This is a genomic window from Sphingobacterium olei (assembly GCF_005048855.1).
Classification (GTDB): domain Bacteria; phylum Bacteroidota; class Bacteroidia; order Sphingobacteriales; family Sphingobacteriaceae; genus Sphingobacterium; species Sphingobacterium olei.
Genome location: NZ_SUME01000001.1, coordinates 287090 through 402432, shown reverse-complemented (window position 1 = coordinate 402432; position 115343 = coordinate 287090). Strand labels below are relative to the sequence as shown.

Sequence of the window (115343 nt, the reverse complement as noted above, 5' to 3'; positions counted from 1 at the left end):
GAATGCGACCTGTGGTGTTACCGCAAGCGATGCAGCCCATAGCCCGTCCGCATTTTTTACCATGGGCAGGAGATCACGCTTCCATTGAAAGTTTTCGTATACATACAGCGCTGCCTTTACTTCATCGCTGAATTCCAAATCCTTGTTGCGCGCATCGTACAGGATCTGAAGGGCATCTGCACCTTTTGGCTGTCTCGGCTTAAAAACACTACCGTCGAACCGGGGCTGCGCATACAATGCAACCTGTACAGCCAACAGTAGTATGATAATCATCTGCTTTTTCATTACCTCTATATTTATTTTTAATGTGCTAAACGTGCATGTACAGCTGTCTTTATCCGTGTGCGGCATACACATGCAAGTTCATATTTTATCATTTATCTCGGACTTTGCCCGATTTCGGGATTAAGGTTTAAGATTTCCTGATTAACAGGAAATACAAAACGCGGGCTCCCGGCCTCCAATGTATATTTTTGACCATCATATTCCCTCGTCACGGTTTTAAAATATTTTCCATCCAATGTGAGACGTCGCATGTCGTACCAGCGCATTTCTGTACATACAAACTCTCTTCTACGTTCATTGATAACAGCCTGCAATAAATCGTTCTGCACGTCGGCAACGCTCAACGGTATATAATCCGTTTCTTTGAAACGTTTCTCCCGCAGTATATTTAACAATTCCACTACTTTTAACGCGTTATTATCACGCGCATAAACCTCTGCCCTATTGAGATATATTTCCGGTGTAGATAGACCTACTACCGTGAAAAAAGAACCCGATTTGGTAGGTTTCATGTACTTAAATCCACCTAAAGAAGCGTCTTCTTCCATAAAGTAAGTTAAGCGTAGATCAGTATCATTATATAGCGACAGCACCTCGGAATTGACCGGGCCAACAATACTTCCTGCGCTCATTTTTGATAAAACTAGTTCTGGATCTTCCAACGGTTGTGGGTACGTTTCGGCAAGAAATTCCTCAACGTTTAACAACTGCGGATCTAACGCCAACGCCATGTCGGCGTACTTTCCAGCTTCTTCAAAATTTCGCATCACCAGATGAACGCGCGATAACAGAATGTAAACGGCTAGTTTAGATGGGTGATTGTTAAATCGGGGTTTATTAGGCAAAGCATCCACTGCAGTAACCAAGTCGTCCAAAATCTGGGCATATACAACCTGGAGCGGTACCCTCGTCAGGTTTTGGAAAAGACTCGGAGTTAGTAAAAGAGGTAATCCAGCCTGTGTAGCAGCGAGGCTTGGATCATATATAGGGGCATATTGGTTCGCCAGGCAAAAATAGGCGAAAGCGCGATGAACTTTTGCTTCGGAAGCGATTACCTGCTTCTGGTTTATTGTACCGTTCTCGCTATCCATGACACCAGCCAGTACTTCGTTTGCGATATAAACGTGTTTATACAAATTATTCCACCCTGCATCCTGTTGGTTGTCTCCCAAAAATGTTTCACTCCACAAATATGCGTTGAGATTTTGCGCCCCCAATCGGTTCGCAGCAGCAGCAGACAATACATTAGTTAGATCATCACTAGAGGCAATAGGGAAAATACTGGTATTTTCGAAGTTTGCTTTGTTATTAACGATATACTGATAATCGTTTGTACTTTTCAGCGTTCTCGTTCCATATTCCTCTATCTCCACATAGTTCCGACAACTTAAAGCGGACATCAAAATAACCGTTAGAGCGCTATATATTTTTATTCTTTTGTTATTCATCTTTTATATTCTTAAGGATTAAAACGAAGCGTTTACACTAAAAAAGAAAGCGGTAGCTGGAGGTAAACTCGAATAACTATCTGTTACCCGGTAATTTGGATCTACACCATCTTTATTCATTCTCCAAATAATGCCAAGATTTCGTACAGCAGCGGTTAGTCCGACGCTCTTGAATGGCGTCCGTGATAACATACTTTGAGGGATATGATATCCAAAATCGATCTGTTGTAAGCGAACATGACTTCCGCTTATTACCAGCTTATCTGCACTGGAATAGCGTGACACGCTGTTAAACTGCCATCCATCATTCACTATTGCTGGGATATCGGTTATTAATTCATCCCCCGCATTCCGCCAACGGCTAGCTAAGTCAGACTGCAATCCAATTGCACCGGAATAAAAATTCCATTGTGGGTAGTTTTGAACAGAGAGCCTGCGTAATACGTGTCCGATCTCGTAGTTTATGCGAATGCCCAACGAGAAATCCTTATAGCTGAACGTATTGAAAAGTCCGCCCACGTAAGGTGGCGTTGTGCGGCCCATTTCACGCAGATCTTCGGCAGACAGCTGATTAATGCCTTGATCTACTTTCACAATGGAGCCATCAGCTTTATATATCTGTGATCTTCCGTCGGTATCTAAGCCAGCCCAATTGTACGCGTACATATAGTCGGTGGAGTGTCCTTCGATAGGTATAGATCCAGCGATCAATTGTGGGACACTTGTAGATTTCTCGAACCGTGAATCGGTTACTTCATTCGTATTATAGCCGAAATTAAACATGGTGTTCCACTTCAGCGGCGTCGCTCGCAACCAATTAGCACGCAGCCCTAAGTCTATACCGTGCGCTTTCATACTCGCACTATTGAAGCGCACGCGTGTCCAGCCGTAGGTCGGGTTGAACGGAAGCTCATATAAAATATCCGATGACCTCTTCGTATAATAATCCACATTAACTTGCAATCGGTTATCCCAAATTCCATAGTCTAACCCAATATTGAAGGTTTTTACCTTTTCCCAGCTTATCTGATTGTTTGCAGGGTAGCTAATTGCTGCCGTCCCTTCGCCCGTCTGGTTATCCTGGCTCGTTGTGATGACCACAACGCTTCCGATCCCTAGGGGCAACGTACCGTTTACCCCGTAGGTCACGCGCAGACCCAGTGCATCTGCCCAAGCAGCATCCTTTAAAAAGGCTTCTTGTTTTGCATCCCACTTTCCGCCAACCGACCAGAGCGGTTTAGCTCGTTGTTCACGGGAAGCCCCAACGACTGTAAAATCGTCAAACCGTACGCTCCCAGAAATAACATATTTACTTCTAAACGCGGAGAATGATGCGTTGGAATAATAGGATAGCGCCCTTGTTTTATTTTTTGCAACCACCCCGTTTGCTGGAAACGTTGCTCCCCACCCGTCTACTGTATCATATCTGCCACTGGGCGTGTAAACAGAATTGACGTAAGTTAACGGGTCGAATCCTATAAAGTTACCTCCCGACGAACGGTAGTCATTCTGTTTGATCTCTGCGCCGCCAATAAATGCTAGGGCATATTGATCTTGCAAACCGAAGGTCTCATCTATATTCAATTGTGTACGCACCATATATTGGGAACCGTTGTAATTCCGGGTTCTTAAATTTCCACCCATCGGATAATTGTAAACCAAATTACCTGCGCTGTTTACTGTAGTTCCATAGTTAATGTTGTTGCGCATCGTGTAACTGTCGACGTAGTCTATACTCTCTGCGTTTTCCAATACACGTTGCAACTGCCCCATTACCGATAAGTTGGCCCAACTCGTCAATTTCGTATTAAGATTCAGGTGCATACGAAGACGGTGCGATTGGTCATTATAATTTGATGTTTCTAGCTCATCCAAGGGACTATATGCCCAATCAAGATAGCCTTGGCGTTCAAATTCTTGCATGACCTCAGGACGATAGCGCAGATATTTTTTAATATTTTCTCCCGACTCATTCTTCAATAAATCATAGGGCAGAAGACCTCCCATTTGCGGATTTGATGACAAAGCATTAATCGCAGCCGTATTGGTCAATGATGTGCCGTAGTTATAATTAATGCCCGTTTCGACCTTCACTCGATCATTGAATAATGAATTCGTCAAATTCGAAGTTAACGTCATCGTTTCACCCTTATTGGCACGAAATACAGGAACATCCTTGCTGTAATTTCCAGACAAAAAATAGTTCGTCTTGTTAGAACCTCCCGAAAAAGACATACTATATTGCTGTGAGGTAGCATTTTGCAAAAGATAGTCACGAATTTGGCTTCTGTTGTCTACAGCAGCTAATTTGTCAAGTGCTGCGTCCCGTTCTATCTCCGTTGCACTGCCCCTGTTCACCCTAAACAACCATTCTAAGGACTCTGTAAGCGGTGCATTTGTATTAAAAGGCCCCCAGAAGTCTACATTGTCGTTTATCATGTTTTTGTTAAACAGCTCTCTTTCTAAATCAATATATTGTGACGTGGACATCCTATCCAACCTATTCAGATTAGCAGGCGAAGACACACTCAATGTGGACGAGAAGTTTACTACCGTTGGCGCATTTCTACCTTTCTTTGTTTCAATAACAATCACACCATTGGCTGCTTTTGCGCCCCAAATCGAAGCCGCCGCGGCATCTTTCAACACTGTAATACTTTCGATATCATTTGGATTAAGCTGAGGTAACACAGCACCGCCGCCCCCTTGTAAATTATTTTTCTCGGCAAGACGAAATCTATTGTCTTCTACTTCTGCCATCGGAAAACCATCTATTACGATAAGCGGATCTTTAGTTGATCCCAGGCCAAAACTATTGATGCCCCGTATTTGAATCGTATTATTCTTAGGATCAACATACATGCCCGGTACTAGCCCTTGAATACGCTCCATTATATTGATGGCGGGAGTTTCTTTAATTTGTTCGGAAGAGATTGACCCGAACGAACCCGTCGCGCGATCTTTGGGCAACTTCGTATATCCCATAGACAGCACTGCGACCTCCTCTAATTCGTTTATCACCTGCCCCATGGATACATCGATCTGCGTATTATTACCAATAACGTGTCGTTGGGGTTGCATACCAACCGAGGAAAACGTAAGCGCCTCTGCCGGTTGGGTTAAGCGCAGCGTATACCGGCCGTCGCTACTTGTGGATACCCCACTGCGAACACCGACCCCATCCGGGAGAACCGTTACCCCTACCAGCGGTTTTCCGTTACTATCTTTTACAAGGCCGGTAATAACTTTCCAATACCGATTATCCTCACCGTCTATTTTCGCGCGGCTATCGCGGATAATCGTATAATAGTTTTTCTGCACATATAAGAATAAAAAGCCACTGGGGTATAAAAGTTCCTTCAATACCGATTCCACGGGAATATTTTTATTTTTCGGGAGTAGGTCGGCATTTACTTGCACATCACGCAATAAACCTTCCTCATACGAAAACTTCGTTCCATAGATTCGGGTTACGTCGTTTAACGCTTGTCCAAGGCTCACCTTCCTTTGGGCATATCCGCCGCTGTAGGCCAGCAGGAAGATAAAAAGCATCAGTAATTTTGATTTCATAAATGTTAATTAATTGTACTTGTTATTTTGAATTGATGGTTATTTCCTTGTCGTTAACCTGGATATTGACGTCCATCGTGTGCTTCAGCACGAAAAGAATATCTTTCACATTGGTCATCGGAATCGTACCCGTGAGCCTTTTTTCCAATAGGCCTGAATCCGTTAACACGACCTTATACCCGTAGTTATCTTCGAGCACTTCCACAATATTGGATAAGTTGGCGTGTTCGATATCCAACTCTCCCCGAGTCCAAGACGACACTTTCGCCATATCCTTGTTAAGCAAGGTTTCCGTTTTAACCGATGTATCGTAGACAAATGTCTCGCCGGGCCGCAACATTTTTTCGATGCCATTTCCTCCCGTAATCTGCAAACTTCCTTCGAAGAGTGTTACTTCCACGCGACCACGACGTTCTTTGACATTAAATTTCGTACCCAGAACAGTAAGGGCCAGATCGGCCACACGCACCACGAATCGATCGTTTTCCCGTAGACGATTGCGCACGGCAGTATGCTTCACTTCGAACATGGCTTCACCGGTGAGCCATACCTCCCTCGGTTTATCCGATTTCCAATCCCGCACATACGATAAGGTCGAATTGCTATTCAAATCGATCAAGGATTCGTCTGGCAAAATCACCTCCCGACGTTGTCCGAAAGTGGTTTTTGTGCTTTTTGTACCGAACTGATTTACTTCGTAAAACAGCGCAACCGCAAGAAACAGTGCAGCTATGGATGCAGACCAACGGATTACGGCCTGCATTCGCCGTACCCTCGCCTGTCGACGTCCGTAATCCTGCAGCTGATTTTGGATGCCCTGCCAACGCATCTGCATACTACCCGTTTGACGCTTTATGGGTTGTTGCTTTATCAGCAATATCCAACTTCGCGCCGTGTCCATTTCGGGATGAAGCTCCGGATAAGCAGCACCCAGCTCCTGCCAAAATTCTTGATCCGCTTCGAGCGATGATCCTGCGCTTGCGGAAAAATACTCATCTTGAAAAAAGTCTATCGCCTTAAAATTTTGATATGTCGAAAACGTCGCTTTCATGTGCTGCTTTATTATAGTATACCTGAATGATGAAAATTACCCCAATGAATTTCAATTATTTTTATTTTTTTTCTACGAACGGTAAAAAAATCTCAACGTATCTGACAGAAGATTGTCAAACAGCTAAATCGTAGCATTAAAAGAAGCAATTGGGAAATTAAGATTTTAAGATGTTCGTCGCCTTCAGATGTCCGATAATTGCAAGAAGAGCGAGTAAATTAATCTTACCGATATATTTGCGTAGGCTGTCCATCGCGCGGTAAAAAAGCTTGTAGGTGTCTTTAACAGAAAGCCCCATTACGTCGGCTATTTCTTCATATGTCATTTCCTCAAAATACCGGAGGTGGATTATTTCCCGTTGCCTCGGAGACATTTTATCCAACGCCAGGGCAAGTTGCTGCCGTATTTCGGCGATCCGCTCCTTCCGCATCAAATCTACATCGACGGGCAGTTCGATGTCAAACGGCAGCTTTTCAGATGTTAGCGCGTTTATGCTGAAGAAACGGTTAGCCCGTTCCAGTTTACGGGATAGCATCCGACGAAAAGATTTAAACAGATAGTTTTTGACCGAGGCCGTGTCGCCTAGGTTCTCGCGGTTGTACCATAGCTTTACAAAAAGCTCTTGCACGCAATCATCTATTAGGTTTTCATCCTGCGTAAACTTATAGCCGTAGTTAAACAATAGCGATTGATACCGTTCAAAAATACGTTTGAACGATGTTTCATCGCCCATGCGAAACATTTCCCACCACTGTGATTCATCTTCCATTTCGAAAGTCTAGGACACCCCAATAATTTGTTATGATCAGATACTGATCCATCAAGCCAGCATCTTTTCCTTGTATACGGTTGTTCAAACATATAAAAAATGCTTTGTATTTACGAATCCTGTCTCAGAAAAAACAGTAGTTGGGTTACACCTTACCGTGCAACGATCCGTCTAGCACCATCGGTGCAAGTGCCGTTACCACCACAAAAATGTCGTTATCACTTTCGCGACACCAGCATTCTAGCGTGTGGTTAGCTTCCCCATGCAGTAACCACCAGCTGCCGGGCACCTCCATGATCCCGGTGTTCGCACAGGTAGATGCCTTGCCAGGTGCCCAGGTTCAACCGGCCATTGCTGATGGGTATGGTTAATGAGCAACCCAATAGCGCGCTTTTCAGATGGGCTGGCATATCGTCCGACCCTTCGTAATCGTGCAGATAATCGGGATCGTTTTCGCTAACGGTCTTGTTAAAAAAAGTTTCGAAGTCGAGTCGTACGGTAGGGTCTGCATTTTCATTAATCGTAAGCGATGCCGAGGTATGCTGTATAAACACCTGGCAGATGCCTACATCGATGGAAGCAATTTCAGGAAGAGCCTCCACTACGTTTTTAGTAATCAGGTGAAATCCCCTGGGCTTAGCTGCGACCCGCAGTGTATGTTGGTATATCTTCATATCGAGTTCTCTGTTTACTTATCTAAGATCGACATAAATTTAAAGCCCTCCAAAGCAACAATGACAAAAGACATTTAAAAAAATATCTCGTATATTTACTATTACGAATCAAATAACAGTAAACATAAATTACTATGTCGTTTCAAGCTTATATTGACAACATTCAAAAAAAGACAGGTAAATCTCCGGAAGACTTCAAAAAACTGGCTGAGGAAAAAGGATTTCTGGAAAATGGTGATCTGACGGTAAAAGCAACGGAGATCACCAATTGGCTAAAAGAAGAATTTGAGTTAGGGCACGGGCATGCCATGGCGATCTACGCTTCGCTCAAAGGCAAGACCGAGTAGCGCGAATACGCTGGTCGCCAAACGGATATGGGGTTTTCAAGGGGTAGATTTAGTTTTGCATTACGTTAGTATGTTTTATGATAGCAATGGCTTCCATCTTCAAAAAAAATAATACACATAAGATCATGTGTCTCTCTGTGGCGCTGATCGTGTCTTCGTTGTACGCTACTGCCCAGATGATGGATTCAGAGAAGACGCATTTCGTCGATACGGCTGCATTTCGCGGCCCGTTTCACGTTAACTTTCTGAATACCAACGTCGCCGAATATATTGAAAAACTAAAGAAAACCGATTCAGAGACCAATACTGTTGCCATCAACCTATTGTCGTTAGTTAACCAGGCTCCCAGCACGTGGATCCAGAGAAAGGAGCTGGCGTACTTGATGAAACTTATCGATAGTAAAGAACCGGCCAAATGCGCCGTCAGCGTACTTGCATCAACACTGCCCCTCAAAGATTCAGCAACAATCGGTGGTCATGCCATGGATTTGATCGATGCTTACCGGCTAGGAAAAGAATATCCCTCTTTCCTGACCAGCTGTCCTAAAACAGACCCTGTGCGAAAAGCCGAAATAAAAACCTGGTGGGAAGCAAAATTTAGTAACCAAAAACCAATCACGATGAACACAGCCGAAATGATAAAACTCGTCGAGACCAATGATCTAGCTGCCGTTGAGCAAGCCTTAGAAAGTGGTGCCAGTGTCAACATAACGGACGATAATCAACGTTCACTCTTACTGATCGCCACCAATAACCGACTTGTCGATATGGCTGAGCTATTGGTCGCACATGGCGCCGATGTCAATCAGCAGGCAGACAATAAGGACAGTCCATTTCTATATGCGGGCGCCAGCGGGCAGACCGAATTGGTGCAGCTGTATCTAGACAACGGAGCAAACTTTGAAATATTCAATCGCTACCATGGCTCGGCACTGATTCCCGCCTGTGAGCGCGGCCATGTAGAGACCGTTCGGTTGCTTGCCAACACCAAAAATTACCCGATCGATCATATTAACCGGTTAGGCTGGACGGCATTACTGGAGACGGTGATCTTGGGAGATGGCAGTGCCCCTTACCAAGAGATCGTACAGATCCTTAAAGATGCAGGCGCTAAGCTGGATATGCCGGATCACGACGGCGTCACTGCGCTCCAACACGCGCAGCGTAAAGGTTTTACAGCGATTGCGCGTATGCTTCAATAGTACACCGCGCAGGATAGCTTACTTCCGTCTGCCCCAAGCTACGAATGCCAGCACCTTTTCGCTTACGGTCGAGTATTCCATCACACCACACGGCTTATCGTTGGAGAAGTTATTGGAAAATAAAGCTTGTAAGATTGCCACTTCGCTGCGCTCATCGCGATGACGACGATGTTACTATCGCCAGTGTGACAACTCCTACAGCTAACGCCAGAAAGAAGATTATGTCGCGCCATTCTTCTCGTCTAAATAAATGCTTATTTCCGATAGTGTATATTCGGATCGGCACCAGACGAGATCAGGAAAGTAGAGACCTACTCCGTAGAACCTATGTTTATTTCTTTACATTAACACCCTTTACTTGCAGATTTTCTATCGTAGTGAGATCATCTACGCGGAAATTCATTTTGGAGAAAGCATCCTTCGCAAAAAACAACGCGCTCATGTTGATTTTCCCCTGATCGGCAAATATTTCAATTGAATTTCGATCTATAAGAAAACGAAATGCAAGCGGAGCTGGCGACCCGATTCGCGCAGCCACTGCCCGCTTCGGGAATGTTTCATTGAAGGAGGCATCGCCGGCTTTTGATCGATCGATGTAATACTCGTTCTTTGATTGGTCATAGCCAAATGACAGTTGCTCTCCACTTTCATTTGCCAACTGAATCTCGAATCCGGTCGTTTTTTGCATAACGAAAGAACCCTCGAATGTATTGTTGAGTGGCATCACCTCTGTGCTCAGATCCAATTCTTTTTCCACATCAATACGTTCTATCACATCGCTATCTTCCAGTACCCTATCCAGTTCTTTAACTGGGACAGCGGTCAGCAGCCACTGTCCGTCGTGTTCTTCAAGTCCCAATTCCCGGGCTATTGTCATTCCGCTACGCCAGGTAGAGGCAGGCACTACATTGGCGTATTCCCAGTTGCTCATCCACCCGATCAGAATCTTTCGATTTGCCGTATTCGAGAAGGTTACACCCGCATAATTATCCGGCCCGTAATCCATCCATTTAATGTCCTGCTGCGTTGTTGTAAACGTTTTCCCATCAAAATCTCCGACGAAATATTGCGTCGCGGAGCCCGCATTCGGCCCTCCGGGATTGATGCTCACCAATAACACCCATTTATCCCCTTCTGGCGTAGCGAATTGAAGTAAATCCGGGCATTCCCATACGCCACCATGTGCCCCTATATTTTCGCCAAACTCACTCAGCCGTGTCCATTCTTTCAAGTTTTTCGAGCCATAGAATGTAATAGTCTGTTTGGTCGCTAAGGTCATAATCCATTGTTGACCCTCTTCGTGCCACATGACCTTTGGATCGCGGAAATCCCATATCCCGGGATTCGGTAGCACAGGATTACCGCTATATTTTGTCCAGGTAATGCCTTTGTCAAGGCTATATGCAATACTTTGATATTGGTGAAGGCCCGTTTGCTGTTTTTCGATATCGTGGTTGTGGTGTGTAAAAATGGCCACCAGCGCATCCTTGCCAAATCCAGCGGTATTATCCCTGTCGATCACAGCACTACCCGAAAAGATGGTACCCAGACTATCGGGAAATAAGGCAATAGGCTGTTCCTCCCAATGTATCAAATCAGTACTTGTAGCGTGCCCCCAATGCATAGGCCCCCAAACGGTGCTGTCGGGGTTATGTTGAAAAAAAAGATGATACACGCCATCAATGAAAACCAGTCCGTTCGGATCATTCATCCAGCCTTTCTTTGGCGTAAAATGGTAGGCCGGACGATAGTCTTCCAGCTGCGCTTCTTCATTTGAAGGCCCATTGCAGGCATTCAAAACCATTAAGATTACGATTGTACTAATATATCTTATCATTACCATATACTTTTTAGTTCGTGAAATTCAAACGTTTCCATCGTAGCAGATCCGCCATGAACGCGAATCCCATACGATCTGTTGGCCGGCTCCAGATTATAATTAACCGGCATAAATACTTCACCATTAGCAGCAAATACCTCAACACCGGTACGATCTACAAAGATGGTAAATTCCTGTTTACCATCTTTCGAAGGTACATACGCGCGAACGTTGTCAATTTCCAGTTCCTGTTTGCCGACATGGTAGTTGATCTGCAGTCCGCGTACATTGATCTGAATAGAATCCGCCTGTTGAGGTTTGATCAGCAGCTTAATTTCGGCCGTTTCCGCGCGCAACGCGGCCAACGGATTGTCCGTTTCCGGAGCGAGCACGCTTGTTGGTAACTTCGTGGATTTCGTTCTCAGTGCCTTTAGTTCTTCAACAGGCGTACGCACTATTCGAATTCCATGGTCCGTCTGCCTCAACTTAAGTTCCATCGGAATGCTCATGGATTGATTAAAAGCCGCGCCATGTTGGTTGGTATGTGTACGCCACCAGCCAATTTCTATACGCCGCCCCTTGGGTTCATTGCTAAACGTCTGTGGTGCGTAGTAATCTCTGCCAAACTGGCTAAACAACCGTTCTTCCACCGGCACAAAGGTTTTCCCATCAAACGTACCAACAGCGTATTGACTATTTGCCCCTGTTAAAACCCACTTCTTGTTAGTGGGGTCACCATCCACCGCTAATTCGAAAAACTCAGGACATTCGTGCATGTATCGGTCATTTCCCTTTCCACCAATAATCTTACTCACAAATGTCCACGATTTCATATCCGGAGACGTAAAGAAGTGCATGGTATGCAGCTCATCCGGTTCCGTTACGTAAAGCACCATTACCCAACGCTGGGTAGGTTCGTGCCATATCACTTTGGGGTCCCGGTTTCCATCCGTAATTTTATCCACTATCGTATGTGGCAATTTTTCAAATTTTCTGCCATCTACACTATAGGCCAGGCCCTGCTCCCAAGTCTTTTCCGCAGCTGTATAAAATAGCACCAAGGGTTTATTCGCCCCATTCGCGAGGCCACTCGTGTTGTTGGAATCCACGACCCCACCACCGCTGAACATGGTACCAAAACTATCCGGATACAACGCTACATCCAATTCTTTCCAATGTACTAGATCTTTTGACACGGCATGCCCCCAATGCATATTTCCCCAGTTCGTGCCGTATGGATTATGCTGAAAAAAGAGGTGATACTCGCCTTTGTAATAAGCCAGACCATTCGGATCATTAATCCATCCACGTCGCGGAGAGAAGTGGAACTGCGCACGACGAACTTCTCGATAATCCGATTTATTGCTGTTCGTTTCAGTTTGCATAACCGGGGCAAACACCTTGCTTTGCGCACGCAACGAGTCTACCTTAATGGCTAAGGTAGCACCTTTCCAGTCGCCCACATACAGGTAGGCAAACCAGTCTGGCTCATCCTCGGCGAGCTCGACATTAAAACCCCTTATTTTTTCATTATTTAAGAAGATATCCACATTGCGTTTGGGCGCACCGTTTTTTATCGGAATTTTCAGATATTGTTTTGCTACATCAAATGTAGTGGTAAAAGGCTGTTGGGCTTTCGCCATCCATGCGATTCCTCCACATATCAATACAAGTAAAATCAGTTTCTTTATCATGTTCTTATACTTAAATTAGTCCGTCCATCCATAATTCTGTTGGTATAACTTCTTGCTAAAGTTAATCTGTGCTAACGGAATCGGGAAATATTCATCCCTATTCTTTTTAAATACCGAAGCAGACAGGTAATTTCTTTTGGTTTTTTCCTTTTGCAAGTATTCGTTTACATACGTATCCGCAACTCCCCACCTTACCAGGTCAAAGAAACGAAATCCTTCCATCGCCAGTTCCAGGCGGCGTTCCCATCGTAGCGCGCGGCGTGCAAAAGATTGATTCCAATTACAATTCACACCATCTTTATATTCATCAACCTTAAATCTGCCCGTTGGCTGCCCTCCGCTATCCACCAATCTTGACACACTTTGCGCAGCCCGATTCCTGATCTCGTTGATAATAGGAAGCGCCAGCAACGGCCTATCCAATTCTATCAAGGCCTCAGCCTTCCACAATAAGGCATCATCAAAGCGAATGATATCTCTATTTTTACTACTGCTCATAAAGGGATTTACCTTCCTAAAGCAGGGATTATCATAAAGTACCACTTCCTTTAGCGACATGTAATTGCCGTACGTTTCGATTTGACGTACCCAGCTGTTTTGAAAGATAAAATCACTTTTATATTTGTAGGGAAGCCCCACAACGGCGACGGTATGTAAGAGCCGGGGATCTATGTTCTGCGACTTGACCTGTGCAGATGTCGCTAAATCTTCGTTGTTATATGTATCAAAAAGCGGAAGACCATCGGCATTTGTTTTGAATGCGTTGACCAGATTTTGGCTGGGCTGGTGAAAGCCACAACAGCCGTACTCGGGATTCATCGGATGATTTAGCATCGCGCTCCAATCCAGACGGCCAAATTCGGTTCCATCATTCAATGAATTCTGAACAGCGAATACAGATTCAGGTCCATTTTCATATTCACACAGGAAGTTAAAAGCAAAATCTTGGGAAAGATCATATCTCGCCCCCAATTCATCCACTAAGGTAACCACCTCTTCCAGTTTCTCCGTATTGATGTTGATCACTTCGTGTTGCTCATTTTGTTCGTAAGCCGCATACAGCAATGCTTTGGCCAGATACGCTTTAGCCATGTATTTATTTGCTCTACCCAGTTGATCGTCATTTGTTTCAGGCAGTACATCAGCAGCAAACCTAAACTCCTCAATAATTTTAGACCAGAGATCGGCATTCGTTAAATCCCGGTTCGAAACCGTGATGTACTCTTCCGGCGCCAAAGTTTCATCAACATACGGCACATGTTTAAACAGAATTTTCAGTTCAAACATATAATGCGCGCGCAGAAAGCGCATTTCGGCCATGCGGATATCCCTTTGGGGATACTCTTCCGGGCTCAACCCGTTGATAACACGTAATGCATTATTGGCTCTGGAAATAGCTACGTATTGCCTATACCATTTCTGATCCAGTCCCGAAACATCTACACGCATAGAAACAAATGTTTCGTACAGGTTCCATTCGCCCATATCACCTGTTCCGGCGCCCCCTTTATAAGCATCTCCACTTCGTAAGTCACCGTAGGGCCATAAGCTATTCGTTTTATTATTGTAGTTTTCGTTACCGAGCGAAGAGTAAGCTGCGATAACCAGGTTTTCGGCACCCTCCACGGAGTTCAACTGGTTTTCACTCAGTTGGCCTTTTGGATTTATATCCAGATAATCGTTGCAACTGCTCAATCCAAGTACGGATAGCGCAACAAAAATTACGTTGATCAATTTTTTCATGGCAATGTTGAATTAAAATGAAACATTTATACCCGCAGTCAGCGAGAATGGTATCGGATATCCCGAATTCGGTGTTTCCGGATCTACGCCCGTATACCTATTATTTCCCCAGCTCTTTTTAAACGCAAGGAGATTCTCTCCCAACACATATACTCTTACACCTTGGCTGTTGATGCGTTTAAGCGTATTGGAGGACAGCGAGTAACCGATTTCAATTGTTCTTAGTTTAAAATAAGAAGCACTTTCTACGAAATAACTTGAAAATCTCTTTTCATTATTGAGGTCATTAAAAGAAAGTGCCGGAATATCAGAATCCGGATTTTCAGGAGACCATGCATCCAACACCCGCGTACCGTAATTTTCACCACCAAAAAAGCTGATAAAATCCGTATATCCTTTCGCCGAATTGTTTACCAACCCTCCATAAAGGCCGTTCCAGAACATTCCGAAATCCCATTGTTTAAATCCCACGGATAAATTAATCCCATAAACAAAATCGGGATCTGCTACACCAAGCCACGTCCGGTCCTGATCCCCTATTCGACCATCATTATTAACATCTACATATCGAATTCTGCCTTCAGCCTTTCCGATCTGTTCCGCATGCGCATCCACTTCCGCAGCATTTCTAAACAAACCATCAGCCACGTGACCAAACATGGAGTTCAGCGGTCTCCCCAAAATTGTCTGGTCCACGCCATTCCCTGGGTAGGAGTTAATCACATCCTCAGGCAGTTTGACAATTTCATTGCGGTAGCCTCCCATATTCCCTGTAATCGCATAGCGCCAGTCGTTGTGCGACGACGCGTACGAAAGCAATAGTTCATAGCCTTTATTAGACATGCTTGCACCATTTACCCATCTGTTTCCTCCTTCTCCTAACGTTGCAATAAAAGGAGGCGAGATCAAGATATCCTCCGTACTTTTGCGGAAATAGTCGAAAGAGCCCGTCAACTTCTGGTTGAAGAAGCCGAAGTCTAGCCCGATGTTATGCTGCGAAGCAGACTCCCACCGTAAGTTGGGATTCGGTTGTTGAATTCTTCTATAGCCAGAGGGCAATACGCCGGTTCCAGCACCGTTGATGTCGTATGCCGTACCGTTGTCCGGATCCCAGGTTGGATTGGTTGCATAGCTCGCCTGGTACATGCCAAAAGAAGCAAAATTGCCAATTTCCTGATTCCCTACCTTACCCCATCCGTAGCGTACCTTTAAATCAGAAAGCACATCTATACCGTTCAAAAACTCCTCCTGGCTTATACGCCATCCGGCCGAAAAGGCTGGAAACCAACCAAATTGATTGTTTACACCAAAGCGTGATGAGCCGTCGTAACGAGCGGTGACCGAAGCCAGGTATTTGTCGTTATAATTGTAATTCACCTTGCCAAAGTACGACAACAACCGATAGGCTGTACCCGAGCCACTGTTGGTTTGGATGCCTTCACCCGCATCCAGGTACATGTAATCCGGATCTTCCGACGCAAACGTACGGCGGCCTGCCTGCAAATTTTCCGCATAATAATCGATCAATTCCTGACCGACCAAGAAATCAAAATGGTGTTTATCCTGTAGATCCAATGTATAGGTCAATGTATTATTCCATACATAGTTGCCCCACCTGTTGTTGTAGTTATTTACTGTAGCCGTATTTTCCGACATGAACCCTGAGGTGTAGGTCTTAAGCATATTACGCTCCCATAAAAATGAGTAATCCATACCCAACATGGTCCTGAATTTCAGATTCTCCAGCAGTTTCACTTCCATAAACATATCACCGAATAGCCTGAGCATATTCCGGTTATTCTGCGTATTATCGGCAATGAGCCGGGCAGGGTTCTGCCTGTCGCTCATGCCCGACACGGGCCCTCCCCATCCGATTCCATCTACCGTACGGACAGGCACTATAGGTTGGATATTACGCGTTCCTTCAAGCACATTGCCCTGTACATCCTGCTTTATCTTGGTCATGGAAAGATTCTCACCGATTGTGATCCGGCCATTCATCAACGTAAAATCCGTATTGAGCCGCCCAGCGAGGCGTTCAAAATATGTTCCTCTTACGGTTCCCTGATTATCAAAATAATCAATTGCAAATAGCGCCTTACTCGTTTCGTTGCCCGTCATCAAGCTTACATTGTAATTTTGTACGACGGCGTTTCGCCCCACCTCCTCAACCCAGTCGGTATTTGCGGCACGCATGGTTTTGGCCTCATCTATAAATTCAGGGATAACAACTTCGTTCAATACCCAGTTACCATTAGCATCCTGCTCATCCTTGAAACTATAGACCCCAAAGTTCGGATTCGTTCCGTCGTTTAGCGCTGCCCTCCATTGTACAAAACCCCGTTGCTCTGTATCCAGCCAGTTTAGCGATTTAGCGTAATTTTTGATTGCGGTGGATGCTCGCGCATCGACACGGGTCCCATTCCGCCCGCCCTTTTTTGTGGTGATGATGATTACCCCATTTGCAGCCCGGGAACCATAAATACTTGAGGAGGACGCATCTTTTAAGATCTGAATAGATTCAATATCAAGGCCTGCAATTTCGTTCATGGATTTGGTACTTGGCATACCGTCGATAACGTACAACGGATTGTTATTGCCTAAGGTTCCAATCCCCCTGATCAGGACATTTGCCGATCCGTCTGGAGATCCACTTGTCGAAATAAATACACCGGGTACCCTTCCTTGAAGACTTTTCATGACATTTCCGGTCAGCGGGGTACTTATTTCATCCATTTTCACCACCGAGACGGCTCCCGTCAGATCGGCCTTCCGTTGCGTCTGGTATCCGGTCACGATGACCTCTTCCAATGCTTCCCCTTCCGCTAAGACAACGTGTAGGAATGCGTCATTCTGAACGGTCAGCCGCTCGGCGTTCATACCAATGCGTGTAAAATTAAGCTCAGCCCCTTTAGTGGCACTAATGCTAAAATTTCCATTGTCATCGCTAATGGTTGCGTTTTGCGTACCCGCTACAGTGATCGTTACAGCCGATAAGGGTAGTCCGTTTACGTCTGTAATTTTTCCAGACAACGGCATTTCTTGCGCATACACGACAGAAAGCGTGCATGCCAAGAACAATAGTTTTAAGACTATTCTTCTCATGGTTTAATAAATTTTGTTAGTATTAGTTTATAATTGAAATTGATTATGGTCCGGCTCTTTCCCTACCAGACACGATTTAGATTTAACGCAAATTGACCTCCCCTCTATTCAAAAAATGCTTCCATTGCAACCTGTGTATGCTATTGGCATCGTAGTCGGGACAAGCCCCCGTGCTTTCCGTAACAAACGCGCTCAACGTTGCTGCAAACTCCAGCATCTCTTCCGTGCTTGCCGAGGGATCTTGCCGACAGCGTTGCGAAAGAAAGGCCGCCAAGAACGAATCGCCGCTACCGACCGTATCCTTCACATCGACTTTAAAAGCCGGAAAACGGTAACTGAATTTTCCGCTATGCGAATGAAAGGTAGCTCCGGCAGCACCATAGGTTACAATCAGCTCTTCTATACGAAAGCCCTCCATGAGCTGTTCCGTTTTCTGCAGATCGCTTTGGTTAGCCGGTAATCCCATCCAGGAAGCGATATAAGCGAGCTCTTCCTCATTCATTTTCACGAGATCTGCATACCCCAGCAATTCGAAAATACGTTCCTTGCTGTAAAACGGGGCGCGTAGATTGACGTCTAACACCCGGTAGGTCGCTTCTTTCAGGAGCGATTGGAGCGTATTATAGCTTTCATCGTTTCGTGTAGAGAGGCTTCCAAACACAAAAAAATCAGCATTCCGGACAGCCTCCCGTTCTTTTTCGCCCAGGGCGATATAATCCCATGCCACGGGAAATACAATATCATAGCTAACTTCCCCTTTTTCATTGAAATGTACCTCCACCGTCGAGGTTGGAAACTGTTGGTCACGCTGAAATAGCCTTACCGGAACCGCCAGTTCCCTACACAACGCCACAAGATCATCGCCATCCTGATCCTCGCCTATCCGTGTCAACATGTCGGTATATATTCCCAGTTTATTCAGGTGATAGGCGACATTGAGCGGTGCGCCTCCCAGCTTTCTTCCCGTTGGGAGATTATCCCACAGAATCTCACCAAAACAAACCCCCTTTAACGTCAACTTCTCGTTATTCATAAGCCTTTATATTATACTGTATTCCAACTTGTTTCATCATGTTAATTCAATTCCCTAATGAAGATTGATGGTTTGCTCCATATCTTCCAACGATTTCCCTTTGGTTTCCGGCATCATTTTCAATACATAGATTAACTGCAACACCATGAAGCCCGCAAATATTAAAAAGGTGTACCCACCACCTAGCAGCTCCGTTAGCGCCGGAAAACAAAAAGTGATGATCGCCGCCATTACCCAATGGGTCAGACTGCCCAAGGTCTGTCCTTTCGCCCGCACATCGTTCGGAAATATTTCCGATATGAAAACCCAGATTACCGCACCCTGTGAAAAAGCGAAAAACGCAATATAACACATCAGGTAACCTGTGATGGTCAGGCCCTCCGTGTGTCCGGAGAAAAAGGCATAAGAAACCAACGATAGCGATGCGATAAGTCCCAAGGATCCGATCAACATCAGCTTGCGCCGGCCCACTTTATCAATAAAGTTTATCGCGATTAAGGTAAACACAAAATTCACCAAACCAATTCCAACCGTAGAGAGCAACGAACTCTGTTCTCCCAATCCGGCCATTTCGAATACACGTGGTGCATAATAAATAATGGCGTTAATTCCAGACACCTGATTGAATACCGCAAAGAGCACAGCCAACACCACGGGTGTACGATTTGCTTTGGAAAAAAGGCGTGCTTCGTTGACTATTTTAGCCTGGCTGCCCACGATATGCTTAATATCCTCTTCATAACTTTCGCTATTGATCTTCCGCATAATCACTTTGGCCCGCTCCACGTTACCCTTTTGAAGTAATAGCCAACGTGGACTTTCGGGTACAAGAAAAATAAGAACAAAAAATAAAAGAGCCGGAAACGCCTGTACACCTAACATCCAGCGCCAGGATTCCTCTCCCGTCTGTCCAATAAAATAATTGGATAGGTAGGCAATCAGAATACCCAGAACCACGTTAAATTGAAACAAACCCACCAGCTTACCCCGCGAGCCTGCAGGCGAAATCTCTGAAATGTAGATGGGTGCCGTTACCGACGATACACCAACGCCGATACCACCGAGAAAACGAAAAAGAATAAAGATGCTCCAGTCCTGTGCCAACGCCGTACCAATGGCCGAAAAGAAATACAGTGCGGCGACAAAAAATAAGGTGGTTTTGCGTCCCAGGCGATCCGAGGGATATGCACCTAAAGCCGCCCCGACAACGGTTCCTATTAAGGCGATGGCCATGGTTAAACCATGCTGAAATTCGCTGAGGCTCCAAAAAATCTGCACCGCTTTTTCCGCTCCCGAAATAACAGCTGTGTCAAAACCGAATAAAAAACCTCCTAAGGCCACCACGAATGACCATGCTAAAACCGTGTTGTTGTTCATGTTACTTACAATTGATTAATCCAAATGTAGGCTGAACATGGCGCCTAGTAAAAATAGTCTACAACTAAATTGATTAATTTTGTAACATCTTAAAAAAATTACTAAAACAACTCACAATCAGCTTTTTATAAAAATTCAACATTCACCAAAAATCCTATAAATGAACAATTTCCATAGCTTATGTTACCTACACATGCGTAGAACAAACTGTGTACTTTACACACTAAGAAAACACACATGATGCAAAAAAAATCAAAATAACGTATCTTGCCTTATCAAATCTGGAGCGAAATGTTCAAATTTCATGTTATTTTAAACCTAATTGTATTTTTATTTATAGCTTCCTGCTCCCCTCGACAGGAAAAAACGAAGTTTGTCATTGCATTTTCACAATGCGTAGGCGACGATGCCTGGCGCAAGACGATGCTGGATGAGATGAAAAGAGAACTATCTTTTTATCCGGACATCGCATTTATTTACCGCGATGCTGAAGGCGACAATGAACTACAGAAAAGGCAGATCCGGGAACTTTTGAATGAAGATATCGACTTACTGATTGTCTCGCCAAATGAGGCAGAGCCGCTTACCCCTATTGTAGACTCGGTATTCCAAAAGAACATTCCGGTTGTTGTTACCGATCGAAAAACATCATCGGGGCTGTACAACGCCTACGTAGGAGCCGATAATATAGCCATCGGACGTCTGGCAGGGCAGTACATTGCGCAAGAGACCCAGAACCGGGGCCGTATTGGCATCATGACAGGGTTAAAGGGCTCTTCTGCTTCCATGGAGCGCGAGAAAGGATTGCGCGATTTTTTGACACAGGTTCCACTTCTCAATATATCCGCACGGTTACAGGGAGATTGGGAAAAGCAAACCGCCTATCTGCAGGCAAAACAGCATATTGACGCTTTACGCGATAATGACATCATCTTGGCTTTCAACGACCAGATGGCCTTGGGTGTCCGCCAGGCACTCGACGAATCGGGGCCACACGACATCAAAATCATCGGCGTAGATGCATTACCGGGGCCAGACAACGGATTGGAAGAAATTACCAAAGGCACACTTTTTGCCTCCATGCTCTACCCTACAGGTGGAACAGAAGCCATTCGCACGGCCATCGCCATTTTGGAGAAAAAGCCCTATAAAAGAGAAAATATTCTGGGTACACTTGTCATCAATAAAGAAAATGCGGGACTGATGGCACTGCAATCCAACAAAATACAGGAGCAGCAAGAAGATATAGACAAGCGGCAGCAATTGATTATTGAACAGAACGAAATATACCAGAGCCAAAAAACAACCTTAAATATCGTCGTAGCAAGTTTGGTCTTAGCTGTCGTATTCGGCGGAATTTCCATTGTGGTCATAAAGAGCAATTGGGAAAAGAACAAACATCTGGAAGCCCAGAACAAAGAGATTTTATCCCAGCAGCAGCGGATCGTGGAAATGAACCAACGGATCCAGGAGGCATCCGAAGCAAAAAGCAGCTTTTTCACCAATGTATCGCACGAATTCAAAACACCACTCACCCTGATACTGGCTCCCATGGAAGAATTGGAACAAGAAAAAAGCCTATCACCGGAAGCTAAAGAACAGTTAACACGCATTAAGCGAAATGCAAAAAAACTTCAGCATCTGGTTACCGATCTTATCGACATACACCGTATCGATAAAGCCTCTATCAAACTTCAGGCCTCTCCTGTGCAGATTGACCACTTTATCCAACAGGTACTCGCGAATTTCAAACCCTTGTCCCAACAGAAACGGATATCGCTAAGCTATAGCAGTAAAACCCCCATCAAGGAAATCTGGGTAGATGAATACCTCATGGAACAGGTACTCTCCAATCTATTGTCCAATGCGTTCAAATTCACGGCTACAGGCGGTAAGATTTCGATCCTTGTCGAAGAAAACACCTTTGGCGACCACCTTTATATCCGTGTCGTAGACAACGGTGTCGGCATTCCGTCTTCCGCGGTGGATCATGTTTTCGATGCCTTCTATCAGGGAGCGGCCAGCCCACAAGGCTCGGGAATAGGCCTCGCCTATGTCAAGGAAATTGTAAGCCTGCACCACGGGCAGGTAACCGTCAGCAGCAAACAAGACGTGGGTTCTTCTTTCACACTACGGTTGCCTACAGGTCGCCTGCATCTGAGCGATGCCGAAATAAAACACCAGCAACAACCCGCAGCGACATTTTATCCCGACCTGGAGAATGTATGGAATGCCACGGAAGATCTGGCGGATGAAGCAGCTTCTTTCCATTCCAGTAAATCTGCGAACATATTGGTTATAGACGATCATGCTGATATCCGTCATTTCCTTAAAGCCGTCCTTGAAAAAGAATATAACGTCATCTTTGCGAAAAACTACAGCGATGCGCACACTACGATCGAAAAAAGCTACCCCGACCTCATTATCAGCGATATTATGCTTCCCGATGGTAGCGGACTTGAACTCCTGAAGTACGTAAAAAACAACCCTAACACGGCACAGGTACCGGTACTGCTTCTCAGCGCATTGGATACGGACGAGGCTAAGGTAGAAGGTATGCGCCTTATGGCCGATGCCTACCTTACAAAACCGTTTAGCGTTGCCCATTTAAAAGCTGTAATTACTAATCTTATTCTTTCCCGTAAGCAACTTAAAGAGCGCTATACCAGTATCATAAAACCTCTTGATACCATTGAAGAAACGGGATATACCGAACAAGATAAGCGTTTTCTCCATCACCTGGCCATGATTGTCGAATCACGTCTTGGCGATCAGCGTTTAAATGTGGAAGAAATTGCCAGTGAGCTCCATATTTCGCGGGTGCAACTTTACCGTAAAACGAAAAGTCTGCTAAACTGTAGCGTGAACGATTACCTTTTACAACGCCGGCTAAAAAAATCAAAACACCTTATCCTAGAAGGATTAACTATTAATGAGATAGCGGAAAAAATAGGCTTTTCTTCTCCCACTTATTTCGCTGCTGCATTTAAAAAGCAATTTGGCATCACACCTACGGCGTTTAAAAAAGACGTTCTAAAACGATAAATTTCATGCGTTTTCTTGCGTATTTAACTTTTTATTACGTACCTTACAGCAGGTTTTGAGCACATCCTTACCCCGTCTGCCCTATCCAGCTGACCAAAGCCGGATATGAAAGCAGTTGTAGAATGGTGTTTAAATCGCATAAGCCGTACATTCAATACATTAATTATGATGAAAACCCCCTTTCCGTTTCTATTTTGCGCGATTGTGCTGATCGCGACTTCCGCTGTTGGTCAAATACGTACAGGAGCTGAGCAAACCTCCGCATACGTTGGCTATCTTAAAGACAAGCGGGTCGGCATGGTCGTCAACCCCACTTCACGGATAGGCAATAAATCTATCGTGGATAGTCTTCTGGGGCTCGGTGTCAACATTGTAAAAGTATTCGGGCCCGAGCACGGCTTTCGGGGCGATGTGGGCGCAGGGGTAAAAGTAAGTGATGCCGTTGATCCGTTGACCGGGATCCCAGTCGTTTCGCTATACGGCAAGACCAATAAGCCGACGAAGGACATGTTGGCCGATGTAGACATTATGGTCTTTGATATCCAAGACATCGGCGTGCGTTATTTCACTTATATCGCTACGATGCACCGGGTTATGGAAGCCTGCGCTGAGCACGGCAAAGAACTATTGATACTGGATCGGCCTAATCCCAACGGTTACTTTGTAGACGGAAATATACTCGATATGGCTTTTAAATCCGACATCGGTATGCATCCGGTCCCGATCGTTCACGGCATGACGGTTGGCGAGTACGCCCAGATGATCAATGGAGAAGGTTGGCTGGCGAACGGCATCAAATGTAAGATCAAGGTGATCCCAATGGCGAATTACAGCCACGATATGGAGTACCTGCCACCGGTAAATATGTCGCCCAATATCAATACCTATCAGGCGATATTGCTTTATCCATCCACCTGCCTTTTTGAAGGTACCATACTCAGTGAAGGACGTGGCACCCAATTTCCCTTTACCGTTACCGGGAGTCCCGCATTAAAAGGGATCTATTCCTTTTCGTTTACGCCCGTGGCGATCAAAGGCATGAGCGCGACACCGATCTATATGGGCGAAGAATGTTACGGCTTAGATCTGCGAAACGTTGATCTAAAAAAGTTAAGACAGTCCAAGCGCATAAACCTCTCCTGGCTAATCGAACTATATCAAAAATATCCCGATCAGAAGATCTTTTTTGACAAGAAGCAAAGTAAGGAAATCGTTCCCTTCGAAAAACTGGCGGGCGGTAATACACTAAAGGAACAGATTGAGGCCGGCCTTACGGAAGATCAGATCCGCAAGAGCTGGGAACCCGGTTTACGCCAATACAAGGAAATGCGAAAGAAGTACCTGATTTATCGCTAACGTGATCGGGAGGATTTTATTAACACCTTGCGTGTTGTATTTTTTATTAATTTGTTTACTAACTGTTCTGGCACCGAGTGCTTACGCACAACATACCGAACACGTTGTTTCTGGAACCGTAGCCGATGAAAGCAGACTTCCCCTATCTTCCGTCACGGTGGCTTTACAGAATGTAGACCAACAGACGGTGTTCCGCACCGCCACGGATAGCGTGGGCCAGTTTAGCCTTCGGTACGGAATACCCGGTCGATACAGACTCATTGTCAACTACATCGGATACCGGGATTATCAATCTCCGCCATTTGAATTAGCTCGGATCCACCTGGACACGATCCGCCTTTCCACGGTCGAAAATCGGCTGGAAGCCGTAGAAGTTAAGGGTAAGGCTAAAGTATTGGAGATCAATGGCGGGACGATTAGCTATAACGTCGAAAATACGATCGGTGGGCAGGATGTATCCGCGTTGGAGGCGCTAAAACGTGCACCCGGTGTACATGTCGAAAATGAAAGCCGCATTACATTGAATGGCAAAAGCGGCGTACAGATCTTGCTGGATGGGCGGCAGACCTTTCTCTCCGGAACAGAACTTACCGATCTCTTAAAATCCCTATCGTCCAACAATATCAAATCGATCGACATCATCAATAGCCCCAGCGCGAAGTACGATGCGACCGGATCTGCCGGCATCATCAACATCCGAACCAAGAAAAACCAGGTAGTAGGCACCAACGGAACAGTAACCACTGCCGTAGCCTATGGGGTTAGTCCGAAGCAGATCCAAAATATCATCCTGAATCACCGGGTAAACAACATCAATGTATATGGCAGCTATAGCCATACCTTGGGTAACTATAATTACCTATACGGAACCAACCGCACACAAAATGGCAAATCGTACGATAGCCATACCGATGATGTCGACAAGCGCCAAAAAATGTCGACCCAGGTCGGTGTGGATTATTTTCTGAATGCTAAAAACACCATTGGCTTTCTGGCAAATGGCAACTTTATTTTTGGAGGAGGAATTACCGATACACGCACGGCCATCAGAACGCTGCCTTCCAATGCGATAGAAGAATCACTTGACGCGATCAATGACTATTATGGACAGCGCACCGGCCGTTATAACTTCAATGTCAATTACAAGTTTGAAGACACATTGGGGCATGTCTTGAATATCGATGCCGACTACGGTATTTTCGACAAGTGGAATAAAAACTTACAGTCGAACACCTACCGTGATAACCAGGACGTACTTACCAGCCAAAACCTGTACCGTACGCTAAACGGCATAGCGATCAGCTTAAAGGGGATTAAGCTCGATTATTCCATGAACCTGTGGAAGGGAAAATTCGAATCGGGTTTAAAGTACTCGCAGGTAGGCTCCGTCAACGATTCCCGGTTTTACCATGTAGAGCAAGCACAAGATAGCCTTGACAACCGCCGCTCAAATGACTTTCAATTCGACGAAAGCATCTCCAGTGCCTACGTGGACTATAAGCAACAAATAGATAAATTTTCGTTCAATGCGGGCCTTCGGATGGAAATTTCCGATTCAAAAGGCAGGCTCACTTATCAGGAAAGCAGTTCGGCGGTAGACGACGACATCAACCGAAATTACACCAACCTGTTTCCATTTTTCTCCATTACGCTACAGCCCACGGAGCACCAGAACCTGTCGCTATCCTATGGGAAACGCATTGAAAGACCCGCCTATCAGGACTTGAACCCGTTTATCTATATGCTTGATGAGCTGTCCTTCTGGCAAGGAAATCCGTTCTTAAACCCCGAGTTGACGCATCGCTTAACCCTGTTGTATTCCCTAAAGAGTTCTACGGTTGTTTCCTTCAATTTCGCCTACACGGATCAATTTAATGCGCGCGTAACCGATACGCTGGAGCGCGATAAAATTGTTATGATCAGCCGGAATGTGGGTACACAGAAGCACTCCTCTTTGGCACTTACACAGCATGTTACGCCAACCCCTTGGTGGGATGTGACGTTTAATGGCCTGTTGTACTACATTCAGAACAGCGTTTCGCTCGACCAGTATCGAAATTTCGATCTGCAACAGCTCGCGGGGCGTGCCAGCGTACTGCAAAGCTTTCGCCTGCCCTTAAAGATAAAGGCCGAAGTATTTGCCAGCTACAATTCAAACCGGCTGAGTGGGGCGAATACATTTAGCAGAGCCGTCAGTCAGGTAGACCTTGCCCTGCAAAAAACGCTGTTAAAAGATAAGGCCACGCTGCGATTTGCGGTGACCGATATCTACAAAGGGAATCAAAGCAGAAGTACCCAAAGCTTTCCGGGTTTTGAATCCTCCAGTTACGGATATTATGAATCGCGGCAGGTCAGGCTTAGCTTCAGCTATAAATTTAACCGGGGAGCATCAAAAGCGCAGCGCACCCGCAACTCGGCGTTGGAAAGCGAAAGCGGACGGATCAAGTAAGCATTCCCTTCCGCCCGAAAGCTATCGTTATTTTAACCCCGCTCCCAGCCGCTTAGCTTTATCCAGCAGCTTTTGTCTACTCTTCTCGTCCGAGTTCCTAATCACGCTTAAGTACGTAATGCCTACCGGTGTGACACCGCAGAACTGCAATACAGCCCGTTTTAGCTGATTGACACTCGGACGACCAAACAGCAACCTGTAGGCCCATCCCGGCTGATCTAAGGTGGTTATGATGCGTGCAGACTTTCCCTTGAGCAGTTTGTCCCACCATACAGAATTATCGCGGTACCGGAAGGCCATACCCGGTAGGAATAGCCGATCAATAAATCCTTTCGTTATTGCCGGTAGGCCGCCCCACCACACCGGATGGATCCAGACCAAGTGCTCGGCCCAACAAATCGTTTCCCAGGCGTTGAGCAGATCAGGCTCCAGCTCCATCCTTTTCCGATAACCGTATTGCAGGTTGGGGTTAAAATCCAAGTCCGCTACCGTGATTACCCGCACCTCCGCACCAGAAGCTCTTGCTGCCTCTATATAGGACTGCGCGATAGCTACGTTGAATGCCTCACTATTTGGATGGCCATTTATGACCGCTATTTTCTTTGTCATGCTGTATCTGTTTTTAATACAACAAAATTAGCGGGGCAATGTGTCCAAACACAGGACAAATGTCTAAAATGAAATTTCTTTTCGGATTCGGCTCAGATGCCGTTGCGTAACACCGAGATAAGAGGCCAGATATTGCAGTGGGATCTGCTGGATATATTCGGGCTGGTTTTCCAGTAGCGACAGGTAACGCTGCTTTGCACTATCCCTTTGGAGCTGAAAAAACCGTTTCTCCAATTCAAGGTATTCGTGTTCTGCATTTAGTTTTAGAAATTTCGTCCAGTTGCTATTATCCGTTACCAACCCTTCCAACTGCTTTTTGTGGATCACCAAGAGCTCCGCGTCGGTAATGGCCTGCACAGTTTCGACACTCGGTTGTCCGGTCAGAAAGGCCGAATATGGCGCCATCAGGCTATTCGGGAAGCGAAAACAGAAGGTATGATCGACCCCTGTCTCAGATAAGTAAAACGATCGGAATACCCCCGAACAGATGAAGGCGATCAGTTTGCAGGGTTCGCCCTCTACGACTAAGCAGTCGTTTTTATTCAGCTTTCGGTATTCAAAAAGTTGGGCAGCTGCTTCAATCTCTTCTTCACTAAATAAGTTAAAACTGTTTAAATACGTTCTTATCATAAGATCCCGATCAAGAAAAACCAAAGCTAAAAATAAGAAACGATTTCTTGGTCTTTTGTTGTTCCATTGTTGTGCATAGACAGGGTAGTGACTTTGCAGAGACAGGCTTGCGCTTGGGTCAGGCTAGGCTTATCCTTGGATTCTCGTACTGTTTATTCGGGTCGTTTACGGTTGTCATACAGATACTGATACAAATGGTGCAGATAGTTTAATGGGTCGACGAGCATTTTCTTAATGGCGTCTGCACGATTATCGCCATAGTTTTTTAGAGAGCCTTCGAACCGTCCAAATGAGACCCGTATACCCAGCACCGTATGCCACCATCGCCATACCTTTTTACGGCATGCTTTGCGCCAGTACTCCGCCATTTCCTCAGGGGTATATGGGTTTTCAGCTAATCGCTTTAAGAACTCCATAGGCAATTTGAATTGTCCTGTTGTATGGAATGCCCGGCAACGTCTACAGTAGTAGACGCGGCGTTCATGCCGAGCCGGATCGTCTTTAAAAATATGGTTGGTTGCCACGATCATCTTGGCTTTGCCTAAGCTTAGCGGCCGTTTCCCACATGGCAAGGCATCGCGTTCCTCTTTTGTCAGCTCCACCTTCTTGATGACACGTCGTGATACCGTTTCCCGGTAGGGGGAAAACCTATTGGTGCCTTTATTCAGTACTTGCACCAGCACGCTATGTTCCCTTACGACAACAACCATGGCCAGATATCCTTTCTTGGTCAGCCCCACCCATACCCAGTCATTCTTCCAAAGTTCCATCACCTATTCCTTTAAATTATCTAATAGCGATACCGATCCATTCCAACCATTTTTTTACCTGATCCGCACTTTCACGGCTTACCAAGATTTCCTCACCCGGCGCTACACCCTCTTTCAGTATGATTCTCATTTTACGGTTTGGCAGCATCTCGGCTCCGTCGACCACACTACGGTGTAGGATATAAGACCTGCTCACTTTGCAGAATTCTTCGTCGTCTAGAAATCTAATCAGTTCATCCAGCGTCGGCATAAACTTAAACTGATTGGAAGTACTTAGCTGTACGCAGTACCGCGCATTCTTATCGCTTCTAAAAAAGGCTATATCATTAACAGCTAATGGAATTGCCTTATAACCATCCATGACCTTGAGCGAAAGTAGAAACGGGCTGTCGTTAGATAGCATCTTCATTTGATCCGATAACTGTTCTAATAATGAGTCTATTTCCCGACTTACATCTACTACCTGTTTACTTGCGAAAAAAGCAAAGCTCCACATGTACCAACTGAGGTAAATCAAGTTCATGATGATCACAAAAATAGTTACGGGGATTAGATAGGCCTTCATATAGTTCCACATCCAAGACCATCCTTGGCTCAAGCCCACCCCAAATATCAGGTACATCAGTATGAGTTCACAGATCATTATCCCGACGACACCGTACCATACCTGAAGACTCATGCGCTTGCAAAAATGCGGAAGCCATGGCGTGCCCTTGTCCAGACGCTTATTCATCCACTGGGCAAGCGTAAAAATGAACATGGCGATCAGAAAACTAAATCCAAATACAATCCAGTAGGTTTTGTTGTCCCATTTTCCCTCCATAGAAAAAAACGAATTGGGTCCGCACAAATAGTGGCTTACCAAAATACTGAGTATCACTTGCGCGTAGACCGGGAAATAGCGTAGCTTATGTTGTTGTTGAAATAGAAGCGTTAATTTTTCGTAATGTTTAATCATAGTTATATGTGCTGATTTAGTTAATCGTTATTTACACAGGAATAATGGTATGCACAAAATACAAAAATAATAGTACTAAAAAACACCCGAATAGTAGGTTTGAAAATGAACCGACAGTCATCATTCATTATTTTAACCATACGCACTATATGATCAGGCTTCCACTGCACCACTGCATATCAAAACAGCAGCCTACCCTAAATAACAAGATATAAACATGTTACGACGCCTAAAAACTTGCATCTCAACGCTAGGGAAACCTTCCATAGCTCCGTGCTATCAGCAATAATCTACAACATGGTAGTACGAAAAAAAAAATACATGAACCGTAGTCTGTTTTTTCGTACCAAGCTATAGATAATCGATGTACAAATTTTGTACATAGCAGAAAAAACATGGAAATTGCGCATCGCTAATGTACACTTTGGTGTACATGGGGAGAAAAAGATGGAAATCATGCATCGCTAATGTACACTTCGGTGTACATGGGGAGAAAAACAAAATAAACCGTTACCAAAGACGTTACACTTCATTTTACCACATACCTTGGGCGGTTGCTAAATCACTCTTTTTTAATTAAATTATAATATATCGGCATGCAGGGGCTTTCTAGCAGCATCCAGACCAATAGTATGAAGAGACCATAACCAATGCGCCGGTACTATTAAGCAGTTGAACAAACGGTTGGCAAATTCTTTTTGTAGGATTATCGTGATGATTTTCATACCTCAAAGCGCAATGAACCGTCAGTAATTCTATGGTGTATATAGGGTTTATATTACAGGTATGTCCGTCGCATTCCACGGATCAGCCTTCTGCCGAAGTAACATTCGGCACGAAGCAACTCCCCTTTGCCCAATCTCACCGGTATACCATCGATGGCGCCTTGATACATCGAAGCCGTTATAATCGCTATAGCCTTGTCATGGATCATTATGAAATCCAGCACGCAAATGGACTCACGTTTGACATCCCCATAAACCGTCCGATCTACACCCTAATCGCACAGCACACCGGTGAAATGACTATCAGTTCTATACCCGGAAACAGCAGTCTCCGGTTCCAACCAGGCTACTGCGGTATGGTGTTCTGTGCGCCCGGAACCTACACCATTACATTAGATTCAGCACATCAACATATTGACTTATTAGGAATTGACTATTCTATTATAGAAATTCTATACGAAGAGTTTGAATTGCTCCAGGCGTTTGTTGAGCAGGATAAAAGCTCGGGGATCCATAGCATGCCGCTAATGCAGGTGGACAAGGTATTCATCAGAAAGCTCGCGCATCTACTCTACCCTAAAGTGCCACGCGCCAAAGATTACAATAGCCATCTGCTCCAATATCTGCCTGGTATTGTATCGGCATACAAAGGATTGGTGCATGGCAAAGATCAGCGAAGCTACGACGCGCAGAAACTGGAAGAGATCTGCCAGTACATCAGGCACGAGCTAAACGAACACTATACCACTCCCCCCGTCGAACACATTGCCCACCATGCGTTCATCAGCCACGATAAGTTGGGAAAGCTATTCGAACGATTACATATGACACCTAAACAATATATCCAACAGGAGAAAATGAAATTGATTGCCGCCTACCTGCTCGACAGTGACAAGTCCATTTCAGCCTTGGCCGATCAATTTGGCTTTAGCGACAATAATGCCCTCATTAAAAGCTTTAAATCCGTACACGGCATCTCGCCCGGCGCGTATCGCACACAAAATCGCTTATAGATACAGTAGTTAAAATTCCGCTTACACAAAAAAACGATTGCGGAATTCGAACTAACACTAGCGTATCTTTCCGCTCTACCTTTGATTTATCAAATACAATAAAAGGCAAATCTGCGAATTAACAAATTCGCGCATAAGCAACAAAGCATATGAGAACACGACAATACATATTACAAGCAATAACCGTAGCCTTACTCCTACTTTGGATCCCGGTATCTATCGATAAAATAATTAATTTTCAACAGTTTAAATACGGAATCCTTCAGCAACCATTTAGCTATGCCGTGGCTTGGATAGTTATCTACACCTTGCCTGTTTTAGAAGTTGCGATAGTCATATTGCTGGTGATACAAAATCTCCGTCATTCAGCGGAACGAAGTGACGTGGGAATCTGGAGATTTCATTTAACAAACCCCTTCCTCCTATCATCCCTGTTGATGGCAGCCTTTACCGGTTACGTTGGGCTAGCCCTTTTGGGCGCGTGGGGCAAGGTACCCTGTGCATGCGGATCAGTGATCAGCGGGATGACCTGGATGCAGCACTTTTGGTTCAACTTACTTTTCCTGATCATCAGTATAGGAGGCGCTGTACTACACAAGAGACTGACAGCTTCTTCATCGTTTTTGCGAGAAGTAAATTCGAACAGAGGTGAGAACACAAACATAAAGCCCCATGGGCTTCAAAGAGAATAGCACAACAACTTACAACGGAACTTGGATTCTAGGTTAGTCCGGGCAAAGGGTTTGTCGCCAAAAGACATTTCAGACTATCCAATGCGTTTGCCCCGGCACCGTACAGAAAATGGGCAAGCTCAGGATAACAGTACTTTCTTTTCCGTCGGGACACCGGATGTGTTCTTCCCGATGGAAAAAGAAAGAAAACAGTAACAACAAACTAAAACACAAGCAAAATGCTTAAAACACTCAAAAAAAATGCAATGGCCTTGGCAGCCTTGGCGATTGCAGTAAGTGCGTCGGCTTATAACGTAGCTGACAAATTCACAACAGCACAAAGTGGCTGGTACACGGTAACGCCCGATCCGGACGACCATGACAACCAAAATTCACAGATAATTGGTTCCTTTGTTAGTGAAACTCCTCCAGTAGGAAACTGTTCCCCGGAAGTTCTGCCAGCAGAGAAACCATGTCAAATATTGCTGGACCTTTCTCTCTTTTCACAAACCACTCCTACGGGAATGAATGTTGCTGAAGCAGTAAACACATATGATGCTATCATAGATGAAGCAAATAGTGGTGGAAATGAGGATGGCTATGCGAGAACGGAACCGGAATAAACTAAAGTTACACAATTAAGAAAACAGGAGCACGGGTGCTCCTGTTTTCATTTTTACCGCTCATTTGGCACAATTTTACTTATCTCCAGCACCTTATCAGGTATCTGCCAGACATACTTTTTATCGTTTGGAAGCAACGTATAGACTCGCCCGTTCAATGTTCTAACAATTGACTTAGCGTATAAGGGGTCTTTGTTAAGCCGTCTTAAATCACTCCATCTCAATCCCCTAAAAGCCAATTCCCTTCTTCTTTCATCGAGTATATATTTCAGTAGTTCATCTTTAGCTAAACCTACCAACGGAATGTATTCGCTAGTTGGAAATCGCAATATCCCCAACTCGTTCATAATCTTGGTTGCTCTTTCGATTTCATTGTTTCGAGCAAACACCTCTGCCTGTATTAATTTAATTTCTGAGGTAGAAATTCCTGAAAAAATAGATAAACCACCTGTCAATGATCCTCTAAAAATAATGTTATTAATGCTCCCAATGCTGTAATATACTTTTAGTCTTAGATCATCTTCATGATATAAATCCAGCAATTCCGGATCTAAATACATTCTTGTCCTCGACAACACACCCAATGCAGGCACATAGCAATGAAATATAATCTCCGGGTTGCCAACTCCATAATCATTTTTAAAAGGGTAGGTAACATTTGTCTGAAGCGTATTAAAATCCAATAGGTCTTCTTGTATACTCAATGTCCGTTCAGCATATTCACCTGATAACCGATAATCCCCCATGACAAGATATACCTTGGCCAGTAAACCAAAAACGGCTTGCTTGGAAGGATTGATCCGCACCCTGTTATCCGTTGTCAACCGTTCTTCAGCAATTCGTAAATCATCGATAATCTGCTTATAGGTACTTTCCAGTGTAGACCGCTTAACAGGCTCTGTAATGTCACTGCTTAAACGAAGTGGTATTCCAAGATCGTGTTTAGCGGAGGCTTCATCGTAAGGCTTACAAAATAACTGTGCCAGTTGAAAAAAATTGAATGCCCTGAAAAATAGCGCTGAGCCACTTGCGTTATTCCAATTTTCGAGCTCCTCTGAACTGGGTTTCAGTCTATCCAACCCATCCAAAACCATATTTGCAACCTGAATTTTATTGTATGCATTGTTCCAGTCACCTACTTCCTTATTTTCATACACGTCATCAGCCCAAAAATATGCATTTCGCTCAATCACACTCCCTATAGGAAGACTCTGCCATGTCGCATCTTCTAAATAGTATTCATCCGCTCCGGCAATAGCAAGGGTCCCTGTACTATTCGCAATTAGCGAAGTGGCTTGCATCATTGCAAGGTAATCACTCACTTTGTTGGGGGATCCTATACTGAGATCTGACTTAATCTCTAGGAATTCTTTTCCACACGAAGTAAAGAATACCGATAATATGATATATTTAATTATGTTTGTTTTCATCACTTTTTCTTTATTTAGATTATAACAAAACCTTGATCCCAAGATTGAACTGTCTAACGGGCACAAAAATGGAATTCCTAAAATCCGGGTCGATTGGGTATTTGGTACTTTTCCAAAGGAGACCTAGATTCGTTGCAAACCCGCTGATTGTGACCCCCTTGATTGGCGTACCCCGGATAAAGGATTTATCTATTTGATAATTCAAACCTATATCCTGCAACCGTATCAGATCTGCTTTCGTAATCAGTTGCTGTGATACCCGATAATATGTAGCTGCTGCTGAGATATCGGCAGCTGTCATTTCATTAGCGTTGATCCTTCTTGGAACTTGTGTGATAAGCTCGTCCCCTTCCTGTCGCCACCGGTCGAAATAATCCATATGATAAGCTGCTCTATTTTCGCCATCTGGTTCCATAGAAGATCTCCGGAAAACATTACCGCCCTTCCATGTCACCAGAAAAGAAAGCTGAAAATTTTTCCAACCGAGTGTGTTCCGAACAGAACCATAGAATGTGGGTACGGTCACGCCCGCATCGATCAACATCTCTTTCTTGAGATGTACATTGGAGAACTCGCTATAGTTCTTTGATAATTCATCATCAATATAGATTATTGGTAGTCCCTCGTTTGAAAGCCCATGCCAAGGTAAACTGTAGATCACATCTTTAGATCTACCGATCTCGGGCGGTACGGAGGGGTTATAATAGTTACTTACCCTTGTAGCTTCATTTGTCGCATAGTTCTTTATCTTATTCTTCACCCAGCTGGACAATACATCCACCTTCCAGTTTATATTGTGCCAAGCATGTTGGGTACTCACCTGAATATCCCAGCCTTTGCTTTGGATATCAGCGTAGTTAATCTTATAGGCCTCATCCACGCCCGTTGTCGGATCCATAAACTGATCGCCGATTAAATCATTACCATCCTTAATATAATACTCGATCGATCCAGATAACTTAGCACCGAACATTTTCCAATCGAGGCCAGAATTCCATGTATAGACTTTTTCCCAGCGTAAAGACGGATTCCCCACAGACAACACGGTAGCTGCGGGTTGTCCAAGAGCAGAGGTAGTGAATCTTACCGTAGGATAGTGTGTCACCGATTTATTTACGTTACCCGATCGTCCATATGTAGTACGTAAACGCAGGTAAGGTAAAATATGTTCTAAATCAAAAAAATCTTCATTACTTATGTTCCAACTACCTCCTATAGACCATAAAGGAACCCCTTTATCGTTCGTTTTTACGCCAAATAAATTACTAGCATCCCACCTTATACTACCACTAACAATATATCTGGAGTTGTAATCATAGCTCATATTACCATAGTAAGAAAGATCTCTGTTTGTTAATTTTTTTCTAATAGCAGAAGCCCCTGGAATGAACCGCGACGGCGCGCCTGTGGGGCGTGTTGGGTAACTCTGATTAAAATTGTACTGATTGCTGCCTGTCAGGTAATCATCATGATAATTGTATAACACCATGCCCGGAAAAATTTCAGCTTGGCTATGTCGTATTTCCATACCTGCTAACGTATTCAATTTATGCCTTTCATCATATGTACCCGCATAGTTAACCTGTAATCTACCGAAATGAGAAAAGCGGTCTTCCGGATTCCCCTCCCTATATATTCCATTATTGGGAATTATAAAGCTCCCATTGGCTTGCGTATAGCTATTGACAAGATTTCGCACATAGTAACTATCTTTTAAATAATGCGTATTAGATTTGCTATTTCCTTGTACCAGTTGATAGTTGGCCCTGATTTCCAGCCCGGTCAACGGTTTGACGCCCACATCTGCGTTTATCCTATATTCGCGTCCATAACTCGTGTTATTCACTAATGACCGCTCTTCCAGCGGTCGGTAGAGCCAGTCCAGCAAACCCTCGTTCTCAGCAACCCGGGCATAGCTATATTTAACATCCTTAACTATTGATTGGGCGATACCATCATCAGACAATTGGATATAAGGCGAAATAGACGGATAACCCGCATAATTACCTGTGAGATCATTATACGAAACTCCATTAGATATATTTCCATTATGCACATATGTAAATCCTAGACCTAAATCTATCGCCCTGGTCGGTGCAAACCGGTTTACTATCGAGAAATTAACCCGCTTGCTATCGTTTCCGATCACCTCACTTTTATTGTCCCATAGACCGAATGAAAGTTTATAATTGTGCATTCCCGCTCCGCCGCTTACGTTTAGACCATATTGACCATTAAAACCACTTCTATACAGATGCTTCATGGCCTGCAATCTCGTGTCTGTATTTCGTAACCTTTCCTCTCCCATCCTCAATTCTTCTAAAGAAATCCTTCCGTTCTTCTGCTCATCCAGTAAATCCACGTAATAAGGAACAGTAACATGATCAGCGATATTGTAAAGCGCTTCCTCATACCTTTGTTTTTCTATATCCATCACTATATCGCTAGGCAACCATGCCATAGAATAAGTGAGATCTGGTCTTTCACTAAACCCTGTATTGGCATTCAGATTTATATTTACCCTACCATTCAGCTTGGCTTGCTTACTATTTATCACGATAACACCATTTCCAGCCATTGCTCCCCAGATACTTGCAGCCGCTGCATCTTTCAATATGGTGATATCTTCGATGTCATTCGGGTCGATATTATTCAGATCACCTTCATAAGGAAAATTATCTAAAATAATCAATGGCTGTGCGTTGGATTCTATTGTGCTTAATCCCCTTACCCTAATATCATTCGACGAATTTCCACCAGCATTGACAAACTGTACTCCTGACGCAACACCTTCCAGTCGTTGGAGAATATTTGGACTGGGGTTACGATCAAGCAACGTATTGTCTATATGCACAAAAGATCCAGTGGCCCTTTCTTTTGGGAGTCGATAATATCCAGTACTTATCTCAACTACTTCAATAGCCTTTTCATCTGCAACCAACGTTATCTTCAGGTCGCTTTGAGCACGGGCAACGTATATCGTCTTAGTCAAATATCCAATAGCCGATATGATCAATGAATCGGCATTGAAAAACGGAACCTGAAAATCGCCGTCAGCATCACTTGAGGATTCTGTGCCAGACGCCTGCCATCTTAAAGAAGCATATTCAATGGGAAGATCCGTTTTATCTGAGATTACCGTACCACTTATGGACTGGCCGCTTGCATAGGAAAGCGACAAACAACCTCCAAATAAAATAGCTAAAAGCCTTATCATAATTTACCTCCTTCTCGGCTATGCACTATCGACTCCCATCCATTTTTCAATGGGAGCGATGTGTTTGTACCTTGAACAATATCCTTCAGGCGGTCTACAGATAGATTTTTTGTTTCTGGTATAGCAATTAATTTATTATCCTTAATCAATACTACGCCTCCGTATTGTTCCTTTTTGAAGAAATAGGCATTTAATATATTCGTACTTTCTCCAATTATTGCCGGCAGATCCCATTCACGACTTTCTATAAAATCTGAAATGCCATCTGGGTTGCCAACATATACAGTAAGCACTTCAATCTGATTGTTAAAGACTTTCTTGTACATGTTCCACTGTTCTACAGATTTAATGCAGGGTGCACAGAATTTTGACCAAAAGTCAAGTACTAATAATGGACTTTCTTGGTATTCGTATAGGGTCAATTTACTTCTTTCTTTTGAATGATTTACAACATCATAGGCAAGGTCCCAAAAGGAATCCGGTAGGGTATCGCCAACAATAATCTGAGGAATCTGTTCAATTTCCCTGAACAACCAGACGGTCTGTTTACCCTTCTGGAGGCTTGAATTTTGGTATTCTGTGGTAAGCGGTTGGTATCCTTGACGGTTAATTTCAATTTGACCATCTGTCCTTACGACGGATAATATAAATTTTCCAAATTTATCGGTAAAAGCATAATTACCTGTTTCGCGATCTTTAACTTTTACTGCTTCAATAGGCTGATGGGTGGTGTGGCTTTTTACCCAACCTGTGATTTCATTCTGCCCATTCACAGTCCGTGTTTCCACGGACTGTGCCTGAGCATCACTAAACAACACACATGTATAAACTATCGTTACGAAGCAGATTGCCCATGGTTGGCAAAACAGCGTCCTACTTCTATTATATCTTGATGTAATTAGGATGGCCCCTAATTGGTTATCACACCATAAAGCTACACAATATTTACTAAAACCATGTAAATTATTCTTAAATTTTGCATAGAATGCCTGCCACTTGTTACCAACTTCACCGTATGCGGTTGGTAGCTTTTTAGTAAGTCTTTGGTAAGTCTTTAGTAAGTCTAGGGTATACTTTTGGTAAGTAACCCGTATACTAACCGTAGCTTTTTGGTATAGCGACCGTAGGTTAATGGCATTTTTTTCGCTCGCTGTTCTAACTGTATTCTGCTTTTGTTCTACCTTTCTTCTACCTTTGTTCTGCTTTTCCGGCTTGGCGCTCTGATCATTGTCTGATCGCGCTCCGATCGCCATCGGAGCACGAAGCCGGCGCGAAGCCGTACTGAAGCCGTGGCGATCGGAGGCAGGGCGAACTTGGTAGGTACCTGGTAGGGTGTTGTCCCGATCTGTTGTATTCGCATAGTACAGGTTTTGTATCGTTGAAGTACTGTTTTTATGTGCTATTGCTTTGAAAATGCCGGCTATTTTGTACAATATTGCCATAGCATGAGGCCATCTCACTGCCGAAATAAGGGCTTTTGTACTATGTTCGTTTAGTACTATATCAGTACTTAGCATGTACTTAACACATACTTGGCGAGTAGGGAGCACATGCTTAGGACAAGAATGTACAACTTTGTTGGACAAGAGGAGCGATGTTCGAGGAAATCTCGGAGTTTCGGATTTCCGTTGTTGTTCGAGACTTGTTCGACACTCCTTCGGGTGTTGTTCGAGAGTTCTTCGAGACCGCTTCGACTCTTCTTCGAGAGTTGTTCGACTGGTCTTCGACTGCTGTTCGACTGCGCTTCGACTGTTCTTCGGCAACGAGTCGAAGCCGACCCGAAGCGCAGTCGAAGGATTGCCGAAGAAAGGGTTAACCTGTCCCGAAGCTGATACGGCTGTGGTACGGAACAATAGCGTAAACGCGCAGAACAATGGCCGAATAAAAGCGAATGGTTTTGGCCAAGCTTTATGCACTTTGATTTCTTGTTGGGCAAAGTTTAAGGGTATTTCACCTTCTAATGGGTTGTCTTTTGTCTTTGGGAAAAGGACATACCTCTCCCATTTGCGTAATTTTCGCATTCTTTTAGTGGTTAGTGTAAAAGATTAGGCCGAGTGGAATTAGATCAAATCTATAGCTCCTAGCGGGTTCTCTTACAGTTTTAAAAAATTGTTACTGAGAGAAATCGGAATGCGGATATATACTGTTCATAATCAAGGTTTTCATACTTCATTTTCAACGCATCCTTGGGGAAGACCAATAAAACGGTCGGAAGCGGCCGAGCTACTCTGGCGGGCATTTAATAAGGGTAAAAGCATCATCCAGAAATGGACGATGCGGTATATACACAGTACAGAAAAGGCACCTCCCTTGCTCAGTGGTTGAGCGTGAGAAACAACGCGACCATAACCCTAAAAAAATAAGGGAGGTCCTTTCTGAATATGTGATGTACTTTTCTAAGTCTATAAATTTCATCCACGTCGGTTTTAGGTTTCTCACGCCGTTACCAATGAATGATAATTCAAAGATAGAAAGTATTACTTATTATTCCAAATTTGGTATAGTATATTTTACTTTTAAAATGTCTCTTTGTTTATGGCTGAACAGTATATAGACAAAGAATCGTTACAATTCGTAAGAGAAAATCTTTGGTCGATATCTAAAGCAAAGGGCATTACTCTTGAAGATATTCAAGATAGAACGGGATTCAGCTATAGTCAAGTCTACCGTATCATACGAGGTAGCAATAATATTTCCGTAAGCGGCTTAATCGCTGTCTGTAAAGCTTTAGAAATTCAGCCTTCTGAAGTATTCACTTTTGCGTTAGAAATACCAAAACACCTGCCGTTACGTAGGGATCGAAAATAAGTTACACTCAATTTAGAAAAGTTAAATCAAGCTTTCTATTTTCTCTTTACAAATCCTTACCACAAGATGCTCAAGCTGTTCAGTTTTGGCTAAAAGGTTCTCCAAGTCTACCCTATCAACCTGATAATCATCTTTATATCTCGCATCAATATAACTTTTTTGAAGAATATTAAATAATCGATTTTGTTCATTATCTCCGGGAGGAAAACAAAACAACCTGTCGATTTCTTTAGAGATATTCTTTACGTGATTTCTATACTCTTTTATACTATGGGTTTTGGGTTTATATCCAGTAAACACTAAACCAAACCCTGCATATAGTTTCTCCGCAGTTTGATGAACAAGAAACATGACCTCATTCAGTTTGTATCCCTTTTCTAAAGAATTTCGGAAAACAAGCATTGTATGATCAAGCATTCTAGAACCGCTTTCAACCCATTTTTCGTAATAATATTCAGCCTCTTCACGTTGTTCCGCAACGGACAATGGTCTAGCATCGGAGAAGTGAAAGTTATCAGTATCATACAAAACGATTCCTTCCTCAATGATATCCTTAAAAAAATATTGCCCTCTTTCTAAGCCATAATTGATATGGTCTAACTCATGAACACTTGGGTTCACAGGGTGATCGAACTTCGCCGTACGATTACTTATTCGACTTCTCACCTCATATTCTTCAAGCCGTAAACCGTTGGTAACAACTAGAAAATCAAAATCGCTTTTGTATGTGTAAGTAACTCCATTTTCCACATATATATCATCAACCCAGTCTCCACGCGCAAAACTGCCGAAAAGAATAACCTTTTCAGGCTTAGCTACGTCCTTGATCACCTCAAGAATTTCTGCGATATCCTTCTGCTTGTCCTCTGGTAAATGGGATAATTGATTCATATTGTAAATATATGGAATAAAGGAGTTGAAAATAAATGAGACCGGAATATTATTCTTAACAAAGCGACATTACTTACCTAAAGCCTCAATCTAGAGACCTTTTCAATATAATTGCCACAAAATCGGGAAAAACATCAAAAAGTTCAAAAAATAAGTCCTTTTAGAGAAATTGTAGAAATCGGTACCTAAGCCGTCTTAAACCTACAAATCATCGACCCCTTCTATCTTAACATGTGATACATCGGGTGGTTACAGACTTTTTCCAGAAAAATATCGCTGCGATGTAAATTAAAAAACGCCAAGCTCTTAGCCTGGCGTCTTACTTTTTATTGGAATTTACAGGTTAAAACCTTTCCGTTACCAACATAAGCCGTCATTTGTTCATCCTTATAAAAGGATATAGGCTTTAAGTATAAAGCTTCATCAAGTCGATGATTATCCCAAGTTAAACCATTGTCTTTTGATACAAACATCAAAGGCTTAGTGCCTCCAAATCCCCCAAGCATATTTTTATCTATTTGAGAAGCTATAACAACTATCAGTTCGTTGTATTTATAGAGCTGTTTAGGGATAACATCTGCATCATCTGAAAAAGCATGAACACCGGTTGTTCTTTCTTTCTCATAACGTTGTAAAACAGTCCTGTCTTCTTCTTTTCCTAATAACCAATAATCCCCATTTTCTTCTACTGAAAAATCAGTAATGTTTAAATTAAACTGTATGGAATCTAAGTTGTCATTATTCTTATTTATTGAATAAATCCAATCACTTCTCAAGTTATTTTTATAAGAAAGAAAGTATAGCCTTTCATCTTTCCTGTGAACTACATTTACAGGTCGATTCAATTCTACTGCATTCCATTCTTTCCCTCCGTTATTAGTTTTCAAAAACTGATAATCTAAAGGGTTTCCCGAAGGTCTAAAGAATACGTACCCAATTTCATCAGAATCAAAATAAACATCTCTTATAAAAGAATTCCCCTGATTCCATTCATATAATTCTTCTATTTGACTGCTTTCTTTAGAAATCCTGTATAATTTATGTTTACTAAATTCAGGATTCCCGTCCTTCAGTTCGTGTTGCTCACTGATCAAAAAAATATTTTGTATAGTTTGACAAACAGCCCAGCATTTACCAGGAATCTTTTCACTAAAAGAGTTCCAGATTTTTTCATCTCCTACAGTCGACCGTTCAATTGTAATTTCACTTATACGATAATCTAGTTGATTTCCCTCTACTACTCCAAATAAGTAATGATAATTCTCATCACTTAATAGATGTGTAAACAATTCGTGGCTAATATCTATATTAGACCGATGAATACTGCATTGTGACGAATTTCTTTTACTAATACAACCCATTCCAATGATTAAAATTGAAACGGCAATTATTACTTTTGTTTTCATATTCAATTACCATTTAGATTCCCAAGGTTTTAAAATCCCAGGATTTTTTTGAGGATCCCAAAGATTCGGGTTTCTTGGAGATTTTAAGATATGTGGAAACATCCCCTTAATTTGTTTAAGCCCATCTTTAGACAAAAATGAATCTTTAATATCAGGAGTCCACATTATATGCCATAGATCGTTACCTTTTAACAATCCAATCTTACCACTACCAGAATAAGCTGGAACGTGAGTACCATAAGCAAATCCCTGGAAAGCATCATTGCTCCCTTGTATAGATGGATTAGCACTAATACCTTGATTCATCATTTTTTGTAATGAAACCGCTGTTTCATCCAACCATTCTTTCCCTAAAGCAGCTAGTTTATCTCTTGTTTCGTTCTTAAAGGCATTAATATACTTATGTCCGTACCCTAGGTAATAATCAGGTGGCCGAGTATTATACTTTTCTATATGATTTTTATACCGATCAACATAATAGCTTGCATCACCTGTCGCTTCGATATCATCATACTGATAGTTTACAGTACTTGGATCAGCTCCATTAGTCAATTGCCATCCATCTTTTTTCGTCATTGTCCAGTTGTATCCAAACGCGTCATTTGTAGTCGAACCTGCTTTTGCCTTATCACACGGAACATATGTGTCTCCTACTTTTTGCCAACATCTTCCATCTGGATCTATATATGTTGTAGGATTATTTATGGCGTAAGCATAAGGAGATACTTGAATATTTTTATCAGCATCTGCCAGCGGATCCGGCACATTCCACCGCCCTATCTCTGCGTCGTAGAACCTCGCGCCGTAATCATACTGCCCACCTATCTCATTCTGCAATTCCTTGCCGTTATAAAGATAGGTATTATTCCCTGCCGCTACAACACGCCGCTTGCCGAACGGATAGTAGTCATCTTTCTGCAGGACCTCTACCGCATTATTGTTCGCCGCGTTACGGTACACCGTTGACCTGACATTGCCCAAGTGGTCCGTCAGGTTGTAACGGTAAGTATAGGTTCCGTTACTGTTCCGGTAAGCCACCCCCTCACCCATATGGATCAGCTCGATGTTGTTCCCATTATACTCTATACCGCCGACGTAATCACGGTTCCCGCCCTGGTTGGAATACTTTTTCAACTTGGTACCCATGGCATCGTAAAGGTAACCCACCCGCACCGAAGCGTTGTACACCGAATCTGGCAGGCTCAGGTAGTTGTAACGGATTGTCATACCCGTACGGTCCCTGGTCGCATTGCCGTTGGCATCATACAGATAGCTGTTCGTATTGCCCGAAAGGTTCGCCAGCTTGTTGCTCTTGTTATTATTGTTGTACGTATAGGTCGTGGAAGTAGTGGCTGTCGTATTGCCGGTATTGCGGGCAAGGGTTTTGATATTGCCCATACCATCATAGGTCAGTGCTTCGATCATGACCGTCGTACCCGTACTCGTGCCATTGGTAAGCCGGTTGAGCCTGTCGTAGCTGTAACTGAACGTGCTGTTCGTTGAAGCACCATGGCCCCAGAGCTGCTGTGCTATATTGCCGTTGTACTGGGTATTGGCCAGTGTATTACCGGCGCCGTCCACGTTATAGTTCAGCCGGTAGGTAAAGTGTGGGGATGATGCGCCCCGGATCCAGCCCCGCTCATTGTAGTTATAATCAACTAACGTGTGGTAGTTGCTGCCGTTTTTGTCGCCACCGATCGATTTCCTCTTCAGCTGGCCAATCTCGTTGTATTCGTTCTTTGACAGCGTCACTTCTTTCAATGGGTCATTGACGTAATGCTTGGTCGCTAGCAGCCTGCCCACATGATCGTATCCATTTTTGGTAAATACCGTTGTCACCGCTCCCGAAGCTGAGGCCTTATGCTCCCGCTTGCTGGTCAGCAGTTCGCCGGGAAAATTGTAGGTGTTCGTTACATAGTCGGTACCGCCCAGATGGTTCTGGGCTCCCGTCTGGATAACCCTTGCCTTGTCGTCATAATAACTGACCGTTAGCAAAGGCAGGGTACCATCATCCCTGTAAACTTTTGTACCGGTATGCAGTCCTTTGGTCCTACTGCTCCTGACAACCGATTTTTCGGGCAGCAGGTAGCTACCGGCGAACAGATAGTTATCGTAGTAGTTCACCACCAGGGGCTGTACATTTATATTCGGAAATGTAAAATTGCTGTACACGCTGTCCGTGCGCTGCTCCCACATGATGGGATTTGCCTCGACAGCGGTAACGGCCAGATGTCGGGTATTAAGAAGTATGTCGGTATGGATGCCCCTTATTACTTCCCGGCCCAGCACATCGTACTTGATATAGTTCCACTTGCCCGAGATCCGCTGGACGGCATCCTGCGACATGACCAACCGGTCGCCCCCGTTATATACGTACCATTCCCAGCCTTTGCCCGGAACCTTCTTCTCCGCCAGACGGCCCCTGCCATCGTACCGGTAGGCGTAGATATATTCGTTGAACATCACATCCCCGTCAACAAACATGTCCGTGGGATATCCCGGGGGGACAACATAACGGAGGTCGCCAAGATCGTCGTATACATAATAGGTGTCAAGTACTTCGGATGGACTCCTGGCAATGCGCTTCAGCACGGTACGGCCAAGGTCGTCCCGGATCTCGGTAACGGTGCCCGCCGTGCTGTCTGCCGGCACGTTCTCGTCCTGCACCGATTCCCGGTAATAGTGACCGTTCGAACTGGACAGGCCCGCCCCACTGGGGGTAACCTTCCAGATCATCCCGGAATAAATACCATAACCTTTCTTTACGGTATGCCCCGAACCTGGAATATCCGCACGTGCTGGCTGCCACGCCGCTCCCGGTGCTCCCTGCTGCTCCAGCCTTCCCAGTGGACTGCGCTCGAGCACTGCCTCTGAATAGGGATGGGCCGTACGGACTATATCTGCAACAGGGGACTCTGTGTAAAAATCGACCACGGCCGAAGCTCCTCCTGTCCTGTAGGAGCCGTTGCCGGTAACCCCGGATGTATAGGGAAGGTATTTACGTACCTCGCGGCCGACAGCATCGTATTCGACATGCTGCACCACATCGGCCAGGTCCGGACTGCCACGCCACGCCACCGTCTGGATCGGGCGGCCAAGGCCGTCGAAGTACCGTACCACACGGTTGGCCCCGGATACCGGCAGGGTATCCAGCTGGGCCAGGTTATACATTCCGCTGTCGCGAACGGTCGTCTCTACGATATAGTTGCGGTCGCTGGGCAGAAATGCCGGGGGAACAGCAGCTACTATCGATAGCGTAAACGAAGCTGTTGAACTGCCCGTACTGTTCCGTGCGGTTACGGTATAGGTCTGGGGAGCTGTGACAACAGGGATACTGCCCAGGATCCTCCCTGTGGAATGATCAAATATAAGACCGTTGGGCAATGCCGGACTGATACTATAGGCGGGCTGTATATTAACTCTCTTTATCCGGTTTGAAGTATTCTCCGCGATATAGAACTTACCGGCCGCGTCCTCCGATATGCTGAACGGATTGGTAAACTGGCCACTGGTGGATATCGTCAGAACATTGCCTGACGGCGAGATATAGCGGACTGCATTGTTGAGCATATCCACAGAATATATATTCCCCCGCCTAATGACAACATCGCTGAAACCGTTGAAACGGGCTGTTCCGCCCTGACCATCGACAAAGCCTGCCGTGCCATTGCCCGCCACGGTGGTTACGGTACCCCCACTGACCTTTCTCAGGACATTATTGAGCCGGTCGGCTACATAGAGATCCCCATTGCCATCGAAGGACAACGACTTGGGCTGATAAAAGCGGGCAGTATTTACGGGCCCGTCCTGCAGGCCCTGGACCCCGCTTCCCGCATAATCACTAACAACTCCCGAAGGTGTGATCTTTCGTATCTTGTTGTTGTAGGCATCCGCAACATATAGATTCCCCGAACCGTCAAATGCCAGGCCCATAGGGTAATGGAACGAGGCCGCCGTACCCGTACCGTTCGCTGAGCCGATAGTACCGCTCCCTGCGAAGACCGTTACCACGCCTGACGCGGTGATCTTGCGGATACGGTGGTTCTGCTGGTCGGCAACAAAGATATTGCCCGAGGCATCGATGGCAAGGAAGCTCGGATGGCGGAAACGCGCAGCCGTGCCCGTACCGTTCACATAGCCATAGGACGTGCTGTTGCCACCGGCAAATACGGTCTGTACACCGGCGGCGGTCCGCTTCATGATCGAATGGTAGCCCGTATTGGCAATATACAGTGACCCATCAGCTCCAACGGCCGTATTCAGCGGATTATAGTATCCGGTCAGCGTCTGTTCTACCGTGACACCGAAAGCGGCAGCCCCGCCGCTATTGACGGGGGTCCAGTCTACCGCCTGGCCGGCCTGAAATATGCCGGTCCCTCCATAACTGACCGAAGGAAGGGTTCCTGCCGACGACATCGGCTGCACATTATCCGGTGTGGACAGAACGGCACCGACGGCCGTAGCTTGCTGCAGAAGATGGATATCCGCCGTGTCGACCTGACCGTAGCCTGCAAGGCAACAGCTGAGATTGATAAAGATGAACCGGATATAGCTGTATATATTCTTTTTCATAATGTCAAGTACCGGTAAGGCATCTGGTTTGTCTCAATCAAACCAGATGCCGTAAAAAAAAACTGTGCCCTATATTCCATACCGTCAAAAATTGGTTACCCAGATCTCGTAACTGCTCCCCATAACAAATGTATGACTGCTGCCCTGCTGGATCATCGACGAGGTACCGGCAGTTGTATTATTTACATAAAAATTTGTAAAAAAGCCGTCCTCATGCCGCGCCGAGGGGTCCACACGGAAGCTCACCGTATAGCTGCCTCCGGGAACGTACATCGATATATGGCTCTTCTGTGCCGCCATCATCTCATTGAAAGGCAGTCTCGAACTGCTCGCAACGACGTGGCCATCCTTAAGGATATCCACGTAGGCATACCTGGGATAGTCATAGGCCGTCATATATGCACTGTACAGCTTCAGCTCCACAAACTGCTGTCCGGCAGGTGCGGAAAGAGCCTGGGTCGTATCGGAAAAATCTACGTAGTAATAGGAGACAGGAATCTCTCCCTCCGCCTGCAGCGTCGCCAGATCGATGTCTGCCCCAAGCTTGTCGCCTCCATACTTTACATAATTATAGAGCATCGTATTCCAGCTGATCGTCGCCATAGCGGGCCGGCTGAACGATATCGTGGAAAGTACCCACGGCTGCCATTCGTAAAGGTTGTAGTCTATCTTTCTGGTCACCCTGCCCCCGTGGTCATGCACCGAGGCCAGACGGTTGTTGCCGTCATAGGTATAACGCGTCGGAAGCAGTCTCCCGTCGAACTCGCTCATGATATTCCCGGTCCTGTCATACGTGAAATACCGTATATCCGAGGTTGCGGGCCCCAGACCGGGGTGTTCTGACATCAGATTGGATTCCAGGGATGGGGCACTTGCCGGATTTCGCACCCAGTTCTCTTCACGGAATGTGATGCCCGAGTAGGAAAGGTTCCTGCCCACCAGGACCGGCCGGCTTGAGCTGTACCCCCAGAGGATACTGTTGGGAACACCGTCCCGCTCACTGTACTGAAGGACGTTGCCGTAAACATCATGGAGACCGTAGTTCAGCACATCATACAGCGTTCCCCCGCTACGGGCCTCCCGTACCCGGGAGGGTACATAGAACGCGCCTTCCCCGATGGCCCTGTATTCGGTGAGCTGCCGGTAGGTTTCTGATCCGTTTACCTTCTCGATCCGCTCTACGGGTACAGAGACCATGTTCTTTGCTGTCATGGACTGAAAGACACTATTGGATGGATAGTTGTTGGGATACCTGTAGACCGTCTCCCTGGCCGTGCCGTCACCTCCCGTTTCACTAACGGATGAGGGCTGTAGGTAGGGAAGACTCGCATAGCTGTAGTCCCGGACCGTGACAACCGAATCTCCTGTGGGGGTATAGCTGGTCTCCCGCTCCTGCTCGACCAGCATCCTGCCGCAGGAGATCGTATATTCATAAAACCGGTAACCGTCAGCTCCTGCCGATATCCCGCCCGAACTCCCGGAGTAAAATCCGGGCACATAGATCTGGTGGTCCGTATAGGGATTATTGCTGTTCAGGGCATAAAAATTGGTACGTCTGCGCGCATGTAATACCCGGATGACACCGCTCTGGAGGTACCGTGTATAGCTGTACTGCTGCCTGTGTACCTTCTCAAACCTCGGTAACGGGCGGTTGCTCCGCTTATATAAAGTCTTTGACTTCAGATGCCCAAGCTCATAGAACGACTTGATCGGCGCACTCTCAAAATAGGGAACATGGAACATCTCGAACAGATAACGTGTATAGACGCTCATAAAAGCTTCCGGACCGTAATACTCGTAAACCGTCTTGCCGCTCTGCTGCCCGTAATCCACATCGTATCTGGTAACATGCGTATAATACACGGGGGAACCGTTGGGCATCGAATAGTTGAAATGCTCTCCCGGATAATAGGTGTACACCGTATCCTTGGTCAGATAATATGACGTATTGGAAGGTACCGATATCCCATTGATCACAGTTGTATAGCTGTTCCTGGTGTAAAATACATTGTAGATGGGTTCGGCCTCAACACCCACAAAATTGTAATAGCGTGCCTCCTTTGACCGGGGCGGACGGATAAAACACTCTCCGGTACCTTCTTCGTTGCGCCCATACCGGTAGCTCTCCTGTTTCAGCAGTTTCTGGCCGTCCCTGAAATCGATATGGCTGACCGTCCGTATCCGCAGACCGCCGGCCTCTACGGGGACCGACTGGGCATAGCTGCCGTTGTCCATCTGCTGCCGGTACCGGTGCGGCTCATAGTCAAACTCTACAGCCCCGCCCCCTGGACGGACTATACGTTTTAACATGCCCTGCAGCATACCGGACCGGCTCGGATGGTACCGGTGCCGCCGCACCTCCGGGGAGAAACTGTTGCCCGTCGTAAAGTACGTATTCACGAACGTCGCGTACGTGTTGCCCGGAACCCAGTACCAATCTACCGGATGGGTCTGGTAGGGCATCGTGGAGGTGCTGCTGTTGAAACTGTATGAATTGAACGTAAAGTCGTTCACATAGCCCCACATATCACCGCCCTTGAGCTGGTGGCCGAAATTGAACTTACTGTAATAGGAGAATCCATAACGGTCCGGTGTGCCGGTAGCTGAACTGTAAATATGGAGTGAGTCCAGGTATCTGGTTTCCATCAGATCGCCATTGTAATTCAGAGCGGACACGGATATAAAAAAATCGACCTTCTTCAACAGGTCGTTTCCTGAGGTCCTGTGCTCGATCTGGCCCAGCTTGTACGCACCCGTAAATTCAACCGTCTCCAGTCTCGTACTTATCCTCCTGAGGGCAAGGGGCCATATCTGGGCACTCCGGAAATTGTTCAGCGAACCCGAGGTGAGATCCTGGAAACCGAACTGTCCCGTTGAGTTTATATAGTAGGGTACGCGGTACCTGTTCCGTTCATTGAGGCCTCCGTAATGCTCCTCGATCAGCGGACGGGACAGGTAGGTGATCTTATGGGGGCCCTGTGTCGGAAAAAAACTTTCCCAGGAACCATAGAAAGGCTCCGGACTCCCCTGTCGGACCTCCCCAAGGGAAGATCTGTTCGAGATATTCTTGTGCACCACAACCTTGTCCTCGGTGGTATTGGCGTATTCAGGGTTCTTCATGTCGTACTCGAACACCATTTCGTTGCCCCCACGGGCCGAGCGTATCACATGGCACTTCCAGGCCGTAACCTTGAAGTCCGTCATTTCCAACAGGTGCTCCGCAGCGCTCTGCTGCACCGAGGCCAGCTCTCCGGCCTCGGCAGTCGTCTTGCCGAACTTGTACTCCGTGCCGTCGGTGTCCGTAATATAAAAAGCTCCGTCATTGTATGTGATCTTGATGTTCTCGTAAGGGATCGTAACAAAACTGTAGCCGTTCCCATTGGTATTTTTCTTTACATAGAACGTCCCGGATTTGCCCAGAAGCTGGAAACTGAACTTATCAGGCGTACCGTCTCCATTGAGCTCCAGATAAAAGATGTTGTTGTTCATGAAACTCCCATTGGGATCGAAATCGTACTGCGATCCACTGCCCCCCTTGATCTGCGTGTTGTTTGCATAACCCGTGCTGCCGACCAGGTCATCCTTCCCGTTTACCACACGGGCGACCTGAAGATCCGTGGTCAGGCTCCATCCAAGTCCTGAACGTGTCGACTGCTCGTTGCGGCGAAAACCGCCTGAGTGGTAGCTCAGACCGACCGGAAGGCTCAGGTCGCCCACATCCAGCGAGAACAGCGGAACGGATATATCGACCACGCCACGGTTCAGGTCCACCGGATAGTCCACCTTCTTCATCAGTGCCGCGGCCTCCGGGCTTACCGGAACGGGCGGACGGTCCTGGCCCATCGCACAGGCCATTAAAAACAACTGTAAACAGAATATGTGAAATCTCATCTTATTTGGCTTTTCATGGAAACGTTCAAAAAAATAAGCAGCCAGTGGACATCCGGTAGACAGAAAACGGGAACAGGAGTCTCATCTCCCTGGCGTGTTAATAATTTTTATATCACGACAAGATAGCCATAAGCACAGGTAGGAAACGACCGTATTTTAACAAAAACAGACCATATTTTAACAAAAAAATATCCGAAAGAGTCCGGGGATAGTAGGTCTTGGGATTGGTAACCGCCTGCAGTATTGCTATCGCCCCTTATGGCGGCAGAGATGGTGGTATTATGAATTCCTAGCGCTCTGGAGGCACTCTTGATACTCGGATATCTGGCAGTTCCACCTACTTTTGATTCAAATAATACGACATAACAACTTTTAAAACATTTATTGGATTACAAAAAATCTACTTTTATTAGTTAAGCTTGTAAGCTACCTTCATCTGCTTTACTTTTTGTAGAATTTCTTCTACAGGCACTTTTAGTTCCTCCCCCATCTTTATGATCTCATTCGGCATCTCATCTTTTAACAATGTCATTAACGCATAATATGTAGGCTTAAATAATTCTTTTAATGTCGGGTACTTTTCAAAATTATTATACAATAGATGATATTGATGTCTTGATAAAAGAAGTATAAGAACATCATTAAATACATCATAGTGGTCTTTATCAACATCATTGAAAAGCTGTTCTATATATTCGCTGTAATAACCCCCTTCCCATATCAAAATAAAGGCTTTAATTAATTTCAATGGCTTTGACGAGGTGATTATATCGTAACTTTCAATCTCCATCAAGAGCTCTTTAGAAGCAGAAAGGTCTTTTACTTCTTCTATAAGTCCGATTAATAAAAAACTATACGCGATTTCCCTAAGAACATTATTTGGGTCATGCTTTGCATACAGGTCAACAGCTTTTCTGAAGTACGATGAAGTAATATTAATATTTAAATCACCTTTTCGATCCTGCTTTTCTAAAGCAGAAAAACCTTTGAAGAAGTAATAATCTCCATCTTTCGGTGCGTTACTCAACCACTCCGCTAAAGACGTAAAATCTTCTTTTGTAAAAGCCAAAAATGTATATAATTCGCCCCTAGAAATTACGCCTTTTTCAACCCCATGTATGAGCACTTCCTCTGTTTTTTTCCAATCACCTTTCAGTTCGTATATAAATTTGATTTTCTTTAACACCTGATCCATCCCCAGATCTAACGCTTTGTAGTAATGTTCCAAAGCTAAATCCCAAACTTGCTGATTCAAATAGGCATCGCCCAACACTTGTTCTTTATGTTCTGGTTTTAAATCTGTACTAACCTCAACTATCCTAAATAATGCATCATAGTAATTTAAGCTATTACATAAAAGAAATAGCAAATTCAACCATTCATTGGAAATTTGATCTATCTTATCCAACACTGCCTTGGCTTCCTCTATCTGTTGCAGATCGGTAAAAATTTTAGATAATAATAGGTAAGCTTCTGTCTTTCTTACATTAGACAGAAGATTTATAGCCCTTTCTAGATTTTCCTCTTTATAAGATCTAAGAGCAAGAGAAATTTTACGATTCTCGAGATTCGGTAAATATTTACGTTCTTCTTCTCTAAGAACATTTGATGTTTCTTCAATAAGATCATCCAATTTATTCGGATCAAACTTATCCGAGTTAACCAATGCATCCACTAGTAATAAAGCCGAAGCCGGAGCGTACTTTCCTGACCGCAATGAACTAATGTGGCTTTTTACAAAAGCATCAAAGCTATCCTCATCATCATACCACATTTCTAAGAATTTGGTTAACCTCGCCACGCGCTTGCGATCTCGACGATCACCATTGCGCATTAGATACCAAATATTAAAAAATCTCTCTTTGAGTTGGTATAAATGATTCTTAGTCGTCGTTGCTTTCTTCTCAACTACATTATTCTTCTCCAATTGTGCCAACTGCGCTGAAATCAACTTGGTCTGCGCTTTTTTTCCATCCTCACGGATTTCGGCTGCAATCTCCTTGGCACTTACTGCATCCCATTTCTTAGCGATTACATCGACAATGCGTCTCTGCTGCGTAGGCAAATCTTCAATACGATGTTTATACAGTGGCGTAGCTTTATCCAATACTTTCTCCAAATCTTCCAACGCCTTACCGTTAGGATCGTCTAATAGCACCTGATACAGCATCATAATTGTACGAATAACTCCGCCTGTTAAGACAGCTAAAGTATCAATTTTAGCTTTATGCCTTTTTATATCTATACGTCTGGCTTGAGGACAATCCTCTTGAAGCTTTGATATCAGCTCGTAGGTCTCTTCCTTTGTCAGTCCATCGAGATAGATAATATGAAAAAACTCAAAAAACGGTTGGCTGTAATCGTGTAGATCATTGATGACCACCGCTGATGCCCCTATAATACGGATGTCATTGCATTCTATCAAAATTTCTCTCAATCTACGTTTCTCCTTTTCACGTAGATTGTCCAAGAAAAGTTCCCCAAAGTTATCGAAGAAAATAATCAGCTTTTTTTCACGCTCGTGTAGTTTTTCAATCAAGAATTTAAAGCAAAGTCGCTCATAATCCTCCTTGTCTACAAATTGCTCTGTGTAATCATAATATTCGCCATTGGTATCAAAATATTCGTCAAGATATCTTAATATTCTTTCCCAGAGACTGGACAAACTAGTAACATCATAAGTCTCCTCGTTAAAAAACACCGGCACTAACCAGTCTTTAAGCTCTTCAGTACGTGCTACTTCATACTTCAACCGCAGCAATAATGTGGTCTTACCCATACCCCGCTGGCCCTGTATCAAGTAATGCTTTTCCGGATAACGCATAACACTAGTACGAATGTCCTTGAATATCTTTTCAAAGGTTTTGGTGCGCACGACAAAATTGGCGATCAGATCGTCCTCTCGCAGATTTGCCGGATTATATAACGTTGGTTCTCCCATTTTTTATTTAATTAAATTATCTACACATATGTCGCCTGCACCATAGCTGTAAGATAGGGGACGTATAACGATATACCCTATCTTCTTGGCTGTAGTAGAGGTAACCATCTCCTTCTACTATATTCTTTATGCGTTGCATATCTTCTACGGCATGCTTTACACCGAGATCTACCATTACATCTTCATCGATCTGATCGTACAACGCCACATACTTAAGCACATCAAGAACAAATGCATGCTCCGGTCCTTTAAACACACTGTTCAATCGAGCAAAATATGGCTCGAACTGAGCTCGATTTCGTACATGAACTACTTGCTCAAAAGCCTTGTCTACAGTTATTACATCGATCTCTTTTTCTTCAACCTCATATACTTCAATCAATTCTTGGGCTATCAATTGTAGATGAAAGGGTATGTACCACTTCATTTTATCTAACACGTATTGCAGTAAATCCATCTTAATAGTTAAACTCTCCTCTCCCAACAACCGTTGCAAAAAATCATTCGCTTCATCTACAGAAAGAGCTTGCAATTCGACAGCACGTAAATCATTAACTGCAGTTAACTGTGTTACCTGCTCGACCATAGGATACAGGGATAGCGAGCCTGTATAGATAAACTGTATTTTGCCAGCTACCTCAGGATGATGCCGAAGAGCTCTATTCTTTTGAATAAAACGTTCAGCGGCACCACGACCTTCTGTATTTAAAATATTCTGTATGGTTTGTGGAAACTCATCAATCTGTACTACTAGCTGTCCGAGTTCTCGCTTTACATTTGAAAATAGCTCTACCAATATATCGTAATAATCGGTTTCATCACGCTCTCGCAATTCTACGTTATAGATTTTTTTAACACGATCCATAATGCTAAGAACAAAATCTCGGAAGTTAGCAGATGCTTTAGACAGCGCATTAATGGCATCACTATTCAACAAGGCTTCGAAAATTATTTTGAAAAATTCATTTCCTGAATCAACAGATTCGGTAATAATATACACAAAGTAGTATCCGTCCTGGGGATTTTCCTCCATATATTTAAGTATAGACGTCTTTCCTACCCTTCTCGGCGCGGAAAGATATATACTCGCTCCTGATTTGAGTGCCCTGTATAATTTATTGATTTCTTTATCTCTGGGATAAAAAGCATCTCCTCTTGCTGGATTTCCTAAACTATTCCTCATGTTAACAAAATTTCCATTGCTAAATATAATGACAATATTTTTGTTGTCAAAATGTTTAACAAAATTTCTATTGCCATATTTACACTACGCGCAATACCTATAGGTAACTTACCTAAATTGTAATAATTGGTCTTGCAAACCAAAAGATGAATTGTTTTGAATATGGATAGTCGGCATGTTTTTGTTCGGTATCCTCGAGCCGTTTCCCTGTATCACAGACCTGTGTCCTTTCCTAAAATCATAACTATTGATCCTAAAAAGATCTTGCAGGTAGTTATCCGTAGTTTAACTAACATCTGGAACAACAGCTTATCTCCAGAAGAACCCCCGTACTAAAAAGGCTTTCGCAAAATAAAAGCCCCGGATATCTCCGAGGCTTCCTTGTATTCTTAACCCAATCTTAAAGCTTCGACAAAAACCTAAAGCTATAAAGCCAGAGAGCTACTGATCCTATTACGAAGAGAAGCGTGAATAAGGCGTATTTCCACTTCTCTTTTCTTGATCGCTTATCCAGCTTCTTGAAATACTTGACATACTTATCTCCCTTAAAAACAGTGCAGTAGCAAAGAATAAAAGAAAAAATGGCGTAAGCAAAAACATAAATTGGTTTAACCAGAAAATAAACATTCAAATAACCAAAAAAAGTACTTGTAAAACCCCACAACAAAAAAGTTACAATACCAGCTAATGTCCCGCCAGATGCCATAATTCCAAAACCGAACCTTTTATCTGTCCAAACTTTATTTGCAACATCAAGATGGGTTGTGCCTTGTTCTTCAAACTTTCTTTTCACTGCTGGGATTTTCCCTATTAATATAAAAGGGTTTATTTTATTGGACAGCATATGGAGTTTATAATCTGCCTTGTATATACAGTAATGGAAAATATTCAACCATATTTCTATCTTTTCAATCATATCCTTCACTACTTTAACGACCATGTATATTGATACGCCTTCGCCAGAACTCCCTTTAGCGTCGTGATCGGTGTCGAAAACCCTTCCTCTCCAGATTCGAGACGTTCCATCAGACCCACTAGATCCTGCTCGCCCTGTCCAATCGCGCTTCGCCAGCTCATGTATTCCTGATAACAATAACCACTGCTGACCCCATCAATCTTCCGACAGTCTGGATCCAAATAATTTATAGGATCGTTGCCCACAAAACCATAGGGCGTCATCCCCACGTAAGCATCTGCCAATGGGTCATTTATCACCATCCTCATCTAATTTCAAGGTCAACTCTTCCGGAACGCCCAACTCCTTCCGCTTTTTTAGGTAATCTTCCCTTGAATACGGACCATATACTTTCGACATAGGGACGTAATCATTTTCATTTTGTTCCTTATGCGAGATGATCCAATAATTGACCGGACGGGAAAATAGGTCCACATAATAGGGATCATACTGAAACAGGCTGTCTATAACGCTCTGCATAAGGTTAAAATCCGCTGTGCTACGCGCCGTGGATATACCCTTGGATTTCATATTTCGATATAAAATACTATCGGGAAACAGATATCTTTGTAAAAAATCAACATCTATTTTCAAGGTATTTTCATCTTCATAATCGATAAAGACTCCATATTCCATTGAGAGTTTACCATATAAAAATGCCTTATGATGTCTTAAAGATGGTTTTTGTACCACAATGATAAAGGTCGAATCAAAATCATAGTCGATAACTTTTGGATAAATCTGCTTCCCCCAACTAGGTCCTTCTAAACTAGCACCAGATCCTTCATATAAATATTCATAACCTCCACTGAGGTCCCTTGAAACATCCCCAAATCCTGGCCCGCAGGATACAGCTGACAAAGCTGTAATAATTGTTAAAATAAAGCTCTTAATTACCATCATACTGACTTTATTTTTCACTAAGATTCAGAAGCTAGCTTGTATTGTTCCCATTTCTCCCTCAATTGTCTCTCTAATGTATCCACGTAAGTATTTAAGGCTATCATTGGAATCACGATTGGGGAGCCTAATTTTTTATTCTGACGTCTTAAAAGCAGCCTCTTTATAAAATTTTTCTCCCTATCAATGATAAGCTCAGAATGAGTTATATCTATCTTTACCATAGCTACTGAACCCTCATGAATCTGACAAATATCTACAACACTACTCCACGGTATAAAACCGACACTTAGTGAATTAGAGCTATCTATAAGTCCTTTCTTATTAACAATCAATGCTACCTTTCTGAAATAAATCTTAATTGAAAGCAAGAAAATAAAGCTAAAATATATTAGTGAGATAGCGCCAATTGTTTGAATAATTGTTTCATTACGAACTAAAACAGAGCTCAATAATTCTGGATAAAAAAATAGATAACCCCCAAGAGCGATAAAAATCAATTGACCTATTGCTAAAATCCATTTACGCTTTGTGTTAAAAAAAACTGTAATATCCATATTAGTATTCATATATAGTTTCAGCAATAGCACTACCTCCCCAACCACCGACAACCGCTCCTAATATTCCTCCAATCAAAGCAGCTGGAGCAGCACCAATTCCCATCGCAGGAGCTCCAATAATTCCTCCAGCGGTAGCTCCAATCTTTGCTCCAGCCCAAGCCCCCGCCCAACCGGTTAATGCCTTTGCCGTAGCTACTTTTGTTTGTTGGCCAAAGTGCCCTTCTTCTGCCCATGCCGTTCCAACTGTTGCTAAATTTGCGGCATGACCTAGATAACCTGCCTTTTTAACAAATGGCGAAGCTTGAGATGTTTTCAATATGGGTTTCATATAAACTTTAAAACCATATGCCGGACTAGGTTGTATCGTACCAAGATAATGTCTGTACTGAGCTCCTTCTAAAGTCCCTGATATCGCGTTACCGATATCGCTAACTATATTATAACCGTATTTTGCGGTTTGCATTTCACCATTTTGCTGCCCATATCCTCCTTCTCCATTATTGAGGATAACTATTGGAAGCGGTGTTCTTGGATATACCGTAACCGTCAAAATTTCATAGCCTTCATCTGTATTCTTTACCTGGGCCGTATCCAGCCCCAAAGGGTCTATATATCGAAGCGGATTGTTCAGTACGTAGTGATAGCCGGTTACTCCATAATGTTTTTCCGCAAGTGGATCTATCACATTCCACCGTCCGATCTCTGCATCGTAAAACCTGGCTCCGTAATCGGATTGCCCTTCCAATGTATACAAGCTTCCCATTGAATGCGTGCCTCCCCCAAGCTCTTCCTGCATCTCCTTACCGTTGTAAAGGTACTTATTTATCCCACCACTCAAAAGCCCCTTACGCTTTCCAAATGCGTAATAGTCCTGTTGCTGTACGAGGTCGACTGAAGTTGGTGTGCTTCCTCGCTTGATCACTGAACGTACATTGCCCAAATGGTCAACAAGATTGTAGTGGTATACATATGTTCCCCCGTTATTTTGCAGGTAACCGTCTTCGGTCGTAATACGTTCAATGTACCGTGCTGCAGTTCCCACCTTGTTGTATTCTATATCGGAAACGTAGTCACGTTGTACCGGCGTCCCACCGGCCATAGCTGCCTTGCTCAGCTTGGTACCCAATGCATTATATAGATAATATACGCTTAGACTTCCTGGCCGCACCGCAGTTATCGGTAGATTCAGATAATTGTAGGTGAACGTCGTAGCTGTTCGATCGGAAAGAGCATTGCCATTGGCGTCGTAGGAAAATGTTCCCGTAATACCGCCACTCAGCGACGTTAGTTGATGCCCAGTATATGAATAGGCCACCGGTATACCATTATCCCTAGTCAATGACGTGATATTGCCAGCCAGGTCATATTCTATAGACTCACTCATAACTGCCCCTGTACTGGTTGCATAGACGAGCTGATTGAGATCGTCATAGCCATATCTGAAACGGTTAGGTGTACCGGTAACATTATGGCCCCAATGCTGTTCCGAAATATTTCCGTTGTATTGACCCACGCCCCCTGCATCTGGATCCTGATACCGCAATTCCTCGCTAAACTGAGGGGATGCTATACTTTTCAACCATCCCCGTTCATTGTATGCATAATCTATGCCAGTCAAAAATGTAACTCCATCATTTTCACTGTGGATTTGCTTTTGCTTGATCTGCCCGATCTCATTATAATTTATTTGGGTCTGGAGAATTTCCGGCTGTGTGTTTACTTTCTTTCTAACAGTTTTCACACGACCGGTATGGTCATAAGTTTTTGTAGTCAGAATAGTTGTGGCAGGCCCGGCAACAGAAAGTCTATGTACATGTTGACTGGTAAGCACCTCGCCACCGAAAGAAAATGTACTGGTATAATGATCCGTTCCTCCTAAGTGATTTTGAGAAGCCTTTTGTACCATCCTTCCAAAATCATCATAATTGTAGAGCTCTACCAACGGCTGTCCGCCGGTATCCCTATATACAGTCCTCCCGGTCAGAACCCCCTTGGTTTTGATGCTTCTTGTAACTCCCTGTGGTTGTAAAGCTAATATTTCAGCTTCACTAAAAGTATAATCGTCATAATAATTAACTACTCGAGGGGATTTATTTGTTCGCGGAAAACTGACATTACCATACGACGAGTACCCTGCAGGTCGGCTTTCCCAAAGCGAAGTCGAAACCTCATTATTTAATGTAGTCTGTAGTGCCGTTCGTGATGATGTAGATAAATAGACGCCGACCTCCACTACTCTTCCTGCAGCATCATTTTTGTTATAAATCCATTCTCCGGCAATTTTCCTGTTGCCGTCTCTGTATAAGATAGGCTGGTCTAGTTTATTATACACAAATTCCTCCCAATCCTTTCCAGGACTCTTCCGCTCTATGAGACGCCCCCTGCTGTCATATTTATATGAATAGATAAAGCTCAAGAAAACGGCAGAGTTCTCTATGAATGTGGTAGAAGTAACTGTGGGAGGTAATACGTAGCGAAGATCACCATAAATATCATAAACATAATATGTGTTAAGAATGCTTGTGTTTTCCCTGCGTCGCTGCAACACCAGTCTGTTTTCCCCATCATAATATTCTTCGATAGTTCCAGAACTCTGTCCATCTGGAATATTTTCGTCCCGTTTAACAATCTTGCTAAGCGTACCGGCGGGATAATGTGCATTTGCATTCGCTCCATTTGAATTTACCCCCCACATCAAAACGCTATTTGCTATATTACCACCGTATTCAAGACGAATTGTATGTGCATCGCCGTTAGTAGCTGTAAGTTGCCACGTCGATCCTGGTGCCCCTTGTTCGATTAACCGTGTATCTTCGCTAACTTCAAAGCTAGTCTCGGCATATGGATGTGTGGTTCGAACAATATCTGTTATCGTTGGTGCATTGTAGAAATTAAAGGTGCTGAGCTGTCCATTAGTTTTGTATGAACCGTCTTGAGAATTATCGGCATATGGAAGATACTTTTTACTTTCCCTTCCCATCCCGTCATATTCTATATGGCTCACCAGATCCTTTTGCGATGCGCTTGCCATCCAATTTACTGTTTGCTGCGGCCGTCCCCATCCATCAAGATACATAATGGTTTTTGTAGCCTGACTATTGGAAAGTGTGATAAGCTGAGAATCTGCTGTCATACCTGGCACTTTAACTCTGACACCCATTACAAAATTTCGGTTTATACTCGGCGTCTGGGCCGATCCGGCAATTGTCAGAAAAAAACTAAACAGTAATAATAATATCTTTTTCATAATTTTCATTCATGGAGATTAGCCTTAATTACAGTGGCGGTAAACACGAGCCTGTTGCTTGCTGTACACCGTTCACAATGTATTTGTACGTTGTCGAAGATACACCCCTGTAATATCCTGTTGCAGGAATTAAAGTGTAGGTACAATTGCTGTAATACTTACTATCTGCAGGATTGAAGTATAGCGCCCGTACTTGTAGGGAAGATGACTGCGAACATACGGCTGCAGAGGATGTTGCATAATAAAATGTCTCATAAACAGATGGAGGAGGACATGGAGGCTGTGGATATGGCTCTTCATCTTCTTCCACCTGTTCGTCAATCCCAGGAGCTGTTCCGTTTTCTTGTCCACAATCAATCATTTGTCCGGCTGCATTGTAGCATATGCTCGTTGTAATGTGACCGTTCTGATCCAATATAAGTCGCATCCGTCCTTTCCAATCAAATTTGTAGTAAGTAATACGTTCAGCTGGATCTGTCATACTACTTATATTGCCTTGCTTATCGTATGTGTAGGTCGTAAAAAATGAGCCCTCGGGATAAAGCCTAAGATCATCCAAGAACACATCGGATAAAGAACTATTTAACTCTATTTGACTTACTCCACTTATCGTTCTCCGATAGAACTGCCAGCCATTTCTGCTCTGTAAGAGTAGTGCGGCTCCTCCACTTACCGTCGCTGCCGAAGTTCCTTTTGCCCAGTACGATAATATGTAAGTTTTTGAGGGCGTCAAACCCGCTTTTATTATCTTATTATTAGCCGCACTCAACACTTTACTTCCAGTTGGTGCAAAAAAATCGTCCACTATAGATGGGGTAATATGCATCGACCAATTACCGTGGTTCGCCGTCTCGAAGCTCGTAAAAGCGATATCGTTGTAAGTAGCATTTTGCGCTACAGCTAGTTGGTGGTCTCCCAGAGTATCGACTATAAAAGATGTCGGTAATGACGCTCGGCTTTTTGACTCCAAAACATTTCCTACCTCGTCATATTTAAGAAAAATAAATTCGTTCTCCCACGCTCCAGTGCGCTTTACCTCTGCGATCCTTTGGGGCATTACAAGGCCACCACCCCAGTTTTTATATAAAGTACGCCTCATCGACATTCTTGTTCCGTTTCTCAATATAGTTTCCTGGATGGGGATCCACCTTTCACCTCTGTTTTTCATAGAAAGATATGCCGCTAGTTCATCGTTACTCAATACAGTACCTCCTAAAGAATTAGCGTTGACTACATCAGCTATATAATCGATCCACTTTTCTACTGAATAGCCATTAACATTAGTTTCTATAATCTTTTTTACGTAGAGGGGATGCAAATTTCCATACTCAAAATTTCTGACTTTAACGACGCTGTCCAAATTTGATGTACCGTAGGTAATTTCGGTTTCCGAAATTGCGCGGGAAATCTGTCCCATATAGCGGTAACCATATATTCCGAACTGTTGCATATGTGAAGAGCCTATTGTATATCCGGAACAGAAGGATGGAGGAGGCTCAACAAAACGTTTTAACTCGTATATAAAAGAAAGCGTATCAATCTGATTAAAAAACTTCTCTCTATTGAATAGGGTCTTCCGGATAGGCTTATAAGTGGTGGGCCCGTCCATGCCATATATAATTTCCTGCAGTTTGTTGATATTTGTTAGTACTGGATTAAAAATCCCGTAATTGGTGTTATTCATGATCGCAGTATTTACATTGTTGAGCGTGGAATCTTTATCATAAATAGTAGCTGTTTTCGCCAACGTATTGTTTAATCCTGTATAACGGGTAACGTGACCATAAAATATTGACATGCCCTGCAGATACGCGGCCTGAAAGTTTCCAATACCAAAAAACTTGGCCTGCCAGCTATCTAAATTACCACTACAACTGGCTCCTGCGGAATTTTGGTAGGTGTACAAAGATTGCGCAGCATAGTCCTTTAATGACAAACTTTCATCTTGAAGGAATGTCCCCAGACCATCTTCATTTTTACCATATTTATAAAGCGTTTCATTGAGTAAGGTACTGTCCCGGTCGTACTTTTTGATAAGTTTTATACGGAGGCCAGCTCCATGCTTGACTATGTTTGTACCCTGTTCTTCCCATTTATTCTGTTCATAATCGAATATCTCAAATCCGCCGTAGGGAGAGGTAATACTCGTGAGAATGCCTGCTTGCATATCCTCCGCCGAAGAGGCCCTATCTGCATTTCCAATGGTGTGAACAGTTGCTAGGTCCGAAGCAGTCATACCTGTCAAAGATAACGCGGATCCATTGATGGTACGGCTGGTGATCAACCCCGTGTTGGATTTGTTATTGAAATATCCCCATACGTCTTGTGCATGCCTGCCATTTCCCGTTGATAAATCGGGAAGTAACCTGCTCGAATACTGAAAACTATACCTTTCAGTTAACTCGAGTGCGGTGGGCGACATAAATTCCAACGCCAGTAACTTGGTTCTGTCTCGATCTGGGTCATTGTCGTTGTAATAGAAATTTATGAGCTTGACCTGTTCATTGGTGAATGGATTCCGAATTATTATATGAACTAAAAGTCCAGATTCAGCGGCATAGACAAAATTTGCCGTATAATCATTGGTAGTGATTTTTTTGACACGTTGCTCGAGGTGCGTTATTGTGTCGGTGAACGTTTTAACTGAAGAGCTGAGTGCTTGTGTTCCCACCGTGGGTGTTCCAAATAAAAAATCTTTCCCTATGCACTGTTCTTGATAGTACACCAGTTCTTGGATTTCCCGGGGTTCATATTCTATGTGCACTTGCCTAATATCGTCTGCTGTTCTAATGCTGGTAAGATGCCAAGCTTCGATGGGATCTTCTCCGTAAACATTTTCAATATAGGTGGAGGAGATTGTTGAATATGAAGTAAAAGCATAGCTAAGCTTATCTCCTGATATATTAAAATTGAATTTTCCGTTGAGATCGGGAATTGTATTGTTTATAATCATCTCTCGAAAAGGCATTTGAAAAAAAGGCACTCCATTTCTGTAAAAAGCACCACTTTCACGTCCGGTGCTGTAAAAGAAAAGATCTGCATTCATATCTTTACCTGTCCTGTTTATTATGTCTCGCAATTCGTGAAAATTCTGCGTCCTTGCATTTGCGTCAGTTTCATTCCTCTTGGAAAGTAACTGTTCAAAAGTATACGAGGGAGAAGCAAAATTCCCGTTTGCAGCGGATTCATCCAACACGGATCCGAAACACCTCGCAATAGTACCGATTCCTCTGATGCTCCATCCTAAACCAACTTCCGTCTCTTTTTCTGCAACTTTTATACCGCTTGCATGGTATGAAAGTGTAATAGGAATAACCTTGTCCCTAATCTTGATTTCAAAAAGAGGTATATCAATAGCAGGCACGCCCGAAGCCTCACCGGTTGGGTAATTGATATATTTCGATAATGCAGAAATTCTCGGAGATTGAGGGATAGGTCGAAAAATCCTAACCTTATCAGCATCCTGCGAGAAACATGTTTTTCTGAGAAGAAGTGTGCTCATCAGAATAACTAGTACATAAAAGGTCTTATTCATAATCAAGATTCGGTTAATTAGACAGTGACATGCGGTAAACAGAAAACGGGAACAGCAGTCTCATCTCTCTGGCATGTAATTTCTATATGAGGACAAGGTAGCCATAAACACAGCCAAGAAATAGCCGTATTTTATCAAAAATAAACCGTATTTTATCAAAAAAATATTTTACCAGATATTACTACGCTCAGCTGAAGGCTCTAAGGACTATAAAGCGTAATCATACGACAACTATTCCGCTGGGTGATGCTCTCATACCTTATTGTGGTCACTTTATAATTTTCCAGGAAGATATGAATGAAGTGATTATTCAAAATTGCCCAAATGGCTTTAAATGGAAAGTAATACATCAGCAGAATAAAGTTTTTCTGCGCATTAGAAAAAACCTCGTAAAAATTGATTTCGAAGTATATAAGCGAACTATATTACAATTTGTCGATCAGGTCGAATTCTTTTTTCAATCCAGTGCACCTAAGATACTGCCGGATGACGAATATGAAGTTACGGCCAATCAAAAATTCTGGGAAGAATGGCACAGAATATGAAACGAATGGAGATAGTTGTAGCGCCTAGTATAACATTTGGTGTACTTTCTGTCGGAATGGCAGTTGACCGATATGAGCAGATAAAAACTATTGCGGTTCGGGACCGACCAGAAACTAAAAGAACTCATTGTGTTTTTAAGAAAGATTTAGTATTTTTAAGAAGGTTCTTTACACTTTTTGAGATCAAGATGAATCAATGGTAACTAAGCTGGTAATACTGACAATTATTTGGTTAATCTATATCATTTCAGATTATTACCTTCTGCCATATTTTTTCCAACCAATTGTCTGGCTTGTAGTCTGCCTAATGTTATTTTCACTTTCCATCCGCCAAATAATTAAAATTGTAAAGGAGAGAAAAAAATTAAATCAAAATAGAATAGTAAGTCTTTCGATCACCTTGATCCTATTACTATTGACATTCTATAATTTCAACAAGTTTCCGAGTGCAGTTATGGAAAAGATAGATTGGGCTATATCATACGACAAACGAAAGCAAATTGTCAACGAGGTTCAAGAAGGAAAGCTTACACCAAATACAGAAATGAAAAACGGTATATGCGAACTACCTTTTAAGTTTCCTCTTGTCTCTAACGGAGGAAATGATATTTGGATTACTACGAATAAAAATAACGGTACAAGAACCATAAAGTTTTGGATCTCACGCGGTTTTTTCGAATCACCGCAAACCTATTTTATCTATACCGATGCCCTGGAATCACAGCAATATTATCAAGACTTGATCAAAAATTATCCCGAACATAATTGGAAGTTAGAAGAAAATTGGTTCCGGATCACGGAAAGACTATAATCCATAATCCCACAGTACAATGAAATATATCGCAATTATATTACCCCTATTTCTAATTGTATCCTGTAAGGAACGGACGAGAGATTTTGGCGGAGTATTTTCACTAAAAATCCCCTCGTCATGGCAATATATCCCACATAAAGGGATAGATTCTTATGTAGGATTAATTGCTATAGATTCGACAGACACTTTGTTTTTCGATTATGGTGCCTATTCAAACAATTTAATCCATACCCAGCTAAATGAAATCATAGAAAGAGATTCTATAATTAGAATCGAAGATTTTGACTCTTTATTAAATAAAAACTTCTCCTTTACCGAAGGAAATCTAAAGGATTCTATTTATCTAAAATCTTTTCTGACTGAATACTATCGTGACACGGTCGTGCAATTTTTTCCGGGTCATATTGTAACTCCAAGAAATATGAGCAAAGGCCGTACGGGCATATTTGTAGACAGCATATGGCATAAAGAACCTCATGGTGGGATTCACTACCTTACACAAAGATTTTGTCTAGTAGGCCACAACTTGAGCGAAAAAAAACATAAGGCGGTACTGAAAGCAATAAAAACCCTTGAGTTTAGAGAACCAAAATCTCGATAAATAATTTGCTTTCATTATTCATTAGCGCTAATTTTAATGGAATGAATGAGCTCCCTTCGGCCGGTTCTTTGATTTACTGATATTACACACAGAATACGGATCTGCATTACTTCAATCTCTACAGTTGTGATTTGCTTTCATTCTTTGATTTACCGATATTACACACAGCATCCGATGCCGGCAATTTCTTGTCCGTTTTGTTGTGATTTGCTTTCATTCTTTGATTTACCGATATTACACACAGCTCGCATATAAGAAAGTATCCGCATTGTAAAGTTGTGATTTGCTTTCATTCTTTGATTTACCGATATTACACACAGCACGAAACATGGAATATATCACCTGCAGGAAGTTGTGATTTGCTTTCATTCTTTGATTTACCGATATTACACACAGCGATAACCGACGGTTATCATCGACTTACTGGGTTGTGATTTGCTTTCATTCTTTGATTTACCGATATTACACACAGCATACATTTTAACTATGTGTTATCATGTATGGTTGTGATTTGCTTTCATTCTTTGATTTACCGATATTACACACAGCCTTTCTGTAAGAATCTGTATGTATACGCTGTTGTGATTTGCTTTCATTCTTTGATTTACCGATATTACACACAGCTGTTTTTCACAACAGTCAAGCCCGTAGATAGTTGTGATTTGCTTTCATTCTTTGATTTACCGATATTACACACAGCAACACGATTAGAAGTTCCGACAATACTCGCGTTGTGATTTGCTTTCATTCTTTGATTTACCGATATTACACACAGCTCCTGAAGCACAATACGAGCGACGCGCACCGTTGTGATTTGCTTTCATTCTTTGATTTACCGATATTACACACAGCTCTTTGTTATGTAATCAATGGGGATTACATGTTGTGATTTGCTTTCATTCTTTGATTTACCGATATTACACACAGCCGTCGTCAATGTAGGTGAACGTTTTACATGGTTGTGATTTGCTTTCATTCTTTGATTTACCGATATTACACACAGCTGCCTATTGATCTACCTTTTGCAAATACGTGTTGTGATTTGCTTTCATTCTTTGATTTACCGATATTACACACAGCCAGGGACTAGAAGACGTACAACAAGAGGTAGTTGTGATTTGCTTTCATTCTTTGATTTACCGATATTACACACAGCCTACTAAAATGCAAGATGTCGGTCTACTTGGTTGTGATTTGCTTTCATTCTTTGATTTACCGATATTACACACAGCAATAAAATGAGGTTAACAATAATACCAACAGTTGTGATTTGCTTTCATTCTTTGATTTACCGATATTACACACAGCGCGATGGTAGGTTTTCCGAAGTCGACCGAAGTTGTGATTTGCTTTCATTCTTTGATTTACCGATATTACACACAGCTCCTTCTTCAACTACCTCAACATCGTCAGCGTTGTGATTTGCTTTCATTCTTTGATTTACCGATATTACACACAGCTCTTTCCCTTGCCAGAAGCAGACGCAGACAGTTGTGATTTGCTTTCATTCTTTGATTTACCGATATTACACACAGCCTTAAATGACGAGGCTTATACGGTTAAAGGGTTGTGATTTGCTTTCATTCTTTGATTTACCGATATTACACACAGCTCAATTCACCTCACCCCCTACCACAGGGATGTTGTGATTTGCTTTCATTCTTTGATTTACCGATATTACACACAGCCAAAAGAGTATTCCCCGCTCACCAAATCAAGTTGTGATTTGCTTTCATTCTTTGATTTACCGATATTACACACAGCATCGAGATTTGTTGCCGGTTTCTACCAAGGGTTGTGATTTGCTTTCATTCTTTGATTTACCGATATTACACACAGCAAAACGGATACATAACAATCATCTAATACAGTTGTGATTTGCTTTCATTCTTTGATTTACCGATATTACACACAGCGTTGCGGCACAGCTGCAAGCCGCCATTGCGGTTGTGATTTGCTTTCATTCTTTGATTTACCGATATTACACACAGCTCATCTGACTAAAATGATCGTTGATCAGCAGTTGTGATTTGCTTTCATTCTTTGATTTACCGATATTACACACAGCGCCGACGTACTCCGCAATTTCCCTAGATGGGTTGTGATTTGCTTTCATTCTTTGATTTACCGATATTACACACAGCGAAATGAGAGAGGACATACTAAGCGCAGTGTTGTGATTTGCTTTCATTCTTTGATTTACCGATATTACACACAGCTTAAAAACATATCAAAAGAATGCTGATATGGTTGTGATTTGCTTTCATTCTTTGATTTACCGATATTACACACAGCCCGAATACCAACAAGAAAAGTATTTGGACGGTTGTGATTTGCTTTCATTCTTTGATTTACCGATATTACACACAGCATACCGTAGCTTAATCAAATGTAAATCAGTAAATTAATTGGAAAATTAGAAATAAAAAATCCAGTCTGAAACAGGCTGGATTTTTTATTAATTGCGTAGTTTTCTATATCCTATTCTAAACGACGATATTATTTTGAGCTACAAAACACCGTGTGTGGAAAACTTTTTTTCTTTTTGCATTATCTGCTCAGATATGCAATTACTTCTTAGAAAAGCTCGAGTTGCTGTGGCGTATCTGGTCGCTTGCCTATCTCTTGTCCAATAAACAATTCAATATCGCCAAATTGTTTGTCAGTAATAGTCAGTATACCTATATGCCCTCTCTCTGGAAGTCGGCGCTTTACCCTTTTTATATGCACATCTGCATTTTCCCGGCTATTGCAATGACGCAGATAAATGGAAAATTGAAACATGGTAAACCCGTCCTGCATAATCTCCTTACGAAACTTTGCATGCGCCCGTCTATCTTTTTTAGTTTCAGTGGGCAAATCAAAAAGCACTAAAATCCACAATATGCGATATTGATTTAAACGGTTCACATCTAAATAGTAGGATAATTAATTTTTCGAGATGTTCCTTCAAAACATCTTGCCAATGACGCTGTTGTTCGAGATACCCCTATTAATAGCGGACTCGTCATGTCATCAAAAACTACGTTAACTTGAGGCAACAGTAATAAACGGGTCTTTATCTCAGTATTAAGTTCTTCCAAATATGTACCTTCTGCTACTAATTTATAAACGATTCGATCTACAAATGGTCGATATGGCTCCATAATATCATCTGCTAAGCAATACGCATTGTATTTGTTGCGATGAAAAATACCCAGAGTTGGCAGTAATCCAGATGAAACTAAGCTTCTGGCAACTATGGCACGAAGTATTGCATAGCCATAATTCAAAAAACTATTAGGTGGTACTCCTGCTCGATGCCTATTAAATTGCAAATGCTCACTAAAGATATTTTGCCAATAGTAAGCCGCGGCCCTCCCCTCGTAATTATCGGGATCTCCAGATTTAACAGATTTTGACCAGCGAAACATATTGTCTGCATGTATACCTAGTTCGTTGAGCACACTCGCCTGGTTATAGATCTTTTGTTGTATGGTCTGTTGCCAGAGTTGCTTTTTCAGCGGCAATGATGCTTCAATTTGATAACGAAACCGTTCGGCTTGTGTATGGCCTCCGTCCAAAGGTAACAGCAACCCCGTAGGCATATGGCTTGAATCGCATGAAATTAATGCTACGTTATTTTCTACAAGTGCTGCAATACAACCGTGCGAAATTGTAATTTGTTGGCTTTCCAACACCAATACACCAATATCTTCTATTGGTACTGTGCGATCATCTTTTTCCTTTTCCGGAAATGAAATAACCAGTTGGCTATTTCTGTGACTCAAATACGTTGGGTTGGAAAATACGAGGGTACGTTTGATCATGTTATCGGCTGTTTATAAGCTGTGTAATCAATTTGACCATCAATTCCTTTTCTCGTGGATCACTCTGGGCTATTAATAATGCCAGTGTCACGAGAGCATTGTCATTGATTTTTATTTCACCATCCTTTTTAAAGCGGTGGCTATTCTTCTCTAAAAACCATACGAACATAAATGCACCAATGCGTTTATTACCGTCGGTAAAAGGATGATTTTTGATAATAAAATAGAGTAAATGAGCAGCTTGTTCTTCGATACTTCCATATAAATATTGACCGTCAAAAGTTTGTATTACACTTTGTAACGTCCCTTCGAAGCTATTATCTTTTTCATTTCCAAACAATTCTGTAGCCTCTTTTTGATCAATCAGCTGCTTTTTGAGTTCAATAACAGCAATTTTTGCTTCCTCGTAGCTTATCTCATAAGTAATATTTTCATTAAGTTTTTGGGATTCAATAGAATTACTATCGAATTGATTCAACAACACAAAACTTTGGGTATACTGTGAAATGATATTCATAATACCCTTCGCCTCGTCTACATTTGCAACATCCTTTGCCTTTTCGGTAATAAATTTCACAGTTTGCTGTAGTTCATCAAGACGTTTTTGATTGATGGTGTAGCCTTGGATAAGGTGTTCTTTAAGACGTTGGGTGGCCCATTTTCTGAATGCTGTACCTTGCTTAGATTTTACACGGTAGCCCACAGAAATAATTACGTCAAGATTGTAGTACTTCACACTTCTTTCTTGTGCTTTGCCTTTTATGGCACCGTGTTGAGTGGTGTGTAAGAAATCCTTACATACCACATTTTCTTCTAATTCTCCTTCTTTAAAAATATTTTGAATATGTTGAGTAACCGCAACCCTATTTCTGCCAAATAACTCTGCCATCTGCTTTTGAGTAAGCCATACAGTATCTTGTTCAAACTGAACCTCAATTTGAACATTGTTATCATCCTTTTGATATATTACAATCTCGTTCATATCCTCTTATTTTTTTAAGTTAGTTCCATTTTGAAATTAACCAACTTCAACTTCTTCAACAGTTCATTTTTTGCAACAGTTCAGAAAAACCGAAAATTTCCCTTTTGGAAACAGTTATCGTAAAATATCCGATAATGTTTTTGAGATGTTCCCCAATCTATCTATTTTAAGTTTGATGCAAACAGATTTTATCTGAATGCCATCAAGAGAGTTTTGACTTTTATTGTTTGATCCCATTTCATTTGCTCTAATTGGTGATGCGTAATGAACAGGCACACATTCCAATTTGTCCTGTGTAGTACTTACCATTTTATAAATCTGTTTCACTTGTTCTTTCGTCAAATTTCTGAAATCAATTGTTTCTGAATCTTCTTGCTCTTCTACAGTTGGTACGTATACCAAGTCATTAGGGGAAAGATAAAATAATAAATTATCTTCTTTTTCATTTCTATCGGGTACAGAACTTAACCATTGCTTTTGTCGTTCAATCACGATATTTAAAGGAATAGTTCTATAACTTCTATTGGCATTTTTATTTTGATATATTGCCAAAAACAAGTTTGTTCCTTTATCAGCTTCAACCCATTTATGCCTTGTTCCAATTTTATTTCCAACAGCAAAACGTCCGCTTCCACTTTCGGCAATAGGCAATTTATATATAGGTATCTTTCTTTTTGCATTGAAACGCTCTAATCCTTCTGCACTAAACGATTTCTCTAAGTCATTGTCATTTTCCTTTAAGTGATTAAGTAAATCCTGTCGGATTTTGAAATCGGCAACTTTATCTATAAACTTAATTGCCTCTTCAACCGTTTTTATTCCACCCTGACCTCGGTTTGACAATTCAGATATAGGCTGTCTTTTTCTGAATTTTTCTATCTTGACCTTAAATGCAGTTACTATAATTTCATTTCCATGATTATCTCTAAGAGGGTTTTTCTTTAAATACTTTTGAGTATCTGTCACCTTGCATTTATAATTTTGATATACTTCCTCTACTTTTATTTTGATTTCCTCATCAATAATCAATTCTCTCTTACCAACATTATCAGCTATTTTCAATGTATCAAATTCAAAGACTTTTTTTCCGTATGGCATCGGAGTATGCAACGATTTTCGTATTGCCCAACTATCACCCTTAGTTTGTGAAACTAACTCTTTGACCAATTTGCCATTCTTTTCCACATACTTCTCATACCTATTCGTGGTTTTATTAATCACCCGAAGATTCTGCTTGAAGCTAACCACAATCTGTTCCAAAGTATTTTTAACATCCAACGTAAAATTATCCCAGGGCTTTTTAAAATCGGTAAATTTGTCTCTCTCCTTTCCTTGATTATCTTGCCATTTTTCCTTGTTGCGTAACTTATTTTGTAAATCAAATCTTGAAGTTTCCGATTTAGCGGATTGATTGTTCAATAAATTGATGTGGTCTCCTGTCGCACACGCGATCACCAAAGCATCCAATGCATGATGACGGTGGTCAATACGCTTTTTGGAAAAACCTTTTGAATATTCCAACGGAACAATAGGTATAAATTTTTGATGATTTTCGTTCCATGCCGTAAAAGCCGTACTATTCGTCAGCAGATTCATTCGCTCAAAACGAGGTAATATCAAATCATTCCAGACATCATTCAACCCCCAATCCTGTTTTAATTTGGTTGTGATTTTTCCATTTCCCGGCAAGACGTTTTTTGAATTCACTCCATCATCATTATTATCTGCTCGAACAATATTTGATAACACGTTAGAAATAAACTTACTGATATAACGAGTATCGTTCATTTGCCGTTCAATCATTTTATCCGGAATCTCATCCAATAATAACTTATTTCGTTTTGAACGGTTCTTAGCATACCGTTCTTTGATAAATTCCTGATAACCCTGTTCCTCAAAGACCCGTACACTCCTTCCAAATCCTGTTTCGACAATAGTCCCATGAAACTTTTTGATGAACTCCAAACCGAGATTCTTGTCTTTTAATTTGTTGATTGCCGATTCACAAATCACCTTATTACTAAAACTATCGTCGAAATAACGGGATTGAGGGATAATATGCTCAATTTCATATTCCGACGTGAACAGTTTGTTCAAAGGAATCATCTGTCCCGTATAAGGCGAACGGTAACGCTGCTCTAACCACAGTTTATAACGCTGCAACTCCGATTTTGTCGGTTGAGGGGTCTTGCTGATTTTTAATATTTCATCGCTTATCGGGTCATGTTCAAAATTTCCTGTATGTACGTTATATCTTTCTTCACTACCCAAAGCATATTCTTCGTAAACTTTCAACGTTTCTTGTTGCATGGGTGAAAATGGACGGACATTCTCCACACGACCATCATTTAACAATTCAGCTAACAGTGCCTTGATACGCAGGTTGGTATTTTCGTTTTCTGTAACTTGATTGGTGATTTTCTTACGATCTTCTGCTGTATTTTTCATTTCACGGCCCAATTCAATGTGTATTTCATTGAAGAAATCCTTAATCCCACTACCGTACTTTGCCCAAATATCTCTTACCACTCGAAGTGTCTCGGTAACGACCTGTTCTACGATCGGATTGCGAAGAGAGTGTTGTTTAAACTCTTCCAAATATTTCTCCAAATCCGCTACTGAGTTCCATTTTCCAGCATTATTAGCTTCTGAATGTCTGTCGTAAACCACATATTGCGCCAACCACAATTGAACACCTTGAAAATTCTCTTCCGTTGTTAAATGAATTGCTTTCTCGCGAACACGGTTTTTAATTTCTTCGTCTACTTCTCCTGTGATGATTTTCCAAATTCGATTTTTCGTATCGCCATCAATTTTGTCCCAATCCCAATATTTTCCTAACCGCATTAGCGGTAACAACTTCTTAATCGCTTTTTCGGAAAACGAACCATATTCGCCTTTAAATGGAGGAAACTTCCTAAAGCCTTCTACAAATGAAACTTCATCCAGACCATGTTTATTGGCAAAGGATTTTAGAGCTTTCTCAAATTCAATTTTATCAGTGACCGAGTAGATAAGGTGCCAAAGCTTATACTCGAGTTCAGGTGTCAGAAAACCATCAGGTACATAGTCTAATTTGGACAAGCGTGTTCTGATTTGTGTACCTGTTTCATTGCACGGATAGACTTTGTCCTCTACATAATTCCAACGATAATTCGTAATCTCACTTGTCAAAGCCCTGCCCTTAAATCCAATCTTCTCGAGCAAATGCTTTACAAGAATATCTTGCTTGATTTCTTTTCTTTCATTCAGAAAATCAAATAACTGTTCATAATCTTCGACAGATTGAATAAATTGACCTGTTATATCCTTATCATCCGCCTTCTGGTAGATTTTTAGATTATAAAGCCATTGCCATAGCCGAAACTCTTGATAAAGCGGATGTGATTTTGGAATCGCTTTCAGATACTCAATTTTTTCAATCTCATTACCTTCCTTGTTTTCTACTTTAAAAACTCTATATTCTAATGAGCAATTGCCAATATTAGATTTTTGGCTACGTAATGGACGCTGATAAAAAATAATATCTTCTACGAAAAGATGAACAAAATCCCTTTTGTTCAACGCGGTCTGATGAGCCTCATTTTTCCTGTACAATTCCCGTACACAATCGCTATACAGATCGTCGGTAAAAAGCTCGGGCTGAAGTTCTATCTGCTTCTTCAGAATTGCTTTCAGTTCCTCTTTATAGAATTTACGTTCGACCGTGCGAACCAATTTTCCCCTGATTTTTTGCGTAGGCTTTTGTACTAACGTATCGTAAATGTAGGTTCCAACTGTTTTGTCACATTGAGCAATTTCCTGTTCAGTTTTCTTTTTGATCAAAGTCCAATCGTCCTCACTTGGAGCCCTAAAACTACGCTTTTCGGCTCCTTCTTTATCTGTTTTTACGGAACCATCATCATTTAGATCTGTAGTTACAATAAAGTCTCTTACTTTGTCTTTCCAATCTAACAATGGCGTTTTACTGGAGCGCCTATATACCCAGCCATTCTCCAAATGTAATGAATACCATGTTTCTCCTTTGTTGTTAGGTTTTTCGTCCGCAATAACTTCGACAATTTTCAATGAATGAAATTCCACTAGTTTGTTGGGATTTTCTTCCTCTTCTTCACCTCGTAATTGGTAATAACCTCGCTTTTGGTTGAAATTAAGGATAATCCAGGCTAATTCTTCTTTTTCTATTTTTGCAGATAGTGCTTTTTTGCGTAAATAATAGATTGTCCAATCGTAAGGAATTCTTGCATCCTGACCATTTGCGCTAAAGTCCGCTACCATTTCTTGAAAAGAGCCCTGAAAAAGAAATTCAAACTTTTCCTCATCGTTTTTCTTCCAAGCTATTTTAGGTTCCGTTTCTTCCAAAAATTGTCCCAACCGGTTAACAAAGTCGATCTCCGTGTTGTAATGTGTAGGAAGAAAACCTAAAACATTTAGTACTCTATGAAGTCTTTCTCTTCTCAAGAGATGCCGTTCGCGCAACCTACGAACACCTCTAAATTTCGTTCTATCTGCAGTTTGCGAAATAGAATTTCCTTTTCCAAATTCGTCTTTTACATCCTGAGTCATCGGAATAATTCGGCTTCCCATTCCCAGAATTGTCCCTTCTCTATTTTCAAAATCTCGTTCGATCAAAGCCCATCCGATAGAGTTCGTTCCTAAATCTAGGCCTAATATTTTTTTCATAATAAATTGGCTATTAATTTGTCTCTCTCCTAAGATAAGAATAAATAATTTATTGTTTTACGGTTTCCCGTATTGCATATGTGAATATTCATGTTATCTTTGTTTATGAAAGCAAATCACAATAAGGATTATTCCGTTGTGAAAACATTTAAGGCGGGGAAACTCGCCTTCTTTTATTTGCTAATATTGATATTGTCTGTACTATTAGAAAGCTTTATCACATTCTTTAAAACAAAAAAGGATCAGTTTATATCCGACCCTTTAAATCGTTTTGTCTACTACTAAGATATTAAATATTTATATTTTAATCGTTAGGCTTATGCTTATGAGGTTTTAAAGGTGGATATTTCTCTTTTTTTTCTGGCGTAACCCGTCTTCTTTTATCCAAAGAGCCATCATCTTTTTTTGGCTTTGGGCCAGGTTTAATTGCTTCAATTGTATGCATATTCATTTTTTTAAGTGTTTTTTAGTTTAAACGTTAATAATTAGCCACTGTTTCCGTGATCTGTTCAGCGTGTGCATAGATATCATCGAGCGCTGCCAAATCGTGCTTGGTTTCTTTCTTGTCCTTATCGAATAGTCCGATCCGTAGCCGATTCGGGGTGAAGTAAAACCGGCAGATAGGTCTGCGGTTATTATCATCTAGCAGGATACCGCAATAGGATTGACTATCTCGCATAAAGATCCGGCCTACTTCTATTTCTTTGCGAAGAATAGATTTAACGATCAGGAATCCGTCAATCTCATCCTGAGTAGTGACGACCAGCGACTCGGGCTCTACTGATGCTGGGACATGCTGCGCTTCGTTTTCGGTTTCTTTCTTCAGCGCACTTTTTAATCGCTCACTAATCTGATCGTGTACGATTTGGGTAAACACCCGCTTAACCAACGGCGTGAATTGCTCCAAGATCTTGGCCGTAACTACGCTTGGATAAACCTGCTTGGCAAAGTAACGTACGAATTCGTCGCTAGGGGTCTGCATTTCGCCGGTAGCAAGAATCGTAAGCTCATTAAAATACTTGAGTTCGCTGGCTGCACTGGAAATACTATCCAGATCAAACACCGACTTGTGAAATTTCCTCAGCTCCGCAATCTCCGTGTCCTTAATATCGGTAATCTTAAATTCAAAAAATGGCTTCTCGTCCATTTTATTGGAAGTAACGAGGTCTGTATAGAACCGATATTCCAACCCATTTGTCAATAAGCTAAATCTGGCTTCGGTGGTGTGAAAATAGCGAAAGAGCTGCGAATTATGGGGATCAAGTCCGTCTGCATAGTGTTTGCATTCGATCAAGATTACCGGCTTGTCGTCGCGAAGGATAGCATAGTCTACCTTCTCCCCTTTCTTGATGCCGATATCGGCAATAAACTCAGGGTGTACCTCAAACGGATCGAACACATCGTATCCCAATATTTTCAGGAAGGGCATAATGAGCGAGGTCTTGGTCGCTTCCTCTGTTTTGATCTGTGGTAACAGCCTGTCGACTCGTTTGGCAAATTGCCGTATTTCATCTTTAAAATCCATCATGTAATCAGTTAATATTTTATTCAGTTATTTATTTTTATTCTTCCCAACCGCAAAGTGTCTTCCCTTCTTTCTTCGCCTTCTCGATAGTGGTCTTTATTGTTTTAGCACGACAGTTGCTCAATCCCCTACAATTTTTCGTTAAATGGTACCGCTTACCATTGTTACTTCCGCAGATGTATACAGTATTTTTATCGGCTTCTAATCCTACCGTTGCCTTGACACTACTACAGTCATTATACAATAGCGTTAACAGAAAAATGGTAATGGTCTTTATCATGGTTTAAAGTTAAATAGGTATAGCCGGGTTGCCTTACGGGAAACCGTAAAGGCTGAAAATCATCTACTTTCCAGAAATGTTCTAATATTTGAATGAGCTTCATCTTTTGAGGTAGCTAGCGGTAGCAATTGGAATGATTTTACTCCTGACTGGGTTAGCCAATCTGACCAAAAAAGTTTAAGTATGTCCCAATCGGATGGATGCATGGTAGCCCCTCCTTTATGATCTTTCGAACGGTCATACATCTCCAAGACTACGACGTGAAGGTCTTTTAAAAGTGGATTTTCAGCGGGGATAATACCATATCCATTTTCTTTAAAAAAGGCGCCCATATCTTTGGACTTGGACTGCTGAAATGCCTTTCGAAAGTTCTCGACGGTCTTTGAGCTCATAAAGTAACATTTATTACCTCTACAATGATCCTTTCCATGAAGGCCTGCTTCGATATAGCCGTCTGTTAGAAGTAATAGGACATTACAGGTGTAATCGCGCTTTATGTGACCATTCTTCAACAAAACGGAATCGATAGATTTGTCTACCAAACCGTGTTTGATCCCGTCTTTGAAATAGGACCAAATATCTGCACCAGCAGGTGCCATTTCCGCCGTTTCGGACATCTTGTTGTATGCTTCTTTAAATTTAGTCTTATCGGTTGCTAAATTTTCATTGGATTGATTGGTTAGATATTTAATGCGATCTTCTTGATGTATACCAAACCGTTTGAGATCTAATTGCATATCCAATACATTAATACCATACTGCCCGATAAGCTTCTGGTTAATGAAATCGACACGCAAGATATCTCGTTGACCAGTCTTTCTTGTTTTCGCTGTATGATTGGCCAGATTGTACGTGACTACACCTGGGTAAAAGTGATCTACAATACCACTGATGATATCTGAATCAGCAACAGGTTTTGGATATAACTTTTTATTAACGCGATTGGACAGGTCTGGTGCAATGGTAATATTATAATGGATAACATCGATTGGATCGACGGTTTTTGGGTCGGAAGCACAGCAAGAAAATGTAGTGATAATTACCACGCATGATAAAAGCTGGCTTTTAATATTAAAGTTTGACACGGCTATCTATTTTTTTGGTAATTAATTTGTGTTCCTGCCATTCGTTGACACTGTTAGCGGCCATCAGAGACATTTCGGTAGCTCTGGCAATCGAATACTCTTGATGTAGAAAGTCATTCCAACCTTCAAGAAATATATTTATCCGATCTTTGAGTGAATCTAAAGAAATGGGTAAATTGTCATTTTCAATGTGGCTGATATAGAGATCGGAGGTTTGCTGGATATGTTGTGATTTTTGATGAAGCTCTATCATGATCCGCTCTTTTTCGCTACTGACAGCTATTGGACTTTGTTCGATCTCTGATCGAGAGAGTTGATTTTCTGCTCGCAATAAAATATTGTTTTGTTCTAATTTGCTGGACTCTTCCTTTAAGTTATTAATCTCATCGCCACATTTTTGTAAATCTTTTTCGTATTCCTTAATGAGTGCCTTACTCTTCATTGCGGCATGGTCTAAATTCCGTTCTTCAAAATAGGTAATGAACTTACTGTAAATGAACTTGAAAAGGATAAGACCTAAAGCACCTAAGATGAATACGAGGTAAAAATTACTATCACTAAACACATCGGTAAAATGCCATGGTGCCGTCGTATCTCCTCTGAGTATATGAACCCTGTGTACAACCGACGCGACTTGATAAGCGATAACGGCGTCAACCAACAGAATACCCACCCATGTCAAAATATCCTTCGCGAAACCGAACCGTACAATCTTTGACAGCACCGCCAATACGATGGGAACTAATACAAATGTCAATACAAAAATGAATGCTACGACTCCTTTTTCCCATGCATCGGCCAATGCGTGAGGATTAAATACTTCGGGTACCTCCAAATTGCCTTGCATCTGAGCAAGTTCTGCGTCTGCAGCACTATAAATCATAATATATGCCGCGGAAGAGTAAAAAATAAATAGGTAGCATAAGAGCAGTAGACCAAAAAGTGATAGTGGAATCAACTCAAAAAACCGATGTGCCGGGCGGACGAAAGCTAATTTTTGTTCTCTGATATCTTCTTCGCATTTCGTGATTTGATTTTCTTCACGCTTTATTTTTCCTTGAATGACGGCAATATTCTCTCCGTTGATGGAAATCGTAGAATCATTCGTTGCGATTTTAGATTCTAGTTGTTGTTTTCTAAGTTCGGTATCTGCTTTGAACTGGTTGAGTTTAAGGTCAGCATGCTGCTTCTGGGCTTCCAATGCTTTGAGCTTTTGCTCCTCAACTTTGCTTAACAGGCGTCGCTTCTTGTCATCGATGACATCTATATCATTGATGAACACGGAGTAAACTGTATCTAGTGCCTTATGAAGTACCTGATGATCACCATTGTTTGACTTGGCACGGTCAAACCCCTGCTGTCTAAGCATATTTCTATCAAAATTGGATACTTCAGCTGCAATCATCGAGTCCAAGACACTTGCAAAGCTAATTTCCGTGAATTCATCTGATTTAGCTGATCGCGACTCTCTTACAACGGTTTTATCAACGACTTCACGCTTTTCCTCTTGTGGAAGCTCTTCTTGTTCTTCTGCTTTGGTCTTAATCGCATGGAAGGCTTGAATTAGGCTGACTACCGTAGCCTCATGATTGGTTAAAATAACACTTTCGTTATTATTCTTACGTGCATTTACGCTCCAATTGTAAGATCCATGTAGCACGAAAGATCGGTCAATGACACAAAACTTTTGATTCATAACGCCATAGCCGGCATTTTTAATACGCCGTATTATTGCTCCGGAATTGGTCAATTTTTCAAACGGTAGTCTGTAATTTTCCTGATTCTCAGACATCACGATTTCGATCTTTATACCTTCCGTAAGCTTCTTTTCAAGTAAATCAAAAAGATCTTGATCTGTAAACCATGCTGCTGCAATTAGGATTTCCTCTTTGGCATCTGTAAGACTTGATACAATCGCAGCATGAATAGCTTCATTGTCATTGATAACCTGCTGATCCAACACCAAGGCTTCATCGTCGGCTGGTGTCTTGGTAAATGGATTTTTAAAACCTATTTTCATCCCTGTATATGTGTTATATGTTGTACTTATGTTAGTTTAGTTATTTACAAAATTTTGTAGGCTAGGAAATTTATGCGCTATTGTTTCCACATCAACCCTATTATAGAATCATTCTCAGCCCAAAATCCGATTTTTAGTCTTCTAGCTTCTTCCTCTAAATGGGCATATGTTGTATCAGAGGAATAACGCTTGAAGTGCCAGGCCATACCGAGCTTCACCATTTCTTGGTTGATAATCTGTCCTCGTTCATTCTTCACTTCTGCCAGTAAACGGCCATACCGATCATACTTTTCGCTAACGATCGTGACCTCTTGATCATGGCATAGAGATGATAGCGCTTGTTTTGCTGCCTTCCCGAATGGCTGGGAGCGTCGACGCTCGGGGGAATCGATATGGGTAAGCCGTATACGTACTGACTGACCTCTATATAGTACTTCCATGGTATCGCCATCGATAATACGAATGGCTTTGGCCATAAATGTTTTATGTTGTAAATCTTCTGGACCGGTTTGTTTCTCCTGCGATTGACCGCACGATTGTCCGGCAAGCAGAACTAGAAGTAATAGAAATATCCTTGTCATGAGGTATAGGTTAACTGTCTAACTGTGCTCTGATAATCTTTAAAGGCGCTACCAAAGGCCTCGGTTAATTCATAGTTACTGAATTTATATTCTTCATGTAAACCTGTTTTAGTCTTTAAGCGTATCTCCCCATACTGAACGACGGGAATTTGATAATTGCCTTTAAATCGTCTATCGGGTGTACCGTTTTTATTTACTTTGGCCCAGGTCTGGTCAATAACTTTAGAATCCGGTGGTACTTTCCCTGTTTCTGTAAAACGCACATAACCGTACTGAAAATCAACTTCGTCTAAACCGATAATGGCAAAATCTGATCTGTTGGAATACATAACAATAAAGCTAGGGTAGATATATAGATCGGCTCCGTTGGCGTTTTGAAAATACAGCGCTTGTAATTCGGATTTGAATTCGGGTATAGACTTGAGCCTAAACCAAACATCGCGCCTGGTAACGAAAGTACTTGCCGACGAACGCGTAACAGCTCGATCTTCAAAGTGGGCGCTGGTGACATCCCAGATTTTGTGGCACCGGGTTAAATTTTCAAAGGCAGAAACCAAGGCATTGTATTTTTGTTGGATTTCGGGTTCAAAATCGACTTCAAGGTTGACATATGAGGTATCGATCTGTTCATTGGTCTGCCGAACTGCTTCGTGTTGCGCGGCTATGTCCTGAGCTAATTTTTCGGGAATCGATTTATTGATCAATCCATATAGCAGTACATAGCTGAACGTCTTTTTGAGCTTGGTGGTTTTAAGCGCGCTATTGATCTTTGATAAGTCACTGTTTAGTGTCGCTCGCTGTTGGCGAGCAAGTAATATCGCTTCCTTAATTCCTTGCATATCTTGGCTCGTGATCTCGTGGATATCTGCACTAAAAATATTGCCGTATGGTTCTTCTGATTGGCCTGGGTTATAACGCGGCGTGGGCGGCCGCAACGGAGGTGCTGGGGCTCCATTTGATAGTTTTTGCCTATTATAGATACCCAAACCGGGTATGCCCGTATTTAGATAAGTGCCGGACCTGCCCAATGTCATGCTTGCTCCTTTCACTCCGATAGAAGTGGAAATTCCACTCTTGCTGAAGTTTAAATGAACACCGGGGATAATTTTCACACGTCTCCTAAAATTCCATGTCATATCTTTAACTGTTTAGTTGTTTACGGTTAATTAATAAGACAAAAGTAGGCGTGTCTCTTGGCTGATTTTTACGGGTTCCCGTAAAGCATCAATTATTTAGAATAAATTATCATATTGATTATCAATGGATAAAGGAGATTATTTGCGATGATCTCCTTTATAGTGGTTAATAATTGAAATGTGTTGACGAACTTTTAGATAAGTCCTTTTTCTTTGCAATAAACTGCAAGTTGCTCGTTCTTGGTAAACCCTAGCGTCTCTTTCATTAAATTGAGTCTCTTCTCCACACTGCTCAGACTAGAGGGCTTGATGTTTCTTCGTTTCAAACATTGCGGGATATTCTTTTGGAGTTCACCTTGATACAATAACGAAACGATCGCGATGTCTACTGTTGTAAATTCATACGAGTTCTTGTCACGAATGGATTGCTTAACGTCGGATGGTTGATAAGATTTGTGATTGTATACGGCTCGAAGGGCTTCTTTGAGGTGATCGGCGTCGTGCCTTGCTTTGCGGACGTATCCGTCAATTCCATGCACCTTAAATAGATCATCGATAATACTTGGACGGCTCTCGACCGAAAATACGATCACTTTTAGATCGGGCTGGATAGCGCGGGTTGCTTTAATAAGATCGATGCCATTGGTAATCTGTTGGATTGTATTATCTTCCTCAAAACTGAGGTCGGTAATCAACACCTCGTAGGGATCTTGATCGCGAATGGCATTTTTTAACCAGCTAAAAGCGTGATCGCAATAATACACGTAGTCTGCATTATCGATAGTTAAATCTTGAAGTGTCTTCTGCACCGAAATGTTGGAACTTTGGTGATCTTCAGCAATGAGTATTTTTTTAAACATACATTATCCTTTTAAAGAAATGGAATCGTGATCTCTACTTTGAGTCCTTTTACCGTTTCATCGTCAAAGTTAATTTTGCCTCCTAATTTTTCAATACGGGAAACCGTATTTGTTAGTCCATTGCCGTGAACGGTATCTTTTTTTATGCCAATACCATCGTCGGTATAATAAATATGTAATTGATGGCCTGTCTTTTCAAAACGAACCACGACATGAGCAGCTTGGCTATGTTTATCCATATTGACCATCAACTCTTGTAACACGTGGCGAATATTGTCTTTACCTTCTTGATCGATGGCGTGCCATAGTTCTCCGTCATTCCCGGCTATCAGTACTCGGCGGTTCTCGGTAGCAAAAGATTTGATGAGCTCGGTGAGCCGCTCGTGATAGGGTTGTTCAGTTTTCGGTTGCTCTTCGCTCTCATATGATATATCCCGGGATCGGTTGTACATCTCTTCCAACTTATCAAGTGTATACTCGCGATCGATTACCTGCTTGTATTCGATTTCTTTCATGACACGGTAGAGGCCATTGGCTACGACATCGTGTACTTTTTTGGAGGTTTCTAATTTGCTGGCCTTGATTTGGTTCTGTGCTTCGAGCTCGAGTCGTTGCTTGCGCTTTTTGTAATAGAAGCTTCCGCCGAAAATCGCAACAAAGAGAACAAGGCTTACGCCGCCAGTGATGGCGCGTTGTTGGGTGAGCCGGTTGGCTTTCTCTGCATTGTCTTTTTGCAATAGTAAATTATCAGATTTGTTTTTTTCAACTTCGTAACGAATTAATGCAAATTGATTCTTTGCGGCTGCTCGGGCAACCTGGACGCTGTCGTTGAGCTCGCGATAGGTTTCGAAATATCCTTTTACGGAAGCTGGGGGACTGAGTTTAATTAGTCTTTGCAATGCCTTTATTTGGTCGTCTGCTCGTTTTATCCTGGAAGCGATGGCATATTGCTTACGGGCATAGATTAATGCGGAATCTGGATTACGCTCTGCGTAGTAATCAGTAAGATGCGCTAAACTGGCATTTTGTCCCCACAGATCTTTTTCTCGCTCTCGAATATTTAGTGCTGCTAAAAGTTCGGGTGCTGCATTATAGGTTGGATCGTTCTGCCATTTGGCTTTCGCAAAATTGGACAAAACGCGTGCATATTCTTTCGGTTTCTCATTCGCATCTGCTAGGATCATTTGGAATATGTTGAAGGCTTCTTCGTAACGATCCATATGCTGATAGGCGATAGCCATATTATTTCGGTAAATGAGCGTATTTAAAGAATCATCGGAAAATTTGATCGCTAATTCATAAAAAGAAATAGCGCGCGTAAAGTTTCGGAGGTTGTCGGTTGTTGTTGCTAGATTGTTATAATTTGTACTGATATAGATCCGATGGTCGGGGTTTAGCTCGTCTAGATAGTCTCGGGCTTGTAACGATGTTTCCTGGGCGCCAAAATAATCTCCCTGCTCGCGCTGTGTAATCGCCATATTGATCAAACAGTTTGCTGTATTGAGGCTATCGTTTGCTTCAATAAATAGATTTTTTGCTTTGTCGAACGTTAGGAATGCACTATCTGTCTTGCCTGCATCGAGATATTCGAACGCTTTCGTGTAGTACGGACGTGCATCGACTGGGGATTGTGTAACTTCTTCTTGCGCACAGGACAAGAGGGTTAAAAATAATAGGTATAGGTATAAGTATTTCAAGGCATTCAATTTGAATTTGAATGTACGAAAAAATATAGAATAAAAAAGGGACAGCCGTAAGCTGCCCCAAGTTTAAAAATAAATATACTTCCCTAGGAACTATGGTAACATAGGAGGTATAGGTAGTGGACAAATTGGAGGTACAGGAATCGGAAGTGGTGGAATTGGAGGGCGAACTGTCCCTGTTTCTCCGCCGTCTTCATCGCCATTATCGGTGACCTGTACGGTGATCTGCGCATTGTTTATAGGTGTAATGGATGGGGAACCTAGTCCCATTAAAGCGGTGATAATTAAATAAATCATTGTTCAAAAAATTAAAAAGTCAAAAACTTGGTAGGTCCGCGTGCTCCATGCACAGGATTGCTACATTTGTTTTCAGAAGGCCTTCTGAATTTTTTGGGAAGTATGAGCTTCAATCGCGGGAGTCAGTAACTGCTTCCCAAACCGGCTAATAACTACCGCGATGTCTTCTCGTTTTGAAATCTGTTTCGTATCTTTATTCTGCTCGAACTAATCGATATGTGAACTGATTACGAAAGCAAATTTATGACACATAACAACCTAATCATCAGACAATTCCGATGTTTCCGCTAATTCCGATACTATTCCGAAGATTCCGATGGATTTCCGATTATTCCGGTAAAGGATGGCTTGAAAAAGAGATATTTGGTTTACGGTTTTCCGTAAATTCCGATGGTGCAGTTGATTTAATTTTGTGGTGATGTTTGAAAAGTTTCAATTGGCAGTACGAAATGCCTACCTAGATTTAAAGAAAAATAATAAGCTTCGCTTTGACCGTGAATGGCCATCTCCTGGTGAGCTAAAAGATTGGTGCTTGGTAGTGTACAGTAAAGGCATATCTAAAGATGATGAAACTATATTTACAAGATTCTTCAATCGTGACAACAGTGATGATACGATTGAGACGAGTATACGAAATATTGATTTAGACAGGCTCCGGCCTTTACGGAACTTTATAATTGGTGAAACTAACAGAAGACCTGACGAAAATCTTGTGAAGCTACTAGCTATACTTATTGATTTTAGCCCAAGACCATACAGGCTTCAAGATTGGATTATTGATCAAAACCCCGAAAATTCAGATGTTAATATTGATAATAAAATAGGGGATAAAAATGATCAAGATGAACATAACATCTTATCAGATGAGCTGACAAAAAATGAAATAAATACTGATCTAGAAAAAGGTGGTCTGACTTCAACGGAAGACGGAAGACAGACAGTAGAAAAGGAAGTTATTGGCATTGTTGAAGAGGAGGAATTTAATAACGTAGAAGAGATTAAGGGTAAGGATACCGCAGAAAAGGAGTCGTCTTTTGTGAAACCGGCTTCATTTTTTAAGCCTACCACCCCGATTCCACCTAAGCAAAATCGGCGCATCTTTTACCAAACAGGGGCTGTATTGGCAGCCATTGGGCTATCTATTGCAATATACTTATTGCCCCAAAACCAATGCATGTGCTGGCAGGAGGATCACTATGTGGCGGTGGATTGTGAGGAGAAAATATTAGGTACTGAAGTCATCGCCTTAGACGCGGATAAATTGAAATACTTTGAAAAGATTAACAGGCCAGATACCCTTACCAAGGAGCATGTAAATAGGGTTTGGTATTCAAAGATTAATAATCAGGTGGAATTCTTTACGGGTCCTGGAATGCACCCGGTGCATGATCATAGATCGCTAAAGGCTGCGACCATCCATATCATAGAATCCTATGCCCTAAACGATACCACTGCAAATGACCTCGTGCGGGACTGAGGCATCAACCATCAAATGAGAACAACCATTAAATGAGGACTTTCTTAAATATACCTATTACTTTGAAATTAAGCAGATCATCGTCTGCAAGTTCAATAGGTTCGTAGCCGAGGTCGTGCGAAAGAGGTCTTAAGATGATCCGCTCGTGTTGCCAAGTCTCCTCTCCTACGGCTTTATGACTATCATATTCCTTAATGGTATAACGGCCTCCGTGGTCCGGATCTTGTATATTCGACGAGCTAACCAACGTGATCAGGCCTTTGCGGCTGCCGCCAGCATATCTTTTAAAAAGGCACACACTTCCATCTGGAATGATCTTATTCATAGAGTTCCCTATTACCTGACACGCAAAAAGGTCGTCGGAATATTGGACATCTTCTGGAAGCACGATATAGCGAATCTCGTCCGATACTTGCTCTCCCGTAAAATAGCCGGCTGCAACCTTAACATCATAAAAGGGTACTGACCGTTCGGTCGGCAAATCGGAAAACTGTATCGTGGGTTTCTGAGGTTGGCTCGATACCATCTCTATATACTGCGCAAAATAGGCTCGTAAACGTGGATTACAAACGTAGATATATGTTCCGCGGATGCCCCGAAGACAGATGGTCTTGTATATATTGAGGATATAGTCGTGCAGTTCTTGTTCCGAGCGGACGGACGTCTTTCCTGCTTTGTCGTGGTAAGCACTTTTGTTGACTTCGATTTGCTGGGTCTCTGGATTATAGTCTATCTCGTTTCCGAAGATTACTGCAGCATAATTGAGATCATACCCTTGCGTGGTATGAATGCATCCCACTTCGTCAATCGCAGTTTTACTGTTCACCCAATCGGTACTGGTCTGATTCCAGCGGAGCTGAATATCATCGATTTCAATATCGAAAAGGCTACTGTCTTTCTTCGATTTCCAGGGCCAGGCATAACCTGCTATTAATCGGGCTAACCCATATTCTTTTTCTCGCTGCTGCACGGCATCAATCATTTCGGACAGCTTGTCGAAGAGCTTAAGATCGTAAGATTTCGGTGTGTAGTGCGACGCCTCGCCCGGTCGGTATAATAACTGCTCTAGAAAATTGACATAATCTTCACCGCCGAGTACTCGAAACTGCGTCTTTAACCGTAGTTCCTGTGTGCTCGGCTGCTGTAAGAGCTTATCGAATTCGTCTTGCCGGATATCGGACGGTTTGATGCTCTGCTGCCTGTCGTAAAACAGAATGGCTTTGTTGGACTGTTCCTGTATCCACTCTAATTCATTTGTCTCTTCCGGGATCTTACCCATCCGCTGTGCGGCCTGATCGAAGTAATTGAAGTAACTACCTAACACCACCCTTCGCCGTAGGCGATGGGATTCGTCAACTAATACGATGTCGTACTTTCCGTTGGTTACCTCGCTCGGGCCGACGACCATCTTGGGTGAAAGTCCTTTTACTTTTTTGAAGACCTTCGCGAGTGTCTTCCGGAAGGATGCCATGGGTACGACCAGCGCCATTTTAGGGTGCGGATATTTTGCCTTTAACTGCTTAACGAGTGTGACAAAATCCTTTTCGCGCTCGCCAAATTCGGTGAAGTTAAAATCGGCAAGATCGGTATTTAACAGTTTGAACAGGAAGATCGCCAAGACGGTCTTACCTGTGCCCGCACCACCATGTACAAGTACATTTTTCTTCTGATCGTCGAGAAGTACCTCCATGATTTGATAAAGCCCTTCAAGTTGATCTTTGCTTAAATTCTTGTAGGGTGAATATTTAAAGAGATCGGAATTGCTTATCGTCTCGATGGATTGTGTCGTGATGCCGTTCTTGCGAAGTTCATCCCATATTTCGCGAAAGATATTCCAATAAACGTCTTTGCGTTGGTAAAAGTTGTGATTGGCTAGACCAAGATTTCCGTTCTGGAGCCGGTACTTTCCGTCGCCAGCCATATAGCGGATCAGATTGGCTTCAATATCCAGTGTGGCCGATTTATTGAAGAGTTCGGAGGATATGAGGTGAACGGTGGTTAAATTCCTTTTCCGCTCGTGTTGGAGGTGCTTCGTCATACGGCTAATGCTATCGGCCGTCTCGCCCACATAGGCCTCGCAGATCTTTTCATCGCTCAGGATATAGACTAACGGCCAATTGTCGTACTCATAGATATTGGACTGTACGGATCTGCCCAGCCCGTTGTTAAAGGGATATTTGTTTATGGCAAACTTTAATCCGTCACTCATAGTTGGTTATACTTCTTTGCTGTGCCCTTGGCTTTATCTACTGGATATTTTTGATTATTAAGGGCTATTTTGTCTTCAATGATCTGCTTGACATCAAACCCATTCTTATCGGCTAATAGCAGCGCATACATAAACACATCGGCTAGCTCTTCTTTTAGTTTCTCTGGACTGGCTTCCTCATTACCTTTCCATAGGAAGAGTTCTAGAAGTTCGGATGTTTCGATATTTAGCGCCAATGCCAAGTCCTTAGAATTGTGGAATTGTGCCCAATCCCTCGCATCCCTAAATGCACGTATCTGCTGTATGAGTTGTTCAATATCTGTCATGATCTGCTTTGAAGATAAGCTAATGGCTAAATTTAAGAAATTTATGCTTGCCTTGACGCATTAAATGTAAAAGATGGATTACTCCTTGCTCTTACATCTATTATATGTGGATATGTTCTGAAGCGATGGGGAGAAACTTAAAATTAGTATACCCCATTAATTTCAATGGGAGTTTTTGTTGCCATTTTGATATTATAGATATTTTCATTCTGTAATTTACGCTAATAACTGGGATACATATCCAGCAGGTTTCTATACAATATAAGTCGTTGTGACGATTGATTTCAGCAAGAATTGCTATCTTAGTCCTTTATATCTAGCAGTTTATGAGCAGCATTATAGTCCGTTTCAAGGAAATTGTGGTCAAACAGAAAGAATTGAATTACCATTTCCCGAACATACTACGAAAACCTGCTTCCATGCAGGATATCCGAAAGACTGAACTAGCACTTGACCTAACTTTTAATGACGAGCTCAAGGAACTTTATCTCTTCGCTGATGGAACCGATATTGATAATGTAACACCCTCGGGCTTTACGGGGCTAATACCGATACACAACTTTTTATCGTTGGAAGACGCTGTACGCTACTACTATGAAAGTATGGAGTTTGAAGAAAGCTTTCATAACTGGACGAGAGACTTTTGCCCAGGTCGGCACTTATTTCCTTTCCTGGAAGATGGTGCCGGAAATTGCTATTGGGTCGACTTAAATGAAGGCACACCCGACTATGGCAAAATATTTTGGACAAATACATTTGGTACGGATCCTGATTATTGCTACAACTCATTGGCAACTATGTTCGAAGTCATTGCAGAGGCTTATCGGACAAATATCATATTCGTGGATGATGAAGGTTATCTAGATTGCAAGTTTGAGGAGTTTGAAAAGCTTTCTAAAAAGACTTCCAATTAAATATGAATAAAAAAGATGGTCATATTGTATACGGTATTACAGGCAAAGCGATATTAAATTTGAAGGAGATGTTGCTGCAATTTTGAGACAAATTATTTAATTCTCTCGTCTTGCCTTTGCTGGGGTATAACTTTCTAATCTATGTATAATTTCGTTATCAAACCGCGTTTCTATTCTTTCTCTTTCCTGATTATATAAGTCGTTTTCCAATATCCAACCCCTTCCTCCGTTGTATTAAAAGTTAATAGCATTTTTAATGACTCCGTCGGGCAAAAAATACCGGCGTTTAACAAAATTCTCCACAAACCCTAACTCATTTTCCTTCCAAAAAACTATTTACAACATCGTTATTCATAATATAGGGGTCCCACATATTTTTTGAAATTCGAAAGTCATCTGGTATATTTAGATAGGCCTTCTCGCATACAACTTGAAACTCCTTATGAACCTTGAATTTCAGATCAAGCCCCCCAAAGTAATACACTTTAAAGCCTTCTTTGACTACTTCTGTCTCATAATTTTCAATAATTGTTAAAACATTTTGAAACACCAAAATGGCTCTATCAACATATTTCATTTCATCATCAGGGTTAAGGAGATGTTTGCTCACCCCTATATTGAAAAAATAAACATAAGTGTCATGACGATCTGCCTCTATCTTTCCAATATAAGAATCAAACGAATGGATCTCGTCAAAGCATTCTACACATATTTTCATATTATAACTTATTGTCGTTGAAGGATTATTTCTTTTATCGTTCTTTCATTTTTTGCGCAATTGGTTTGAATGATACGACGCTATCCTTTTTTATTGTCTTACCCACGGATTTACGCAATCGTAGGTGATATTGTTTTGTAGCAAGTTTTTAGTAATTTTAAAAAACAATTATTAGTCTATAAAATTTTACGCAAAATAGAAATATTCTGAAGATTAACCACAACCGATGAAAAAAATAATTGAACTAAGACAAGTACGTCTAGCGCTCTGCATAGCCGTTACGGCTAGTATATTTTCAGCTAGCGCTCAGACTACCGACACCGTTTATTTTAATGCAAAATGGGAAAAGACGGATCGTGACAATAAGCACTTTTACCGTGTTATATCTCGTAACGATAATACCAAACAAATCCGCGTACAGGACTTTTATCCAAATGGAGTTAAGCAAATGAATGGATGGTATAGCTCATTAGAGCCTGAGGTAAGAGACGGGGATTTTACTTGGTGGCATGAGGACGGGATAAAGCACCGCAAGATGACTTTTGACAAAGGAGAGCCCACGAAGATCACCGAGTGGGATAAAGAGGGAAAAATAACACGACAGCAGGAAGCTGTAAAAACGGTTAGTCATATTAATGGTGAACGCGTGCGCGACCGCAAAGCACTGGAGAAAGCGCCTGTCTTCAATCGCGGAAAATCTTCGTTTCCGGATTATGTAACCAGACATCTCGAATATCCAGCTGGCGCAGAAGGAATAAGGGGCGAGGTAATCGTCCGTTTTGTGGTGGATAAAAATGGAAGAACAAGGGATGCCGAAGTGGTACAAAGTGTGCATAAAGTTCTCGACGACGCTGCACTTGACTTGATAAACTCTCTACCCCGGTGGACACCGGGAGTATTGGATGGTAAGAATGTCGACATTAAGATGGAGCTACCATTACGTTTTAATCGCTGAAACCTACAGGTCGAGATCATACTGATACCGCAGGATAACTAGATTATAAAGAAAAAGCTTATCCCAACCACGCCATAGGTTGTTATGTAAATTATCTGGAAATTGGCAAGCTGATCGTATTGCCTGTTTTTGAAGTTCGGGGCAATAAAGATCTAGAAGTCGTTGATCTGTTTCATCAGATATTTCCTGACAGCCATATTGAAACCATAAAATTCAACGCCGTAGGTCATTTCGGCGGATTACTGAATTGTGTAAGCTGGAATACTTTCCGCCTAAATAAACAAGAATTATGATTGTAGGATAAAAGCTAATTTGGAATTGTCGCCACGTTGTGGCGACAATCTTGATACAGAAATTTCATTAAAAGTGGCATGTCGGAATTTCCGACATGCCACTTTCCTCTTGTTTTTATATGTTGTTAATCTAGGCTTTGACAGTACTTGTAAAATTGAGGGTAACGTAGTCTCACTTAAAGTTATTCCAAGGTTTTGCCATCATTGCTGTATTTCATGAATAGTTCATTGATACAATGATATAAAAAAGTCATTTTGTTTTTTCACAACGTCATATTCTTCTAAATTCAACATTTAAAACACGCTATACTCCCATTTCACTATTTTTCGGAAAAAACTTATTAAGATATTCGCTACCTAATGGCGAAAGCTCGTAACCTACATTATGGCTAATCGTTAAGCCTAAGTTTTTCAGTTTTCGAATATTTAGTTTTAGCCATTCTTTTTCAAAGCCTGTTAGTTTTGCAATACCTATGGCGTGTAAATTGGGATTATCTTTTATCGTAAACAGTATTTTTTCAGTCCAATGGCCTTGTTTACTGTAAAGGTCTAAACGCTCTAATCGACCTTTTAACTCCTCAAATTGCTGTTCTGACAATCCTGTTTGCTCCCTCAACTTAATTCGTGGGTCTTCGGCATGATAACGAACGGATATTTTAAAAATCGTTCCTGTGCTATTGTGGGTAAATGATTTTAGCAACTGCTTTTTGTCCGTAAAGCCTGCCTGTACTGCCTCTTTGTCGGTTATATCATTTTCGTTTACAGCTTCAATCGTGCCGATTTCGAGCAAGCCAACAGATGTATGCAAGAGACTTCCGCTTTTAACGGAAACCTTTTGCCACTTACGAAATGCCAAAGTGATTTCTCCCGATTTAATACCTTGCAGGTGTACTCCCTTAAATAGCATAATTATAATTCTTTTACATACTTGTTCAAATCAAATGACTTTCTACCAAGTAATTTTTCAAGTATACTGTCCACATGTGAAAATTCGCCTATCTTAATCCCGTTGGCCATACTGACCAATAAATCCACGACTTCGACAGGCATTTGATAGCTAATCAGTTCTTCTCTGAAAACTTCATCCGAAATATCAACGTGGTTTACGGTTGTACTTTTTTCTTTACTTATCACCCCTGCCAATTCATCAAATGAAAATGCTGTGCTACCTGTTATTTCATAGGTCTGGTTTCCATGTGCATTTCCCGTTAATACGTTTGCAATGGCTTCCGCTATGTCTGTCCGTGATACAAAACTTACTTTTCCGCTTCCCGATGGATAACGGATTTCGTTCGTTTGCAAGGCATTTCCAATCAGTTCGGGTATGGCTTCCATATACATGCTGTTTCTGAAAAAGGTATAAGGGATATTTGTTCTCCTTATCAGTTCTTCCGTATGGTATTGTGTTTGCGTTCCTTGAAAAACGGTGTTCGGTCGGGCTTGTACCATACTTGTATAAACAATGTGCTTTACGTTGTTTTCCACTATTGCATTTACCACATTTCTTTCCTGCTGTTTGGCTGTTTCTGTATCCACCCCAATAGTAGATATTTGCAATACTGTCTCTACACCTTTGAAGACCTCTTTAAGTGTGTTGTAATCGTTGTAATCCGCTTGTCTGGTGGTTACGCCCTTTTCCTTAAATTCATTTACCGTTTCGGGGTTTCTGACAATGGCAACAATATCGGTCGGTGCGACTTTCTGTAACAAAAATTGAATGGTCGCTTTGCCTAAATTTCCGTTTGCTCCTGTAATGGCTATCATAACTTTAATTTTTCTGTAAAATTAACAACCTTGCTTTACTGAAAATTGGATAAAACCGACAACCGGAGGAATTGCGAGGAAGAGGAGTTTAGTAAATTTGAGTACGACAACTTCAATCGTCATTTTCGAGGATATACGTAAATTGCTTATATTCGCAGTATGAAAAAGTCGGATTAGCATATACAACGGAAATAGTTTCTTATTGAGGCAATATCTTATTGCCCTATTTTTCTATTGTATTTATTTTTAAAAATATGCTAAAATGATGAATTTTTTCGAAAGCCCTTTTAAAGGCAAAATAATCAAAGACCACATCACGAACCCCAACATTATTGCTGGTAAGTATTCCTATTATTCAGGTTACTACCATGGACATTCTTTTGATGATTGCGCACGTTATCTATTCCCTGATAGAAGCGATGTTGATAAACTGATTATAGGTTCGTTTTGTTCTATTGGAAGCGGAGCCAGTTTTATAATGGCAGGAAACCAAGGGCATCGGTACGATTGGATTTCCAGTTTTCCTTTCTTTTACATGATGGAGCAAGTCGATGGTTTCAAAGGTGCCGTTGACGGATTTGCCGGTGCCGGGAACACGGTGGTCGGTAACGATGTTTGGATTGGCAGTGAAGCCATGATTATGCCCGGTGTGACGATTGGAAATGGTGCAGTTATTGGTAGCAGAGCATTAGTTACTAAGAATGTTGCCCCTTATACAATAGTCGGTGGCAATCCTGCAAAACCAATAAAAAAGAGATTTACAGACGATGAAATCGAAATGCTCTTAGAAATTGAATGGTGGAACTGGGAGGAAAAAGTATTGGCAGAAGCTATTCCTTTAATTTGCACCGGGGATGTAAAATCGCTTTATGAGTTTTACTACAAACAGGTGAAATAGCTATTTTAAGTCCCCTAAGCGGGGACTTATTATTTTAAAATCGGATCTTTTTCACTTTACACCTGCTTAGCAGAACCGAAAGGCGATTAAATCTTCCATTCGGGAAAGTTCGCTACCTGCTCGTTCGCCTGACGTAGGAAGCGTTTCGGACTTGTTCCCGAAAATTCTTTGAACTCTCTGATAAAGTGCGATTGGTCGTAATAATTACATTGATAGGCAATGTCGGTCAGCTTGTCAAATTGGTTTTGGCGGATGTTCTCTAAAGCTAGTTGAAAGCGGTTTATCCTTGCATATAGATTTGGGGATATACCTATATGCTGTTTAAAATACCGTTCTAATGAACGTTGGGATAGGTTCAGTTCACTCTGTATTTTTGGTAAACTCACTCCTTTTTGAAGCTGTGCGGTTGCAAAATTTACTTTTTCGTTTTCGGTACTTCTTTGTTCAGCAAGATGTATCAAAAAGGAAGACAGCAACTCTATTCGCTGGTTGGAAGAAGTCGTATCGGAAAGTTGGTCAGTTATATTGGTATTAACCAGTTCGTCTATGCTAATATGTTGATTTGTCAACTCATTAGCATCTACTCCAAAAATGGATTTTAATGCGGTCGGTTCAAAATAAACGCCAATGTTTCGGAAACTTTTTATTGCTCTGTGTTCTGTGTACCGTGTAGTCTGCCCATATAAAAACAATTGCGGTAACTCTTGACTGTCTTTATCATGGAATGCTTTTTTGTTTTCCTGAAAAATAAGTCCCGGCAGGCCGTCCGACATTATCTTGAAAGTCTTTTGAGAAAAGTCTAAACTATCATCTTCCAATATCCAAAAATAGCGAACGTATTTCCGCAATGGTTCTGTTGGATATATTTGTTGATAGTTCATTCTTCTTCTTTTATAAACCATTAAAGTAATAAAATTTTACAACAAAATCACTTTTTCTCCCTTGCTTGCGCTGGTTTGTAACCAGTGCGCATCATCTCCCGTACATCACCTCTTGCCAAAGGTCTGCCAAGCCCAACAACCATGCAAAGCACCAGAAACATTTGCTCCGCGGAGTATCCCTTCGGTCGGTTCCAGCGCTAGCCTTGGTATCGTATCACTAAACTGGAAATACTGTTATAAAAAACTAAGAGCCATTCCTACGTAGAATCGCTCTTATTATAATATCTCAAAAAAGATACAAACTTTTCAAATTCTTCGATGCTTACAGCGCATTTACCTGATCTACTGTAAGACCTAATGCCTTTGCAATATCAGCAACTGCTACACCCATTTTCTTAAATTCTAAAGCAGAATCAAGTTTCTCAGCTAATTTCTCAGCCTCGGCCCTCGCACGCTCTTTTTGAATCCCTTTCTCTATCCCTTGTTGAATCCCTGCTTGCCGTTCTTGTTTTTTTAATATTTCTATTACACCCATGTCTATTGTGCCTCCGGTCACTTGGTAAATATATGAATCAAACTTAGTGAAAATTGTCTTACAGAAACAATCTTTCACGGTCTCTCATCGACCTATGAGAAATCAATTCTTCGATGAAATATACGATTTATTCAATGCCATAGCCACAGCTTTGACTTCTTGTCAAGTAGAAGCTGTGGGCATTTTTGTTTATTAGGTCCGCAGGAGTGCAGGCCTTTTTTTGGTTGCTTTTATCAAAAATTAGTATGATATTAGATTAAAGAAATTATTGACCCCTATACTCAAATTTAAATAAACGGGAGATGTATCACAAAGTATTATTATTAACCTTGCACATCTTATTACTCTTAGCACTTTGTGGATGCAAAAAAGAACGAGAAATTGATGAAACGGATATCCTTACTTCGAAAATTTGGAAACGTACTATAAACGATCTAAATCCGTCCAGTAATCCTCAAGGTGAATTTTCTTATGCGCCACTCAATGACTGTGATAAAGACAGGACTTATTCATTTTCAAAAAATGGGACATTGACACTTATCAATACGGGCACGAAGTGCCTCCCCGATGAGACGGAAACTACTTTAGTGAAATACAATTACAATAAAGAAAATAACGTGCTTACAATGGCAGCCAACATTTTCACTATCCTTGAAATTAGCGAGTCTCAGATTAAATTTAAGCACGTATTCCCAGACAATTCAGGAATTAGAGATTATGTATTTATTTTACAATAGTCCTGCTTTGATTAAAATCGAATATTAAAAGCGCACTTCCTTATTTTCCGACAAATTACCAAGTTGAACCACACTTGGTTGAATATGCTAGGACTTTAAATCGCTTTAAGTTATTACCGAAAGTGAGCAAAATTTCAAACAAATAAAAGAACAAAAAAACTATTTTTTTTAGCAATTTCAAAAGTTTAGTAAAAGGATTTTTGTTAGATTTGCTAAAGAGATCCCATTTATGAAGAATAGTACAAAGATAACGAATGCGAGTATAGAGTCGGCTGGCTTACCGAAGGATGCAAAACAGGTCATTGCTGAATATATATGGAATGGATTTGACGCTAAAGCTTCAACAGTATCTATGGATATCAGTAGCAATCAACTGGGCTATATAGAGCGTATCCGTATCTCGGACAATGGTGAAGGTATTGCTCCTGATACCCTAAATTATTCTTTTGGCAACTTTCTGGACTCTTTAAAAAAAGGGCAGCCGAAACGCACGTCGTATACTCGTGGCAAGAAAGGAAAAGGACGTTTTTCTTTCTCACTATTTGCAACACGTGCTACTTGGCATACCGTGGTCGCTATAAGTGATCAGTTGATGGGATATAAACTCCTAATCGATAGGGATACAAAAGAAGAATACGAAAACTCAGAACCACAACCTGCTACTGCGTCGAGTACGGGTACCATGGTGGTACTGGAAGGGGTATTTGGTGTGAATGCCGCGACATTGCAGTCTGAAGAATTTGTAGATTTTCTGGCGCAAGAGTTTGGTTGGTTCTTGCATCTCAACAAGGATGCAGGATACAGTATCCAGATCAATGGAAAAGCTATCTCTTACCAACAGCTGATTCAGGAGACGGACGAGACTTCGTTTACGATATACAGTCCCGAAGAGAACTCTTTTGTGTTTAAGGTAAACTATATCCGGTGGCAATATCCTATTGGAGATCGCTACTACTACTATTTTTTAAACAGCCATAAAGTGGAGGTGGCCAAGCAGTTGAGTAGCTTCAATAATAATGCGATTGAATTCCATCATTCGGTGTATGTGGAATCAGCTTTTTTTAACGGGTTTGACCTGTCAGACATGACATTGTCGACAGAAGGAAACTTATTCAGTGAAAAGGGACAGCAGATAGTTTACCGCAAATTATTGTTGGAACTGCGTGAGATGCTTGAGCGTAAACAAAAGAAATACGTGCGCGAACAAGCGGTGGGTGTTAAGCTACAGGAACTGCTACAAAAGAATCTACTTCCACACTACAGTTCTTCTGCTAGCGATCAGAAACGTAAAAATACATTATTGCAACTGATACAGGAACTATATATTGCTGACCCACGAGCGTTTGTGGGTATCAAAGTAGATTTGATCAGAACGTATCTCGGATTCTTGGACTTGTTGCTACAAACTGATCGCAAAACAGAAATATTACCTATCGTGGAGCAAGCCATCCCGCTATCCGACAAAGAACGCGAACGGATCCGGAAGATTTTGGGTTAGATTAAAGCATTAATGAATTCGCTACGCAGTGCGTGATGAATTAGAGGGTGTACTGCTGCAGCATCTTAATGGATTGAGTACCCTTACCTGGGGTTAAAAGAAATCGAATAGAACGATCTCCCACAGTAATAATTGGTTATTTCAATTTTGAAAGGGAACTCGTGTTCAAATATGTTGAGACAGATAAGGTCAATAAAGCCGATAGCGTGATGTTGTCGGTAAATTAAAACAAGACCATTCATTAGTGCATGTAGTGGATTTTTTATTAAGTTTGTCTTCTTAACTTATCATATTATGAGTGCCGGCTTTATAACAATGTGTATCACTTTTGCGACAATGGGCTGGCTAGTCAATGTCGCGAGAGCAAAAGGATCTAGCACGCTAGTCCTAGAAAACGGAGATAGAGTCCTTAAAAATCATATCGCCTTTGCCGTCTTAGGCTACCTTATTGGTCTAGTTTTTTTATTTTTCATTGGACTCGGTTTTTATTTTGGTTGGGATTCGGCACCCGACAAAACTTGGACTTCCTATATTTTCCCTGTACTTATGCTGTTGGCCCTGCTTTATGGGTTTATTTACATTACTTTTTACTACTATAATCATCGCGTAATATATAACTCGGAAACTATTACAGCCTATGATGCTTGGGGAAGAGCAAAAACCATTAGATGGACCGATTTAAAAGATGCTGACGTCAATGTCTTTATGCAGGAGATCCGTCTATATTCGAAACAGGATGGTAGAATTGTAATGGGTCGCTATTTATATGGTCTTGACGACTTCTCGCAGGAGTTTGCTACGCATCACCCCTATCTTGTGCAACGCATACTGGATAAACCTTTGTATTAATAGCCAATGCTTTTTTACACCGCCTCAGATAAAGAAATCTTAAAGATAAGAAAGGAAATTTTTCTTGAAAGAGGAATTCCTGCTCTTTATAAAAAGGGATTTGTAAAGGCTCCTTTTTCAGGTTCTCTTTTCGGATGGCACCCCGGTATAGGACACTTGTACCAGTTATGCAGAATATCAGACTCTAAATTTTTAGAGATGGTATCTGTCGATATTCTCAGAGGCGATAGATGGATCCAAGTCGGGTTAAACATCTTCAAACTAACGCCAGCAGTGGATGATATAGAACAGCTTCAGGGGCTGAGTGGCATACAGTACAGTATACCGCCCAACAGTTTAACTTCAATGCGATTACATTCGGACGACATCCGGGGCATTCCCCTATTCAGCTGCGATTTCATGGCCGACCATCATAAACTAAAATATTCTTTTACAAAAAACGGATTTGAAAAACAGGTAAATAAATTGAGCAATCGGATCGAAAAGGATTTGAATGACATCGACTTCTTTATCAAAAGATGGCATGAACTTTATAGTCCTATCAAAACTACTTGGGAAGGTTTTATAGAAGGTTTCGAAAGTATGACACTTGCCGAACGGTTAGCAGCAACCGGACTGACCAAGCGATTTGAAAATGCTCGAAAAAAGGATAAGGAAGAAACAAAGCGAATTCTCAAATGGCTCAAAGTAGATGATAGTTTCGCTGATGAAGGAAAGTCGAATAGTTTTCAAGTTCTTTAAGTAGAGATACTCGTTCCTTCATTTTTTGCGCAATTGGTTTGAAATATCCCGCTAACCTTTCTTATGGTCTTATCAGTGGATTTACGCAGTCAGAGATGATATTGTTTTGTAGCAAGTTTTTAGTAATTTTAAAAACAATTATTAGTTTATAAAATTTACGAAAAATAGAAATGTATCTGTAGATTAACCAAAACCGATGAAAAAAATAATTGACCTAAGACAAGTACGTTTAGTGCTTTGCATAGCCGCTATGGCTAGTATATTTTCAACTCGCGAGGCTAGCGCCCAGACTACCGACACCGTATATTTTAATGCAAAATGGGAAAAGACGGATCGTGACAACAAGCACTTTTACCGTGTTATATCTCGTAACGATAATACCAAACCAATCCGCGTACAGGACTTTTATCCAAATGGAGTTAAGCAAATGGATGGATGGTATAGCTCATTAGAGCCTGAGGTAAGAGACGGGGATTTTACTTGGTGGCATGAGGACGGGATAAAGCACCGCAAGATGACTTTTGACAAAGGAGAGCCCACGAAGATCACCGAGTGGGATAAAGAGGGAAAAATAACACGACAGCAGGAAGCTGTAAAAACGGTTAGTCATATTAATGGTGAACGCGTGCGCGACCGCAAAGCACTGGAGAAAGCGCCTGTCTTCAATCGCGGAAAATCTTCGTTTCCGGATTATGTAACCAGACATCTCGAATATCCAGCTGGCGCGGAAGGAATAAGTGGCGAGGTAATCGTCCGTTTTGTGGTGGATAAAAATGGAAGAACAAGGGATGCCGAAGTGGTACAAGGTGTGCATAAAGTTCTCGACGACGCTGCACTTGACTTGATAAACTCTCTACCGCAGTGGACACCGGGAGTATTGGATGGTAAGAATGTCGACATTAAGATGGAGCTACCATTACGTTTTAATCGCTGAAACCTACTATCGTTTAAATTGTATAGTTTTTCGGATATTCCATAACGTTTAGGGTTCGAAAAAACCGCATAAAGAAACATTAACAGTCATATGTAAATCAAATATGAAAACCTCAATAAAAAAAATCTGCATCCTTCTTTTTTCCCCATTGTTCTTTGTTAATTGCACTATTGGGCAAGAGACCGGCTCGACCGCTATTGAAGAAAAAGAGCCTATCGAGGTTGTAAAAGAACGTATTCAAGCCTTCTTAGAAAAGGATTATTCCGAGCTTGGAGAACTGCTTTATGAATTTGAATTCAAGGTTAAGACGGACAATTTAGAAGATTACGAAGACGGTTATATACCATGGGCAAGCCTTTCCGATCCTAAACGCGATCTACCAAACCTGCATAATAAAAATGAGATCATCATCAAGTATCCTCAGATAAAAGTAATGATTGACTATCCGGTCACAAACATCTATGAATTTAATCTGAAATCTAAAAAAGGCTTCACAAGAGCACAGCTGTTGAGTGAAATAAGCAAGCATTATCACTTGATGTATGAGGAAGAAGAAAAGACAGCTACAATTAAAACCATTCCACCTGCCGAACGGACTAAAATGTACAACAGAAATGAAACAAATGGAAGATACGGCTTGTGGGGGCATGATATTTCGGACATGGATATATCTGGAGCAATGATCTATAAAAATGATAAAAACGAAATTATTATTGTTCCCTTTATTGAATCGTAGAGCGGTTTTTAGTTAAAAGAACAGTAATCCAATAAGTTTTAAAAGAAAATTACTTGAAAAAGCATAGAAAAGCAATGGATAAAGATCACGCTTTGCCGAAGCACTGGCGTATTTTTATCATTATTTTTGTTTTAATTTGTCTTTTATACCTTTTTATCAAAGGTGGAAACGGAGGTAGCTGGTATCCCGGCCAGCCAATACATATAAGATAGATAGGTTGCTCTATTACAGTGTGACGCAGCGGAAGTTGTTTACACCCTTGATGAGATAATGTTTTTTTAAGATCGTAAATAATTTCACTCTTCGTCAAACTATTTTTGAGCTGCAATAATCAATGATCCAGCCGACATCAAAAGGACATCTTTATCTTCGTTAGAATCCAACGCATGCCCCACAGATAGCAGTATATCTGTAATTGAAATCAAATACAATGGAACGATAAAATGAATTTGATTTATTATATTTAATCAAAAGAACTATGGACTTGTATATTATTGCCTGCATGGCTCTTTGGTTGTATCCATTTCTAGCTTATGTGATCTACCGAACGACATTAAAAGCTGCAAAAGTTCGGAGAAAAATACTATTAAGTCTTATAACCGTAAATATTGCTGGGATAATTGGATTATGTGCCGGAATTTCAACTTTATGGATCGTCTTAAATGCAATAATTGTTAGTACACTTTACCTCACAGTATGCCTTTTATTCTGGATAGGTCAGGATAGCAAGAGCACTATCATAAAAGTTCTCTCCATTATCAGCATGATTTTGACTTTTTCATCAGGTTTTTTTGCCGGCTCTGTAGGTCTATTGGGTGTAGCGTTTGCGCTTGGCGAATACACCCCGAGTTCGACAATTAGGTTAGATCAGGATTTTGTATACCAAGAATATCACCTGGGAAATGCATTGACAGATTATAAAGGTAAACGAATTAAAGTATCCAAAAAATTACCGCTAGTTCGATTTCTGCAGTGGAAGATATTCGAAAGAGAGTACTATGACATCGATGCGTATAAGAATCCAATGAAGGTACGATACGATAAGGAAGAGAAATCGCTTACCTTATCACCCATCGCAGGCAAATTTAAAAATGACAGTAAATATAAGTGGCCGGACATTATTCAGCTCATGCAATAAAAATAATTTGATGAAGTATCGATAGCTTTATAGGTTTGAGGTACATAATAACACCTGTTGTAGCTCGTTTTGCGCCACGAGGTTGCTATCGGAAATGTTTCTAAAATTGTAACCCACCACGTTCGACTGTCAAAAAGCAAAGTGCGTAAAATGCACACTAGTAGTTAAGAAAAATCGGAAATTCCGATTTTTCTTACCAATATTATAAAGACTGGTTGTTCGGAAATTCCGAACAACCAGTGCCAATAACGAACGCAACTGCTATTACAGCGAATTACTAGATCTCCGCAAACTCGTATTGCCTTGCTGTGGCAGGTAAGATAATAAGAACGTTCTCCTTACCGGAAGTAGTGACTTTCATGCAGCCTATTGATATACAAAAATATTTTTTTGCTGGAGATAATATCGGTTTAAACTTCGACGTTATATAGGTAATTTCATAATTTAGGTTAATAATTGGTTTGGTAAAATCCCGTTGCTCCCCGCTACGGGATTTTCTATTTGCTTGGGATTAAACAATCACTTTTGCGACAATGGGCTGGCTAATCAATGTCGCGAGAGCAAAAGGATCTAGCACGCTAGTCCTAGAAAACGGAGATAGAGTCCTTAAAAATCATATCGCCTTTGCCGTCTTAGGCTACCTCATTGGTCTAGTTTTTTTATTTTTCATTGGACTCGGTTTTTATTTTGGTTGGGATTTGGCGCCCGACAAAACTTGGACTTCCTATATTTTTCCTGTACTTATGCTGTTGCCCGTGCTTTATGGGTTTATTTACATTACTTTTTACTACTATAATCACCGTGTAATATATAACTCGGAAACTATTACAGCCTATGATGCTTGGGGAAGAGCAAAAACCATTAGATGGAAGGATTTTACTCTAAATTCTTCTAATAATTCTTCTCCCAAACCCGCTGTATAGATTTTTTGGGAGGTAACGAGTCTATTCCCATTCATATCCAATATTCGTTCTCAAGTGGCTGTGTGGGACTTTAATTGTGAGCCAATTGGTATCTAGGACTGCTTCGTCATACTTCCTCGCAGTGACGAAGGAGTACCTCCTGCTCGCGACGAGAACGATAACTTCTCTTGTACACATTTGAATTTAGTGATGCAACCATAGCGTGATCTTTTGCGTCTTTAAGACATGAAAGGCTTAGTAAATGCTTCGTATATTTTTCACCGATTCCTTTTCGGGATTCACCGAATAATTGGAGGTGCTGGTCTAATCGCCATTCCTTAGTGGGGACTTCTGCCCTACTTTTGATTCAACAATACGACATAACAACTTTTAAAACATAAAAAAATGAAAACAACTATCATCACCACCATCGCAACAGCTCTTATCTTATTTGCTTCTTCTATGGCATTCGCTGCTAAGAAAAACAGTCCTACGAAAAACATGAATGCTATGCGTACCATCGCTACGTATCTAGATGCTACCGCGTTAGGCAATGCACAATTTAACGAGCATTTATTTGCTACTGATTTCGAATACTACAACTCCGCCAACAATAACAAGCACAGTAAAAAGGACTATACTAAATTCTTAAAAGAAAACAAAGGATTGCAGTACAACTGCAAAACGACTTACGAAATACTGGATGAAAGCGGAAACTCTTGCGTAGCGAAAGCTACTATGGAGTTCGAAAAATTCACCCGTGTAGACCACATTACACTGAGCAACACCAAAAATGGCTGGCAGGTAAGCAAAGTGGTAACGACATACCCCTAAAACTGGGTATTTTTGTTTCAACCTAGGCCTGCAGGAGTGCAGGCCTTTTTTTTCTGAAAGTGTCTATTTCTCAAAGGCCATCAAGAACTTTCATGCCTGTTGGTGATTCAATGGATCATGAAAGTTTTGTTTAAAAGGGAACATTGATATTGGATATAGTGACCTTGGTTTTGTTTATTTAAAAATCTGGCCAAGCAGCTACCGGACAGCTGAATATGAAACTTAACTACAGGTTGTGAGGGAATAGAATATGTAGCGGTCGTCCGGTTTTGTTCCAATATCTTTATTATTGCTGATCGGTTTATGAGAAACATAATATAGGAACTTCAATTTTCCCTTCTTGCACATTTTTGACAAATCAACCCTTAAATTTGGGTATGTTTGCCATTTTTGGGCTATAGTAATCGAAATAAGGAAATGATAACAGATATTGATGAGAAAAACATTAAGCAAGTTTATAAAACATCTATTATCCAACAGACAGCGTATTGGTCTGAAGTAAAAAAACTCCAGGGACTGACATCAAAGGCTTTTAACTTTAAAACCCGGCAACGCGACCTTTTCGTTGACTGCATGGATAATTCCTATTTTATCGGAGATTTACTCGTGATCATTCAATCGATTGATAAAAATCATTGTATAGCTTATGTTCCCTATGGTCCTGAGGTTGAGCCTTCAGAAGAGTGCCAAGGTTTTTTTCTAGAACAACTTTCTGAAGGTTTGAGAGACTTTTTGCCTAACAATTGCATCATGATCCGATACGATCTGTCGTGGGAATCTCTGTGGGCCAAGAGCGAAATTTTCTATGCTCCTGACGGTACTTGGCTTGGTGCACCCGATTATGGTATCCAGGAAATGCGACTGAATATTAATACGGAAAATTGGCGCCTTAAAAAGGCGAATACGAACATATTGCCTTCTAATACCATTTTTTTGGACCTGAAAAGAAACGACGACTGGCTACTATCGACGATGAAACCCAAAACCCGTTACAATATCAGATTATCTTCTAAAAAGGGCGTGGAGGTTCATCTTTTGGGATTAGAAAGTTTAGGGATATGGTATAAACTGTATAGCGAAACAGCGATCAGGAATAATTTTGTATTACATGATATCAGTTATTTCGAAGCCATACTGTCGACCAAGGCAAATGACACGCTTTCTCCAGCAGATGTTTATTTATTGATTGCACAGATAGACAATAAACCCCTAGCGGCGATGTTCTTAGTGATATCAGCGCAAAGGGCAACATATTTGTATGGTGCTTCTTCGTCTGAAAACAGAAACTATATGGCAACGTATTCGTTGCAATGGCAAGCAATGTTATTGGCTAAAGAGAAAGGCTGCACCGAATATGATTTTTTCGGTGTATCGCCACAGGCTGACCCTGCTCATCCTATGTATGGTTTACATAGATTTAAAACAGGTTTTGGCGGCACCATATATCATCGTATGGGGTGCTGGGATTATCCGCTAGACGAAATAAAATACAAATATTACGCATCAACAGAATTTAGAAACCAAAGCTACCATCTTGTATAATATATATAACAGGAAAAGATTTTTATAACACTCTTTGCAACAATCATATGCCTAATTCTCTTCTGCGAGCCCTGAAGCGATCTGGTACGTGAAGTGAACTCGCCCTGTTCGGATACGCGCCAATAACTCATCGAAGTAATTGTCCCCTCCTGCCTGCTTAAGTAGCTCGTCATTCATCGTAAAGCCTTTGACAATATATTCGCGCAGACGTACTGTAGCCCCTTGGCGGAACTTCGTGCTTTGATGGCTAGACACGGTAGCCTACAGAGATAATGGCGTAGAGGTTGTAATAGTTGGTATCATAATTATTGCCTTCCGCAGCAGTTGTCCGGAAATTCCGGACAACTGTAATTTCGCTTAATTCTTGCATCTTTGACATAGACGGGGCTAATATATTCCTGGCCACTGACATAAGGCTGTCACTTGGCAGGCATAAGTTTGCATCATTAATTAAATCTTCTAAAGAATGAAAATGACAAACGAAAATAATTCTATGCTTAACGCAAGTAATTTTTACCAACCCGATCTTATTTCAGTCAACGGTGTGATACTGGAAGTATTTGAAGCGGGTAAACAAAATGCTGGAAAACCTATTGTGCTCTGTCACGGCTTTCCGGAACATGCTTTTTCTTGGCGTCATCAGGTGCCTCCACTTGTTGCAGCTGGCTATCATGTCATCATTCCAAATCAGAGAGGGTATGGCAACTCATCCAGTCCGACCGAAGTAACTGATTATGACATTGATCACTTGACGGGTGACCTCGTTGCACTACTTGATTACTTTGGATATGAAGATGCCACTTTTGTTGGTCACGATTGGGGTGCAAATGTGGTATGGAGTTTGGCACTATTGCATCCTGAACGGGTAAATAAAATAATAAACTTGGCTTTGCCTTATCAAGAGCGTGGAGAAAGACCATGGATTGAGTTTATGGAAGCAATATTTGGAGGAGACTTCTATTTTGTTCACTTCAATCGGCAACCAGGGGTAGCAGATGCTATAATGAATGAAAACGCATCCCGGTTCCTCCGTAACATATTCCGCAAAAACGTACCTCCCACACCACCGGAACCCGGAATGCTAATGATAAATCTCGCAAGAGCGGAAAAACCACTTGGGGAACCCTTAATGGAAGACAACGAACTGTCTGTATTTGTTTCTGCTTTTGAGTCATCAGGGTTTGCAGGAAGTATAAATTGGTATAGAAATCTTGATCGAAACTGGCACTTAATGGCGGACATAACCCCAATCATTCATCAGCCGACTCTTATGATATACGGTGAACAGGACACGATTCCAAAATCTGAAAACCTAAAAAATATCGTTCCTAATTTGGATATTGTTAGTTTGGAGTGTGGTCATTGGATTCAACAAGAAAAACCAGAAGAAACTACCCAATCGATTTTAAAATGGCTAGAACAACAAAATGCTTAATAGGGAAATAGCGCTATTCGATGGGAGTCTTTCATTACTTTTAATTGTCTCCACAGTGTAGAGACAATCACTTTAAATAGTGGTTCTTAAGAGGTGGCGTGGGAGAGCTATTTCTAATTTCCCCGTACAGGTCACTGGTCGTATTAATTCATTAAAACCGGATATGGTATTTAAGCGCAGATGTAATCCTCCAGTATAGTTATCATCTGCATTTCTCGCAAAGAAATTTAGCATGTCATTTTCGTGGAATACACCTACGCCCACAATCTCGTTAAAAACTGGCGTTATCTTTTTTCGGTTTCTAACGCTATCTGGGGCGAAATCTTGCGCAACGCATAGATACGAACTTGATAGTAGACAAAAGAACATCCACGCTTTCATATAGGATCTGATATTTAATTGGCTTTATGGTTATTAATGGCTCGCTTTTGGAAATTGCACCTTCTTCACTAATCAGATAATTCCCTTTCATAATCGATGTTGTTCATATATGCTTCCAACATGGTGTATCCATCCTCGGCAACCTTATTTCTATCGGCAGGATCGTACGGATCCAATCCCCGTTTCACTTCCCATATATCTGGCATGCCGTCGTGATCGCTATCTTTCGGTGGAGCGGAACTGCTGAGCACAGGCCATCCGCCTACATCTTTCTGCGAGTCAATGATCCCGGTTCTGTTTGCAGAGTTGAACAATTTATTATTTTCGTGGTATCCGCTGCCTCCGTATGTTGCAAATCCGTCTCTAGTCTCTGCGACAATACGGGAATCTAAGACATCTCTCTTCGGTAAATTGGCGCCCGCATGATCTAGCACCAATATATAGGCTTCTGGAGCGGTTTGTTCATGAATGGACATGGAAGGCCAGGCACTATCCAGCTTAATCTTCTCTAGAGGTATATTTGTCTGGACACCACCATTCCAGTTATCACGCGTTACCGTCTCATTCCCTGCTATTTCATTGCCAGCAATATACCACTTTCCATGATCGTCATCATTTCTTTGGGAGGGGTTGGCGATACGGTAAGCTACTTCTCCAGGCTGGGTTGCGGGTCCTGGTTTATAATAGTTATTAATTATATTAAAGAATGCGACATTAAACTTATCGTTACCGACCTGTTCTTTCTCGCCACCATAACAGCTATTGTACCCCCAATTGTAAATGACATTATTTCTGTAATCGGTATAGCCTGCACCTGACGCCATCCGTGGATTGCGACTGGTATGATGGGCCAATAGGTTGTGATGATAGGTACTGTGGTTTGAACCCCATATACCGCCAAAGCCATGTGTACCTTTAACGTGATTTGACGCGTACAAGCTTTCGGCAATGATACACCACTGCACCGTGATGCTATCGCAATGATAAATGGACATGGTTTCATCGATACTCCAACTGGCAGATACATGATCGAGTATGATGTTCTTGGTGTACCTGCTCGACACCGCATCGTAATCTATTCCGGACACGTCGCCGGGTCGTACCCGAATATATCTGATTATTACGTGATCGGCATCAATGCTCAAGGGATAGTTTTTGAGGCAGATACCATCGCCTGGGGCAGTCTGTCCGGCGATGGTGATATATGGATTTTTTATGTTTATCGGACGTTCGAGTTCAATGTTGCCAGAGACTCTGAAAACCACAGTTCTAGGACCCTCCGCGTCTACGGCCATCCGCAAACTTCCTTCACCCCGGTCATTGAGGTTCGTCACTTCATAAACGGCTCCGCCTCGGCCTCCTTTTGTATATTTTCCATAACCTTCGGCTGTTGGAAACGCAAGCTGCTGAGAATGGACCGCAGAGGTAAATATAATCTGGAGTACAAAAACCTGTAGCACTAGTGATAATAACTTTTCCATATTTTTTGCTATTTCTTTACGCATACCCCGCGCATTGATGTCTAATTAAATAATTGATAACATAAAGATATAAAATATTAGTTTAAGAACTTTTTCCCCATTGGTAATTAACAAAAACATAGTGTTGATAACTTCTACCCTACTTTTGAACCATATAATACAAAAATAAATCACAACAAGAAACCTGGCCGACTTGCATAGTAGTCACGTATTTATATTGCAAATGATGCTAAATTTATCTAAGTTTGACGTTCAATTCAATTGACCAGTATCTGCCAGTGGAGCAATACGATTTTAGTAAGGTATGCAGATCGATTTCAATAATATACAAAATGAAAAAAAAAGGTGGGAGTTTATTTACGACAATTTCTACCAGTCGCTTTGTTATTTTTCAAATACGGTATTGCAAGACCAAGAGAAAGCACAGGATGTAGTACAATCGGCACTTATAAAGCTATGGCAGGATAAAACTGTATTCAAGGATGTCAATCACCTGCGTAATTTCTTGTATAAGAGTGTTCGAAATGCCACTATCAATGAATTGAACACTACAGCTACACACGAAAAAATTCTAGGGCGACTGGCCGATAATAATCCGAAACTGTATGAGCAAGATGACCATTTTCACAGTATAGTACGAGCTGAGTTGTATAGAAGAATTTTAGATGAAGTATCAAACCTACCTGATAAAACAGCTGAGGTATTCAAATTGGCTTTTTTAGAACAAAAATCTAATCAGGAGATCGCTGACCAGATGTCTATTAGCATCAATACCGTAAAGGTTCATAAAAATAATGCAAAAAAAGCATTAAAGCACACGCTCAAAGATCTGTTCCCTCTTGCAGCCTTGATCCTATGGGATACCTTTCAATAAAAAAGTTTCATTATTTTACGAAATCTGAAACACTTGATTTTCAGGGATAGTAAACGTTTTAAAAAAAAATTGCTATCGGACTAATCCTTTCGCCCGAGTTACTTGTATGGATTGTAAAACAAATCTCATAAGATGCCTGATAGAAATCCGCACGATTTAGCGGAAAAAATATTTTTATATAAAATGGACTTGCTAGGTCCGGCTGAACGTATTGTGCTAGAAGAACAAATAGCTGCTGATCCAAAACTAAAAGAAATTTTCGACGAGTTGAAAGATACAGTTCGAACGCAAAATGAGCTGGACCAGATGGCTCAGTTTGACCCGAAAGCTGCGTACACCGAAGCGCTGAGGAGTGTTCATCCGGTTAGCCACTTATATCGGATGCGTTACGGCCTTATCGCAGCTGCTGTTGCACTGGTACTTACATTTGGAATACTATTCCATATGCAGTCTCGGTGGGGGGTCGAATCCGATATATTGATTACGCAACAAGACACGACAAATGGCGTACAATTGGTACTGGCTACGGGCGAAACGGTGCGTATGGACACCATTTCTGCCTTACGGGCTGCGGAAGCAGAATTTGAGAATAGCAATGGCGTCCTTAGTGTAGAGGCACTTGGCGGTGTTTTGTCGTCACCGGGGAATAATAAGATCATTGTGCCCTACAAAAAGAAATATCAGATCGTACTGGCAGATGGATCGAAAGTCTACCTAAACGCGGGATCTACTTTGACGTTTCCGTCTGCATTTACTGGAAAAGAAAGAAGGGTACAGCTGGAAGGTGAAGGATTTTTTGAAATCGCTTCCATGGCAGACAAACAATTTGTCGTCGAAGCAGGAAAACAACAAATACATGTACATGGTACTGTGTTTAATGTAAAAGCTTATGGTGATGAGCCCTATCACTACACGACATTGATGGAGGGAAAGATTTCCCTGCGAGATTCCGAGTCCCAAAAAGAATTATTTCTTAAACCTGGGCATCAGCTGGAATACGAACCTTCGACGGGACATACTATATTGCGTTCGGTTAATCCCGCGATTGCCTCAAGCTGGACAAAGGGCATGCTAGCTTTTGACGACACGCCAATGGATGAAATACTGCGTCAGGTAGGACGCTGGTATAATCTCGAGGTCGCCCTTACAGATCAGGCCCTGCACGGTATATCGGCCACTGGAAAGATCCCTTTATACCCGGATGTCAATCAGGTATTGCGCAAGTTTGAAAAGCTAGGTGACGCTCGATTTCAAACAACTGCTCAGCGCATCAACGTAATGCATATTAAAAACACACAATAATCAACAACCCTTATCAAAGAATGAAGTATCGATTTTTAACCCGAATGTGGAAGGCTACCGCTTTACTGACTTTTCTCTTTTTAATGCAAACACCGCTTTACGCAACCCAGGCAATAGAGACGGTCAAGGTGACACTTTCGATCGTCAACATGCCGTACGAACGTATATTCAGCCAACTGGAAGTGCAGAGTGGGTATACTTTCCTTTATAAAAAGGAAGACATCCAAAATCTACAGTCCGGTAAGCTAGACGTCAAAGATCAACGGCTCGATCTAGTACTAAATGAATTGTGCAAATCCGTAGGATTAGTCTATGAAATCGATGACAAAGTGATCATTGTACGGAAAGCGGCCAGGCCAGTTAATCCGCATTCTTCAGCAACCACTACCGTACAACAGGAGCGCGTTATGCGAGGCCGGGTCACAAATGATGGGGGAAAGCCCCTAGGTGGAGTGACCGTATCCCTAAAAAATGGTTCTGGAAGGACGGTGCAGACAAATGAACAGGGGCTGTATGTACTGTCGCTGGCGCCATCACTCATTAATCCGGTACTCGTCTTCAGATTCGTCGGTATGGAGACACGGGAGATCGAGGCAACCAGCACTCAAAATGAAATTAATGTGCAATTGTTGGCTGCTGAGAATATGCTAGAGGAAGCGGTTATCGTAGGTGGGTATGGTCTCGTGCAGAAACGTTCGGACATGGTAGGAAGTGCCTTTCAGGTCACGGCCAAACAGATTAAAAATCTACCTGCGCAACGTATTGATAATATGCTAGAAGGGCTGGTACCGGGTCTCCAGATAGATTTCAATACCGATCAGGCCAGTAGTACACGGCCAAGAATGAATCTTCGGATTAGAGGAGAGGCCTCTCTTTCGGCATCTAACGAGCCGCTGTGGATCGTCGATGGAATCCGTGTATATACAGGTGACCGCACCAATATGATCCCCGGTATGAATACGGCGGTGAGCCCCCTATCCTACCTTAACCCAGAAGATATCGAAAGTATTACCGTGTTGAAGGACGCAACTATGGCATCTTTATACGGCGCGGATGGTTCTAACGGTGTCATACTTATTACGACAAAAAAGGGAATAAAAAGTGCACCTTCACTCAGTGTGACCAGTCGCTATGGTTTGTCAACCATAAACAAATCCACGCTATTCAAGACATTAGATGGCGAGCAATACCGGACGCTGGCTCGAGAATCATATCTAAATGTACCTGGCAACGATATCGCCTACTTTCCCTATCAGGATCTACCCGGTAATCCGTACAGCGCTACAAATACCGACTGGACGGACGTGTATTATGGGATAGGCACCTATTTTCAGAATAATCTGAATATCAGCGGTGGAACAGATGATGTGGGGTACTATATCTCGGGCGAGTATTTTATGAATGAATCTACCATCAAAGGAAATCGACAAGACCGCATGTCATTACGAAGTAATATTGATTTTAATCTTTCTGACAAGTTGAAACTGACGTTGCTAATGTCGGGTTCGTATAACGTAGACGATATTTTTAACCCATCAACAGACTACTATTCTTTCTTGCCTATTATCTCTCCATATAATGCAGACGGTTCGCCGAGACAAATTTATGATAGGATAGAGAGGATACAAGATCCGATAACCGGCGAATTTGTTTTGGGTGCAAGGTCGTATAAGTTTTTCAGCGGGGTGGCCGAACGCGAGGAAAATGACAATATGCAAAGAAGTTTTTACACCGTTAACAATCTGGTATTAGACTACTCGATTCTCCCCACGTTGAAGCTAACTAGCCAAGTAGGCGCTAACTATCAAAGTAACCACGAAGAGATGTACGCAGCGCGAACAAATTGGTCAGGAAAAGACTCACAAGGAAACCCTATGGGATATGCGACGCGTGGTCACGCTAATTTTCTACTTTGGTCGGCTATTGAGCGGCTAAACTACAATCAACAATTCGGCAAGCATACTTTAGGTGGCCTATTGGGATTTGAAGCCAGCTCTCAAGATAATAGAACCCTTAGTGCTAGAGGCAACGGCTTTGCCAATGATCACATCAAAGAGGTAAGCTATGCTGCTGTTCGGGAAAATGCGAGCAGCTCTTCTTCTAGGGTACGACGATCATCATTTTTTGCTCAAGGATCCTACAACTATGACAGTAGATACTATATCGCGCTTAACTGGCGTGCCGACGGCAATTCGGATTTTGGTGAAGACACGCGTTGGGGAAATTTTTGGTCTGTCGGATCTTCCTGGAATATCCACAATGAGGAGTTCTTTAATAGCGACTTATTAAAAGTGCTGAAACTCAAAGCATCCTTCGGTACCAACGGTAATTCAAGGCTGGGGAATTTACGTGCCCAAGGCCTTTATAATTACGGAACCTCCAGCAATTACTATGGAATGAGCGGATCCACCATGTCTAATGTATGGAACCGCCGGCTAAGTTGGGAGCAATCCTATATGACGAATATCGGAGTTCGCGCGAATTTCAATAACCGTGTCGATGTAGAACTCGAGTTTTATAACAAGCACACGGTAGATCTGTTGCAGGACCAGGATGTGAGTCGGACTACCGGTGACACCCGCGTGCCTCGCAATATCGGATCGACACTAAATCGTGGAATTGAGCTAAATATAGAAACGACGAATATTGATGGGAAAAACTTCAGCTGGGTCACATCTGCGAATATCTCCCACAACCGAAATAAACTCTTAGAACTATATAATGGCATACCGCAAGTGAGAGACCGTACGATCTGGACAGAAGGTGAAGATTTGGGTACTTATTATCTGGTGCGATGGGCGGGCGTAGATCCACGTGATGGTGCGCCGATGTGGTACGATGTCAATGGAAACATCACACATACGTTCAACCTCGGCGACCGTGTGCCATATAAAAATTCCACACCATGGTTCTACGGAGGAATTACGAACACCTTGCGATATAAGGACTTATCAATGAGCTTTTTGGCAATCTATTCAGCGGGAGGCTATCGCTTTACTTCATTTGGTAGAGATGCATCCTCCGATGGTCTGAACCTAATGACAAGCAACCAGTCTATCAATCAACTGGATCGATGGCAGCAACCTGGAGATCTCGCACTTTCGCCTAAGCCGCTATGGCAAGTGACGAATGCAAACTCGACACGAAACTCGACGCGTTACTTGTCCAATGCGACATTCCTTCGTCTAAAAAACGTAAGCTTTTCATACAACCTTCCCTACGACTGGGCGCAACGGATAGGTACAAGAGGAGCGAACATCACTTTGATAGCAGATAACATAGGATTATGGACACCATACGATAGATCTAACTGGAATTCCTTTAAGCAGACTATGTCGGGGTATCCGATGGAAACCACTATATCATTGGGTCTCAATGTAAAACTCTAATTTACACCATTATGAATATACAACAAGTTAAAATATATAGCACGCTCACACTACTCCTTTTTGGCCTTAGTGGATGCAAAAAATTCTTGAACGTGATGCCCGTGGGCCAAACAACCATACCGGTACTTTTTTCGGATATGGACGGTATTCGATCAGCTATCCCGGGAGCTTATGCAA

Annotated in this window: 91 protein-coding genes, 1 pseudogene and 1 CRISPR repeat array (2 of these 93 running past the window's edge); of the genes and pseudogenes, 34 read left to right on the top strand and 58 right to left on the bottom strand. The window is 42.0% G+C overall.

Annotated features, from left to right (window positions below):
- The 6 genes from FAZ15_RS01675 to FAZ15_RS01650 form a co-directional block, all read right to left on the bottom strand.
- Nucleotides 1-285, bottom strand: the beginning of a protein-coding gene (locus FAZ15_RS01675) for a TlpA family protein disulfide reductase (protein WP_162304845.1). The gene continues 1719 nt to the left of window position 1, outside the view; 285 of the gene's 2004 nt are visible here — the first part of the coding sequence; it begins with the start codon at nt 283-285; its stop codon lies off the left edge, out of view.
- Between the two features lie 92 nt (nt 286-377).
- Nucleotides 378-1733 carry a RagB/SusD family nutrient uptake outer membrane protein gene (locus tag FAZ15_RS01670; RefSeq protein WP_136899487.1) on the bottom strand — a complete coding sequence of 452 codons (1356 nt, stop codon included), beginning with the start codon at nt 1731-1733 and terminating at the stop codon, nt 378-380.
- Between the two features lie 18 nt (nt 1734-1751).
- A complete protein-coding gene (locus tag FAZ15_RS01665; protein WP_136899486.1) occupies nt 1752-5303 on the bottom strand; it encodes a SusC/RagA family TonB-linked outer membrane protein in 3552 nt (1183 codons plus the stop codon).
- Nucleotides 5304-5325: 22 nt separating this feature from the next.
- Nucleotides 5326-6354, bottom strand: coding sequence for a FecR family protein (locus FAZ15_RS01660; RefSeq protein ID WP_136899484.1), 1029 nt, complete (start codon nt 6352-6354; stop codon nt 5326-5328).
- A gap of 157 nt (nt 6355-6511) precedes the next feature.
- A complete protein-coding gene (locus FAZ15_RS01655; protein ID WP_136899482.1) occupies nt 6512-7123 on the bottom strand; it encodes an RNA polymerase sigma factor in 612 nt (203 codons plus the stop codon).
- Between the two features lie 251 nt (nt 7124-7374).
- Entirely contained in the window at nt 7375-7797 is a 423-nt protein-coding gene (locus FAZ15_RS01650; RefSeq protein ID WP_136899480.1) for a secondary thiamine-phosphate synthase enzyme YjbQ, read from the bottom strand.
- Nucleotides 7798-7931: 134 nt separating this feature from the next.
- On the opposite strand from FAZ15_RS01650, the gene FAZ15_RS01645 reads away from it, so the two are divergent.
- Together FAZ15_RS01645 and FAZ15_RS01640 are read left to right on the top strand one after the other, a co-directional pair.
- A complete protein-coding gene (locus FAZ15_RS01645) occupies nt 7932-8144 on the top strand; it encodes a DUF4287 domain-containing protein (RefSeq protein WP_136899478.1) in 213 nt (70 codons plus the stop codon).
- A gap of 323 nt (nt 8145-8467) precedes the next feature.
- Entirely contained in the window at nt 8468-9346 is an 879-nt protein-coding gene (locus FAZ15_RS01640) for an ankyrin repeat domain-containing protein (protein WP_238387114.1), read from the top strand.
- An 18-nt stretch (nt 9347-9364) separates the two neighbouring features.
- On the opposite strand, the gene FAZ15_RS22960 is transcribed toward FAZ15_RS01640, so the two are convergent.
- The 7 genes from FAZ15_RS22960 to FAZ15_RS01610 all read right to left on the bottom strand — a co-directional run bounded on the left by FAZ15_RS22960 (nt 9365) and on the right by FAZ15_RS01610 (nt 20117).
- A complete protein-coding gene (locus tag FAZ15_RS22960) occupies nt 9365-9487 on the bottom strand; it encodes a hypothetical protein (protein WP_262709278.1) in 123 nt (40 codons plus the stop codon).
- A gap of 190 nt (nt 9488-9677) precedes the next feature.
- Nucleotides 9678-11183: a glycoside hydrolase family 32 protein gene (locus FAZ15_RS01635; protein ID WP_238387113.1), complete on the bottom strand. Its 1506-nt coding sequence runs from the start codon at nt 11181-11183 to the stop codon at nt 9678-9680.
- Nucleotides 11183-12859 carry a GH32 C-terminal domain-containing protein gene (locus FAZ15_RS01630; protein WP_136899474.1) on the bottom strand — a complete coding sequence of 559 codons (1677 nt, stop codon included), beginning with the start codon at nt 12857-12859 and terminating at the stop codon, nt 11183-11185. The genes FAZ15_RS01635 and FAZ15_RS01630 overlap by 1 nt, the downstream gene beginning before the upstream one ends.
- 15 nt (nt 12860-12874) lie before the next feature.
- Nucleotides 12875-14602: a RagB/SusD family nutrient uptake outer membrane protein gene (locus FAZ15_RS01625; RefSeq protein ID WP_136899472.1), complete on the bottom strand. Its 1728-nt coding sequence runs from the start codon at nt 14600-14602 to the stop codon at nt 12875-12877.
- Between the two features lie 12 nt (nt 14603-14614).
- A complete protein-coding gene (locus tag FAZ15_RS01620; protein ID WP_136899470.1) occupies nt 14615-17707 on the bottom strand; it encodes a SusC/RagA family TonB-linked outer membrane protein in 3093 nt (1030 codons plus the stop codon).
- 82 nt (nt 17708-17789) lie between these two features.
- Nucleotides 17790-18740 carry a carbohydrate kinase family protein gene (locus FAZ15_RS01615; protein ID WP_136899468.1) on the bottom strand — a complete coding sequence of 317 codons (951 nt, stop codon included), beginning with the start codon at nt 18738-18740 and terminating at the stop codon, nt 17790-17792.
- 54 nt (nt 18741-18794) lie between these two features.
- Nucleotides 18795-20117 carry a sugar porter family MFS transporter gene (locus FAZ15_RS01610; protein ID WP_136899466.1) on the bottom strand — a complete coding sequence of 441 codons (1323 nt, stop codon included), beginning with the start codon at nt 20115-20117 and terminating at the stop codon, nt 18795-18797.
- A 291-nt stretch (nt 20118-20408) separates the two neighbouring features.
- On the opposite strand from FAZ15_RS01610, the gene FAZ15_RS01605 reads away from it, so the two are divergent.
- The 3 genes from FAZ15_RS01605 (at nt 20409) to FAZ15_RS01595 (ending at nt 26967) form a co-directional block, all read left to right on the top strand.
- A complete protein-coding gene (locus tag FAZ15_RS01605; RefSeq protein ID WP_136899464.1) occupies nt 20409-23162 on the top strand; it encodes a substrate-binding domain-containing protein in 2754 nt (917 codons plus the stop codon).
- A 105-nt stretch (nt 23163-23267) separates the two neighbouring features.
- Entirely contained in the window at nt 23268-24518 is a 1251-nt protein-coding gene (locus FAZ15_RS01600) for an exo-beta-N-acetylmuramidase NamZ family protein (RefSeq protein ID WP_238387112.1), read from the top strand.
- 34 nt (nt 24519-24552) lie between these two features.
- On the top strand, nt 24553-26967 hold the full coding sequence (locus FAZ15_RS01595) for a TonB-dependent receptor domain-containing protein (protein ID WP_136899462.1): 2415 nt from the start codon (nt 24553-24555) through the stop codon (nt 26965-26967).
- A gap of 27 nt (nt 26968-26994) precedes the next feature.
- Here FAZ15_RS01595 and FAZ15_RS01590 read toward each other — a convergent pair whose 3' ends face one another.
- The 4 genes from FAZ15_RS01590 to FAZ15_RS01575 form a co-directional block, all read right to left on the bottom strand.
- On the bottom strand, nt 26995-27576 hold the full coding sequence (locus tag FAZ15_RS01590) for an NAD(P)H-dependent oxidoreductase (RefSeq protein ID WP_136899460.1): 582 nt from the start codon (nt 27574-27576) through the stop codon (nt 26995-26997).
- Nucleotides 27577-27639: 63 nt separating this feature from the next.
- A complete protein-coding gene (locus FAZ15_RS01585; protein ID WP_136899458.1) occupies nt 27640-28206 on the bottom strand; it encodes a Crp/Fnr family transcriptional regulator in 567 nt (188 codons plus the stop codon).
- Between the two features lie 152 nt (nt 28207-28358).
- On the bottom strand, nt 28359-28976 hold the full coding sequence (locus FAZ15_RS01580; RefSeq protein WP_136899456.1) for a hypothetical protein: 618 nt from the start codon (nt 28974-28976) through the stop codon (nt 28359-28361).
- A gap of 16 nt (nt 28977-28992) precedes the next feature.
- Nucleotides 28993-29934, bottom strand: a complete 942-nt coding sequence (locus FAZ15_RS01575; RefSeq protein ID WP_136899454.1) for a LytTR family DNA-binding domain-containing protein — start codon at nt 29932-29934, stop codon at nt 28993-28995.
- 757 nt (nt 29935-30691) lie between these two features.
- Between FAZ15_RS01575 and FAZ15_RS01570 the strand changes: the two genes are divergently transcribed.
- The 4 genes from FAZ15_RS01570 to FAZ15_RS01560 all read left to right on the top strand — a co-directional run bounded on the left by FAZ15_RS01570 (nt 30692) and on the right by FAZ15_RS01560 (nt 32966).
- The gene (locus tag FAZ15_RS01570; RefSeq protein ID WP_136899452.1) at nt 30692-31672 is read left to right on the top strand and encodes a helix-turn-helix transcriptional regulator; all 981 of its coding nucleotides are present in this window, start codon (nt 30692-30694) and stop codon (nt 31670-31672) included.
- A 149-nt stretch (nt 31673-31821) separates the two neighbouring features.
- Nucleotides 31822-32364 carry a MauE/DoxX family redox-associated membrane protein gene (locus FAZ15_RS01565; RefSeq protein WP_202912292.1) on the top strand — a complete coding sequence of 181 codons (543 nt, stop codon included), beginning with the start codon at nt 31822-31824 and terminating at the stop codon, nt 32362-32364.
- A 21-nt stretch (nt 32365-32385) separates the two neighbouring features.
- Nucleotides 32386-32559, top strand: coding sequence for a hypothetical protein (locus FAZ15_RS22405; protein ID WP_162304844.1), 174 nt, complete (start codon nt 32386-32388; stop codon nt 32557-32559).
- 23 nt (nt 32560-32582) lie between these two features.
- Nucleotides 32583-32966, top strand: a complete 384-nt coding sequence (locus FAZ15_RS01560) for a hypothetical protein (RefSeq protein ID WP_136899450.1) — start codon at nt 32583-32585, stop codon at nt 32964-32966.
- A 53-nt stretch (nt 32967-33019) separates the two neighbouring features.
- Here the strand turns inward: FAZ15_RS01560 and FAZ15_RS01555 are convergent, their stop codons facing one another.
- The 3 genes from FAZ15_RS01555 to FAZ15_RS01545 are packed head-to-tail and all read right to left on the bottom strand — an operon-like array spanning nt 33020 to nt 39634.
- Nucleotides 33020-34396 (bottom strand): RagB/SusD family nutrient uptake outer membrane protein, encoded by a 1377-nt coding sequence (locus tag FAZ15_RS01555; RefSeq protein WP_136899448.1) that lies wholly within the window; start codon nt 34394-34396, stop codon nt 33020-33022.
- A 19-nt stretch (nt 34397-34415) separates the two neighbouring features.
- Nucleotides 34416-37613: a SusC/RagA family TonB-linked outer membrane protein gene (locus tag FAZ15_RS01550; RefSeq protein ID WP_136899446.1), complete on the bottom strand. Its 3198-nt coding sequence runs from the start codon at nt 37611-37613 to the stop codon at nt 34416-34418.
- A complete protein-coding gene (locus FAZ15_RS01545) occupies nt 37610-39634 on the bottom strand; it encodes a TlpA family protein disulfide reductase (RefSeq protein WP_136899444.1) in 2025 nt (674 codons plus the stop codon). Before FAZ15_RS01545 ends, FAZ15_RS01550 begins: the two co-directional genes overlap by 4 nt.
- Before the next feature lie 88 nt (nt 39635-39722).
- Between FAZ15_RS01545 and FAZ15_RS01540 the strand changes: the two genes are divergently transcribed.
- Nucleotides 39723-39938: a hypothetical protein gene (locus FAZ15_RS01540; RefSeq protein ID WP_136899442.1), complete on the top strand. Its 216-nt coding sequence runs from the start codon at nt 39723-39725 to the stop codon at nt 39936-39938.
- A 210-nt stretch (nt 39939-40148) separates the two neighbouring features.
- Nucleotides 40149-40421, top strand: a complete 273-nt coding sequence (locus FAZ15_RS01535; protein WP_136899439.1) for a helix-turn-helix domain-containing protein — start codon at nt 40149-40151, stop codon at nt 40419-40421.
- A gap of 21 nt (nt 40422-40442) precedes the next feature.
- Here FAZ15_RS01535 and FAZ15_RS01530 read toward each other — a convergent pair whose 3' ends face one another.
- From FAZ15_RS01530 to FAZ15_RS01475, 13 genes and pseudogenes are all read right to left on the bottom strand, one after another.
- Nucleotides 40443-41312 carry a HEPN domain-containing protein gene (locus tag FAZ15_RS01530; RefSeq protein WP_136899437.1) on the bottom strand — a complete coding sequence of 290 codons (870 nt, stop codon included), beginning with the start codon at nt 41310-41312 and terminating at the stop codon, nt 40443-40445.
- A gap of 326 nt (nt 41313-41638) precedes the next feature.
- Complete coding sequence (locus tag FAZ15_RS01525; protein ID WP_136899435.1) at nt 41639-42718, bottom strand: hypothetical protein; 1080 nt, start codon at nt 42716-42718, stop codon at nt 41639-41641.
- Between the two features lie 6 nt (nt 42719-42724).
- On the bottom strand, nt 42725-47290 hold the full coding sequence (locus FAZ15_RS01520; RefSeq protein WP_136899433.1) for a DUF6443 domain-containing protein: 4566 nt from the start codon (nt 47288-47290) through the stop codon (nt 42725-42727).
- Between the two features lie 84 nt (nt 47291-47374).
- Nucleotides 47375-51181: an RHS repeat domain-containing protein gene (locus FAZ15_RS01515; protein WP_136899431.1), complete on the bottom strand. Its 3807-nt coding sequence runs from the start codon at nt 51179-51181 to the stop codon at nt 47375-47377.
- 107 nt (nt 51182-51288) lie between these two features.
- Nucleotides 51289-51510: pseudogene (locus FAZ15_RS23085) on the bottom strand (hypothetical protein); the annotation flags it as partial.
- A gap of 80 nt (nt 51511-51590) precedes the next feature.
- Nucleotides 51591-54122 carry an ATP-binding protein gene (locus FAZ15_RS01510; protein ID WP_136899429.1) on the bottom strand — a complete coding sequence of 844 codons (2532 nt, stop codon included), beginning with the start codon at nt 54120-54122 and terminating at the stop codon, nt 51591-51593.
- Nucleotides 54123-54138: 16 nt separating this feature from the next.
- Entirely contained in the window at nt 54139-55305 is a 1167-nt protein-coding gene (locus tag FAZ15_RS01505; RefSeq protein ID WP_136899427.1) for an ATP-binding protein, read from the bottom strand.
- A gap of 400 nt (nt 55306-55705) precedes the next feature.
- A complete protein-coding gene (locus FAZ15_RS01500) occupies nt 55706-56221 on the bottom strand; it encodes a hypothetical protein (protein ID WP_136899425.1) in 516 nt (171 codons plus the stop codon).
- Nucleotides 56222-56229: 8 nt separating this feature from the next.
- Nucleotides 56230-56523 carry an RHS repeat-associated core domain-containing protein gene (locus FAZ15_RS01495; RefSeq protein WP_136899423.1) on the bottom strand — a complete coding sequence of 98 codons (294 nt, stop codon included), beginning with the start codon at nt 56521-56523 and terminating at the stop codon, nt 56230-56232.
- Nucleotides 56510-57163, bottom strand: coding sequence for a hypothetical protein (locus FAZ15_RS01490; RefSeq protein WP_136899421.1), 654 nt, complete (start codon nt 57161-57163; stop codon nt 56510-56512). The genes FAZ15_RS01495 and FAZ15_RS01490 overlap by 14 nt, the downstream gene beginning before the upstream one ends.
- A 17-nt stretch (nt 57164-57180) precedes the next feature.
- The gene (locus FAZ15_RS01485; protein WP_136899419.1) at nt 57181-57717 is read right to left on the bottom strand and encodes an STM3941 family protein; all 537 of its coding nucleotides are present in this window, start codon (nt 57715-57717) and stop codon (nt 57181-57183) included.
- Between the two features lies 1 nt (nt 57718).
- On the bottom strand, nt 57719-60967 hold the full coding sequence (locus FAZ15_RS01480) for a DUF6443 domain-containing protein (RefSeq protein WP_162304843.1): 3249 nt from the start codon (nt 60965-60967) through the stop codon (nt 57719-57721).
- A gap of 28 nt (nt 60968-60995) precedes the next feature.
- On the bottom strand, nt 60996-64502 hold the full coding sequence (locus FAZ15_RS01475; protein WP_136899415.1) for a hypothetical protein: 3507 nt from the start codon (nt 64500-64502) through the stop codon (nt 60996-60998).
- Between the two features lie 293 nt (nt 64503-64795).
- Here FAZ15_RS01475 and FAZ15_RS01470 point away from each other — a divergent pair, with 293 nt between their 5' ends.
- From FAZ15_RS01470 to FAZ15_RS01455, 3 genes are all read left to right on the top strand, one after another.
- Entirely contained in the window at nt 64796-65047 is a 252-nt protein-coding gene (locus FAZ15_RS01470) for a hypothetical protein (protein ID WP_136899413.1), read from the top strand.
- Between the two features lie 454 nt (nt 65048-65501).
- The gene (locus tag FAZ15_RS01460; RefSeq protein ID WP_136899409.1) at nt 65502-65858 is read left to right on the top strand and encodes a hypothetical protein; all 357 of its coding nucleotides are present in this window, start codon (nt 65502-65504) and stop codon (nt 65856-65858) included.
- 19 nt (nt 65859-65877) lie between these two features.
- Nucleotides 65878-66462 (top strand): hypothetical protein, encoded by a 585-nt coding sequence (locus FAZ15_RS01455; RefSeq protein ID WP_136899407.1) that lies wholly within the window; start codon nt 65878-65880, stop codon nt 66460-66462.
- A gap of 123 nt (nt 66463-66585) precedes the next feature.
- Nucleotides 66586-68833: a CRISPR direct-repeat array (repeat unit 46 nt; unit sequence GTTGTGATTTGCTTTCATTCTTTGATTTACCGATATTACACACAGC).
- Between the two features lie 206 nt (nt 68834-69039).
- Here the strand turns inward: FAZ15_RS01455 and cas2 are convergent.
- The 14 genes from cas2 to FAZ15_RS01390 form a co-directional block, all read right to left on the bottom strand.
- A complete protein-coding gene (gene cas2 / locus FAZ15_RS01450; RefSeq protein WP_136899405.1) occupies nt 69040-69372 on the bottom strand; it encodes a CRISPR-associated endonuclease Cas2 in 333 nt (110 codons plus the stop codon).
- A gap of 2 nt (nt 69373-69374) precedes the next feature.
- Nucleotides 69375-70271, bottom strand: coding sequence for a type II CRISPR-associated endonuclease Cas1 (gene cas1 / locus FAZ15_RS01445; RefSeq protein WP_136899403.1), 897 nt, complete (start codon nt 70269-70271; stop codon nt 69375-69377).
- A gap of 1 nt (nt 70272) precedes the next feature.
- Entirely contained in the window at nt 70273-71253 is a 981-nt protein-coding gene (gene rhuM / locus FAZ15_RS01440; protein ID WP_136899401.1) for a virulence protein RhuM/Fic/DOC family protein, read from the bottom strand.
- Between the two features lie 114 nt (nt 71254-71367).
- Nucleotides 71368-75936 (bottom strand): type II CRISPR RNA-guided endonuclease Cas9, encoded by a 4569-nt coding sequence (cas9, locus tag FAZ15_RS01435; protein WP_136899399.1) that lies wholly within the window; start codon nt 75934-75936, stop codon nt 71368-71370.
- Nucleotides 75937-76240: 304 nt separating this feature from the next.
- Nucleotides 76241-76381: a hypothetical protein gene (locus tag FAZ15_RS22665; protein WP_202912291.1), complete on the bottom strand. Its 141-nt coding sequence runs from the start codon at nt 76379-76381 to the stop codon at nt 76241-76243.
- 33 nt (nt 76382-76414) lie between these two features.
- Complete coding sequence (locus FAZ15_RS01430; protein ID WP_202912290.1) at nt 76415-77464, bottom strand: type I restriction endonuclease; 1050 nt, start codon at nt 77462-77464, stop codon at nt 76415-76417.
- 34 nt (nt 77465-77498) lie between these two features.
- The gene (locus FAZ15_RS01425) at nt 77499-77741 is read right to left on the bottom strand and encodes a hypothetical protein (protein ID WP_202912289.1); all 243 of its coding nucleotides are present in this window, start codon (nt 77739-77741) and stop codon (nt 77499-77501) included.
- Between the two features lie 59 nt (nt 77742-77800).
- Nucleotides 77801-78826 (bottom strand): hypothetical protein, encoded by a 1026-nt coding sequence (locus tag FAZ15_RS01420; protein WP_136899397.1) that lies wholly within the window; start codon nt 78824-78826, stop codon nt 77801-77803.
- Nucleotides 78813-80846: a phospholipase D-like domain-containing protein gene (locus FAZ15_RS01415; protein ID WP_136899395.1), complete on the bottom strand. Its 2034-nt coding sequence runs from the start codon at nt 80844-80846 to the stop codon at nt 78813-78815. The genes FAZ15_RS01420 and FAZ15_RS01415 overlap by 14 nt, the downstream gene beginning before the upstream one ends.
- Nucleotides 80847-80923: 77 nt before the next feature.
- Nucleotides 80924-81427 (bottom strand): thermonuclease family protein, encoded by a 504-nt coding sequence (locus FAZ15_RS01410; protein ID WP_136899393.1) that lies wholly within the window; start codon nt 81425-81427, stop codon nt 80924-80926.
- Complete coding sequence (locus FAZ15_RS01405; RefSeq protein WP_136899391.1) at nt 81424-82563, bottom strand: DUF4236 domain-containing protein; 1140 nt, start codon at nt 82561-82563, stop codon at nt 81424-81426. The genes FAZ15_RS01410 and FAZ15_RS01405 overlap by 4 nt, the downstream gene beginning before the upstream one ends.
- A 194-nt stretch (nt 82564-82757) precedes the next feature.
- Entirely contained in the window at nt 82758-83423 is a 666-nt protein-coding gene (locus FAZ15_RS01400) for a response regulator (RefSeq protein WP_136899389.1), read from the bottom strand.
- Nucleotides 83424-83434: 11 nt separating this feature from the next.
- On the bottom strand, nt 83435-85120 hold the full coding sequence (locus tag FAZ15_RS01395; protein WP_238387111.1) for a tetratricopeptide repeat-containing sensor histidine kinase: 1686 nt from the start codon (nt 85118-85120) through the stop codon (nt 83435-83437).
- A gap of 99 nt (nt 85121-85219) precedes the next feature.
- On the bottom strand, nt 85220-85423 hold the full coding sequence (locus FAZ15_RS01390; protein ID WP_136899387.1) for a hypothetical protein: 204 nt from the start codon (nt 85421-85423) through the stop codon (nt 85220-85222).
- Nucleotides 85424-85841: 418 nt separating this feature from the next.
- Here FAZ15_RS01390 and FAZ15_RS01385 point away from each other — a divergent pair, with 418 nt between their 5' ends.
- A complete protein-coding gene (locus FAZ15_RS01385) occupies nt 85842-86900 on the top strand; it encodes a hypothetical protein (RefSeq protein ID WP_136899385.1) in 1059 nt (352 codons plus the stop codon).
- A 28-nt stretch (nt 86901-86928) separates the two neighbouring features.
- Here FAZ15_RS01385 and FAZ15_RS01380 read toward each other — a convergent pair whose 3' ends face one another.
- On the bottom strand, nt 86929-89109 hold the full coding sequence (locus tag FAZ15_RS01380) for a DNA/RNA helicase domain-containing protein (protein ID WP_136899383.1): 2181 nt from the start codon (nt 89107-89109) through the stop codon (nt 86929-86931).
- Nucleotides 89106-89435 carry a nucleotide pyrophosphohydrolase gene (locus FAZ15_RS01375; RefSeq protein WP_136899381.1) on the bottom strand — a complete coding sequence of 110 codons (330 nt, stop codon included), beginning with the start codon at nt 89433-89435 and terminating at the stop codon, nt 89106-89108. Before FAZ15_RS01375 ends, FAZ15_RS01380 begins: the two co-directional genes overlap by 4 nt.
- Nucleotides 89436-89761: 326 nt before the next feature.
- On the opposite strand from FAZ15_RS01375, the gene FAZ15_RS01370 reads away from it, so the two are divergent.
- Complete coding sequence (locus FAZ15_RS01370) at nt 89762-90349, top strand: SMI1/KNR4 family protein (protein ID WP_136899379.1); 588 nt, start codon at nt 89762-89764, stop codon at nt 90347-90349.
- A gap of 313 nt (nt 90350-90662) precedes the next feature.
- On the opposite strand, the gene FAZ15_RS01365 is transcribed toward FAZ15_RS01370, so the two are convergent.
- Nucleotides 90663-91067, bottom strand: coding sequence for a hypothetical protein (locus FAZ15_RS01365; RefSeq protein WP_136899377.1), 405 nt, complete (start codon nt 91065-91067; stop codon nt 90663-90665).
- A gap of 226 nt (nt 91068-91293) precedes the next feature.
- Here FAZ15_RS01365 and FAZ15_RS01360 point away from each other — a divergent pair, with 226 nt between their 5' ends.
- Together FAZ15_RS01360 and FAZ15_RS23080 are read left to right on the top strand one after the other, a co-directional pair.
- Nucleotides 91294-92022 (top strand): energy transducer TonB, encoded by a 729-nt coding sequence (locus tag FAZ15_RS01360; protein ID WP_136899375.1) that lies wholly within the window; start codon nt 91294-91296, stop codon nt 92020-92022.
- 74 nt (nt 92023-92096) lie between these two features.
- Entirely contained in the window at nt 92097-92315 is a 219-nt protein-coding gene (locus FAZ15_RS23080; RefSeq protein WP_136900083.1) for an agmatine deiminase family protein, read from the top strand.
- 304 nt (nt 92316-92619) lie between these two features.
- On the opposite strand, the gene FAZ15_RS01350 is transcribed toward FAZ15_RS23080, so the two are convergent.
- Together FAZ15_RS01350 and FAZ15_RS01345 are read right to left on the bottom strand one after the other, a co-directional pair.
- Nucleotides 92620-93222: an ASCH domain-containing protein gene (locus FAZ15_RS01350; protein WP_136899373.1), complete on the bottom strand. Its 603-nt coding sequence runs from the start codon at nt 93220-93222 to the stop codon at nt 92620-92622.
- 2 nt (nt 93223-93224) lie between these two features.
- Nucleotides 93225-94079 (bottom strand): SDR family oxidoreductase, encoded by an 855-nt coding sequence (locus tag FAZ15_RS01345; protein WP_136899371.1) that lies wholly within the window; start codon nt 94077-94079, stop codon nt 93225-93227.
- Nucleotides 94080-94341: 262 nt separating this feature from the next.
- Here FAZ15_RS01345 and catB point away from each other — a divergent pair, with 262 nt between their 5' ends.
- Nucleotides 94342-94977 (top strand): type B chloramphenicol O-acetyltransferase, encoded by a 636-nt coding sequence (gene catB, locus FAZ15_RS01340; RefSeq protein ID WP_136899369.1) that lies wholly within the window; start codon nt 94342-94344, stop codon nt 94975-94977.
- Nucleotides 94978-95063: 86 nt separating this feature from the next.
- On the opposite strand, the gene FAZ15_RS01335 is transcribed toward catB, so the two are convergent.
- Nucleotides 95064-95858, bottom strand: coding sequence for a helix-turn-helix domain-containing protein (locus FAZ15_RS01335; protein WP_162304842.1), 795 nt, complete (start codon nt 95856-95858; stop codon nt 95064-95066).
- Nucleotides 95859-96180: 322 nt separating this feature from the next.
- A complete protein-coding gene (locus tag FAZ15_RS01330) occupies nt 96181-96393 on the bottom strand; it encodes a hypothetical protein (RefSeq protein WP_136899365.1) in 213 nt (70 codons plus the stop codon).
- A 302-nt stretch (nt 96394-96695) separates the two neighbouring features.
- Here FAZ15_RS01330 and FAZ15_RS01325 point away from each other — a divergent pair, with 302 nt between their 5' ends.
- The 10 genes from FAZ15_RS01325 to FAZ15_RS01280 all read left to right on the top strand — a co-directional run bounded on the left by FAZ15_RS01325 (nt 96696) and on the right by FAZ15_RS01280 (nt 106304).
- Nucleotides 96696-97130, top strand: coding sequence for a hypothetical protein (locus tag FAZ15_RS01325; RefSeq protein WP_136899363.1), 435 nt, complete (start codon nt 96696-96698; stop codon nt 97128-97130).
- Between the two features lie 229 nt (nt 97131-97359).
- Entirely contained in the window at nt 97360-98628 is a 1269-nt protein-coding gene (locus FAZ15_RS01320; protein ID WP_136899361.1) for an ATP-binding protein, read from the top strand.
- Between the two features lie 315 nt (nt 98629-98943).
- Complete coding sequence (locus FAZ15_RS01315) at nt 98944-99477, top strand: hypothetical protein (protein WP_136899359.1); 534 nt, start codon at nt 98944-98946, stop codon at nt 99475-99477.
- A gap of 6 nt (nt 99478-99483) precedes the next feature.
- A complete protein-coding gene (locus FAZ15_RS01310) occupies nt 99484-100218 on the top strand; it encodes a hypothetical protein (RefSeq protein ID WP_136899357.1) in 735 nt (244 codons plus the stop codon).
- Nucleotides 100219-100414: 196 nt separating this feature from the next.
- Complete coding sequence (locus FAZ15_RS01305) at nt 100415-101152, top strand: energy transducer TonB (RefSeq protein WP_136899355.1); 738 nt, start codon at nt 100415-100417, stop codon at nt 101150-101152.
- A gap of 103 nt (nt 101153-101255) precedes the next feature.
- Nucleotides 101256-101888 carry a hypothetical protein gene (locus tag FAZ15_RS01300; protein ID WP_136899353.1) on the top strand — a complete coding sequence of 211 codons (633 nt, stop codon included), beginning with the start codon at nt 101256-101258 and terminating at the stop codon, nt 101886-101888.
- A 478-nt stretch (nt 101889-102366) separates the two neighbouring features.
- Nucleotides 102367-103026: a hypothetical protein gene (locus tag FAZ15_RS01295; RefSeq protein WP_136899351.1), complete on the top strand. Its 660-nt coding sequence runs from the start codon at nt 102367-102369 to the stop codon at nt 103024-103026.
- A gap of 533 nt (nt 103027-103559) precedes the next feature.
- Nucleotides 103560-103949, top strand: coding sequence for a hypothetical protein (locus FAZ15_RS01290; RefSeq protein ID WP_136899349.1), 390 nt, complete (start codon nt 103560-103562; stop codon nt 103947-103949).
- A gap of 384 nt (nt 103950-104333) precedes the next feature.
- The gene (locus FAZ15_RS01285; protein WP_136899347.1) at nt 104334-104762 is read left to right on the top strand and encodes a nuclear transport factor 2 family protein; all 429 of its coding nucleotides are present in this window, start codon (nt 104334-104336) and stop codon (nt 104760-104762) included.
- A gap of 417 nt (nt 104763-105179) precedes the next feature.
- Entirely contained in the window at nt 105180-106304 is a 1125-nt protein-coding gene (locus FAZ15_RS01280; RefSeq protein WP_136899345.1) for a lipid II:glycine glycyltransferase FemX, read from the top strand.
- A gap of 51 nt (nt 106305-106355) precedes the next feature.
- Here the strand turns inward: FAZ15_RS01280 and rhuM (FAZ15_RS01275) are convergent, their stop codons facing one another.
- The gene (rhuM, locus tag FAZ15_RS01275) at nt 106356-106559 is read right to left on the bottom strand and encodes a RhuM family protein (protein ID WP_162304831.1); all 204 of its coding nucleotides are present in this window, start codon (nt 106557-106559) and stop codon (nt 106356-106358) included.
- On the bottom strand, nt 106552-106683 hold the full coding sequence (locus tag FAZ15_RS22400) for a virulence RhuM family protein (protein WP_202912288.1): 132 nt from the start codon (nt 106681-106683) through the stop codon (nt 106552-106554). Before FAZ15_RS22400 ends, rhuM (FAZ15_RS01275) begins: the two co-directional genes overlap by 8 nt.
- 87 nt (nt 106684-106770) lie before the next feature.
- On the opposite strand from FAZ15_RS22400, the gene FAZ15_RS01270 reads away from it, so the two are divergent.
- Nucleotides 106771-107739: an alpha/beta fold hydrolase gene (locus FAZ15_RS01270; RefSeq protein ID WP_202912287.1), complete on the top strand. Its 969-nt coding sequence runs from the start codon at nt 106771-106773 to the stop codon at nt 107737-107739.
- Nucleotides 107740-107811: 72 nt separating this feature from the next.
- On the opposite strand, the gene FAZ15_RS01265 is transcribed toward FAZ15_RS01270, so the two are convergent.
- The gene (locus tag FAZ15_RS01265; RefSeq protein ID WP_136899343.1) at nt 107812-108120 is read right to left on the bottom strand and encodes a hypothetical protein; all 309 of its coding nucleotides are present in this window, start codon (nt 108118-108120) and stop codon (nt 107812-107814) included.
- 68 nt (nt 108121-108188) lie between these two features.
- The gene (locus FAZ15_RS01260; protein ID WP_136899341.1) at nt 108189-109601 is read right to left on the bottom strand and encodes a pectate lyase family protein; all 1413 of its coding nucleotides are present in this window, start codon (nt 109599-109601) and stop codon (nt 108189-108191) included.
- Nucleotides 109602-109905: 304 nt separating this feature from the next.
- Between FAZ15_RS01260 and FAZ15_RS01255 the strand changes: the two genes are divergently transcribed.
- The 4 genes from FAZ15_RS01255 to FAZ15_RS01240 all read left to right on the top strand — a co-directional run.
- Nucleotides 109906-110475 carry an RNA polymerase sigma-70 factor gene (locus FAZ15_RS01255; RefSeq protein ID WP_136899339.1) on the top strand — a complete coding sequence of 190 codons (570 nt, stop codon included), beginning with the start codon at nt 109906-109908 and terminating at the stop codon, nt 110473-110475.
- Between the two features lie 132 nt (nt 110476-110607).
- Nucleotides 110608-111777, top strand: coding sequence for a FecR domain-containing protein (locus FAZ15_RS01250; RefSeq protein ID WP_136899337.1), 1170 nt, complete (start codon nt 110608-110610; stop codon nt 111775-111777).
- A gap of 20 nt (nt 111778-111797) precedes the next feature.
- Nucleotides 111798-115166, top strand: coding sequence for a SusC/RagA family TonB-linked outer membrane protein (locus FAZ15_RS01245; RefSeq protein ID WP_136899335.1), 3369 nt, complete (start codon nt 111798-111800; stop codon nt 115164-115166).
- An 11-nt stretch (nt 115167-115177) separates the two neighbouring features.
- Nucleotides 115178-115343, top strand: partial view of a RagB/SusD family nutrient uptake outer membrane protein gene (locus tag FAZ15_RS01240; protein ID WP_136899333.1) — the 5' portion only. 1334 nt of this gene lie beyond the right edge of the window; the window shows 166 of its 1500 coding nt (coding positions 1-166); the start codon lies at nt 115178-115180; its stop codon lies off the right edge, out of view.

Coding starts and splice junctions, on each gene's coding strand:
- FAZ15_RS01670 (WP_136899487.1), bottom strand. CDS start 1,733: ATGAATAACAAAAGAATAAAAATATATAGCGCTCTAACGGTTATTTTG.
- FAZ15_RS01665 (WP_136899486.1), bottom strand. CDS start 5,303: ATGAAATCAAAATTACTGATGCTTTTTATCTTCCTGCTGGCCTACAGC.
- FAZ15_RS01660 (WP_136899484.1), bottom strand. CDS start 6,354: ATGAAAGCGACGTTTTCGACATATCAAAATTTTAAGGCGATAGACTTT.
- FAZ15_RS01655 (WP_136899482.1), bottom strand. CDS start 7,123: ATGGAAGATGAATCACAGTGGTGGGAAATGTTTCGCATGGGCGATGAA.
- FAZ15_RS01650 (WP_136899480.1), bottom strand. CDS start 7,797: ATGAAGATATACCAACATACACTGCGGGTCGCAGCTAAGCCCAGGGGA.
- FAZ15_RS01645 (WP_136899478.1), top strand. CDS start 7,932: ATGTCGTTTCAAGCTTATATTGACAACATTCAAAAAAAGACAGGTAAA.
- FAZ15_RS01635 (WP_238387113.1), bottom strand. CDS start 11,183: ATGATAAGATATATTAGTACAATCGTAATCTTAATGGTTTTGAATGCC.
- FAZ15_RS01630 (WP_136899474.1), bottom strand. CDS start 12,859: ATGATAAAGAAACTGATTTTACTTGTATTGATATGTGGAGGAATCGCA.
- FAZ15_RS01625 (WP_136899472.1), bottom strand. CDS start 14,602: ATGAAAAAATTGATCAACGTAATTTTTGTTGCGCTATCCGTACTTGGA.
- FAZ15_RS01620 (WP_136899470.1), bottom strand. CDS start 17,707: ATGAGAAGAATAGTCTTAAAACTATTGTTCTTGGCATGCACGCTTTCT.
- FAZ15_RS01615 (WP_136899468.1), bottom strand. CDS start 18,740: ATGAATAACGAGAAGTTGACGTTAAAGGGGGTTTGTTTTGGTGAGATT.
- FAZ15_RS01610 (WP_136899466.1), bottom strand. CDS start 20,117: ATGAACAACAACACGGTTTTAGCATGGTCATTCGTGGTGGCCTTAGGA.
- FAZ15_RS01605 (WP_136899464.1), top strand. CDS start 20,409: ATGTTCAAATTTCATGTTATTTTAAACCTAATTGTATTTTTATTTATA.
- FAZ15_RS01600 (WP_238387112.1), top strand. CDS start 23,268: ATGAAAGCAGTTGTAGAATGGTGTTTAAATCGCATAAGCCGTACATTC.
- FAZ15_RS01590 (WP_136899460.1), bottom strand. CDS start 27,576: ATGACAAAGAAAATAGCGGTCATAAATGGCCATCCAAATAGTGAGGCA.
- FAZ15_RS01585 (WP_136899458.1), bottom strand. CDS start 28,206: ATGATAAGAACGTATTTAAACAGTTTTAACTTATTTAGTGAAGAAGAG.
- FAZ15_RS01580 (WP_136899456.1), bottom strand. CDS start 28,976: ATGGAACTTTGGAAGAATGACTGGGTATGGGTGGGGCTGACCAAGAAA.
- FAZ15_RS01575 (WP_136899454.1), bottom strand. CDS start 29,934: ATGATTAAACATTACGAAAAATTAACGCTTCTATTTCAACAACAACAT.
- FAZ15_RS01570 (WP_136899452.1), top strand. CDS start 30,692: ATGGTGTATATAGGGTTTATATTACAGGTATGTCCGTCGCATTCCACG.
- FAZ15_RS01565 (WP_202912292.1), top strand. CDS start 31,822: ATGAGAACACGACAATACATATTACAAGCAATAACCGTAGCCTTACTC.
- FAZ15_RS01560 (WP_136899450.1), top strand. CDS start 32,583: ATGCTTAAAACACTCAAAAAAAATGCAATGGCCTTGGCAGCCTTGGCG.
- FAZ15_RS01555 (WP_136899448.1), bottom strand. CDS start 34,396: ATGAAAACAAACATAATTAAATATATCATATTATCGGTATTCTTTACT.
- FAZ15_RS01550 (WP_136899446.1), bottom strand. CDS start 37,613: ATGATAAGGCTTTTAGCTATTTTATTTGGAGGTTGTTTGTCGCTTTCC.
- FAZ15_RS01545 (WP_136899444.1), bottom strand. CDS start 39,634: ATGCGAAAATTACGCAAATGGGAGAGGTATGTCCTTTTCCCAAAGACA.
- FAZ15_RS01535 (WP_136899439.1), top strand. CDS start 40,149: ATGGCTGAACAGTATATAGACAAAGAATCGTTACAATTCGTAAGAGAA.
- FAZ15_RS01530 (WP_136899437.1), bottom strand. CDS start 41,312: ATGAATCAATTATCCCATTTACCAGAGGACAAGCAGAAGGATATCGCA.
- FAZ15_RS01525 (WP_136899435.1), bottom strand. CDS start 42,718: ATGAAAACAAAAGTAATAATTGCCGTTTCAATTTTAATCATTGGAATG.
- FAZ15_RS01520 (WP_136899433.1), bottom strand. CDS start 47,290: ATGAAAAAGAATATATACAGCTATATCCGGTTCATCTTTATCAATCTC.
- FAZ15_RS01515 (WP_136899431.1), bottom strand. CDS start 51,181: ATGAGATTTCACATATTCTGTTTACAGTTGTTTTTAATGGCCTGTGCG.
- FAZ15_RS01510 (WP_136899429.1), bottom strand. CDS start 54,122: ATGGGAGAACCAACGTTATATAATCCGGCAAATCTGCGAGAGGACGAT.
- FAZ15_RS01505 (WP_136899427.1), bottom strand. CDS start 55,305: ATGAGGAATAGTTTAGGAAATCCAGCAAGAGGAGATGCTTTTTATCCC.
- FAZ15_RS01500 (WP_136899425.1), bottom strand. CDS start 56,221: ATGATTGAAAAGATAGAAATATGGTTGAATATTTTCCATTACTGTATA.
- FAZ15_RS01495 (WP_136899423.1), bottom strand. CDS start 56,523: ATGGTGATAAATGACCCATTGGCAGATGCTTACGTGGGGATGACGCCC.
- FAZ15_RS01490 (WP_136899421.1), bottom strand. CDS start 57,163: ATGATGGTAATTAAGAGCTTTATTTTAACAATTATTACAGCTTTGTCA.
- FAZ15_RS01485 (WP_136899419.1), bottom strand. CDS start 57,717: ATGGATATTACAGTTTTTTTTAACACAAAGCGTAAATGGATTTTAGCA.
- FAZ15_RS01480 (WP_162304843.1), bottom strand. CDS start 60,967: ATGAAAAAGATATTATTATTACTGTTTAGTTTTTTTCTGACAATTGCC.
- FAZ15_RS01475 (WP_136899415.1), bottom strand. CDS start 64,502: ATGAATAAGACCTTTTATGTACTAGTTATTCTGATGAGCACACTTCTT.
- FAZ15_RS01470 (WP_136899413.1), top strand. CDS start 64,796: ATGAATGAAGTGATTATTCAAAATTGCCCAAATGGCTTTAAATGGAAA.
- FAZ15_RS01460 (WP_136899409.1), top strand. CDS start 65,502: ATGGAAAAGATAGATTGGGCTATATCATACGACAAACGAAAGCAAATT.
- FAZ15_RS01455 (WP_136899407.1), top strand. CDS start 65,878: ATGAAATATATCGCAATTATATTACCCCTATTTCTAATTGTATCCTGT.
- cas1 (WP_136899403.1), bottom strand. CDS start 70,271: ATGATCAAACGTACCCTCGTATTTTCCAACCCAACGTATTTGAGTCAC.
- rhuM (WP_136899401.1), bottom strand. CDS start 71,253: ATGAACGAGATTGTAATATATCAAAAGGATGATAACAATGTTCAAATT.
- cas9 (WP_136899399.1), bottom strand. CDS start 75,936: ATGAAAAAAATATTAGGCCTAGATTTAGGAACGAACTCTATCGGATGG.
- FAZ15_RS22665 (WP_202912291.1), bottom strand. CDS start 76,381: ATGCATACAATTGAAGCAATTAAACCTGGCCCAAAGCCAAAAAAAGAT.
- FAZ15_RS01430 (WP_202912290.1), bottom strand. CDS start 77,464: ATGATGGATTTTAAAGATGAAATACGGCAATTTGCCAAACGAGTCGAC.
- FAZ15_RS01425 (WP_202912289.1), bottom strand. CDS start 77,741: ATGATAAAGACCATTACCATTTTTCTGTTAACGCTATTGTATAATGAC.
- FAZ15_RS01415 (WP_136899395.1), bottom strand. CDS start 80,846: ATGAAAATAGGTTTTAAAAATCCATTTACCAAGACACCAGCCGACGAT.
- FAZ15_RS01410 (WP_136899393.1), bottom strand. CDS start 81,427: ATGACAAGGATATTTCTATTACTTCTAGTTCTGCTTGCCGGACAATCG.
- FAZ15_RS01405 (WP_136899391.1), bottom strand. CDS start 82,563: ATGACATGGAATTTTAGGAGACGTGTGAAAATTATCCCCGGTGTTCAT.
- FAZ15_RS01400 (WP_136899389.1), bottom strand. CDS start 83,423: ATGTTTAAAAAAATACTCATTGCTGAAGATCACCAAAGTTCCAACATT.
- FAZ15_RS01390 (WP_136899387.1), bottom strand. CDS start 85,423: ATGATTTATTTAATTATCACCGCTTTAATGGGACTAGGTTCCCCATCC.
- FAZ15_RS01385 (WP_136899385.1), top strand. CDS start 85,842: ATGTTTGAAAAGTTTCAATTGGCAGTACGAAATGCCTACCTAGATTTA.
- FAZ15_RS01380 (WP_136899383.1), bottom strand. CDS start 89,109: ATGAGTGACGGATTAAAGTTTGCCATAAACAAATATCCCTTTAACAAC.
- FAZ15_RS01375 (WP_136899381.1), bottom strand. CDS start 89,435: ATGACAGATATTGAACAACTCATACAGCAGATACGTGCATTTAGGGAT.
- FAZ15_RS01370 (WP_136899379.1), top strand. CDS start 89,762: ATGAGCAGCATTATAGTCCGTTTCAAGGAAATTGTGGTCAAACAGAAA.
- FAZ15_RS01365 (WP_136899377.1), bottom strand. CDS start 91,067: ATGAAAATATGTGTAGAATGCTTTGACGAGATCCATTCGTTTGATTCT.
- FAZ15_RS01360 (WP_136899375.1), top strand. CDS start 91,294: ATGAAAAAAATAATTGAACTAAGACAAGTACGTCTAGCGCTCTGCATA.
- FAZ15_RS01350 (WP_136899373.1), bottom strand. CDS start 93,222: ATGCTATTTAAGGGAGTACACCTGCAAGGTATTAAATCGGGAGAAATC.
- FAZ15_RS01345 (WP_136899371.1), bottom strand. CDS start 94,079: ATGATAGCCATTACAGGAGCAAACGGAAATTTAGGCAAAGCGACCATT.
- catB (WP_136899369.1), top strand. CDS start 94,342: ATGATGAATTTTTTCGAAAGCCCTTTTAAAGGCAAAATAATCAAAGAC.
- FAZ15_RS01335 (WP_162304842.1), bottom strand. CDS start 95,858: ATGAACTATCAACAAATATATCCAACAGAACCATTGCGGAAATACGTT.
- FAZ15_RS01330 (WP_136899365.1), bottom strand. CDS start 96,393: ATGGGTGTAATAGAAATATTAAAAAAACAAGAACGGCAAGCAGGGATT.
- FAZ15_RS01325 (WP_136899363.1), top strand. CDS start 96,696: ATGTATCACAAAGTATTATTATTAACCTTGCACATCTTATTACTCTTA.
- FAZ15_RS01320 (WP_136899361.1), top strand. CDS start 97,360: ATGAAGAATAGTACAAAGATAACGAATGCGAGTATAGAGTCGGCTGGC.
- FAZ15_RS01315 (WP_136899359.1), top strand. CDS start 98,944: ATGTGTATCACTTTTGCGACAATGGGCTGGCTAGTCAATGTCGCGAGA.
- FAZ15_RS01310 (WP_136899357.1), top strand. CDS start 99,484: ATGCTTTTTTACACCGCCTCAGATAAAGAAATCTTAAAGATAAGAAAG.
- FAZ15_RS01305 (WP_136899355.1), top strand. CDS start 100,415: ATGAAAAAAATAATTGACCTAAGACAAGTACGTTTAGTGCTTTGCATA.
- FAZ15_RS01300 (WP_136899353.1), top strand. CDS start 101,256: ATGAAAACCTCAATAAAAAAAATCTGCATCCTTCTTTTTTCCCCATTG.
- FAZ15_RS01295 (WP_136899351.1), top strand. CDS start 102,367: ATGGACTTGTATATTATTGCCTGCATGGCTCTTTGGTTGTATCCATTT.
- FAZ15_RS01290 (WP_136899349.1), top strand. CDS start 103,560: ATGGGCTGGCTAATCAATGTCGCGAGAGCAAAAGGATCTAGCACGCTA.
- FAZ15_RS01285 (WP_136899347.1), top strand. CDS start 104,334: ATGAAAACAACTATCATCACCACCATCGCAACAGCTCTTATCTTATTT.
- FAZ15_RS01280 (WP_136899345.1), top strand. CDS start 105,180: ATGATAACAGATATTGATGAGAAAAACATTAAGCAAGTTTATAAAACA.
- FAZ15_RS22400 (WP_202912288.1), bottom strand. CDS start 106,683: ATGTCAAAGATGCAAGAATTAAGCGAAATTACAGTTGTCCGGAATTTC.
- FAZ15_RS01270 (WP_202912287.1), top strand. CDS start 106,771: ATGAAAATGACAAACGAAAATAATTCTATGCTTAACGCAAGTAATTTT.
- FAZ15_RS01265 (WP_136899343.1), bottom strand. CDS start 108,120: ATGAAAGCGTGGATGTTCTTTTGTCTACTATCAAGTTCGTATCTATGC.
- FAZ15_RS01260 (WP_136899341.1), bottom strand. CDS start 109,601: ATGGAAAAGTTATTATCACTAGTGCTACAGGTTTTTGTACTCCAGATT.
- FAZ15_RS01255 (WP_136899339.1), top strand. CDS start 109,906: ATGCAGATCGATTTCAATAATATACAAAATGAAAAAAAAAGGTGGGAG.
- FAZ15_RS01250 (WP_136899337.1), top strand. CDS start 110,608: ATGCCTGATAGAAATCCGCACGATTTAGCGGAAAAAATATTTTTATAT.
- FAZ15_RS01245 (WP_136899335.1), top strand. CDS start 111,798: ATGAAGTATCGATTTTTAACCCGAATGTGGAAGGCTACCGCTTTACTG.